This window comes from Dethiosulfovibrio peptidovorans DSM 11002, assembly GCF_000172975.1.
Taxonomy (GTDB): Bacteria; Synergistota; Synergistia; order Synergistales; family Dethiosulfovibrionaceae; genus Dethiosulfovibrio; species Dethiosulfovibrio peptidovorans.
Window position 1 is genome coordinate 458,057 of record NZ_ABTR02000001.1, and the last position, 99,444, is coordinate 557,500.

Annotated in this window: 75 protein-coding genes, 4 rRNA genes, 2 pseudogenes and 1 CRISPR repeat array (2 of these 82 only partly in view); of the genes and pseudogenes, 25 read left to right on the forward strand and 56 right to left on the reverse strand. The window is 54.8% G+C overall.

Annotated elements, in window-relative coordinates; all coding sequences use genetic code 11:
* The 3 genes from DPEP_RS02430 to DPEP_RS02440 form a co-directional block, all read right to left on the reverse strand.
* Positions 1-500 (reverse strand): 23S ribosomal RNA (locus DPEP_RS02430) (it extends 2,477 nt beyond the left edge of the window).
* 99 nt (positions 501-599) lie between these two features.
* A 16S ribosomal RNA gene (locus DPEP_RS02435) occupies positions 600-2,129 on the reverse strand.
* The 16S and 23S rRNA genes sit together here, the layout of an rRNA operon.
* 152 nt (positions 2,130-2,281) lie before the next feature.
* Entirely contained in the window at positions 2,282-3,574 is a 1,293-nt protein-coding gene (locus tag DPEP_RS02440; RefSeq protein WP_005659261.1) for an MFS transporter, read from the reverse strand.
* A 258-nt stretch (positions 3,575-3,832) separates the two neighbouring features.
* Here DPEP_RS02440 and DPEP_RS02445 point away from each other — a divergent pair, with 258 nt between their 5' ends.
* The gene (locus DPEP_RS02445; protein ID WP_005659264.1) at positions 3,833-4,504 is read left to right on the forward strand and encodes a PHP-associated domain-containing protein; all 672 of its coding nucleotides are present in this window, start codon (positions 3,833-3,835) and stop codon (positions 4,502-4,504) included.
* On the opposite strand, the gene DPEP_RS02450 is transcribed toward DPEP_RS02445, so the two are convergent.
* Together DPEP_RS02450 and glgB are read right to left on the reverse strand one after the other, a co-directional pair.
* A complete protein-coding gene (locus DPEP_RS02450; RefSeq protein ID WP_005659266.1) occupies positions 4,459-6,795 on the reverse strand; it encodes a DUF3536 domain-containing protein in 2,337 nt (778 codons plus the stop codon). The genes DPEP_RS02445 and DPEP_RS02450 overlap by 46 nt on opposite strands.
* Positions 6,796-6,797: 2 nt before the next feature.
* Positions 6,798-8,687 (reverse strand): 1,4-alpha-glucan branching protein GlgB, encoded by a 1,890-nt coding sequence (glgB, locus tag DPEP_RS02455; RefSeq protein WP_005659268.1) that lies wholly within the window; start codon positions 8,685-8,687, stop codon positions 6,798-6,800.
* A gap of 90 nt (positions 8,688-8,777) precedes the next feature.
* Here glgB and malQ point away from each other — a divergent pair, with 90 nt between their 5' ends.
* The 4 genes from malQ to glgC are packed head-to-tail and all read left to right on the forward strand — an operon-like array spanning position 8,778 to position 14,797.
* Positions 8,778-10,259 (forward strand): 4-alpha-glucanotransferase, encoded by a 1,482-nt coding sequence (malQ, locus tag DPEP_RS02460; RefSeq protein ID WP_005659270.1) that lies wholly within the window; start codon positions 8,778-8,780, stop codon positions 10,257-10,259.
* The gene (gene glgP / locus DPEP_RS02465; RefSeq protein ID WP_005659271.1) at positions 10,256-12,007 is read left to right on the forward strand and encodes an alpha-glucan family phosphorylase; all 1,752 of its coding nucleotides are present in this window, start codon (positions 10,256-10,258) and stop codon (positions 12,005-12,007) included. Before malQ ends, glgP begins: the two co-directional genes overlap by 4 nt.
* A 2-nt stretch (positions 12,008-12,009) precedes the next feature.
* On the forward strand, positions 12,010-13,449 hold the full coding sequence (locus DPEP_RS02470) for a glycogen synthase (RefSeq protein ID WP_005659273.1): 1,440 nt from the start codon (positions 12,010-12,012) through the stop codon (positions 13,447-13,449).
* Positions 13,450-13,486: 37 nt separating this feature from the next.
* Positions 13,487-14,797: a glucose-1-phosphate adenylyltransferase gene (gene glgC / locus DPEP_RS02475; RefSeq protein ID WP_005659275.1), complete on the forward strand. Its 1,311-nt coding sequence runs from the start codon at positions 13,487-13,489 to the stop codon at positions 14,795-14,797.
* Positions 14,798-14,878: 81 nt separating this feature from the next.
* Here the strand turns inward: glgC and DPEP_RS02480 are convergent, their stop codons facing one another.
* The 33 genes and pseudogenes from DPEP_RS02480 to DPEP_RS02640 form a co-directional block, all read right to left on the reverse strand.
* Entirely contained in the window at positions 14,879-15,295 is a 417-nt protein-coding gene (locus tag DPEP_RS02480) for a hypothetical protein (RefSeq protein ID WP_005659277.1), read from the reverse strand.
* A 9-nt stretch (positions 15,296-15,304) separates the two neighbouring features.
* Positions 15,305-16,687, reverse strand: a complete 1,383-nt coding sequence (locus DPEP_RS02485; RefSeq protein WP_005659279.1) for an HD domain-containing protein — start codon at positions 16,685-16,687, stop codon at positions 15,305-15,307.
* A 64-nt stretch (positions 16,688-16,751) separates the two neighbouring features.
* Complete coding sequence (locus DPEP_RS02490; RefSeq protein WP_005659281.1) at positions 16,752-17,615, reverse strand: DUF3089 domain-containing protein; 864 nt, start codon at positions 17,613-17,615, stop codon at positions 16,752-16,754.
* A 125-nt stretch (positions 17,616-17,740) separates the two neighbouring features.
* Positions 17,741-19,290 (reverse strand): annotated as a pseudogene (locus DPEP_RS02495) (IS3 family transposase).
* A gap of 127 nt (positions 19,291-19,417) precedes the next feature.
* Positions 19,418-21,627: direct repeats of the CRISPR family, unit length 30 nt; unit sequence GTTTCCATTCCTCATAGGGACATCCAAAAG.
* A 213-nt stretch (positions 21,628-21,840) separates the two neighbouring features.
* The gene (cas2, locus tag DPEP_RS02505) at positions 21,841-22,104 is read right to left on the reverse strand and encodes a CRISPR-associated endonuclease Cas2 (RefSeq protein WP_005659285.1); all 264 of its coding nucleotides are present in this window, start codon (positions 22,102-22,104) and stop codon (positions 21,841-21,843) included.
* 6 nt (positions 22,105-22,110) lie between these two features.
* Complete coding sequence (cas1b, locus tag DPEP_RS02510) at positions 22,111-23,109, reverse strand: type I-B CRISPR-associated endonuclease Cas1b (protein ID WP_005659286.1); 999 nt, start codon at positions 23,107-23,109, stop codon at positions 22,111-22,113.
* Between the two features lie 4 nt (positions 23,110-23,113).
* Positions 23,114-23,632: a CRISPR-associated protein Cas4 gene (gene cas4, locus DPEP_RS02515; protein ID WP_005659288.1), complete on the reverse strand. Its 519-nt coding sequence runs from the start codon at positions 23,630-23,632 to the stop codon at positions 23,114-23,116.
* A complete protein-coding gene (locus DPEP_RS02520) occupies positions 23,610-25,853 on the reverse strand; it encodes a CRISPR-associated helicase/endonuclease Cas3 (protein ID WP_083797488.1) in 2,244 nt (747 codons plus the stop codon). Before DPEP_RS02520 ends, cas4 begins: the two co-directional genes overlap by 23 nt.
* Complete coding sequence (cas5, locus tag DPEP_RS02525; RefSeq protein WP_005659292.1) at positions 25,804-26,514, reverse strand: CRISPR-associated protein Cas5; 711 nt, start codon at positions 26,512-26,514, stop codon at positions 25,804-25,806. The genes DPEP_RS02520 and cas5 overlap by 50 nt, the downstream gene beginning before the upstream one ends.
* A gap of 4 nt (positions 26,515-26,518) precedes the next feature.
* Positions 26,519-27,427: a type I-B CRISPR-associated protein Cas7/Csh2 gene (cas7b, locus tag DPEP_RS02530; RefSeq protein ID WP_005659293.1), complete on the reverse strand. Its 909-nt coding sequence runs from the start codon at positions 27,425-27,427 to the stop codon at positions 26,519-26,521.
* A gap of 1 nt (position 27,428) precedes the next feature.
* The gene (locus DPEP_RS13625) at positions 27,429-27,860 is read right to left on the reverse strand and encodes a TM1802 family CRISPR-associated protein (protein WP_005659295.1); all 432 of its coding nucleotides are present in this window, start codon (positions 27,858-27,860) and stop codon (positions 27,429-27,431) included.
* Between the two features lie 5 nt (positions 27,861-27,865).
* Positions 27,866-29,353, reverse strand: a complete 1,488-nt coding sequence (locus DPEP_RS02540; RefSeq protein ID WP_274531996.1) for a TM1802 family CRISPR-associated protein — start codon at positions 29,351-29,353, stop codon at positions 27,866-27,868.
* A 40-nt stretch (positions 29,354-29,393) separates the two neighbouring features.
* Positions 29,394-30,152 (reverse strand): CRISPR-associated endoribonuclease Cas6, encoded by a 759-nt coding sequence (gene cas6 / locus DPEP_RS02545; RefSeq protein WP_005659298.1) that lies wholly within the window; start codon positions 30,150-30,152, stop codon positions 29,394-29,396.
* Positions 30,153-30,256: 104 nt separating this feature from the next.
* Positions 30,257-30,850 carry a Synerg-CTERM sorting domain-containing protein gene (locus DPEP_RS02550; RefSeq protein WP_005659300.1) on the reverse strand — a complete coding sequence of 198 codons (594 nt, stop codon included), beginning with the start codon at positions 30,848-30,850 and terminating at the stop codon, positions 30,257-30,259.
* A 110-nt stretch (positions 30,851-30,960) separates the two neighbouring features.
* Positions 30,961-31,440 carry a hypothetical protein gene (locus tag DPEP_RS02555; RefSeq protein WP_005659302.1) on the reverse strand — a complete coding sequence of 160 codons (480 nt, stop codon included), beginning with the start codon at positions 31,438-31,440 and terminating at the stop codon, positions 30,961-30,963.
* Positions 31,441-31,561: 121 nt separating this feature from the next.
* The gene (locus DPEP_RS02560; protein WP_005659303.1) at positions 31,562-32,692 is read right to left on the reverse strand and encodes a putative CRISPR-associated protein; all 1,131 of its coding nucleotides are present in this window, start codon (positions 32,690-32,692) and stop codon (positions 31,562-31,564) included.
* 10 nt (positions 32,693-32,702) lie between these two features.
* Positions 32,703-33,776, reverse strand: coding sequence for a type III-B CRISPR module RAMP protein Cmr6 (cmr6, locus tag DPEP_RS02565; RefSeq protein ID WP_005659305.1), 1,074 nt, complete (start codon positions 33,774-33,776; stop codon positions 32,703-32,705).
* Positions 33,777-33,780: 4 nt separating this feature from the next.
* The gene (locus DPEP_RS02570; protein ID WP_005659307.1) at positions 33,781-34,149 is read right to left on the reverse strand and encodes a type III-B CRISPR module-associated protein Cmr5; all 369 of its coding nucleotides are present in this window, start codon (positions 34,147-34,149) and stop codon (positions 33,781-33,783) included.
* Positions 34,150-34,158: 9 nt separating this feature from the next.
* Positions 34,159-35,043: a type III-B CRISPR module RAMP protein Cmr4 gene (cmr4, locus tag DPEP_RS02575; protein WP_005659309.1), complete on the reverse strand. Its 885-nt coding sequence runs from the start codon at positions 35,041-35,043 to the stop codon at positions 34,159-34,161.
* A 23-nt stretch (positions 35,044-35,066) separates the two neighbouring features.
* Positions 35,067-36,251: a type III-B CRISPR module-associated protein Cmr3 gene (gene cmr3 / locus DPEP_RS02580; protein WP_005659312.1), complete on the reverse strand. Its 1,185-nt coding sequence runs from the start codon at positions 36,249-36,251 to the stop codon at positions 35,067-35,069.
* Positions 36,248-37,981, reverse strand: a complete 1,734-nt coding sequence (cas10, locus tag DPEP_RS02585) for a type III-B CRISPR-associated protein Cas10/Cmr2 (RefSeq protein WP_005659314.1) — start codon at positions 37,979-37,981, stop codon at positions 36,248-36,250. The genes cmr3 and cas10 overlap by 4 nt, the downstream gene beginning before the upstream one ends.
* Entirely contained in the window at positions 37,978-39,249 is a 1,272-nt protein-coding gene (gene cmr1, locus DPEP_RS02590; protein ID WP_005659316.1) for a type III-B CRISPR module RAMP protein Cmr1, read from the reverse strand. Before cmr1 ends, cas10 begins: the two co-directional genes overlap by 4 nt.
* A gap of 74 nt (positions 39,250-39,323) precedes the next feature.
* Positions 39,324-39,707 (reverse strand): hypothetical protein, encoded by a 384-nt coding sequence (locus DPEP_RS02595; RefSeq protein WP_005659318.1) that lies wholly within the window; start codon positions 39,705-39,707, stop codon positions 39,324-39,326.
* Complete coding sequence (locus DPEP_RS12610; protein ID WP_198003020.1) at positions 39,704-40,702, reverse strand: PP2C family serine/threonine-protein phosphatase; 999 nt, start codon at positions 40,700-40,702, stop codon at positions 39,704-39,706. Before DPEP_RS12610 ends, DPEP_RS02595 begins: the two co-directional genes overlap by 4 nt.
* Positions 40,703-40,704: 2 nt before the next feature.
* On the reverse strand, positions 40,705-41,382 hold the full coding sequence (locus tag DPEP_RS02605; protein WP_005659321.1) for a vWA domain-containing protein: 678 nt from the start codon (positions 41,380-41,382) through the stop codon (positions 40,705-40,707).
* A gap of 65 nt (positions 41,383-41,447) precedes the next feature.
* Entirely contained in the window at positions 41,448-43,304 is a 1,857-nt protein-coding gene (locus DPEP_RS12615; RefSeq protein ID WP_005659323.1) for a hypothetical protein, read from the reverse strand.
* Between the two features lie 151 nt (positions 43,305-43,455).
* Entirely contained in the window at positions 43,456-44,856 is a 1,401-nt protein-coding gene (locus DPEP_RS02615; protein ID WP_005659325.1) for a sigma 54-interacting transcriptional regulator, read from the reverse strand.
* Positions 44,843-45,823 (reverse strand): hypothetical protein, encoded by a 981-nt coding sequence (locus DPEP_RS02620; RefSeq protein WP_005659327.1) that lies wholly within the window; start codon positions 45,821-45,823, stop codon positions 44,843-44,845. The genes DPEP_RS02615 and DPEP_RS02620 overlap by 14 nt, the downstream gene beginning before the upstream one ends.
* A 1-nt stretch (position 45,824) precedes the next feature.
* On the reverse strand, positions 45,825-50,903 hold the full coding sequence (locus tag DPEP_RS02625; protein ID WP_005659328.1) for an RNA polymerase Rpb2 domain 6: 5,079 nt from the start codon (positions 50,901-50,903) through the stop codon (positions 45,825-45,827).
* Complete coding sequence (locus DPEP_RS02630; protein WP_005659330.1) at positions 50,900-51,358, reverse strand: CYTH domain-containing protein; 459 nt, start codon at positions 51,356-51,358, stop codon at positions 50,900-50,902. Before DPEP_RS02630 ends, DPEP_RS02625 begins: the two co-directional genes overlap by 4 nt.
* Positions 51,359-51,363: 5 nt before the next feature.
* A complete protein-coding gene (locus DPEP_RS02635; RefSeq protein ID WP_040382339.1) occupies positions 51,364-53,046 on the reverse strand; it encodes an HD domain-containing protein in 1,683 nt (560 codons plus the stop codon).
* A 33-nt stretch (positions 53,047-53,079) separates the two neighbouring features.
* Positions 53,080-53,784 (reverse strand): annotated as a pseudogene (locus DPEP_RS13710) (hypothetical protein); the annotation flags it as partial.
* A gap of 103 nt (positions 53,785-53,887) precedes the next feature.
* Complete coding sequence (locus DPEP_RS02640) at positions 53,888-54,667, reverse strand: enoyl-CoA hydratase/isomerase family protein (protein WP_005659333.1); 780 nt, start codon at positions 54,665-54,667, stop codon at positions 53,888-53,890.
* Between the two features lie 480 nt (positions 54,668-55,147).
* Here DPEP_RS02640 and DPEP_RS02645 point away from each other — a divergent pair, with 480 nt between their 5' ends.
* The 9 genes from DPEP_RS02645 (at position 55,148) to lpdA (ending at position 64,461) form a co-directional block, all read left to right on the forward strand.
* Entirely contained in the window at positions 55,148-55,774 is a 627-nt protein-coding gene (locus tag DPEP_RS02645) for a GntR family transcriptional regulator (RefSeq protein WP_005659334.1), read from the forward strand.
* A gap of 93 nt (positions 55,775-55,867) precedes the next feature.
* A complete protein-coding gene (locus DPEP_RS02650; RefSeq protein ID WP_005659336.1) occupies positions 55,868-56,872 on the forward strand; it encodes a thiamine pyrophosphate-dependent dehydrogenase E1 component subunit alpha in 1,005 nt (334 codons plus the stop codon).
* A gap of 18 nt (positions 56,873-56,890) precedes the next feature.
* Positions 56,891-57,874 (forward strand): alpha-ketoacid dehydrogenase subunit beta, encoded by a 984-nt coding sequence (locus DPEP_RS02655; RefSeq protein WP_005659338.1) that lies wholly within the window; start codon positions 56,891-56,893, stop codon positions 57,872-57,874.
* Positions 57,875-57,877: 3 nt separating this feature from the next.
* Complete coding sequence (locus tag DPEP_RS02660; protein ID WP_005659339.1) at positions 57,878-58,384, forward strand: PPC domain-containing DNA-binding protein; 507 nt, start codon at positions 57,878-57,880, stop codon at positions 58,382-58,384.
* Between the two features lie 66 nt (positions 58,385-58,450).
* Complete coding sequence (gene dctP / locus DPEP_RS02665; RefSeq protein WP_005659340.1) at positions 58,451-59,530, forward strand: TRAP transporter substrate-binding protein DctP; 1,080 nt, start codon at positions 58,451-58,453, stop codon at positions 59,528-59,530.
* 82 nt (positions 59,531-59,612) lie between these two features.
* Positions 59,613-60,083 carry a TRAP transporter small permease gene (locus DPEP_RS02670; protein WP_005659341.1) on the forward strand — a complete coding sequence of 157 codons (471 nt, stop codon included), beginning with the start codon at positions 59,613-59,615 and terminating at the stop codon, positions 60,081-60,083.
* Positions 60,084-60,095: 12 nt separating this feature from the next.
* Positions 60,096-61,391, forward strand: a complete 1,296-nt coding sequence (locus DPEP_RS02675; protein ID WP_005659343.1) for a TRAP transporter large permease — start codon at positions 60,096-60,098, stop codon at positions 61,389-61,391.
* 3 nt (positions 61,392-61,394) lie between these two features.
* Positions 61,395-62,708 (forward strand): dihydrolipoamide acetyltransferase family protein, encoded by a 1,314-nt coding sequence (locus DPEP_RS02680; RefSeq protein WP_241760459.1) that lies wholly within the window; start codon positions 61,395-61,397, stop codon positions 62,706-62,708.
* A gap of 13 nt (positions 62,709-62,721) precedes the next feature.
* The gene (gene lpdA / locus DPEP_RS02685; RefSeq protein WP_005659350.1) at positions 62,722-64,461 is read left to right on the forward strand and encodes a dihydrolipoyl dehydrogenase; all 1,740 of its coding nucleotides are present in this window, start codon (positions 62,722-62,724) and stop codon (positions 64,459-64,461) included.
* Positions 64,462-64,545: 84 nt separating this feature from the next.
* On the opposite strand, the gene DPEP_RS02690 is transcribed toward lpdA, so the two are convergent.
* The 8 genes from DPEP_RS02690 to DPEP_RS02725 all read right to left on the reverse strand — a co-directional run bounded on the left by DPEP_RS02690 (position 64,546) and on the right by DPEP_RS02725 (position 73,653).
* Positions 64,546-65,067, reverse strand: coding sequence for a GNAT family N-acetyltransferase (locus DPEP_RS02690; RefSeq protein WP_005659353.1), 522 nt, complete (start codon positions 65,065-65,067; stop codon positions 64,546-64,548).
* A gap of 46 nt (positions 65,068-65,113) precedes the next feature.
* A complete protein-coding gene (locus DPEP_RS02695) occupies positions 65,114-65,734 on the reverse strand; it encodes a CatB-related O-acetyltransferase (protein WP_040382877.1) in 621 nt (206 codons plus the stop codon).
* Positions 65,735-65,856: 122 nt separating this feature from the next.
* Complete coding sequence (locus tag DPEP_RS02700) at positions 65,857-66,669, reverse strand: alpha/beta fold hydrolase (RefSeq protein WP_005659356.1); 813 nt, start codon at positions 66,667-66,669, stop codon at positions 65,857-65,859.
* Positions 66,669-67,670, reverse strand: coding sequence for a lipoate--protein ligase (locus DPEP_RS02705; RefSeq protein ID WP_005659357.1), 1,002 nt, complete (start codon positions 67,668-67,670; stop codon positions 66,669-66,671). Before DPEP_RS02705 ends, DPEP_RS02700 begins: the two co-directional genes overlap by 1 nt.
* A 69-nt stretch (positions 67,671-67,739) precedes the next feature.
* A complete protein-coding gene (locus DPEP_RS02710; RefSeq protein WP_005659359.1) occupies positions 67,740-68,429 on the reverse strand; it encodes an epoxyqueuosine reductase in 690 nt (229 codons plus the stop codon).
* Positions 68,430-68,736: 307 nt separating this feature from the next.
* Positions 68,737-69,345, reverse strand: coding sequence for a TetR family transcriptional regulator (locus DPEP_RS12620; RefSeq protein ID WP_005659361.1), 609 nt, complete (start codon positions 69,343-69,345; stop codon positions 68,737-68,739).
* Positions 69,335-72,382, reverse strand: a complete 3,048-nt coding sequence (locus tag DPEP_RS02720; protein ID WP_005659363.1) for an efflux RND transporter permease subunit — start codon at positions 72,380-72,382, stop codon at positions 69,335-69,337. Before DPEP_RS02720 ends, DPEP_RS12620 begins: the two co-directional genes overlap by 11 nt.
* The gene (locus DPEP_RS02725) at positions 72,379-73,653 is read right to left on the reverse strand and encodes an efflux RND transporter periplasmic adaptor subunit (protein WP_005659365.1); all 1,275 of its coding nucleotides are present in this window, start codon (positions 73,651-73,653) and stop codon (positions 72,379-72,381) included. Before DPEP_RS02725 ends, DPEP_RS02720 begins: the two co-directional genes overlap by 4 nt.
* 118 nt (positions 73,654-73,771) lie before the next feature.
* Between DPEP_RS02725 and DPEP_RS02730 the strand changes: the two genes are divergently transcribed.
* The 3 genes from DPEP_RS02730 to DPEP_RS02740 are packed head-to-tail and all read left to right on the forward strand — an operon-like array spanning position 73,772 to position 77,462.
* The gene (locus DPEP_RS02730) at positions 73,772-75,127 is read left to right on the forward strand and encodes a sodium:solute symporter family protein (protein WP_005659366.1); all 1,356 of its coding nucleotides are present in this window, start codon (positions 73,772-73,774) and stop codon (positions 75,125-75,127) included.
* Positions 75,124-76,290, forward strand: coding sequence for an MFS transporter (locus DPEP_RS02735; protein WP_005659368.1), 1,167 nt, complete (start codon positions 75,124-75,126; stop codon positions 76,288-76,290). Before DPEP_RS02730 ends, DPEP_RS02735 begins: the two co-directional genes overlap by 4 nt.
* A complete protein-coding gene (locus tag DPEP_RS02740) occupies positions 76,275-77,462 on the forward strand; it encodes a M20 metallopeptidase family protein (RefSeq protein WP_005659370.1) in 1,188 nt (395 codons plus the stop codon). The genes DPEP_RS02735 and DPEP_RS02740 overlap by 16 nt, the downstream gene beginning before the upstream one ends.
* A gap of 60 nt (positions 77,463-77,522) precedes the next feature.
* Here the strand turns inward: DPEP_RS02740 and DPEP_RS13630 are convergent, their stop codons facing one another.
* From DPEP_RS13630 to DPEP_RS02755, 3 genes are all read right to left on the reverse strand, one after another.
* A complete protein-coding gene (locus DPEP_RS13630; protein ID WP_005659372.1) occupies positions 77,523-79,250 on the reverse strand; it encodes a S8 family serine peptidase in 1,728 nt (575 codons plus the stop codon).
* 21 nt (positions 79,251-79,271) lie between these two features.
* Entirely contained in the window at positions 79,272-79,679 is a 408-nt protein-coding gene (locus DPEP_RS02750) for a hypothetical protein (RefSeq protein WP_005659373.1), read from the reverse strand.
* A 274-nt stretch (positions 79,680-79,953) separates the two neighbouring features.
* A complete protein-coding gene (locus DPEP_RS02755; protein WP_005659375.1) occupies positions 79,954-80,472 on the reverse strand; it encodes a metal-dependent hydrolase in 519 nt (172 codons plus the stop codon).
* A gap of 138 nt (positions 80,473-80,610) precedes the next feature.
* Between DPEP_RS02755 and DPEP_RS02760 the strand changes: the two genes are divergently transcribed.
* The 3 genes from DPEP_RS02760 to DPEP_RS02770 are packed head-to-tail and all read left to right on the forward strand — an operon-like array spanning position 80,611 to position 83,584.
* On the forward strand, positions 80,611-81,984 hold the full coding sequence (locus DPEP_RS02760; protein ID WP_005659377.1) for an MATE family efflux transporter: 1,374 nt from the start codon (positions 80,611-80,613) through the stop codon (positions 81,982-81,984).
* Positions 81,981-82,451, forward strand: coding sequence for a MarR family winged helix-turn-helix transcriptional regulator (locus tag DPEP_RS02765; protein WP_005659379.1), 471 nt, complete (start codon positions 81,981-81,983; stop codon positions 82,449-82,451). The genes DPEP_RS02760 and DPEP_RS02765 overlap by 4 nt, the downstream gene beginning before the upstream one ends.
* Positions 82,448-83,584 (forward strand): aldo/keto reductase, encoded by a 1,137-nt coding sequence (locus DPEP_RS02770; protein WP_005659380.1) that lies wholly within the window; start codon positions 82,448-82,450, stop codon positions 83,582-83,584. Before DPEP_RS02765 ends, DPEP_RS02770 begins: the two co-directional genes overlap by 4 nt.
* A gap of 50 nt (positions 83,585-83,634) precedes the next feature.
* On the opposite strand, the gene DPEP_RS02775 is transcribed toward DPEP_RS02770, so the two are convergent.
* The 5 genes from DPEP_RS02775 to DPEP_RS02795 all read right to left on the reverse strand — a co-directional run bounded on the left by DPEP_RS02775 (position 83,635) and on the right by DPEP_RS02795 (position 90,879).
* Positions 83,635-84,150, reverse strand: a complete 516-nt coding sequence (locus DPEP_RS02775; RefSeq protein ID WP_005659381.1) for a hypothetical protein — start codon at positions 84,148-84,150, stop codon at positions 83,635-83,637.
* Positions 84,151-84,221: 71 nt separating this feature from the next.
* The gene (locus DPEP_RS02780) at positions 84,222-85,799 is read right to left on the reverse strand and encodes an efflux transporter outer membrane subunit (RefSeq protein ID WP_005659382.1); all 1,578 of its coding nucleotides are present in this window, start codon (positions 85,797-85,799) and stop codon (positions 84,222-84,224) included.
* Between the two features lie 6 nt (positions 85,800-85,805).
* Positions 85,806-88,955, reverse strand: a complete 3,150-nt coding sequence (locus tag DPEP_RS02785) for an efflux RND transporter permease subunit (protein ID WP_005659383.1) — start codon at positions 88,953-88,955, stop codon at positions 85,806-85,808.
* A 3-nt stretch (positions 88,956-88,958) separates the two neighbouring features.
* On the reverse strand, positions 88,959-90,215 hold the full coding sequence (locus DPEP_RS02790; protein WP_005659384.1) for an efflux RND transporter periplasmic adaptor subunit: 1,257 nt from the start codon (positions 90,213-90,215) through the stop codon (positions 88,959-88,961).
* Positions 90,216-90,249: 34 nt separating this feature from the next.
* The gene (locus tag DPEP_RS02795; RefSeq protein WP_005659386.1) at positions 90,250-90,879 is read right to left on the reverse strand and encodes a TetR/AcrR family transcriptional regulator; all 630 of its coding nucleotides are present in this window, start codon (positions 90,877-90,879) and stop codon (positions 90,250-90,252) included.
* Between the two features lie 253 nt (positions 90,880-91,132).
* On the opposite strand from DPEP_RS02795, the gene DPEP_RS02800 reads away from it, so the two are divergent.
* Genes DPEP_RS02800 through DPEP_RS02820 form a run of 5 tightly spaced genes read left to right on the forward strand, consistent with a single transcriptional unit; the run spans position 91,133 to position 96,853 of the window.
* Positions 91,133-91,777: a TetR/AcrR family transcriptional regulator gene (locus DPEP_RS02800; RefSeq protein WP_005659388.1), complete on the forward strand. Its 645-nt coding sequence runs from the start codon at positions 91,133-91,135 to the stop codon at positions 91,775-91,777.
* Positions 91,770-92,954, forward strand: a complete 1,185-nt coding sequence (locus DPEP_RS02805) for an HlyD family secretion protein (protein ID WP_005659390.1) — start codon at positions 91,770-91,772, stop codon at positions 92,952-92,954. The genes DPEP_RS02800 and DPEP_RS02805 overlap by 8 nt, the downstream gene beginning before the upstream one ends.
* A complete protein-coding gene (locus DPEP_RS02810; protein WP_005659392.1) occupies positions 92,951-94,645 on the forward strand; it encodes an ATP-binding cassette domain-containing protein in 1,695 nt (564 codons plus the stop codon). Before DPEP_RS02805 ends, DPEP_RS02810 begins: the two co-directional genes overlap by 4 nt.
* Positions 94,642-95,748 carry an ABC transporter permease gene (locus DPEP_RS02815; protein WP_005659393.1) on the forward strand — a complete coding sequence of 369 codons (1,107 nt, stop codon included), beginning with the start codon at positions 94,642-94,644 and terminating at the stop codon, positions 95,746-95,748. Before DPEP_RS02810 ends, DPEP_RS02815 begins: the two co-directional genes overlap by 4 nt.
* Position 95,749: 1 nt before the next feature.
* Complete coding sequence (locus tag DPEP_RS02820; protein ID WP_005659395.1) at positions 95,750-96,853, forward strand: ABC transporter permease; 1,104 nt, start codon at positions 95,750-95,752, stop codon at positions 96,851-96,853.
* Between the two features lie 75 nt (positions 96,854-96,928).
* Here the strand turns inward: DPEP_RS02820 and rrf are convergent.
* A 5S ribosomal RNA gene (gene rrf, locus DPEP_RS02825) occupies positions 96,929-97,043 on the reverse strand.
* 53 nt (positions 97,044-97,096) lie between these two features.
* Positions 97,097-99,444 (reverse strand): 23S ribosomal RNA (locus tag DPEP_RS02830) (it continues 629 nt past the right edge of the window).

A 99,444-nucleotide genomic window follows, 5' to 3' on the forward strand; every position in this document is an offset into this window, starting at 1 on the left:
AGTGTTTAGCCTTGGACGATGGTCCGCCCGGATTCAACCGGAATTCCTCGTGCTCCGGCCTACTCGGGAGATATGTCAACAGAGATTTCGCTTTCGACTACGGGACTTTCACCCTCTGCGGTCCGCTTTCCCAACACGGTTCGTCTAACGATTTCTTTTGTAACTGCTGTCGCAACCTGCAAGTCACGAGTACATATTCCCACAACCCCCCATAAGCAACGATTGCAGTCTTACACTTACCGGGTTTAGGCTGCTCCCCTTTCGCTCACCACTACTCAGGGTATCTCTCTCGATTTCTTTTCCTCCGGCTACTGAGATGTTTCACTTCGCCGGGTTCCTTCCCTTACGGGATGACCGAGGGTTGCTCGGCCGGGTTGCCCCATTCAGATATCCACGGATCAAAGGATGCTTGCTCCTACCCGTGGCTTTTCGCAGCTTGCCACGTCTTTCTTCGGCTTCAGGTGCCTAGGCATCCACCGTATGCCCTTATTACCTTAACCTCTCTTTGCTTTCTCTATTCCTTTGTCAAGGAACTAGCTAAAAATGGGGAAAGCAGATCTACTCCGCCTATGCTTGCCTTGGTTTTACAAGCTCCTTAGAAAGGAGGTGATCCAGCCGCACCTTCCGGTACGGCTACCTTGTTACGACTTCACCCTCCTTACCAGACACACCTTCGACGGATCCGCCCCCTAAGGGTTCGGCCTCCGGCTTCGGGTGCACCCAACTCGGATGGTGTGACGGGCGGTGTGTACAAGGCCCGGGAACGTATTCACCGCAACTTAGCTGATTTGCGATTACTAGCGATTCCAACTTCATGCAGTCGAGTTGCAGACTGCAATCCGAACTGGGACCGACTTTGTGGGATCCGCTCCAACTCGCGCCTTCGCTTCCCTCTGTATCGGCCATTGTAGCATGTGTGTTGCCCTGGACATAAGGGCCATGATGACTTGACGTCGTCCCCACCTTCCTCCGGCTTGTCGCCGGCAGTCTCGCCAGAGTGCTCGCCTTCAATCGTTAGCAACTGACAATAGGGGTTGCGCTCGTTGCGGGACTTAACCCAACATCTCACGACACGAGCTGACGACAGCCATGCAGCACCTGTCTAGGCTCCATATCCGAAAATATGGTCTATCACCTTTCAGGTCAATACCACCTAGATGTCAAGCCCAGGTAAGGTTCTTCGGTTTGCATCGAATTAAACCACGTGCTCCACCGCTTGTGCGGGCCCCCGTCAATTCCTTTGAGTTTCAACCTTGCGGCCGTACTCCCCAGGCGGAATGCTTATCGCGTTAACTGCGGCACGGATGGTTTGACCCACCCACACCTAGCATTCATCGTTTACTGCCAGGACTACCCGGGTATCTAATCCGGTTCGCTCCCCTGGCTTTCGCGCCTCAGCGTCAGGGTGTAGCCAGCAAGCCGCCTTCGCCACTGGTGTTCTTCCCGATATCTACGCATTTCACCGCTACACCGGGAATTCCGCTTGCCTCTCTACCCCTCCAGCAAGACAGTTTCGAGTGCACACACGGGTTGAGCCCGTGCCTTTTACACCCGACTTGCCTCGCAGCCTACGCGCCCTTTACGCCCAGTAATTCCGGACAACGCTCGCCCCCTACGTGTTACCGCGGCTGCTGGCACGTAGTTTGCCGGGGCTTCCTCGCAGGGTACCGTCACTTCCTTCTTCCCCTGCAACAGAGGTTTACAATCCGAAGACCGTCTTCCCTCACGCGGCGTCGCTGGGTCAGGCTTCCGCCCATTGCCCAATATTCCCCACTGCTGCCTCCCGTAGGAGTCTGGACCGTATCTCAGTTCCAATGTGGCCGGTCAACCTCTCAGTCCGGCTACCCGTCTTCGGCTTGGTAGGCCTTTACCCCACCAACTACCTGATAGGACGCGAGACCCTCCATCAGCGGATTACTCCTTTTCACCCTTGGGCTTATGGGGTTTTAATCCCGGTTTCCCGGGGCTATCCCCCTCTGATGGACAGGTCCTCACGCTTTACTCACCCGTCCGCGACTCAGTATATGTACCGTCCAGCCGAAGCTTTCAAGTACATACCTTCGTCCCACTTGCATGTGTTAAGCACGCCGCCAGCGTTCGTCCTGAGCCAGGATCAAACTCTCCATAAAATTCACTTGGCTTCGCTTTTCTCTTTCCCCATTTTCGGCTGTCAATGTTCGTGCGCCCTCCGTTACGGCTGCCTTGCAAGGCGGCCGGCTCAGCGGCGCAGAAGGAATAATACACTACTACACTCCTATACGTCAACCACCAATTTTAAGTTTCATTCTTCCGATTTCTCTCGCCTGCCGTCGGGGGATTCTATCTCGGGTATTACCGCGACCTCCCGGCTCTGTACTTTGAGCCATCTGTTCGAGGCCAGCATGAACAGACCAACCATGGCGAAGGCCACCGGAAGGCCTGTGCCGTCCGCCACCCATCCGAACAGAGGAGCGGCGATCACCGCCAGTAAAGAACGAAGCTGGCTGTCCACCGACATTACGGTGGCTCTAACGTCTCGATCCATAAGGTCGCCGCAGAGATCGACGAAGATAGGTCGCCTGGCGTCCTTCATGACGTAAAGGAGAAAGAACACCGCCGCCACTGTCAGGGGAGATCCCCAAAGAGAGACCCCTGCCAGAAGAAGGGCCGCCATCCCCATAACGTCGAAGGACGCGTTCATAAGCCAGGCGGAGGAGATCCTTCGCCTGAGCCTCCATATCGAAGCGGACGCGGCGGAGCCGGCCAGATGAAATATACAGTAGGTCAAGCCAAGCAACACGGTTAGGGCCCTATCACCGTCTCCGGCCAGGGTCCCCACCAGCACCAAGGCCAGTATCGGCTGAACGTAGTCCTTGATTATCTTGAACAGGCCATCGTATATGGACGAGCTCAACAACGCCCTCATAAGCCTTCTATCCCTCATAACAGATCGAAGCGAACGGAAGCCGAAGGACAAAAAACCCCTCTCGGATTTTTCCTCCGATAGGGTCTCGTCCCTGTCCAGCCAATCGGGATAGCTCCAGATCAAAGCGAGATCCCCTATATAGGGAAGCATGGCGACTATGAAGAGCCATCTATAGGCTGGCAATCCCAGGGCCAGAGGCACGGCTATCAGAGCAGATAGGGCCGAACCCAGCAGCGACCAGGCCCTGGTCCTGCCGTATAGAAAAGTCTTCTCGTCCGCCACGCCGTGGTGGTCCAGATAGGTATAGATCATGGCCTTGTGGGTTCCGGAACGGAAGGCCTCACCAAGGCCGAAAAAGGCTACAGCCCCGGCGAAGATCGGCAGAGATCGGCCGATGAAAAACAGAGCGAAGGATATCAGATAAAAAACAAAACAGAGAAGGAGCTCCTTTTTCCTCCCCCAATGATCGGCCAGGACCCCCGACGGTATCTCGAAAACGTATATGACCGCCTCTCTCAGGGAGAACAAAAGCCCTATCTGAAAGAGAGACAATCCTGCGCCTATGAGATATAGGAGCATATAGGGCTCGAAAAAACGCAGGTTTTTGAGAAAACCGTACATCCTGAACTTCCACACCAACGGATCTCGCAACATCTTTTTTCTGTCCAAGAGAGCACCTCCTGCCATGACTGGACATTCCTCTGAGGACAATCCTATCCACAAAATAGTCTCAGGGCAAACAAAAAAAGAGAGGCCATTAAGCCTCTCCTAGTCGAAAAAAGATCGCAGTATATTTTTACGGAACTTATGCGGCCAGGAAACGATAGGATCACGACATAGGACGTTGCGAAAATCCCAGGCTTCGGTATAATTCAATGGAATAAAAACTACTCCGATAAGTAGACGGAGAAGCAAAGGAGAGTTTCCATGATAATAGACACCCACCTGCACACCATCGAGGGATCGCCGGACAGCTTTTTACCTCTCGAGAGAGCGGTCAGCCGAGCAAAGGAACTTTCCATGGACGGAATCTGCATAACCGATCACGACACACTCAAACTGGCCCCTATGGCCGAAGAACTGTCCGATAGATACGACTTTCTCATATTGGTGGGAGCGGAGATACTTACCTACGAGGGAGACCTGCTCGTATATGGTCTGGACCGGCTCCCGAAGAATAAAATGCACGCCCCGGACCTGGCCGAACTGGTCTCCTCGGTCGGAGGAGCCAGCGCGGCGGCCCACCCCTTCAGGGACAACGGCAGAGGGATGGGAGAGGTGATGAGACTCTGCCCCCACATGCACGGGGTGGAGACCTTCAACGGCAGCACCAAGCCCCACCACAACGAGATGGCGCTCGAAACCGCCCTAGAGATAAGCAGCTCGATGCTGGGCGGCAGCGATTCCCACTGGGAAGACCGCATAGGCCTTTTCGCCACCCAGTTCCATCGGCCTGTACGGTCAATGACAGATCTGGTTAACGCAGTGAGGGAAGGCGCCACATCTCCGGTCCGTTACGACGAAGAAGCCTCCTCCTGGATCCATCCCGAGGCCTATCTACGATCCGTCGCGTTCCCGGTGGAACAGCCGACCCTCTGAAGCAAACCAACATCCACTTTTTCGGTCCTTTCCTTCAGCTCCAACAGGGCTTTCTGAAAGGGCCACAGATCTACCTTGACGTCGGCACGATCCATAAGATCCAGAATGCCTGACATATCCTCAAGCACTACGTCGGTCTCCACCGAGTTCCACTCCAGCTCCATAGCCAGAAAGACCGTCCTCGACCTGATCGTTTTCTCCAGCCGCTCCCTGTCCAACTGGACACCCCACCGACGAGACCTTCCAAGCAAGTCAAGCAAATCCCCGTAGGAAGGCCTCTTCATGGACAACTCGCGGTTCAACCGATAATCTACAAAGATCTTGGCGGCGGAACGAAGGGGAATGGACTCTCCTCCGTCCAGCAAAAGGAGGTTCTCGTCCCTAAGGACCACATCCTTCACCGCCAGAGCAAGAGTTTCCTCGCAGCGACTCTTTATCTCATCGGTCACCCTGTCCCGGCTATCCCGGAACAGGTGACGCAACGAGTAGAGCCTGTGGCCGAAGATGCTCCCCAAAACGGATCGATCGTCACAGTTCGAGGCGAACCTCACACGTTCCATCAGAACCTCGGGGTCGGCTCCCTCCGTTATGGGCAAAGCTCCGCACAGGATCCTGCGTCCTCCCCACCAAACCGCCAGGGTAAGCAGCTCCATGGACCTGCCGGTCAATTCGGATCGAACGGTCAGCTGGCCGAAAAACCGTTCCTCCCCGTCGGATGAACATCTGCACACCGTTCCGTCCTTCACCGAGATCAAGGGGAACTCGGTCTCTCCGGGATCAAGGTCGAAAAGCCGGTAAAGAGCGACGTGAGCACCGACTCTCGGCAGATCCATTGAGGCGGGCTCCACGAAAAAGGAGAATATCCTGCTGCCGTTTCCCAGCTCAGGGACGTTGCTAGGGGCCTTTTCCAAGGCCTCCAGGAAAGGCTTGCGAAGTCCTGATTTTCCTAATCTCTCGGTCAGAGCCAACACTTTGGAGGCGTACCGCAACACCTGGATCGCCTCTATCCGACAGATATCGTCGAAAAACCAGCCACAGCTGGAGAACATCAACATGGAACAACGCTCCATCTCAAGAAGGGACAGCCCCAGAGACTCCTCCTCGGAAGACAGCTCCCTGCCCGCCTCATCTACAAGAAAGGCTATCCTGTCCAAGGGAGATAGCTTCGAATACAGCCTTTCCGATCTATCCCGAACCGCCCAGGGATCGGAGAAAAGAGACGCCCCTTTTTCCTGGAACAGCTCGTCTACCTCCCTCTGTAGGCTTTCCAGAGCACCCCTCATAGGTGCCCTCCAACGCTGGTGCCACTGAGGGTGTCCGCCGTCGGAACAGCCGCAGTCGGAACGCCAACGCTCCACCCCGTGGACGCAGCTCCACGAAGACCTTTCGACTATCTCGACCTCGCTTTCCGGAGGACATATCTCCAAAAAACGACCGTACACCGTCAAATCCAAGTCGGGAAGACGATCCAGCTCGTCCAGACAGGCGGCCAGAGCCATCTCGCCGAAGCGATGATGATGACCGAAGGTCTCTCCGTCCACGGCGACATGCTCAAGGGCAGGACCGTTCCGATCGGGACAACGATCCGACAACCTTCGAGCCAACCTTCGACCGTCCTCCAGGGCGGCACCGAAAGCCATCTCCCGGGCTAGCTCTCCGTCGTAGAAAAACAGAGAGATCTTCGCGCCACTCGGTAGCATGCATATGTAGGGTTTCGAGATATCTATAGGTCCATCCGAAGCCGAACGCAAGGCTTGATGGGGTGCCAACAGGGCGAATTTAATCCCCTCACCTGCCAAAACCTCGAGAGACTCCGTATCCACCGCCGCCTCGGGAAGCCACATACCCTCGGGACGCCGACGGAAACGACGGACGAAATCGGATATCCCCCACATTACCTGGGTACGTCTGTCCCTTTCGGAGGCTAGGGGAAGGATCGCGTGACCGTAGACCTGGGTGATGGCAGGGCCGTGCCCCTCGAACCTCTCGACACCGATGCGATCCGCCTCCAATATGGAACGGTATATCCAAGGACGACGGTCCTCGAGCCAACCGAGCAGTGTGGGGCCGACGTTGAAACTCATGGAACCGTAGCAGTTCCTGGTAGCGAATATTCGCCCCTCTTCGTCCAACAACCTGGCGGCCCCGCAGGGACCGTAACACTGATCTGCGATCCTCTCGTTCCAGTCGTGCCAGGGAGAGGCCGTCTCCTGACGCTCCACCACTCCGGTCCATGGATTTTCCCTCGGCGGCTGATAGAAATGTCCATGTATGCAGACGTAACGGCTCACAGCTACCTCCTCCCGTCGGACAAACTCGTCTCCGGCGCCAGTATGACCGCCCCGAGCGGTGGCAGGACCATCTCCACAGAGAAGCTCATACCGTGACAAGCGACCTCATCTGCCGATACCCCGCCCATATTTCCGACGCCGCTTCCTCCGTAATCGTTCGAATCGGTGTTACACAACTCCAGCCACCGGCCTCCTGACGGCAACCCTATCCTGTAGCCCGTCCTGGGGATGGGCGTGCAGTTGAAAACCCCTACCACCGGTCTTGGACCAGATGGTCTCATCATGGCAAAAACGCTCTGCCCCCTATCGGAACAGTCTATCCATCTGAAACCGTCGGGGTCGAAATCCCTGCTAAGCGCCTCCTCCTCTCGGTAGAGACGGTTGAGATCCGACACCAGACGAAGAATTCCCCTGTGACTCGGATCGTCCAGAAGGGCCCAGTCCAGCTCCACCTCGTGGTCCCATTCACGCCACTGACCTATCTCGCAGCCCATGAAAAGCAGCTTCTTTCCCGGATGAACGAACATCAGGGCTAGCAGAAGCCTGAGATTGGCCTTCTTCCTCCATTGGTCTCCGGGCATCTTGGACAGAAGCGATCTTTTTCCGTAGACCACCTCATCGTGGGATACAGGGAGGACGAATCTCTCGGAAAAAGCGTACCAGAGACCGAAAGTTATCTCCTCATGATGCCAGGGTCTATGGATCGGATCTCGAGAAAAGTAAGACAGAGTGTCGTGCATCCACCCCATATCCCACTTCATGGAAAACCCCAGGCCGCCCAGATGGGCGGGACCGGTCACCCTGGGCCAGTCGGTGGACTCCTCCGCTACCGTGACAACGTCGGGGAAGCTCCTGGATATCTCGGAGTTCAGCTCCCGGAGAAATGATACCGCCTCAAGATTCTCCCTTCCTCCATACCGATTGGGCTCCCACTCCCCTCTCTCCCTACAGTAGTCCAGATAGAGCATGGATGCCACTCCGTCAACCCTCAGCCCGTCGGCGTGGTACATATCCAGCCAAAACACGGCGCTGCTTATCAGAAACGAACGGACCTCGTGTCTTCCGTAGTCGAAAATGCAGCTCGTCCACTGAGGATGATATCCCCTCCTGGAATCGGGATGCTCGTACAGAGCGGTTCCGTCGAAACGGGCCAGACCGTGAGCGTCGGAGGGGAAATGAGAGGGAACCCAGTCCAAAATGACGGCGATCCCTCTGCTGTGGAGGTAATCGACGAGATACATGAGATCCTCAGGAGAACCGTATCTCCCGGAGGGAGCGAAATAGCCCAACACCTGGTATCCCCAGGAACCGTAGAAAGGATGTTCCATAACCGGAAGAAACTCCACCGCGGTAAACCCGGCCTGGACGACATGATCGGCCAACAGGGGAGCGATCTCTCTGTAGGACAGAAAGGATCCGTCCCGCCTCTTCCACGACCCCAGGTGGATCTCGTAGACCGACCAAGGGCCGTCCAGGGGAAGCCGCTTTCCTCTGCTCTCCATCCATTCCCGATCGGTCCACTCGTGATCGACGTTCCACACCATGGAGGCGCTCCTGGGGGGAGTCTCCCAACGACGGGCCATAGGATCCCCTTTCTGGAGCCACTCGCCGGAGTCGGTCTTTATGCCGTATTTATACAGATCCCCGATGGAGATCCCCGAGACGGTCCCCTCCCAGATACCGCTGCCGTCCTCCCTGAGATTGAGAGGGGCGATACCGGGAGTCCAGCCGTTGGAATCGCACAGAACCGAGACCTCCCGAGCGTTCGGCGCCCAGAGAGCAAAGCAGGTGCCGTCCTCCTCAGGGAAAGAACCGAGACGTTCGTAAAGACGGTAGTGCCGTCCCTGTCGAAAGAGAAAAACGTCGTAATCGCTTAACCGTGAATCGGCCATGATGGATTGAGCCTCCTTTCACTTCTATCTTCGATTATATATAGACCTTTCGTCATAGTACAATGAATAAAGATGAGGAGGTGTTTTTCCATGAGACGATCGGCGTTACTTCTTCACATATCGTCCCTGCCGTCGCCCTGGGGCGTGGGAGACATGGGACCGGAGGCCCACAGACTGGTGCGGTCCCTCGTCCGGCAGGGGCTCGACTGGCAGACCCTACCTATGAACGAGACATCGGCGGTTTTCGGACATTCGCCCTACAGCCCCATATCAGCCTTTGCGGGCAACCGGCTATTCATAAGCCCTGAACTCATGGCCGAGGACGGATGGATAGATGAAAGCGACCTACCCCCGAAACTTCCGATCGGACCGGCGAACTTCGAGGAAGCCCTGAAGATAAGGGAGGTGCTCCTCGAGAAAGCCTGGCAAAAAAACAGGGAGGACATGGGATTCTCTCTGTTCAAGGAATCCGAACGGCACTGGCTGGAGGATTATTGCCTCTTTCGATCTCTGAAAAGACGTTTTTCCATGGAGCCATGGCATCGCTGGCCCGAGCCCTACCGAATCAGGGACGAATCGGCAATGACCGAGATATCGGAAGAGCTGAACGACGAGATGGATCTTTTGGCCTTCGGCCAATACATCTTCTTCCGCCAACAGAGAACCCTTCACAGACTCTGTGCCGACGAGGGGCTGGAACTGATAGGTGACATGCCCATATACGTGATCCACGACAGCCCGGACGTATGGGCTCATCCGAAGCTGTTCCAGCTGGACAAAGACCTCCGTCCGTCCGCCGTGGCGGGAGTTCCTCCGGACTACTACAGCGAAGACGGACAGCTATGGGGTAACCCCCTGTACGACTGGGACCGACACCTTCTGGACGAATTCGGATGGTGGATGAGTCGGCTAAAACACGCCCTAGAGCTTTACGACAAAATTCGAATAGACCACTTCAGAGGATTGGTGGGCTACTGGTCCGTCCCGGCAGACGAGACTACCGCAAAAAAGGGGAACTGGGTGGAGACACCGTCGGAAAGCTTCTTCGAAACCCTGAGGACAAACTTTCCCACCATGCCCTTCCTGGCAGAGGATCTGGGAGTTATAACCCCCGACGTGAAGGAGACCATGGAATATCTGGATATCCCTGGAATGGCGGTGCTGCAGTTCGCCTTCGACGGAGACACAGGCTCCTCTCCCTACACTCCACACAACCACGTACCGTCCATGGCGGTATACACCGGAACCCACGACAACGACACCACCGCCGGGTGGTTCTCTAAATTGGAAGAGGACAGTCTGAACAGACTGGAATCCTATATAGGCAGAAAACTTGACGAAAAATCCGCCCTGGAGGCCCTGATAAGGATGGCCCTGGGATCGGTAGCGGAACTGGCTGTCGTTCCTGCCCAGGACCTATTGGAACTCGGCACGGAGGCCAGGATGAACCGCCCGTCCCGGAAGGACGGCAACTGGCGGTGGAGGCTGGATGAAGAGGGAATACCGGAACCCAGACTGGACCGCCTGGGACATCTGTTAGAAATATACGGGAGAAAGAAAGAGAGGGAATGATCCGGATGCTTATGCAGGCTCACAGACAAAGCGAACTTAGCAACTCCCTTAGGATGCTTCTCGAGCAGGAGGCTTCTTTCCGAAAGGTGGCCTACTGCTCCATGGAGGTCGCCATAAAACCCTCTATACCGACCTACTCCGGCGGCCTGGGAGTGCTGGCGGGAGACATACTCAAAAGCGCCGCCGACATGGGAGTTCCCATGGTGGGGATAACCATGCTCTACAGAAACGGCTACTTCCGCCAGAGCTTCGACGAAAAAGGGTGGCAGAAGGAATCGCCGGTTATATGGAACCCGTCCACGGAACTGATACCGCTACCGAACACCGTTACGGTAAAGTTGCGGGGAAGAGATATAAAGATAAGGGCCTGGGTGTATGACATACACGGACTCTCGGGATACACCGTCCCGGTCTACTTCCTGGACACGGACGTAGAGGGCAACCACGCCGACGACCGCCGTCTGTCCTGGGACCTCTACGGCGGAGACCAGACATATCGGCTCTGCCAGGAGATGATACTCGGAGTCGGAGGACTGAGAATGCTCCGAGACCTGGGCTACTCCGGCATAGAGACCTATCACCTGAACGAGGGTCATGCCGGATTTCTGACACTGGAGCTTATGAGAGAACAGGGCTACTTCGACCCGGACAAGATAAAGAAACAGGTCATATTCACCACCCACACCCCCGTCCCGGCGGGACACGACGTATTCCCCTTCGGACTGATCGAGAGGACCCTGCCCCAGAACTTCGTGGCTACCCTTAAACAGATGCTCCCGGCGTCTCAGGGAGTATCCATGACCGAGCTGGGCTACACCTTCAGTCGATACGTAAACGCCGTCTCGAAAAGACACGCAGAGGTCTCGAGAAAAATGTTCGACTCAGGAAACGTGGACTCGATAACCAACGGGGTCCACCCCGGAACCTGGGTGAGCCCCAGCATGAAGAGACTCTTCGACTCCCACATCCCGGGATGGGAAAACGACCCGGGCAGATTGGTCCAGGCCCTGAACCTTCCGAGCGACATACTCTGGAGAACCCACCAGGCGGACAAGACAAGGCTCATAGCCACCATATTGGAGATAACCGGACGGTCCCTGGACCCTGACGTGCTGACCATAGGGTTCGCCAGACGGGCAGCACAGTACAAACGGGCGGACCTGATTTTCTCCGACGTACAGAGACTGCTCGAGGCGACCTCTGGGAAGCTTCAGATAGTCTTTTCCGGCAAAGCCCATCCTAAAGACGACGGAGGGAAGGCTCTGCTTCAAAGAATACAGAATATCATCCACGACATAGACGGAGCCCTGAGCGTGGTATTTCTGGAAAACTACAACATGGAGCTTGCCTCCCATCTGGTGCAGGGAGTGGACCTCTGGCTCAACAACCCCACCAGACCTCACGAGGCATCCGGCACCAGCGGCATGAAATGCGCTCTCAACGGCATAATGAGCCTGTCCGTTCTGGACGGCTGGTGGATAGAGGGCAGGGTAGAAGGAGCCACCGGATGGTCCATAGGCCCTGAGCCCAGCGAATCGGACCTTCTCGGATACGACGGGAACCTGGACGCGGTGGACCTGTACAAAAAACTCGAGCAAGAGGTAATACCGACCTACTACGATGACAGAGAGGGTTGGATAAGCATGATGCGCCGGGCCATAGCCCTTAACGGAAGCTACTTCAACACCCACAGGGTAGTAAAAGAATACTGCGAAAAGGCCTACGAGATAAACTTCAGGGGAATGTAGCCGTGACTGGTAAAAAACTATCGGTGCTCCACGTAGCCCCCGAGGCGGCCCCTCTGGCCAAGGTGGGCGGCCTAGCCGACGTAACCGGCTCCCTTCCGGCGGCACTCAGGTCGCTGGAAGTGGACGCCAGACTGCTCATACCGGCCTGGGGAGACATGGTAAACAGACTTGAGAGCTCGGGAGTAGAGCTCCGCCAGATGGAAGGCTCGGTGGAAATTCCTCTGGAAAACCGGCTCTATCGGGGCAAACTCCTACTATGCCACATAAACGGCGTCCCTACCTATCTCCTTCGCCAAGAGGAACTTTACAAAGGCCCCATATATCCGGAAAAGCTGGAGGAAGACACAGCATTACCCTTCGCCTTCCTCAGCTACGCCGGACTGACCCTGCCAGCTCTGACCGGCTGGTCTCCCGACGTATATCACTGCCACGACTGGACGACGGCCTTTTTGCCCATAGCCCTCAGGTGGCATAGCTGGTTCAAGGGGCAGAGGACTACCAGGAGATCGGTATTCACCGTCCACAACCTGGCCCATCAGGGATTGCTGGAGAAAACGGCGGTAGCCCCCCTTCGGCTGCCCTGGGAGGCCTTCAATGTCGACGGTATGGAATACTTCGATAGGGTCAACCTACTCAAGGGAGCCATAAACGGAGTCGACCACATAACCACCGTCAGCCCCACCTACGCCGGGGAAATCCAAACCCCATGGGGAGGACAGGACCTGGACGGAGTGCTTAGAAACCGCCGAGATCGACTGTCAGGCATCCTAAACGGCCTGGACGACGGGGCATGGAACCCCGAGACGGATAAAAGCCTTCCGGTTCCCTACTCGGCCAGCGACCTATCCGGCAAGAAGAAAGCCAAGGCCACACTGGAAAAAGAGACTGGGCTGACCGGAAAGGGCCCCATCGCCGCCATGGTCAGCCGATTGGTGGAACAGAAGGGACTGGACATACTTCTGCCGGCGCTTGGCAAGATGGCCGACATGGGGCTGAGAATAATCGTGATAGGAAACGGAGAAAGCCGCTACGAAAACCGGCTTTCCCAACTGGAAAACCACTACAGCGGAAGAATAAAATTCGTGAAAGGCTACCACGAATCCCTTGGAAGACTGGCCTACGGAGGATCGGACATATACCTGATGCCCTCTCTCTTCGAACCCTGTGGGCTATCCCAGCTCATAGCCCTGAGGTACGGCTCCATCCCGGTGGTACGGAGGGTGGGAGGTCTGGCCGACACCGTCTACGAAAACGAAGAGGGAATCGGATTCGTCTTCGACAGCTACGACAGCTCGGAGCTTCTTAACGCCGTCGGGCGGGCCATGGACAACATGAAAGATAAAAAGAACTGGCAAGCCATGGTGAAAAGGGGAATGAGGAAGGATTTTTCGTGGAAGGCATCTGCTCCCTACTATAGGGAAATTTACGAAAGTATATTATGATGGGGGTTAAGAAGATAAATTAAAGAGGAGGGCTAACATGATACGGGGACAATACGGAAGGGTTTTGGGCATAGTCCTTGCTGGCGGAAAAGGCGAACGACTCATGCCTTTGACCAAATACAGGGCAAAACCTGCGGTTCACTTCGGAGCGAAATACCGTATCGTGGATTTCGCCATATCCAACCTGATCAACAGCGGGATCTTCTCCATCTACGTGCTCGTTCAGTTCAAAAGCCAATCACTGAACGAACACATAGACAAAGCCTGGCAGTTCGGAGGAGCCCTTAGAGGAAGGGACTTCTTCGTGACCCTGGCTCCAGCCCAGATGTGGAGAGGAGAGAGATGGTTCGAGGGCACCGCCGACGCGGTCTACCAGAACATGCACCTCGTTACGTTGTACGACGCCGACCGAATATGCGTGTTCGCCGCGGACCATATCTACAAGATGGACGTTGAACAGATGCTGACCTATCACATGGACCACAACGCCGACGTCACGGTGGCGGCCAACGTGGTCCCCTCCTGCGAGGCCCACCAGTTCGGCTGCATCAAGACCGACGAGAGAGGCAAGATAATCGGATTTATGGAAAAACCGAAAAATCCACCTGAAATCCCGGGAAGACCGGGGTTCAGCTACGTCTCCATGGGAAATTACATCTTCGAGAGAGAGATACTGGAAGAATCCCTTCTGGAGGACGCCTCCATGGAACACACCAGCCACGACTTCGGCAGAGACATAATACCTCGATTGGTCGGACGAGGCAGAGTGTTCGCCTACGACTTCTCCACCAACGTCCTTCCGGGCATAAACGACGCCCACTGGCGAGACGACAAGCCTTATTGGAAGGACGTTGGCACCATAAAGGCCTACTGGCAGGCACACATGGACCTGCTTCAAAACGACTCAGAGATGACCCTGTACAACCCACATTGGCCGATCAGGACCGTCTCCTTCGCCGACCCTCCGGCCTACGCCTACCCATCCGACGGGAAGAGCTGCAAGGTCTCCAGCACCCTGATGGCAGAGGGCAGCCGCATACTCGGAGCCGAGGTGGAAAAATCGGTCCTATCCAGAAACTGCGTCATACTTCCGGGAGCTAAGGTCGAGGAATGCATAATCGGCCAAGGAGTGATAATAGGTCGAAACTGCCGCCTCCGCAGGGTAATAGTAGACGGACATAACGAAATCCCCAACGGCACCATACTGGGATACGACCTTGAAGAGGACGGCAAACATAACACCGTCGACGAAAGCTCGGGAATAGTGGTCGTTCCCATGCCCCAGATGCAACTGAGAAAGAAACCCGACTCGGTTAAAGAAACAGGAGAATGGATGAGCTTCAGCTGAGATCAAAGAAAGGGCCCCGGCTTATGAATAAGCCGGGGCCCTTAAAATCTCCGTAGATGTTCAGAGAATCGTATCGCTTTCCTACAGACGATAGTAACCTACTATATCGAACGGGAGATCCATACGGTCTCTTCCGTCCAGACAGAGACTATGCCACCCTTCCTCGCCTTCCCTGCATCGGAAGGGAACGAAGGGCAAACCGTCGCCATCGCGGCACTCGACGGGAACGGAGATCCGCTCGACGGTCAAAACGATTTTCCTCTCGTTCTCCATGTACACCCTGAACTGATTCAGCTCGGTCAAAGAAAAAAACTCGTCCACAAAGCCCTTGGCGATCGAGGTCTCCGAACCGGACAGGTTTTCGTAATTCTTTATCAGCATCGGATAGGGAGCGACCCTTATTCTCTCCGCCCTAAGGGGAATCCACACAATCGACACTGGGAGATCTCCCTCTCGAGGCGACATGACGGAACCGGGACGATACAGATAACTTTCCATGATAAAACCTCAGCTCTCGGAGATCACGGACAGCCCGAGATCTCTCAGGTATCCACCGGTCCTATCTATCTCCTCCGCGAGACCTTCGGCAAAAGAGGTCAACTCGCCTTCCACAGGCACATCTTTCTTGAAATCAACACGAACGCCGATGTCGCCGGAATCGCCCTCTCCGGACACGAACGAAACTCCCTCCACGAATCCGGACATATGAAAGGCCAGGAACCCCTCCCACTTGAAAACAAGACGGTCCACCAGCGATAGAACCTGCACGACAGGAAGACTATCGGGCTTGAAAAGACAGTCGAATCCCTTTTTCCCCTTCAGCCGCCTAAGGGTCTTGAACACGAAAGGATAGAGGGCGTTGCAGATCCGTCCGACCCTCTTGGTACTCACCCTCTCGAAGCTGAAATCCTCCACGTCGTCGCAGATAGCCTTGACGCAATCGTACACGGAGATCGGTTTGCCCTCCAGGTTCACCATGAGCTCTTTCAGATCCCGATCGAACATGTCGAGCTGAATCTCCAACGACTCGATCTCGTACGACGTCCTCTGAAACCACTGCCTCAGACGCCCCTCGTCGAAGGCTCCCTCGGACTGAAGATCGCAGCCGTCCAGAACCCTCAAAAGCGCCGCAACGGTAAGGGCCTTTTTCTTGGTCAGACCAAGAGGCCCCTCCTTTCCGAACAGACGACCGCATGAATCCAACCTATCATCGAGGGGCGTGAGGGTATCCTTGAAACGCTCCTTACCCATTAAAAGCTTGCCTACCTGCCAGACCGCTTTTTTCTTCTTGAAATCGACGGTTCTGTCCAGCTGAACGTACTTTCTATGGCTGGCGCAGATATCAGGAAGGAATCCCTTCAATACCTCTACCGCTTCCATGAGATTTCCCTCGACATCCGGATCCAACTCCAGACCGACGTCTTCGGGAAGAGGAAACAGCCTTTCTCCGTTATGGGAGATCAGCTCGGAGGAAAGAAGATGATGAACCTCTGAAACCGCCGAAGGGAACATGGAAAAGGGAAAGGCACCGGTATCCTTGGCCTCATCGGGGTCTATCGGGTAGACCAAGGCGGTATAGCCTATATCGTGAAGGTAGATCGAGGCGATCAGAAGGGCCAGAGGAAGGGGCTCGTCCATGAACAACGAGGCACAACCCTTTTCATCCCGGTCCAGAACAGAGAGAAGGGCCTCGGCGATCTCCATCAGTTTTTTGGAATGATGCCTGCCCCGTTCGGCCACCTCGGTTATCTGATCGCCCAGCCACATCTGAGGCCAACGATCCTCTATGAGCCTCTCCAGGTAGGCTCCCAAGGAGGGATCCATCTCCCTGAGCCTTCGGATAAGCCCTCCTTCGGAACTATCTATGTCCAAAAAGCCATCGTGATTCATTTTTATTCCCCCAAGGCATATATTATGACGCTCACCTCGATTATAGCCTCTACAGCCTCAAAGGCTACCGGTCGATGGACAGATAGGAGTCGATTCTCTTCTTTACGTTGGCCTTGAGGTTCTCGTAAAAGAAAGCATAGTCGAAACGATGGTAGACCTCTTTCGGCCAGCGGCCCATGTTCACCAGATCCACCTTTTCAGGGCTTCTTATGTCCGTGGCTATCAAAGCTCCCGTATCGGTATCAACGTATGCGCCGCAGAAATCGGGAATGGTCTCGACCACATCGCCGGTCGAATCGTTGAAGAAGACGGCCCCGGAGTTATCCTTCCGCGACGCGGGGGTAGCGTCGGTTTTCCAGTTGAGCGGATTGACCGCAACTGCGTCGGTCAACAAAACGGGAGAGCCTTCGGCATCGGGACCCTGGGTGTTATAGGTGATTATGACCCCCGTGTCCGTCTCGCCCTCGGCAAGCCTCATCTGAGGATACCCTTCCAGATCGGTTTTCTTAACCGTGTAGCCGATGATGTAGGCCGCCACAAGCTGCTTTTGCAGTTTAGGGTCTGCCATACGCCTGCGCATAAGCTCCACTATGACCATAGATCCCTGACTGTGTCCGGCCAGGATGAAAGGGCGCCCCTGGTTCAGATGCTCGACATAGTGATCGAAGGCCCGCTCCACGTCGGAATAGCCAACCCTGAAGATAGGGTCGGTAAAGGCGTCTCGGCCGCCGTTATTGGGCTCCATGCTCTGGGAGGCGGCGGTCTGCTGCCGATAGAATGGGGCGAACAGATTAGCGTATGGAGAGTAAACCCCCGCCTGGGCTACTAGCAGCCCCTCGGCGTTGCTCCGCAGGTCCTTCCGGGATATGTCCATGTTCGACGGTTCCTTGTCCATATAGATCGTCGGATACACGTAAAACACGTCCACAGGCTTGTCCGGCTTGTTCGGCTTGGAAACCCAAGCGAAGTCCTCTTTGTAATCCGGCGAGCTCTGTTCCGCCGAAGCCGGAGCCTGTCAAGCGAGATGTCGCAAAAAGATCGAATTGGACTAACTCAGTCTCTGCGCTTTTCCCGGGGCTCTTTCTCCGGGTTCAGATAGACCGTCTCCTCGATGGAGCAGTTTCTTATCGGTCTGTTTCTCCATCTGTCCGGGTGTTTTCTTTTGGCTTCTTCCAGGGTTTTCTTCCTCTTCGCCAGTATCTCCGGGGCTTTTCCTTTATGCCTCTGCTCCGGCGTCACGTAGTTTAAGGCGCTGTGACGGTGGGTATGGTTGTACCAGGACACGAACCGGTAGGTCCAGGCTCTCGCATCCTCTATGTCCTTGAAGCCTCCACTGGGGAAGGCAGGTCTGTATTTCAGGGTCTTGAAGATCGATTCACTGTAGGGGTTATCGTTGCTTACCCTCGGTCTGCTGTGGGAGAACAGTACTCCCAGTTTTTCCATGGTGGCCCTCAATGTGGCGCTTTTCATGGGGCTTCCGTTGTCGGCGTGCAGGATCAGCGGTTTATCGGCAAGGCGGATCTTTTCCGACAGGACCGCCTTGGTGACCACCTCCGACGCCAGTTCTCCTGATTCTTCGTCGTAGATCTCCCAGCCGACTATCTTTCTGCTGTAGAGGTCTATTATGAGGTACAGGTAGTAGAACAGGCCCTTGGCCGGTCCGCAGATGTAAGTTATATCCCAGGACCACAGCTGGTTAGGACCGTCGGCTTTATGGGTTGTTATAGGTTTTTTTACCGGAGCCGCCGTTCTGCCTCTATGGTTGATCTGTCTGTGTTTCCTGAGTATCCTGTAGAATGTCGATTCAGAGGCGATGTATATGCCTTTTTCCAGTAGATCGTTCACTATCTGGGCTGGCGGTGCGCTGGCGTATTCCGGGCTGTTGGCTATCTCTAGTACCTTTCGTTCTTCCTCTTGCGATAGCTTCTGAGGCGTCTTTCTGGGAGCGTGAGGTCTTTGGTCCTCTTTTACCTGGCCCTCTTTGCACCATCTCTGGAAGGTTCTCTCAGTGATGCCGACCTCTCTACAGGCTTTAGCCTGGGTAGCTCCGCTCGATACGGCTTCTTCGATCAGTTCTACTGCTTTACGGCGATCCGAGGCACCGATCAGTCGTCCTCGTTTTCCCCCCAGATCGCCTGGACTTTTTTTCTCAATACCAGCAGGGCAGCCGCTTCAGCCAGGGCTTTGTCCTTACGTCTGAGCTCCTGTGCCAGCTTCTTGTGATCCTTCTTTACCTGGCTTACCTCATGCATAAGCTCCCTGACCTTGAGGCTCTGGCCATCGTTTGCCTCCTCGCAGGAGTTTCGCCAGCTTATAACCTGTTCGACGTACAGTCCTTTTTCCCTGCAGTACCGGGCCAGCTCCTCCTCGTTCATGGTGTAGGTCTCGTGGACTATGAGGAACTTGTCTCTGGAACTCCAGCTATCCGGTCTATCTTCGTCGCAGGGAGCTGCTTTGCCGGACGCACGGAGCTCTTTTCTCCAGTTGTAGAGGGTTGTCACCGTTATGCCAGTCTCTTTCGATAATTTAGGTATGGACATGTTCTCCGGCGGCATCATTCTCTTTTTGATTGCCTCTTTTTGTTCTTTGCTGTACCTCGCCATGTGTCGCACCTCCAGGGAGCCTCTCTCGACTCGCTAAACTAGTCTATCATGCGACACCTATTTTGGCAGGTAGGGATAGGGACATCCAAAAGTTGACCGCCAACCTGAGGACCTTGGGCGAGCTTCAGTTTCCATTCCTCATAGGGACATCCAAAAGCTCATAGGGACATCCAAAAGTTCGATAGATAGTAAGTTTCCATTCCTCATAGGGACATCCAAAAGCCCTATTTTTGTGTCCTTACCTATGTTAGCTGAATCGTTTCCATTCCTCATAGGGACATCCAAAAGATACTACCATCTGGGATATCCTTCATTACTTCCAAAGTTTCCATTCCTCATAGGGACATCCAAAAGGGGGCAGAAGGCTATCTCCGGGAGATCAGGGACGACCGTTTCCATTCCTCATAGGGACATCCAAAAGGCATGATCGTCGTCTCCAGAGGCTGTGTGGGGTCCTCGTTTCCATTCCTCATAGGGACATCCAAAAGGAGTATGGCGTGGTGAGGAAGTCGTAACTATATAAGTTTCCATTCCTCATAGGGACATCCAAAAGAAAGTGGATATTAACAAAGAGTACGGCTTGTCTCTGGTTTCCATTCCTCATAGGGACATCCAAAAGACCCACCAAAACGCCTTGTACCGCCCTACCTTACTCGGTTTCCATTCCTCATAGGGACATCCAAAAGGCTCCTCTATAGCTCCTCCGCCCTTACCATGATTACGTTTCCATTCCTCATAGGGACATCCAAAAGACGGCACCACATGGGTGCCTCGGCACCCTTTCGGATGTTTCCATTCCTCATAGGGACATCCAAAAGGATAGATGTAGGTAGATTACGTGATTATTTGATTGTGTTTCCATTCCTCATAGGGACATCCAAAAGCAATATGCACACTAGGATTGACAGAAAGCTGGTCGGTTTCCATTCCTCATAGGGACATCCAAAAGGACATAGTGTGGCTATAGTTTCGTGGAACGATCCTGGTTTCCATTCCTCATAGGGACATCCAAAAGTTATCCTATCCTCCTAATATCAATACCAGTAATCTGTTTCCATTCCTCATAGGGACATCCAAAAGAAGGAGGAATTAATTATGAGGCTATATAACGACCAGAGTTTCCATTCCTCATAGGGACATCCAAAAGAAAATCTTAGGATACACCGCCATAGCCATTATAGGACGTTTCCATTCCTCATAGGGACATCCAAAAGGTCCACGTAGGCCGAAGGTTCTACCCCGGGGATAGAAGTTTCCATTCCTCATAGGGACATCCAAAAGTTGTGTGTGAATGTTCAGGTGTGGAGTTTTTGGGGCAGTTTCCATTCCTCATAGGGACATCCAAAAGTGGGGCGGAGTCTTCCTGAATGGCTGAGGAAACGACGTTTCCATTCCTCATAGGGACATCCAAAAGGCTTACGAAGAAACCCCTAATGGGCTTCTGTACATGGTTTCCATTCCTCATAGGGACATCCAAAAGGGGGAAGGAAGCTATGCTTCTGTTGTATGGAAGGACCGTTTCCATTCCTCATAGGGACATCCAAAAGGGAAAACCGGTGAAGAGGTCCATAGCTTCGTTGTCCAGTTTCCATTCCTCATAGGGACATCCAAAAGGGGTACACCCCCGAGACCGGAGAGGTTCTCATCCGGGTTTCCATTCCTCATAGGGACATCCAAAAGTAAGGAAGACGACGATCCCACCTATGCCCGTTTTGTGTTTCCATTCCTCATAGGGACATCCAAAAGCGTAGAAGAGTGTAGGGCATACCACGACGCTATGGGGTTTCCATTCCTCATAGGGACATCCAAAAGCATCTAACCCCTTTGATGCTCCAAAGTCCCTTGTAGTTTCCATTCCTCATAGGGACATCCAAAAGGGACTATGCCGTCAGGGTAAAACGGTCTGTTCTGACGTTTCCATTCCTCATAGGGACATCCAAAAGTTTCTGTCCCTAAGTTAAAATTCGAGTCCGGTGATCGTTTCCATTCCTCATAGGGACATCCAAAAGCGTTGGCCGACTCTATTGACCAGACGCTGGTGAAGCGTTTCCATTCCTCATAGGGACATCCAAAAGCCTCTGGTGCATAGCGCCGCTCGTTGTCCATGAACGTTTCCATTCCTCATAGGGACATCCAAAAGCATACACAGGGAGGTTGACCTCCTGAGAGAGATACTGTTTCCATTCCTCATAGGGACATCCAAAAGCAGAATTACGAATTCTGTTGGGGTCAAGACCTTCTCGTTTCCATTCCTCATAGGGACATCCAAAAGGAGGTCTGTTCCGGCGAACTGGTTCACGTCGTTGTGTTTCCATTCCTCATAGGGACATCCAAAAGCCACAGGAGCTGAGTGGTTACAAGGGTTTATGCGTTTAATCATATCGACAAAACCTCTTAAATACCCCTGCAAAATAGATAAAAAATCGACGACTGAGGTTATTCTACACCATGCTACCACTGAATTCAAGTGTATGGGACGCAAAAAAACATGTCTCTGTCAGTCCCCCGTAGTTTTTACCTCATCGGAGATCGACAGAGACTATTCGGTATCTATACAATAATGTTTATTTCATTTCTCTCTATTCCAATGACTTCTCTAGCTGTATATCTCTCACTTCTCCAGGTGTAGAATATAACGCTATCCGATTCATGGTCTATTTTTTGCTTAACCTCCGCCTTGAGTTTCGCAAGAAGCCCCTCGGAAAGCTCGCCCTCAAGGACGGAGTTTTGAACCCAGTTGAGGTACTTTCGCCCTATTTTCAACATCTTAGCGACTCGTCTCTCTCCTACGTCGTATATCATTATAACAAACACCAGCGATCACCACCCAGAGATGTGAGGCTCATAGGTTTGATCCCCCAGTATGTGCTTCTCCAGCTTGTGGACCTCCATCCTCATAAGACCCCGATAGCTTACCTTTCTCTTGAGCCTTGGATGGTCGATAGTCTGTTGCAACCGCTCCTCCCAGGCCGATACCACTATCTTCCGCCCTGACTCCTGAAGGTAGATCCCACCGGAGGGGCCGTCTTCGAAGTGCTTGGCCTGGATGACCTTCTTGTTTATCAGGGAAAATATAATCCTATCGACAAGGATTGGCTTGAATATCTCCGCTACGTCCAGGTTTAGGCTGAATCGGCGAAAGTTGGTCTCGTGTAGGAATCCTATCCGAGGATCCAGGTGGGTTCGGTATATCTGGGACAGGGCCGTGACGTAGCACATAGAGTTTAGAAAGCTGATCAAGGCATTCATCCTGTTCTGAGGAGGACGACGAGATCTTACGTCGAAGGCGAAGGGACCCCCTCCGGTGATGTGGTCGAAGGCACTGTAATATGCCTCTCGACCGTTTCCCTCAAGGCCCATAATCTCCGCTACGGAATCGCTTTTATCCAGCTTGCCCTTGTAGGATTCGATATTGGAAAGCATGGATACAAGGGATTCATTACCCCTCCGACGGTAGTAATTCAGCACAACTGCCATGTTCTCCATAGCCCCACAGACAATTCTACGGGCTATGTCAACTCTTTTTTCATGATCCAGGTAGCAGGCTGCCTGAGCAAGTATAGTTGCTCCAGAGTTCAAAAACTCTCTCGGGGAGTAACTGCCCTGGTAATATCCGTGATGGTTGAAGAAGTGTAATGGCACATGGCTGACGGTACAAAATTCCAGAAATCGCTTGTTTAAAGACACCTCTCCAAAGATCATCAGCTCGTCGGTGGTCTCGACGGGGAGAAACTTTCTGCCGTCCTCTCCCTCGAAAACCACCGTATTCTCTTTACGCTTAAGCTCTCCGGCGGAGAAAATATATATTGTCTTTCCCATAGCATCAGCTCCAGCAAAGGTCACTATAAGCGCAGACGGAGCAAAAACGGTTTTTTACCGCTTTCGGCGGGGCTGCCATACAGGCGATTTCCCGTATCTCCTCGTACACTCCGTCCAGCCTATGCCTGGTTTCCTCGGTCAACTCCACTTCCTTTCGCCTTTTCTCCTTAGGAAAGAGCAACTGTCCTTTGGCTATTATTCCGTCCTTCCAGAGATCGTAAAGGTAGTGGGCCAATTGAAGCCTAGCGGCGTCTATAGATCGACTGCTCTTTTTGACCTCACCGACGACCAGGGTTCCGTCCTCAACCTTTACGATGTCGAACCGATTATCACCGAAGGAGACGGAGTGTCTGTCTCTGCGATAGGAGTTTTCGTCGATCAGCCTGCCCATGACCAAAAAGTCGTCCTCTCTATCCGGCTCTATCCCATGAGACATAAACCATACCTCCCTGTGGCAGATGGAAAAATACCACACAAGGGTTCCACCTATCCTAGGAGGCTCAGAGAAACAGGGCACCGCCATCACCTCCTCCCCAAAGTGAGACCGGCACGAACCCCACCTGGTCATCGTAGATATCTCCCACAGCGGCACTGGTCAGAAACCAACTATCGTCTCCCAAGAACGGCCCCAGAGGAGGGATGTCGTCTTCCGTCAAAAAGCGGGCCAATTCCCCCCGCCACTGTTTTAATTCCTCGATGGGGACCTCTATGGCATACTGTTGGGTGATCTTAGCCAGTCGCTTTTTCTCATCGAGGGACTCAAGGGTCCATTTATCGTCCCGAAGGCGTAACAGGATGTAGCGAATATCTTGATCCAGCTCGACAAATACCCTAAACCCCTTAAAGTCTCTTGGGATAAGCTCTTCTTTCTCCTCCGGTCCCCACAAGCCTTTTTGAAGTTTTTCCCATACAGGAGAAAAACTTATTCCGTCCATAATCTCCCCGTAGTAGGTCTGCACTATCTGAGGTATGTCCCTTTCGTCGAAATTCCCCCTATCTCTGAGAATTCTCCTGGACCTCTCAAGAAGCACATCATCGTAGACATAGGAACAGTAGGGAACCTTGTTTTCAGCGATAATCTCCGCCACAAGCACCTTGCCCATTCTGCTGGGATCACCGTGCCTGTTGCATCGCCCTGCAACCTGGACGACGCTGTCCAAAGGTCCCATATCCCGAAATACCCAGTCGAAATCGAGATCGACACCGGCCTCGACGACCTGGGTGGAGATCAGATAATAGGGTTCCCCAGATAGCTGGGCTTGCTTTATTCTCTTGAGAACCTTTCTTCTGTGAATAGGGGTCATCCATGCCGAGAGGAAGTAGACATCCCCTTCCAGCCGTTCTTTCAACAGGTTATAAGTCCTTATGGCCGATTTTCTGGTGTTCAAAACGACAAGCCCCGACCCCCTGGCGACAGGTAGACTTTCAAAAAGCAGATCCGGTAAATCGTCAAGGGGAAACTTATCTTTTAAGACCTTATAACGATGTCTTACGTTAGGGAAGTGATACCTCTTAGGAGATATCTCTATGCCCTCTCCTATCTGAGGCTGGGTGGCGGTCATCAGGATAAAATAGGTCCCCAGCTTTTCGCTGAGAAAATCCAGAGTCTTTCCCATACCGGACCAAAACTTAGGGGGGATTCCCTGAGGTTCGTCCATTATCACCACCGACCGGCTTAATCTGTGGAAGTCCATCGAGGAGTTAGCTCTCGGATCGTATATAGAGTTCCATAGCTGAACCATGGTGGTCAGAATCACCGGAGATCTCCAATACCTGAAGAGAACAGACATCTTATCCCAGGGAGAGTACACATCGTCGTCATCCGGCACCTCCTTGCCTGAGATCATCTGGCTGTGATCCTCCTGAACAGATTCGATGCCGAAAAGCTCTTTAGCCACCGATGAATTCTGCTCTATGATACTGATGAACGGCAGAGCGTAGATTATGCTCTTATATCCGTTCCTGGAAGCTATCTCATAGGCGATCTCCAGACCTGTGACTGTCTTTCCAGCTCCTGTCGGAAGGGTCAGGGTGTAGAGCCCTGGGGAGGTTATCCCTCGGGAACTTTGGAGGCATTCATCGTGGACCTCCGACCGCCAATAATCCACCGAGGTGGGTTTTCTTACGGAAAAATCGATAGGCAAAAAGGCCGGAAAAGGCTCTTCCAACAGGGACCTGACCCCTATGGCGTCCATTCGATCGGCGGTGACGAGAAGAGAGAGTAGACTACGCAGGGTCAGCCAATCCCCTTCCGAGACCCGGGGCTCCCACAGAGTATCGATAAAATCCTCCCAATCCTCCTGAGACATCCATCTCCTCCAGGAGGGAATCACCGAGCTCATATGACCCTGAATTTCGGAGAGAGAGTCCTCCCTGGCGATCCAAAATTGCTTTGAGTCTTTTGCGTTCACCATATGAGTGTGGTGTCTTCGGACAGCCTCGGTTGCCCAAAGAGATCCAGTAAGGTGCAAGGAGAAACAGGAGGAGGGACAGGCGTGGTTAACGCCTGTCCTGCTTCTGCCCAAAAGATAGCTCTGAAAAAGTGGGTTAGCTTTCTCCAGATCGTGGGTCATTGCCGCACCTTCAAGGAGAGAAATCTCTATAGGGATACGAAACCTCCGGGCCAGCTCAAGGGCCATTGAGGTCGTGCCCTCCAAATGGTCTGTAAGAGACCGATCAGGATGGCTGAAAAGATCACCAGGCAGGGAACCAGGCGACCAGGTCCTCCCCGCAGAGAGACACATCAAGCTCCCCCCTCTCTTTTACTACGACCTTTCCATCGCCCGCTGGAGAGTAGATAACCGAGCAAGCTCTCACTAAGCCCCTCCCGACATCGAACTGAAGGGGAACCCTTTCCTTAAAGGCTCCTCCGCTGGAGAGAACATCTACGGTCATTCCATCCGTCCAGGGAACGATCGTATCCAAAGCCAGAGGACCGCCATCAGGGGAAGCCGAACCAAACCTGCCCACATATTCCAAATCCGCAAGGGCATAGGCCGTTCCAAGGCAAGGGGTATAGACAAAGGCCCCTCTTTTGAGGTAACCGTCAAGCCTATCCTCGATACCCCCTGATACGTATATTCTGTATCTGGGCCTTGCGACAAACTGATGCTTCACCTGAATATGTGCGTTTTTGCCGGGATTTTTGACGTTCCACATATTGAGAGCCTGGCTCATCCACGAGACCTTACCTCTTATCCCTACGGCGATAGAGGTTCCGCTAAGGTCTTTCCAATATTGGGCGCCACAGCCACTCTTATCGCTACCGTTCGATATCCCCGAAATAGCCGATATCAATCCCGCCACAGCAGTAGGAGGCGGGAAGGCGTAGGAGACGGAAGAGGTCGTCGTGTAGGGCTTTCTGAACATCGCCATAGGAGAGGTGACATCGAAGACCGTAGCCACAGGATCACCTCGTCTCTATAACGATCCGCTCCCCGAAGGTATCGCAAAGTTCGTCCAGGCCGACGACGGGAATTTCCTTATCGGTGATCACCCGGATTTTCCTCACGTCCTTCTCCCTCGCCACAAGTTTGCCAGCCAGGCGGGAGATGTCCATAGAACAGCTATCGGGAGCCCTCAGAGCGAGCTGCTGGTCCTCCGACATAGGGCTGCCATCGGGGTTTTTCAGCTCGACCTTTTCGTCCATAGACCCAACCGCTCCGTCAAAACCGTCCATGTAGGACACCTCCAGGAGGAATCTGGGACAGTGACCGACCTTGCTCCTGGTGATGAGGTTTATGGTTCCCTTCCATAGAGACTCTCTGAGGCAGTCCAGATCGTCGTCTGTGGCCCCGGTCTGAGAGGAGGCGTATTGGTTAGCGATACCGTAGTCCGCGATAACCACAAAGGGGACGATATATTCGTTTCGGAAAGACCTCTGCTCCTTTCCCTCTCCGGTGGTGAAGGCAGCGGTTCCCTGAACCAGCTTAGGCTCGGCCCTGTGGAGGGACCTTCCCCACTTGAACTGAACAGGGCCAGTCCAGGAAAAAGACTCTTTCCCAAGTGCGAAAGTAACCCCAAAAAGCCTGGTGTCTATACAGTTAGCGAGAGCCTCCCTTCCGGTGGAGACGGAAAAGCGCTTCTTGATTTCGTCCACCCTGGCATTAAGGGTCTTGGTCTCTCCGTCAACGAAAACCTCTTTACCCTCCCTGATCCACTGGTCCCTTACGGTCCTTTTCACCCTGACGTCGGATACCATTATCTGCCCCGTCTCCTCCTCCCTTCTGGGGCTGTTGGCGTCCAAAGGATCTCCGTTGGGGTTAGCGTCCTTCACCGTATAAACGAAAAGATATTCCCGTCTGCCGTTAAAGCTCATATTAGTTATCTCCTTTCATATCGACCTGATCGTCATCCATATCCTTGGCATCGCTCTTAAAAATAGACCAAAAATACTTGTTGGCGTTGAGGAAAGCCACGGAAAAGGCGAAGTTGCCGTCTACGCCAATCTCCCTCTCGTTGCCCGCCAACAGCAATTCCCCACCTTGGGCTGCAAGGGCGTTTATGAGCCTACCGTATTTGAGTCGATATGCTCCGACAAGCTCGGGGACCCGGGACATATGCTTCGCTATGTCTCTTTTCTTTATCCTGCCGAAATTCAGCTGTTTAAAGAGAGGAGTTCCGTCCACGTCCTGCCCGCCGCCTTGACCCCTAGCCACCATTCCCAACACTATCCCTGCGACGAAAATTCCTTTTCCGCTGTCGGTTTTCATGTAGGGATCGGAAAATCCGTCAAAAAAGTCGAAATTCATACCGTCTACCTCCTGTTCGCCCTGATCAAAAAGTCTATCACCGCAGACATCTTCCGCATTTCGCTACCGCCGTAGCGAATCCACTCGGGATTGGAGCACAGCCCGTAAAGCCTGGACACCATGAGTTGCTTTACCCCCGTAACGTCGACGAGCTCTCCTGAAAGAAGTCGCCCAAGCAGATCCAATATCCTGCTCACCATGACCTTTTTGTCCTGCTCGTTTTTGCCTGAAAGAGAGGTCATGACCTGATAGATAACCTTCAACCCCACATCCAGATCGATTTCCTTGGGATCGAACACAGGCTTTTCCATATAGTTCCACAGGAAGTGGCGATAAGACTCTATCCACAGATCCTCTAGCCTTTTTAGCCTGGAGGGAGGAACGTCCTCCACCATGAGGTGAAGTATCTCCTGGGCCTGATTTTTCTCCCAAAAGAGAAAGTGGAGCACCAGAGAATCGTCCTGTCTGGCCAACCTTCTGAATACCTTATCCTCTACCTTTAGACCGTCTCTGACGAAATCGGCGGTATGCTCCGAAGCCATAGCCAGTTTATCCGACCCTAAAGTAAGCTCTGGAACAACGTAAAGGTTCAGCCCTCTAACGGTCTGTCTGTCCGTAAAGGCCCTATCCAGGATCTCCCTGCCCGAGGAGAGGGCGGCAAAACACCCCTGGCAGATAGGGAACACCTTGCTCTCGCTTTTCTTGTCCAGTCCAGGCAGAAAGCTGGCCTTATCGAAGGTAGCAAAGGCGAAGATCTTATCCAAATTCACGGAAGAGGAGCCTTTTTGATCGCACATAGAACATCGGACCTCTCCCTTGCCCTTACCTGCCTTACCGCTATCTCCGGATACTTTTGAGAACTTATCCTCAAAGTAGCCCTTAAAGGCATTGGCTTCCCCGGGGTAAAGATATTTGCCGTTTTTCTCCAGACCAAACATAAGGATGTAGGATCGCTTTTTGTCCTCCCATAGTTCCGCTATCTCATGGACTTTGGACTCCAGGTCCCTGAGGATCCCGTCCAGAGATCCCTGCGTAAATCTACCTGAAAGCTGATAGTCGCCCAAGACCCTTTTTTCCAGCTTAAAGAACCTTGTGTCCTTATCCTCCCTCCATCTCAAAAACCCATCGTCATCGGCAATGCCCACCAATGCCACGACACGAGCTTCAAGGTCTCCCTTAGGTGCACCCAGTTTATAGATCGGTGAAAAACCCCAGGTCGTATTGGATCCCACAGGGTCTCTGTAAAGATACTTTCTCTTGTGATCGTCGAGACCCCCCTCCCCGGACATATAGTCCACCAGATCGATCCTTGAGATCCCCTCCAGTTCAAGCACGTCTCCATCGGGATCGGAAGCCCTCATCCACACTCGGATAACCTTACCTCTCCGGTCCTCGTCGTCGATAATCGGCAAGGGAAGCTGGAGAAAGCTGTCCAACCCTTCCCCTGTGGAACTCCCTGAGGCTAAAAGCCCTAGATCCCTAACTGCGTCCACAAAACCCAAAACACTACCTCCTTTCTCACGAAAAAACCGCTCACCTCTCCGGAACCTCCAGGCATCCCCAGCCACCGGGGTTTTTGGCACCTATCCCGGCGTCGACGGCCAACTGAAGAAGTTCCTGCGGGCCTTCCAGCCTGTACCGTCCCCAATAACCTACTATGGGAACTGTATCCTTCGGGCGAAATAGCCCAACCTGTTTTCTTGGATCCTCCAATGGAGTGAGGCCTATGGGATCTGCCGGTATCTCCTTGGAGGGATACATAAGGGAGAATTTTTTCCTCAAGTTGCCGTCTATCTGCCTGACAAATTCGTCCTCGTCGGGCCGATGATATCTGACGTAGCCCTTTTTGCCCTCCTCGGCGGGATCGGTGGTGTAGCAGGTTATGGGAGAAAGAGCCTTGATCTTCAGCGAGTTGCCCTCGACCTTGGGACGATGGACCTTGACGTCCGAACACTCCAGCTCGTTCTGACCTAACCTCAGATCTCCCCCACAGAGTGCCCCTCCGGAGATCTGCTCCAGGATTCTGTTCATAGGAGAGGTGACCACCACGGTAAGAGGGGCGGTGAAACTTATGTACCCACCATCCAACCGAGGTCGTCCCTGCCCCTTCGGCCATGAGAAAGCGAAGAGTTTGAAACGCCTTTTATCGTGCTTGAACCCCACGTCGTGAAGAGCTTCGGCGAAGGATTTTTCAAAAAGACCGTAGAGCATGGCCTGCACCATGTAGAGGTTCTCCTTGGGGAGTTTTATGGTCTTTCCCCTTTTAGGCACCAAATGCAAATCCAAACGCATATCCTTACCTCCAATTCTTTTAAGAGACATCCAAAGACCATAATCTTCCTTCGTTTGATATAAGTCAAGGGAGGGTTACCCCTCCCTTGATCGGTCGTTCTATCCTAGCGACGCAAAAGGACGAGCGGGACGAGCAACAACCCCAGAAGAGGCGAGAAGGCCCCTACGGAGCATCCTCCACCGCTGTCGCCTCCGGATGAAGAGGGAGACGGCGTGTCGGGGATATCGGGAGTGGCGTTCCTGCTGGCGTTGTACTTGATATTGACCGTAGCCCTGTATCCATCTATGACGGTGGTTCCCTTGCAGGTCATGGTGGCGGTGTTCTCGTCGAGGATGGTACAGTCCCAGGTGAGCCCACTGTCGGAGAAAACGTAGCGATTGTCGGTGTTATGGTAGCTCATGGGGATGTTCTCGCTGAGGGTGTAGGTGTTGCTGTAGCCGTTGGTGCTGGAGAGCCTCCAGGTGGACCGTTCGGAGAAATTGGTGATCCATTCGTCTCCGGCCTCGCCGGTGGAAATGACCACGGCGGTACCGGTGATGGTGGCGGTGATGGTTTCAGAGGACCCCGCGACGGTTCCGGTGCCCTTGCCGGAGAAATACCAGTTTCCCCGGGCCAGATAGGGCTCCACGGCCCAAGACACCGAGGCGGTCAACACGAAGGCCACGACGGCGACGGCGAAAAGACTGCGCTTATTCACTTGTATCACTCCTTAAGTTATATAGATACGGATCTTTCCTTTTCAAGCTTCCTTCAGTTTGGGTCATCGTTCCATGGAGGGGCTCTGTAGCCGTTCAGGGCGATCACCTCCTATTCGTAATCCCAGTCCTCCCAGAATCCGGCCTCGCTGGGGAGGGGACCCCTGCGGCAAGAGGAGGCAGCACGCAAAGATACAGGTCTAGAACCGGCTACATAGGGACGATCTTCGACCTCGCTCTTTTCGGCGACATAGGGCTTTCCAAAGGCAGCGGCAAGCTCCCTGGAAGAGACGAAAGCCTTGTTGAGAAGACGGACGTCGTTCATCCTGTTATCCAAAGCCTTGTCGAAAGCCTTCATCAGTTTGAGGCAAAGATATCCGGGAACCCAAGGGATCTTCTTGTTCCGGCAGTACATGTAGAGAGACTCCCAGTACTGATCGTCCTTAGCCTTGAAGTAGTCCCTCAGAGAGGCCCGAACGGCGCTCTTTTTCAAAATGGAGCTCCATCTGGTTACGATCATGAGGTGTTCCGCATAGGCGTTTCCCAGGTAGGTGGGCAGCTCGTTCCTCATCTTGGTTATCTCGTCGTGCATGGTGATTCCTCCTTTTTTCGTGGCCTGCCTTATATTTATTCTCTTAGAATCCTTCTTAGACGTAAAAACCGGGGGTCTCTCGAACCTGTCGAGAGACCCCCGGTAGATGTGATAAAAGACGCTACAGAGTTTTCAATTTTTCCGATATGTGCAAAGAAGCGGCCTGAAGTTGTTCTTCTCCCCTGGCTTTAGGAACCGTCAGGATATACTTTATCAACCCCATGTCGTTGCCCCACTCCACCTCAAGCTCCTTTTCGGATCTGTCCTTGACATGGCAGCGATTCATGGTCCAGCCACTTTTTTTATAATAGTGGCTTCGGACTTTCGACACGAAAGGGATCTCCAGCAATTTTTCTCCTATGCCGTGTCTGGCCTCGAAGTGAAGCAGATGCTCCTCCGAGTTGGAGTGCTGGACCTTTTCGGCTTTTTCGTCAGGAGAGACGGGAGGAGGCATAAAATCGACTTCCCTCTCCCAGAAGGCGTTCCGAGCTAGAACACGAAATAACTCCCCTAAGGCGGATATATCGTAAAGACGATCTCCTTTTTCCAGAGGGACATCCTCCAAAAGCATCAAGAAACGCTCTCTGTCGTGCTCGTCGCATATGGGTTCCATCAGTTTATCGAGGTCTCTTTTACGCAGGGGCTCGTTTTCTAGAGATTCCATGCTCTTGTTCAAACGAAGCCAAAGGCCGATGTCCAATCCGACAGGCATAGGAGGGACCAGCATCCCCTTACTGGAGAACTCGAACTTATAGTAGGAAGGTATCCCCACTGCAGAGGCCAGTTCCTGAGCAAGACCGACCTCCACCTTGAATCCCCCGGTGGCGTTTATTATGCACCTGGGGCGTCCCTTCTGTTTCACGTCATCCGCTAGACGCATCACCAAATTTCTGAGTCCTCTGCGCCTGAAAGTATCGGGATGTTTGGGGTTCAGCCCCTCGATTCGGACCAGTTTGACCTTGGATACATCGAATTTTTCCGGAATAACGGTCTCCAACACCTTACCGACCAATATACCATCGTCGGTATCCGATACATACAGGATGACCTCTATAGGATCCAATGTGTCGGGAAGCTCTTCTATCATGCAAGCCAGTCCGTTGATCTCGGCACCGCAGGACTTATCGCTGACATCTAAGGTCCTCAGCCACCGAAGCAAACTGTCCGGAGAAGAGGCAAGCTCTTTTCCTATCGCTCTACCCGCATTCCCGATAAGACTGGTTCCGCAGGTCATCAATATGGTATCCCTCATCGTTTTATCCTCAGGAAGGGAGATCCAAGGGCTTGACGTAAAGCCTGGGAGGCTTGGCCTTTAGGTCGTTTTTGGCGACCTCCACCGTTATATCCTGCCCCATCTCCACTGCCTCCTTCATCGTAGCCTGAAAATCACTGTCTGCCAGGCAGGCCGCCGATTTATCCTCAAATCGGACTACCTCGCCGTCCTCTACCAGGGAGAACTCGAGCCTGTCGGCCTTTTTCTTGTTGGTAGAGGGGATCCTGCGGACCGTTACCGTCTTGCCTTCGGCTAGAGGATCTTCCTTCGGAGGCTCGGGAGGGAGAAGTTCGCCCTCCCAGTTGAGCTTTCCGTAGCCACTGGAGGTCTTTCCTCCTACACCCCACTTGTCCAGCGCCTCTTTAACCAGCTCGGTTGCCAGCCTCAGCCACTCCTGGCCTTCCTCTGACGGATCGTCGCACTCTATGACCACCTGAAAGGAACCGGACACCGACAGGAAGGATACCGGGACAGGAGAATCGAAGTCCGTCGGGGCGGATCCCCCTTTATCTCCGTAGTAATCTTGATGATGAGGGGTCATTATGTCCCTACAGACCTTCCGTCCCAGAGGCTCTATGAGGGCATCGTGAAAGATTATGTGCCCCTGGTCCTCGGTGGTCCCGAATATGACCGAGTGGGCCTCTCCCCCTTCTTTGAAAGAGTCGTCCGCCTCGCCCCAGATCTTGTGACAGTAGTGAGCTGCCACACCTTTGATGGAGCTTCCCGGTATAACCGGCGTGCCGTAGGTGTGGTGAAGGGTGAGCCCCGTCTCGGTGGGGCTGGCTCCTCCTAGCCCGCAGACCAGTCTGTCTTTAACCTTGAACTTGTTTATGGAGACCGTCCCGCCCTCTCCGGCCCAGGACCTCTCCCAGCGGGAGAAGGCGGTTCTGTAGAGGTCCCCCTTGCCTATCGTGTTCGACGCCAGATCGAAGTAAGCATCCCACACCGCAGGATCTCCCTGATCGGAGTTTTTCTGTTCCGGAAGATAACGCTGGAGAAAGAGCCCTCCGTGGGAGATTTTCGACCGGTCAAGTCCGGCGATCGCTTCCCTCATGGCTTTCATGGGATCACTCCTTGTCCTCGATAAGGCCGTCGGCGTACCTCTTGACCCAGCCGGCGGCGTCCATGGCCTCCCGGGATTTTCTCATGTAGTCCCTGAGCTGGCAGGTCCTGACCGATTCCTGAAAGTCCTGGCTATTGCCCTGGTGATCCAGCGTTGCCATCAGGTCCTCCACGACGTCGCCGTGATTTTTCGATATGGCGAAGGCCAGTGCCTGGGCGAGACCACAGCTTTGGATGAGAGCGGGGAAGGATCGAACGAAGCTCTTGTACTCTTTAAGCTTCTTATCCCTATCGGATCCGCCAAATCCGTCGATTCTATCGCTGACAGCCTTAAAGGCCCTCTGGGCGAAGCACTGTTCTCTGGTAACTGTCATGGTCGTCACCTACTCTTCCTGGAAGGACAGGGATACCCTGCCTCTGCCCACTGTGGCCTTTCCTCCGACCTGAAGGCACAGCTTGCCGGAACAGAACCCCTTGACTAGCTCGTCCTCGGAGACTCCCTTTACTGTCACCTTATCGCACCACACCATACCGGCCAGAACAGCCTCTGCGGGAAGGGCCTCCTCGTACCAAAGCCCACCGGTGGCGACCACGCCGTTTTCGGGATCGATGCGGATCCTTGCGTCGACCTGGGTTCCCATCTCCGAAAGGTAGTTGAACACCTCGTCGGACAGGACGACGAACCGTTTGTCAAACTCACCACGCCAACCTTCGTCCTCCGGAAAGACCTGTCCCGCCAGGAACTCCGCCCATTTGCCCACGTAGTCGCAGCCCTCCATGGGGACGTCCAGATCCTGAAGGTAGAGGGTATCGTCGCCGAGAACGGTCTTCTTGGAGGCAAGGGCCTTTTCGCCGGACAGGGAGGGGACTTTCAGATCCTCCAGGCCCGGGACTATTCCGGTCAGATCCCTGATAAGCTGTCTCAAAACCATTGGAGACGTACACCAGGCGAAGGTTCCGTATAGGCTCTGAACCGGCAAACAGACTATTCGGGCGTCGGAGAAGACCAGCGCTCCGGCGTTGGAGCTATCGTCTCCGGCGGTGCCGAAAGCGGCTTTCTTCTTGGCACAATCCTCTCGGCCCTTTCCGGCGGAGGCATCGTGATGATCGGCTATCACACCTTTGAGTGCGCTACCCGGGATGTAGGGCCAGTTTGTTACCTTTTCCCTGGCGATGGGCAGGTCTATATGGCCCACTCCTCTGCCTGAACCTACGTGAAGCGGGGAAAGGGCATGGATCCAGTAACTTTTGGATGTTTTATCTTTCATGGTATGTACGTCCTCCTCGTCTGCTATTTCCACAGGCCCCACAAGGCCAGTCCGTAACCGTCGTTTTTGTACAGCTTTTCATCGCTGACGGGCTCAAGCCAAACTTCCGCAAGTTCCGAGGCATCTTCACTTAAAAGTTCGAGAAAGTAGACGCTTCCAGCCGGGACCATCCTGGATAAAGGCTTGGGACGCTTCGTCTCGTAGGACCATCCGGACAGAGGCTCCCATCTGGACGTAACGGCGGAGATCAGACGAACCTCAACAGAGGTTCCAGGAATTTTTCCCTTTTTATCGTCGTCCAGCCATCCGGGAAGCCATCCTTTTTCGAAGACCGCCGATGTTCCAAGCACCATGCGGATACCGTCTCCGGGCCTAAGGCCCTTCAGGGCATCTAGAATTTCGTCGGGACAGCTCCACAGGGCCTCGTCTTTCGACCGATCCCACCGGGCCAGCCGCCGCTCACCGCCGAGAGGGTGATGTTCGCTCAAATCTCCTATTATTTCTCCGTAGGTCTCACATTTAACCCTAAGGGACATGGACATTCCCGGCTCTCTCATATCAAGTCCCGTGGTGGAAAACAACATACCGTCCTCCGCCGTCCCTTTTTGGGAATCTATGGATACGTGAACACGGTCTTCCTTTCGAGGAAAATCTTTAAACGGGGAGCTCCCTTTTGCCTTGTAATTTTCATCCTTAGGATCAATTTTAGGCATGGAGGCGACATCCTGGGCCAAAAGCCATTTGATCATAAGATCAGAACGCCAAAAAGGTGGGATCTTACCAGGCTTGAACGACTCTTCAGGTTCGGGCTCCATGAAAGGCAGATATTCCTCTTCGCCCAGATCGGTCCCACAAGAGGAACCGCATCTATCCTCCACACGACGAGGCCTCAACATAAACGGACCTTTCTTTTCGGCAGCATTGTCCTTTTGAACGAGAATATCCTTGGGAGCAGGAAAGAAGAGAAAGTCACCGTTAGAAGAGGATTCCAACGGCAAAGGCCCTAAAATAGTCATCGCCTTGAGACCATCGACCATTTTTTTGTCGAAAGACCCTCCAGCCAGCTTACCAATCATGGTTCTGAGAGACCCTGCCACAGTTGATGGTTTAGGCCAGTCCAGCGAGTGCATTCTGTTTCCAAAGGAAAAAGGCCTGCCGTCTCTGGCTATCAGAGGATCCTTAGGGATTATCCGTATCGTAGAAATCATGATCTGTCCTCCTCCTGCCCTGTCCCGAGGTGACGGGCGATGAGAAGCTCGGACACCAGGCTCTCAAGCTTTTCAACGGAGGTCACGCTCTCTATCCTCTTTTCCAGTACTTCGTCCATCGGCTTCAATGTACCGTCGGGGAACCTCTTTTTGCCTAAGACCCTCTTTATGTCCGCGGGGATGGCCTTCTCAAGTATCTTGCTGTCTTTCCAGTTACGGTAGAAATCGACCATGCTCCGAAGTTCGTAGGGGAAACGAGACGAGATCGTCTCGTCTTCGAAAAGCTCGGCCCAACATCGCAGCCTCACATCGACGGGAGAACCACCACGATATTGATCCCACCGTTCCCTAAAAGCGATAGGGGCGTTGCCCCTGGAGCGAACGACCACTGCCAGACCGTTTCTATCTGGCTCCTTGGCCAGAGTCTCAGCCTCGTCGGCGAAGCGAAGCAAATCCTCAAGAGGTTCTAAAAAGTGTCCTACTGCGATGCCGACGGAGAGGGAAGGTGCTCGATCACTGGGAAAATAACCGCGGCTTTTCTCAAAACTCTTCTCGAAAGCCTCCGCCAAGGCCTTAGCACATTCGATACAGCTGTCCAAAGGCAGGAACGCCAGCACATCGTCTCCACCGGCGTAGATACATCTTTTTATAACCCTTTCTTTGTCTTTCTTGTTAAGAATCTTGTGTGCCTCGTTGGCGAATCCGGCCAAATCGGAGGAGAAAACCCTGTGTCCTTCCGGGTCGTTTATGGACGATATGGCAGCACCCATTTTGTCCCCATCGGCTTTTAAGATCGCAAAATACGGATTGGGCTCGCCGATCTTTTTAGCTAGCTTTTCTCGACACTCTTTGATCTCCGAGAGATCTTCTTTCATCTCATCCTGAAGCTCCAGGATTCTGGACGGGAAGGCGGCCTCCCCCTGCAGGAGACCTTTTACCTTACTCAACGCTTCCTCAAATTTGCCGTACTCTTCGGGAGCCAGTCGCTTGGCTTTTTCAATCCATGAAGACGCAGCAAAATCATCGACAGAAAGGAACGTTTTTTTCGAATCATCGATGGGGCTCGCTACCCTTTTTATAAGTCCCAAGGCATCCAGCTGTTCCGATGACTTGAGCCTCAATGTCAGTCGCTTAGAGATATCGGACTTAAGGACCTTCTCCACGAGTTGTCTGTCTTTAAAAACCGACTCGTTTCTGCCGTCTAAAGACGACTTTTCCACCTGTCTCTTATCTGGATCGCCGGGCTGATAAAAATCTCGACAGTTTTTCCTGGCCCCCATTAGGCGGCCCACCTTGTCCCTGGCATCCTTGTAATTCGATTTACCATCATAGGGCACCCAGACGGAGAAGAACTCCAATGCCTGTTCTATCTGATCGTCCCAGAAATCTCTATTGACCAGCTCTCCGTACTCTCCAAGAACCTGGTCGCCGTAGCCCTTCAGGACCGACAGGGCCTTTTCCCTGGCCTGACGGACCACTTCCTTTGGATCTCCATTGGGAAGCTCCGCCAGTATGACGTTGGCAACGTTAGGGTCTCTGCCGTCGGAGACGTTCAGAGAGTCCTTTTGGGGGAAAATGAGAACACCACCGTTCTCTCTGACCGATCGGGCGGTCTCCATACAGATCTCCGAAAGGAGCCGGGATCCGAACCACAGGTCCCTTGTTCTCCTGGCGGCTGCGATAAAGGGCTGGACGGGACCGATGGATATGTTAATCAGATAGCCGCTCATCGGGACACCTCCTGAAAACCTTGAGATTTGGCGTAGGCCATGAAGGCATCAAATACGTTCTTACCTCCCATAGGCTTGCAGTTCATGGCCTTTGTATCCTCCAGAGAAGTCTCCACGCTATCCTTAAACTCCTCACTTCGGCCATGACTTACCCACTTCCCAGACAAATCCAACGCCCTAAGAAAAGGAGGAGGTAATAAAAACAAGCCCGAACGCCATGAACCATCCACAAAAATGGGTCTAGTGATAATGGGGCTGGACATTCTCTCCGCACCCGATGGTTTTATGGTTGTTGGGGAAGGATCCCTATCCGAACGAGCCCGATTTTTATCCCCATCAACGAATTGGAAAATAATAGGCAGGCCGAGATGAGCCCTCGGGAAAGACCTCCGTGCGACATTGGGGACTATCGGCTCGGAGTGTTTTGGGGTAGAGCAACCGGTAATATCTCTTATAGCATCGGCCTCCGGCCAAAAAGTACGACCTGGAACATGAAGCACCTTGCCATTATTTAATACTTTCTCATGAATAGCCCCTCTAAAACCCTGCCTGAAGGATCGATAAACCTCAACTGAATCTCTCCAAGCTGCCATGGCTCCTCCCTTAGGATTTGATATCAACACGCTAGCAAACACGCCATCAGACAAGCAATTTGAGAGATAGTCCTCTCCCAGATCAGTCCCATCGTTATGCAAAGCTCCAAGACCTCTCCTGGTACGGCTACCTATTCCACCAAAGGAAAGCCAGGCTCGCAACGCACACAAGACCTCATCTCTAACAGACACCTTTATCGGAGTAGTTTTCTTTATATCCTGATATCCATCGATATAGTCTGGAGCGGAGACGTTCAAATCGAAAGAAAGCCCTTCAGTAGCAACTTCCTGTCCGTTCTGCTTGGCGGAGAATAAGGCATACTGCTCTGGGCCAAAATTTTTAAACCGATCGACAGCCTTAGTTTCAATTGAAGTGTGTTTTGATACCGATATCCTCACCGGGCTGGCTTTTTCCGTATCCCCCCATATCTGGGACTCCCTGTGGTAAAGCTCCTGGGAGGAGCTGAACTTTCTGCCACAGGTCGCCCTCCACCAGAAACGAAGGTGCCCTCGAATCGCCGTTCCCCGAACAGGGTGTTTCCCGTCTACCTCTCCCGCTTTAACCCCTCCGCCGAACATCGGGGTTACCACCGAGATACGGTATGTCTCCTCGAACGTTCCGTCGCCAAGGTTGCTTTCAGGTTTGGCCGGAGGCTTACTTCCTATAGAGCGCATATAGTCGTCACACTCCTTCCATTTTTACCCACTTTATAAATGTACACCACAACCGTTTTTATTCCAAGGGAAACCTACTTCAATTCAACGCTACAGGAAGCAGAACTCACGAAACCCTCGTGCCGAAACACCATGGTCTTCGACACCGACCCGTCGGGATTACGCCTCTCGTGGCATTCACGCTTAGAAAAGGCGTACAGAGGCACGACATCCCTATCGAGCAGAGCACGCTCCAGACAGGGCATAAGATATGGAGCCCCCCCGATCATGGCAAAACGGACTCCCCTCTTAACCGCCAGATCGGCGATGGCATTCGCACGCATTTCCAAGGTGGATCGATCGGGAACATCAGAGAAGGTCAAGAGCTTCGACACCTCATTCTGATCGTAGAGATCGACGACTCCCGCCAAGACCTGCTCCGGCGTAGCCCTATGCTGGGTCAGATTTAAAACGATCACTCGGCCGCCTCCTTTATATTCAGTACTTCCCATTTAAGCCTTTCCCTATGCCTTCTTACCGTGGACCTGGCCACCTCGAGCTTTATGGCCCTATCCTTGGTTCCCACGGATTCGCCCCGATATTCCAGGTCTCTAAGATAATCCATATGGGTACAGTGATAGTTTTTCCTGTTCGTTCCCAAGAGTTCCGACCGCCTGGAGTCCTCTGTTCGCGCCAGCTCCGACGGAGACATGATGGAAGCTCCTAACACTGCCAGACTGCAATCGTCGCCAGTTCTCTCCCTTATCAATGTAGACAGATTGAGCTCCAACGCCGATGAAACCTGTTTCTCTCCGGCGGAGGCACACCAATCGACCATGGAGGCGCAGGCCCTGGCTGGATGAAAAGCTCCGTTTCTCTTTCTGTAAAGCGAGGCCGCCGGGCCGTCGGACATTAGAACGAATCCCTTGGTTCCCTTGTATACTTTTCCTCTGTAGAGACGCAGGCTTTTAGCCCCGTCTTTTCCCGTCAGAAAAACGGTCTGATTGGCGAACTCGCCTCCTTCAGGAACGCTGAGCATCCTTGCTCCTTTCTTGGACACCTGAACTATGGCGCCATCCCCTACGTGACAGGCCAGATATCTGTCGCCCCTCACTGCCACGGCCAGCAGGGTCGAGGCCATATCGTCCAGCGACAAACCCGCCCTATCTGCCGCCGCCTTCACCGCTCTCAAAAGGTCCTGATAAAGAGCTTCCACCGCCTTATTCTTTTTGAATTTAGACAGTTCGTCGAAACGATCGGTCAAGGATCTTCCCGCCGCCTCCACTGCTGCCTCGGCCCCAATATGAGACAGAGGACGGGATCCGGCCCCGTCGGCCAGTGAGGCGCATATCACCCCCTTCCGCCTGACGAGACCGGTCCTGTCCTGACAGGGCGTTCCGTTTTTGACGTGGTCTCTGCCGATAGCCCTGGCGTGAGCGCCGTTCCAGAGCTTCAGAGTGATCGAATAACCCATGACTACAGCGATGCCCAACCCTCGAGTCCCTTGAGATCCAGTTCGACCTTCTCTCCCGGGATGGACTGAGAGACCTTGGAGACGCTGGAGCTGAGCCAGCGGAAGAATTCCTGGAAGTTGAGGTCCTTCAGCCTCAGGGGATTTCTGGCGGGGGAGAATTCCTTCAAGGTGTCGGTACAGGCGTTATCCCCGATGGCTATGGGAAAAACGGTAAGCTTGCCCTTATCCACCAGTGCGCTGGTTTTGGCCGCGGCGAGCTGCCAATCGTCGTTAGGCTTTCCGTCGGTCATGATGACCATCCAGGGCTGATAGTAGTCCACCCCGAGAGTGCGATAGAGCTCCTTGCGCTTCTCCAGGGACTCGAGGGCGAGGGATACGGCACCTCCCATCCTGGTCTTGCCTATGGCTTTAAGCTCGGGGATATCGCACTTTTCCAGGGGACCGAAGTCCACCTCCTGAGTTACCTCGTTGCTAAAAGAGATGACGCTAACCTCCGCCGAATAACGGGCCACATCGTCGTCCTTAAGGGACTTGAAGAAGAGCTCAACTCCACGGTTAAGCTCCTCTATAGGAGCTCCAAGCATCGATCCGCTGACGTCCAGCACCAGAGAGACCGGCACTCTGGGAGTGGGATTCTCCACCATTTCATTCTGATCCAGTATCATGTTGAGGCTTGCCATGTCGACTCCTCCTTTGAGTTTTTATAGGCTCTCTTGCCTTATATTTATTTTTTTAGAGACATCTCTCAGTGAACACAGGAGGCCTGAACGAAGGATCTGGAGACCTCTCTACAGGTCGGACAGGAGGCCGGGATATGGCCTCTCAAAACGCTGTCGGCCAGGAACTTGGGAGCCTCGTAAAGCTCTCCGCAGGAGACGCATCTAAGCGTCACGGAGGACCTGCAGTCGGGGCAATAGGTGGCCTTGCCACGACTGGTCAGATCCTCCGCGAGAAATAGGGGCATCCCGAAGGTTTTTCCGCAATGATCACACTGAACCATGACTTCCTGGCGGCAGTCATCGCAGTAACAGTCCCTTCCCCTCTCTTTGAGACTTTCCAGGGTTGGAGAGCTTACCTTGAAAGCCTTTCCGCAGAGGGGACAGACGTGATCGACCGGGTCCACTATCTTGGGCGAGGAGGGAAAGAGCTCGTCGGAAAAGTAGCCTTCCTCCAGACCACGACGGTAATCCATGAGCATCTCGAGCCACATAAGGGCAGAGAGGCGGTCTCCCCTGTTGAATACAGCCTCGAAGCCGTCTTTTATCGCCCTTGGAAGGTTGCTGAAGATATTGCGCCAGGGCCCGCGGGGAACGTTTTCGCTTCGTTTTTCTCCAACGGCATAGGGAAAGTTTCCGAGCCTTATGTTTTCGCCGGGATCTCCTCCACCTTGATGGGAATATGGAGGCTTGCCGGGAAGCAGGATCATGAAGATAAGGGTGGCCAGGGCGAATTCCTCATGAGCCTTGGTACGCAGGAAGAACTTGAAGTCCTTGCCCTGTATCTCAGGGGCGGTGAAATTCGCCGTTCCGACCGGGCAGGGATAGTTCTCCAGCTGATAGCTGTCGGTGTCCACGAAGTAGGCTTTTCCCGTCCGGTCCAACATTATGTTCTGAGGATTTATGTCTCCTAAAAGGACGTTTCTACCGTGAAGAGCACAGATCTTTTCCGTCACGTCTATGGCCAGATCGACCAGATTCCGCCTGGTCCATTCGGGAAAGTTTCTCTCGAAAAGGGGTTTGACGAAGAGGGCTTTATGAAGGGATATGCCTTCGGCCCTGTCCATGACGTATCCGACAAATCGACCGCACCCGTCCCTGAGGATGTCTCTGGGCCAGCAGATTCCGGTGGTGGAACATCCGGCATCCACCATTTTCTCCAGCTTAGGCTCCTGATAGGAGTGGAGTTTTTCCGGACGATAGATCTTGCAGACCCGACCGTCGTCGGCAAGCCAGCAGGTGCCCTCTCCTCCGCTGCCCAGGGAGGAGACCATGGTGATGTAATCGGAGCTGGTGTGCAGTACCGTTCCCTCCACGACCGGCTCGGGAAGAGCTTCCAGAGAAACGAACTCTACAGGCGAGGTCCCCATAGGAAATACGGAATCGGCAGAGGGTAGAGCAAAAGAGGGAGCTAGGGCCTCGTGGGAGACGAGCCTTTTTCCGTCGCTGGATATGCCAAAGGCGGCGATATCCCTTTTTCTATCCACCGAACCGATATCCCTGAGAGCTGTCAGATCTCGCCCGAGCTTTTTATCCTGGGTGATAAGACAGAGATCGTAATCGGTCATAAACCTGGTGAAGAGGTTTATGAAGAGTTGATCGGGGAAACGGTCTCCCGCCTCTCCCCTCAAAGAGAGCAACCCCTCTTTCTGGTAGGAACAGAGAATACGGTATCCCTCTCTGGCCAGCTTGCCCCTTCGGGTGTCCTCGTCTTTGAACTTGAGAAGTTCCTGCACCACTCCCCGAGGGACCACGACCTGAGCCCCCTCCTCCGCCAGTATCGGCGCCAAGACATCCATGAAGAAAGTCTGTGCTCTGCGATGCATGATAGCGCAGGTGTCGACGAAGATACGTCCACTGGACGTCATGTATTTCTCCAGCTCCACGGCGATTCCTCCTTTTATTTTTTGAGCGATTGCATCGGTCGCTATATATTTATTTTTTTAGAGACATTGTTGGAATAAAAAACGCTCCCTCGATCAGAAGACCGAGGGAGCGTTGAAAGGTATTATGAAGAGAGTGGCAACGATTTAGTGTCTACAGACAGTGCCTCAGACACAGCATATCAGAACCTTCTTTGATGGCTTTCTGGACGGCTCTGCGCACGATAAACCTCAATTCCCTGAAGTTACCGGGGTATTCCTTTTCGACCAGGTACTTTATGGCATCCAAGGATATCTTGGGAACTCGCTCGTCCGGATTTACATCTTCGTCCTGCAAGATCAGGCTAAGCAACAGTTTACGGTCTCCCTGTCTTTCTCTTATAGGGGGGACCTCCACCACATGGTCGAAACGGTGAAGAAGGTCGGCTCTAAACCCATCGTCTCCAGAGGAGACCCATTCTTTAAGGGGGCGATTCGTTGCCGCCACCAATATCACCGGTACAGGTATGGGCCTGTGATAGCCCACCGGTGTGATCGTTCCACCGTCCATGTAGGTTAGGAGCCTGGTCTGGTGATCCGACCTCATGTCGCCAATTTCGTCCAGAAAGACGACCTTGCCTACATTGGAAGGAAAAAATCCTAAGAGATCCTCTCCCTTTTTCATGCCGGAGTAAGCCCCTTCCACCGCCCCGAAGAGCATGGTGTCCACTAGATCGGAGGGAACGGCGGAGATGTTCATCGATGCAAATCCATCGTCCTGTCCGGGGAACAGGGCTTCGGCAATCCATCGAGCCAACAGACTTTTACCGGTGCCGGTCTCTCCCAAAAGAAGGATCGAGGGTACGCGAGGAAAGTCAGAGCCTTTTTCACTAAGGTAATTGGCTACAATCTCTATTTTTTGACCGTCTCTCTTGACGAACTTTTTTACCTCCTCTCTGTAAATACGGAGGCTGCAAAGGGCTCTCTCGTCCGTGACGGATCTCAGACCGGACTTAAGGTCGTCCATCAGTTCCTGGGTGGAGGGATCGGCACATAGGCTGAAAAAGCTAGGACCGGATCCCTTAGCTATCTTCGCCTTCCAGGCTACGCTTTTATAGAGGACCTCCTCTCCTGATTTTTTCCGTAATTCCGCCCTAAAAAGGGACGTAAGAGTGGATTGAAGCCTGGCCAACTCGTCCAGGTCCCTGTCCTGTTGGTCGGTGAGCCCCAGGTGGCTTTGACGAAAAATACCTACCACGGAGGAATATATGTCACCGTGGAGCTTCTCTACAGAACCGTCCCAGGAGGAGTCCTTCAAGACGACGATCACCGACAGTGTCTTTTCTCTCTTGCCTTTCAGGCCATCCAGAAGTTCGGCGGGGAAACCCATTGCTACGGTGGCCTTTTTCGGATCGTCCACGATCTCGAAATCGACCTCTTTCATCTCTTCTCGACGGGAAACGCTCAGCAAACATCTTTCTTTCCACTCTGCCACCAGAGTCTCCAGCCCTCTTTTTACCGCCTCATCTCCGCACAAAAAGACCTTGAAAAGAGATGCGCTCCTAATTCTCGCCATTTAGCTCTCTCCTCAGACGTTTTTTCCAGGAATCGAAGATCTTGCACCTAAAGTTCTTCAGCTGGTCTTGAGACCTTCCGTAGCCGAAAGGGGCAAAGGGGTTGCCTTCATCCTCGATAAGCTTTGAGTTCAACTTCGCGTGGCTCCATCCTTTTTTAACGAAAGTCACCAGGTCGTTTTTGATCATAGTTTGATACTGTTCGTGCAGCATCCATCCATCGACCGCACCGTCAGGCGTTTTCGTCCACGAGACCGATTGATCCAAAAAAGATCTCTCGTTCGCTCCGTTTTCTTCGCACCATTTGGGAAGCCATTTCCTGCGAAACCAAAGCCAGTCGGCCACTTCCGGTAAGCCTCCGCCTCGGTAAGATCCGAAAAAGGAAGCTACCGTCATTAGACACCTAGTTGATCCGGGAACGAGAATCGTCATTCTATTCCAAGACGGTATAGCGTTGGTTCCCAGCCAGGTCGGGGCGAATATCCCAGATGCGTTCCAAGGGGCAGGTTGTCTTTCTTCGCTCTCCATCCACGGAAAATATCTCCTGTAGTTCTCGGTAGACCACTCTATTAGAAGACGAAGGCTCTCGCCCAGCCCCTCCTTGTACGGATCTCCTCCCCTTCCTGCATGACACCAGACTAGCTTTTCTCCCGTCCAGATCCAGACCGGACGACAATAGGCGTCCAGTTTATTCGAGAGATAGAAGGGGTCTATTTCCTCTTCACAAAAATCTGTAACTTCGTCGTCAGACCGATCGTTCAGATCTACGTCGACATCCTGAAGCTCTTCCTGGTCTCGTTCTTCCCATAACTGCTCTATTAAATCCGACATGTCGTCATCAAGACAGGCAGCCAACTCGGATTTATTGAGGTACTGCCAGGCGCTGGCTCTGTTTTCCGCATTTACGGCAAGCTCTGTTTTCTGAGAGGTTTTAGTCCTCTGCCTGCTCTGTAACCTCATAGCGCCCATTTCAAGAACCTCCCTTCGCCCAATCTTGATCCAGCATCACCTGGGCCTTCAGTCCCGACATGGATTCGCTTCCACCTTTTAGTAGGATGTCGTCGATCCTCTCGTAGGCCATAGCCGCAAGGGCTCTATTCTCACGGTCCGAGGCCCATGAGGATAGTCCTTTCGGAGCTCTCAAGGCCAGTTCGAAGAGGACGAGACGCTGAGGAAGCTCCTTGAAACGGTTGGATCTCTCTCCGTCTTCCGAGCCTGGGTCGGTCAGGACCTTGTCCAGTAGGTCTCTGTATCGTTCGGACAGGTCTCTTATAAAGCCTTCCTTTTCCTCTTGGAACAGGTTCACGTCGGACTCGACCTTTTTTACCTCGTCGGACAATAACCTTTTGCCTGTGATCAGCAACCGTCTCAAATAGCCTATAGGGTCGCCCTCCACGCCCGATCCGACGTCGTGGAATCTCTTCATGGCTAGCTGGGTTCCTCTTTCGCCTATGCCCATGGCGGCGTTTAGGCCAACCGGCATACCCACCGGCACAGCTTCATCGCCGACTCTGCCGATATCGGCACCGACGCACCGGGAGCACACTCCTCTTTCCGACTGAGCACAGGTGATGGGGCTGGCACAGGAGGCTATGAGGACCGGACCTTGACCTATGTTTATCGTTTTAGAGACATCCTTTAGCCTATCCAGGTCTTCAGCAGTGATCGGTTTATCGAAATCCACAAGATCGATACGTTCTTCCGCTTTTTGGCCGATCCTGTAACACCAGCGACCGAGCAGGACCGACTCTAGGGCACTACCTACGTCATCCCCGGGGAATATCTCCGGAGATTCCCAGAGACAGCCTCCTTTAGGCTTCAGATGATGGCCCTCGGGAAAAGTGTAGTTTATCGAAAGCCTACGTTTCTCTTCGCCAACGGCCTGAACGTATATCTCCATTCGACCCTCCGAACCGCAGTCCTCCGATTCGGTCAAGGTATCGTACAGTCCTTCCGCCAGCAGCCGGGAGAGGTATCCTGCCTGAGCAGTGGCGAGTTTTTTGTCCCCCATAGAGTCTCTGGAGGCGTAGCTGTAGACGAAGAGTTCGTCGTCGGACAGGCCGGTCCAGAAACAGCCAGGAATCCAGCTTTCGTGGAGAGGTTTGTAGAGGATCGGATCAGGCTTTTTCGGGCTAGGCTTTTTCTTACCTTTAGCCGCCATATCTTCTTCGTCAATAGCTGGCGCAAGTTTCTCTGATGTCCTTGAGTAGATATCCTGAAGGCCGATAAAGCCGCACATATGACGAAGATCCGAGGGCTTCCCTTTGGCTTTGCTCAGGACCATTCTACCTAGGTGAGAGTTTGAGTGGCTTTCAAGCCATCTCGAGATCACCCCTTCAGCGGCTTTTTCGCACTTTTGATATTTTGCCTTAAGCTCTCCAAGCTCCTGTTGGGTTATCTCTTGCGGGGTGTAGTCCTCGGTCTCCTCCAGACTACGGGCCTCTTTCCTGTTTTCCTCTAGTTCAACAAACAGGGCATCCAGCTCGTCTGGAGGAAAGCTGCAACACCCCGTCGAGGCGGCACAGATATCTCGTTGTAGCTTCCCAAGATGGATCCACCAGTCTGGATCGTCCTTCACCATGGCGTTTACCAGGTCACCTAAGGCTGTTGCGTAGTCCTTCGATTTATCCTCCACGTCCTCGACAGGATAGCAGTAGCCCAGGTATTCTTTCTTTGTCTCCCTGTCCAGAGCGCTCCATCCCAGAGCCAAATCCAGACCGGAGGCTATCATAAGCTTGCCGTCTCCGATGCGGCCGGGAGTGGCCTTCAACGTAAAATCGCTAAGGTCCTTTATCCAGGGATATTGGGGCAGATACACCGCCATGGTGTCGCCGTCAAAGTCGGCGTTAAAACCCTCTGTGACCATTGAGGGAATGGCCATGGCCTGTTCCTCCCATACGGTCCACTTGAAGGCCTGAACGGAGTGGCGGTGCAGGCTCGGCTGACGGATCAGGATACACCACAGGGGGCCACTGGCTTCCAATGCGGTGTTGATCATCTCCGCGGCCTCTTTAACCCTGACTGCGTCTCCACTGTGGGCTTTTTTACGAAGATCCTTTAATTTTCCCTCCAGGCCAAGTATATCCAGGCCGTTGTGGCCCTTCAGGAGTTCCACCGCCATCTGGACCGGCAGCCGGACCTCGTCCAGAGCCAGCTCCGGACGGCTTACTATGACCGCCCTTCCACTGTGGTCGGTCCTGTGGCCCAGAACGTGCCTCCGGAGGATTCCTCTCTTGCCTTTGACGCAGTTGGAGAGGGTCTGCCAGTATTTTTCGAGAGTGCTCAATATCGAATAAGCCCTCTCGAGGGAAACCGACTTGCTCCCCGTCACCTTGCCGAACTCGGCCATAAGGGCTCTGTAGCAGTTCGCCAGGGCTTCCTGCCCTATCAGGGTATCGCGATCAAACGGTATACCCCAGCCACCGTCAAGTCCCTTAACTGTACATAGGGACAAAGCCATGGGAGAACAGGGCATCTTAGGCCGAGATCTCTCCTCCTCATTTTTTATGACGACATTATTTGCTGCAGGGAGTTCATTAAGGACACCGAGTATAGGATGGATCGAGTCTCCATCGAGCGAGGCCAGAGCCTTCTGCATCTTATCGAGGGCGCTATTTCGCCAGTCGACAGTCATCCTACCGACGATATCCTCGTTACTGAGACAGAGAGCTACGATTTCCGAGACGGCCGATTCTTTTTCTGAGTTCTCTCTGTCCATGAAGGTTACGACCCCTCGAGAAAGACCGGAGTTATCCACATCTCCGGAGTTCAGAAGGGATTGGGCAATCCTACCGGATAAGGAAGGTTCACGGTCCTTTCCGGACAGTGGTCTCTCCCATACTACCCCGTGTTCCTTTTTCTTCGATTTAAGCCCTGCAAGCCACAGAAGCTTTTCCAGGGCATCCATGGTGAGTGCCTGGCCGTCTTTCTGTCTTTCTCCCGAGGCCCTAAGGCTGGACAGGAGGTCCAGGGCGTGGCTGTCCAAACCGTTTTCGGAACATAGTGGGCCTCTGCTGAGGATGGCCCAGTTCTCCATCTCTCCGAGCCTCTGTCCAGCTTTGGCTCCGCCGGAGGTTGGCTGGCCGATGAAACGGTTGGAGGGGCCGTCGGTCCCCCGGGCCTGGAGCTTTTTGTCCACGTGATGGACTAGCCGGGAGATGTACTGATAACCGCAGAAGGCCCGGACCTCTTTCTCCTGGGCTCCTTCCCTATACCGGACGGGGAAGCCGCTGCCTTTGTCGGTCTCGTCACTCAGGCCAAGCTTTTTGAGGATCGTCAGGACCGTGTTTCGCCATTCTTCTCCACGGTAGAGACCGTCGCGTTTTACCTCGTCGTCTATGAGGCCCCATTCCCGGGCCTTCAAGGCCAGGCCGTGGCCCATCTCCAGTATCTGGCCCAGGTTTTTACGGCCTACTATGGAGCAGGGGGAAATGATCAAATCCACCGTCTCCACACGTTCCGTACCGTCGGGGCCTTTCAGGACGACCTTAGGCATGGCATCGTCTTCCTCTATTTTTGTGACGACTCCTTTGTTGCCGTTCCTTCCGGTGATTTTATCCCCAATCCTGAGGGGCCTGACGATGTCGAACTCGTAGACAATCTCGACCTTGGTCGGTATCGAATCCTTTCGTTTTCTATCAATGACTGATTTTACCGACACATTGACCAGTGTCCCAGGCATAAACCACGGATAGGAGTGGCTCTTTTCACCAGCTAAATATCCGGGCAAGGGCAGCGGCTTGTCGAAGATATAGGTTTTCTTCTTTTTTCCAGCCAGATCACGGACCTGCTCCTCAATTTTCTCGATTAGTTCTGAAAATTCCTTAACCCCGGCCTTGGGAAGCATCTCGTTCTTCAGCTCGTAGATCTTTCCGGTTGGCTGTTTTTTGGGCTTCATCTTCAGCTTTTCAGCGAAAGATCGAGAGACCACCAGACCGTCCTCGTAGGTAAGTCCCTTCCAGGGCATAACAGCCACCAGGGCATTGACTCCAAGATAGGGCTTAAACCGCCCCGCCTCGTCCAGATGCCCCTCAAGGGCCTCTATTTTTTTACCTCTGGCTCCCTCTATGTACCCAGGGACCAAAGAGGGCTCGCCACCCTCTATATTCTGTTCCGCCTGTTTGAGGTTTTTGCCTCCCATCATGAGCCTAGGCCCGTCGCTGTGATGGGGATAAGGAACCATACCGACGGCCACGGAGAAAAGGCTTTGTTCCTCGCCATCTTCAGCCAGCTCGACCCCCTTGCCGCCGTCACCCTGATGGGCCGTGGCGGTCATGAAAAGCTGAAGACCTATCTTCTCCGACTCGGGAGTGTGGAATGGGCACAGTCGATTTTTATGGCTTTTGTGGGGAAGCCTGACCCTGCCGTTGGTCTTGACCTTGGAGGCCATGGTGACCTGTCTCTCCAGCTCCAGGCAGCGAAGGGAGTTGCTGTCGTCCAGAGGCAAGGCCTTCACCAGTCCCGACCGGACCGATCGGGAGGTCCAGAAGCTGTTTAGGTTGGACTCCAGCTTACACAGGATAACGAGCATATCCTTCTTCAGTTTATCTTCAGGTACCTTCTTCTTCGATTCCGACAGCTTTTTGAGAGCTCTTTCGGCACGTTTTATCGAGTACTCCAGGTTAGACCACCAGGGGGAGTAGATCTCAAGTTTTTCCAGGTCGGGGACATCCTTGTTCGTTAAAGACGTCAGATACGTATCGTTCCGCGTTTCTTCGTCAAAGTTCTCTCCCTTTTTTTTCTTTACTTGAGTCCTCTTGCGACCTACCATAGCCAGGCTCCACTGGGATCTATCGTCGTCCAACGCAGCGACCTTAGATCCGATCGGCAGTATCATCGTTACCGTACGTTCGATATCTATGCCGTGAGCCGAAGCTTTTATCGATATGGGAGCCATGACGGCACCGCCGTTCAGCTCCTCTAAAACCTGAAAGTCGTTAACCTCTAAAAAGGGAGACAAAACGTCGGAGCGGCACCTCTCCACGACGGTCTTCAGCCTTTCGACTATCTTATCTATTTTAATTTTATCTTTATCGGGATCGACCTTCATCCATCGTTCCTCCTCTTAGGGAATCCGTCTTTAGCCAGTTTTTTGTTTTTCCATCGGGGATCCCATGTAATTTCTTCTACAAGATCTAGCCACCCAGGCAAAGGAGGAACCGGGGAAGATTCGTTCGGCAACTCCACCTCCGCCACGGCCAATCCTGGGAGGTCGGGATAGATATCCACCTCCCATGAACCGGCCAGATAGCGGGTCTTTTCGATCCTCCAAGGGGCGAAGCATCCTACAAGACGAAAAAGCCAAGAGGGAATAGGGCTCTCCCACTCCCCTCTGACCATCCCGCCTCCGGTCTTGACAGTGAAGAAGCAACTTTCCACGACAGACCTGAGTCTGACCTCCAGGGATTTAGACGCCAGAAGATACCTTTGATCTATCCTGCGACGATCGCCCCTCGGGGTTCCGACGACCTTACAGAGATATTTCCTCTCGATCTCGGTTCCCATCTCGGCTAGCTTTCATTCTCCAAGACATCAGGATCGGTATCGACGGTGATGCCACCTAAATAGTCACGAGGACTCTTAATCCCATCAATCGTGCCCCTCGCTCTATGGACCTCCTCGACGATATCCTTAGCGATGGATCTAAGCTCTTCTTTAGAGTGACCATTTTTCCCCGATAGAAGGGATATCTTTACTCCACCGTCGTTGCCGGCCCCATCTTTTTTAGCAGGCACGGGAAGGACCACCTCCACCGAACGGTGTTTGTAGAAGTGCAGAAACTGCTCCCACTTGAAGGCTATTCTGTTTGCCAATGACAGGGCCTGAATCACCTTGACGTTGTCCGGTTCGAAAAGGCTGTTAAAGCTCTTCTCTCCCTTGACGCTCCTCAGGATCTTGAATATTGACGGATAGAGGGAGGAACCGATTCTCTTTATCTTATTCGTATCGATATCGTCCATAGTGCCGTCTTTAGCAGCTTCGGGAGTAAGCTTTCCAGCCTCCGAGCAGATCTCCTCCAGGCATCTACGTATAGACATAGGGGTTCCGTCCGCGTCCACGACGTACTCTTTCAACACGTCTTCGAACATGGGTAACTGAGCCTCCAGCGTCTTGGCCTCGTAGGCCGTCCTCTGAAGACGCTGGATCAGATGATCGTCGCCGACCACCCTATCGGACTGGACGTCGCAACCGTCTATCACCCTGAGAAGTGCCGTGACGGTGAGAGTCATGTCGGGGGTCATCGTTTCGCCTGTCTCGTTGAAAAAGGGTCCATAGTTTTTCTCGAGTTTTTTGTCCAGAGGGAGAAGGGTTTTCTCAAAACGATCCTCTCCCATGAGGAACTTTCCTACCTGCCAGACCGCTTTTTTCTCCTTGAACTCCACATTTTCGTTCAATCGGACGTAGTTTCTGTGACCGGCGCAGACCTCGGGAAGAAGCTTTCTTAAGATCTTTATTTGGGACTCCAGTTTTTTCCAATCTAAGTTATCGCTGTCACCAAGCACGGAATAAGCCTTGGGAAAAAGCAGCCCTCTGGTCGAAGCTTCGCTTTCGTCGATATTTTCCGTCCTGTAGCGAATCATCTCGGCAGAAAGCAGGTGATGGACCTCCCGAACGGCAGAGGGGAACAAGGACAGAGGGAATGCCCCGGCGTCCTTGGCCTTATCGGGGTCGATGGGATAGACCAGCGCAGTGTGGCCGATGTCGTGAAGGTATATAGCAGAGATAAGAAGAGCCAGAGGAATGGCTTTATCCATATAAATGTGGGATACGCCATCGGTACCCTGGTCCAGAGCGCGAAGGAAGTTTCCTGCTATCTCCATGAGACGCTTGGAATGCCGCCTGGAGTGCTCCACCGTCTCGGGAATCTGATCCCCCATCCAGAGCTCGGACCAACTGGTCTGGATAAGCCTCTCCAGATAGGTTCCCAGATCCGAGTCTATTGCTTTCAGACGGGTTAAAAGTTCCTTGCCCGATCCAGTGACCTGATTGCGCCCCTTTTCGTACTGTTCTATGAGGCTATCGACCAGGGAAGAGGGCTGCCCGTCAACGAAAAGCCCGCTCACCCATCGAGGAAGGGTTTTGTTATCGAGGATCCCCTTCCTGTTTTCTGGATTTTCAAGATCCCTTAGTCCCTTCAAGAGGGATATCTCCTCGTCCATGGCCCCTATGGCACAGGAGATGGGAAGGGGCATAAGATCTAACGTTTTGGCCCCGTTTTCTTCAAAAACATAAATAGAAGGGAATCCGTTTATCAGGCCATAAAGATTGACATAAGAAGAAATAGCTTTATAGCCACCCGTTCCATTACAAATAAGCTGAACATGATCAGTGATATTCTTATTTTTGATATTATCAAATTCCGAAAAAAGGCTATCTACTGCCCTTGCAAGGCTATCAGCGTCCTTAACCACTATATCCAAAGCCTCAACAAACCCATCAAATACAAAATGCTTCCACGGACCATGCTCAGAGATAAATTTAACAATATAGCTAGATAAATAAGCATTAAAAATACTATACTCATCTCTAGAAGGGAAAAAATGCATTTCCAAGGAAATTTCTTCCTCATTACCGTAGTAAGAAAAAAGCCATCCCAAGGTACTTTGAATTTCGGCACTAGGGAAGCTATTGCCTAGCAAACTCTCTAGATTAAAATCTTTAAAAAAGATAGCACTAGCAGTAGACTTAGACCCTCTTGTTTTATCTGGAAGATAAGATTGGTCAGAAAACAAAGAGACAACCTCTTCAAGGGTTTCCTTTGAAAAATCAAGACGTTCCAACTTATCTTGAGTCCTTTTTATTTTTTTAACTCTCTCTTTTCGAATTTCCTTATCATAACGCTCGACTTTCAAGTCTTTTTTAAGGCTTCCATTTACAGAAGTCCCCACCGTACAGAGCATCACTATTTTACGAACTTTATCCGAGCTCATCTCTACCGGCCCCTTCCTTATAAAACTCTAACCCCGATGATAGCACATGAAAAGAAGGCGAGGACCGTCTCCATCGGACAGTCCTCGCCTTCTTTAACTCCTGCTACCTCCCCTGCCATACCGGGGTTCGCTTTCCCAGAAAGGCCTCAAGCCCCTCCCTGGCGTCCTCCGTCGCGGCCAGTGCGGCGAACTTTTCTCCGGCGGCCTCTATGGCCCGCTCCAACGGCAGGCTTTCCATCTGCTGCAATCCCCTCTTGCCGGTTTTCAGGGCAAGAGGGCTCTTTTTAGCCAGCTTCCTGGCGAAATCCATGGTGGCCTCCTCCAGCTTTTCCTGGGGAACCACCCGATAGGCTATGCCCAGCTTCAGGGCCTCCTCGGCGGGGATGAAGTCCCCGGTGAGAACGTACTGAAGAGCCCGTTTAGGGCCTATCCAGCGGGAAAGCTGATACCCCGGCTCCAGGCAGATCAGCCCCACGTTTATTGCGGTGGTTCCGAAAACGGCGTTCTCCGCCGCCACAATGAAGTCGCAGGCCAGGGCCAGCCCGGCTCCGTTGGCCAGAGTATAACCCTGAACCGAGGCGACAACCGGCTTGGACATGGAGAAAAGAACGTTGTTGTGTCGATCCATCAGCCGCAGGAAATCCCTAATCTCGTGGCGTTCTTTGGACAAAAACTCTTTCAGGTCTATCCCTGTGGAAAAGTTCTTTCCCTCCCCGTCCAGCACGACGACCACCACCGACGGATCGGACTCCATGGCCTCCAGCGAATCGCAGAGCCCCTCTGCCAGCTCGGTGGAGAAGGTGTTCATCGACTCCGGCCTGTTCAACGTGATTCGCCCCACTCCATCCTCGACCTTCGTTATAACCGCTTTCGACTCCGTCATTTTATTATTCCTCCTCGAAACAAAAACCCACTATATCAGCCGTTTCCACGAATTTCCTTCTCAACTATACACGGCCTCTTTTAGCTGTCAAAGGGGCTTTGTCAGGCAAAAAAACAGCTTTCTCCGGCCTCCGAAGCCGTTTTTTTACAAAAAAAACGGCTTTTTCCATCTGCCAAAACACACCAAAAATGCCGAACATTCAGTCCGCTGAAGTTCATAGCTCACCATCGAAGGGGCTTCACACAGATGAAACAGTGCAGGGTTGTTTTTTTTGACCTTTTTTGTTCAGGCTTCGAGTCGCAGCTTTCTATATAAATTCAATAAAGTTGCATTTTAACGTTCAAGTATACTGCATAAAAGACGAAAACATTTTGATTTTCAAGTTTAGTTCCCGTATAGTGGCAATAGCGCAGGTGCCGTACAACTTGTATGGAACTGGAATACATACACGAAAGTGCCATTTCGAGAGGAGGCACCGCATTGAGGACCCGAAAAAAGGATCTGGCCTACAAGGCGATCAAACAGATGATCATGGATAAAGAGCTTACGGAGGAACATTACGTATCGGAGAACAATCTGGCAAAAAAGCTCGATATGAGCAGAACTCCTGTAAGAGAGGCGCTACTCCGGCTGCAATCGGAGGGTTTCATAAACATCATCCCCAACAAGGGTGCCGTTGTCAGCAACGTCTCGGTGGTCATCGCCAAGGAGTTCTACGACATGAGGATGGCCATAGAGGAGTTCGTGGTCCGTAACATAGCGGACAGGCTAACTCCGCAACACATGGAACACATGGATCGCTTGTTGAGGGAACAGGAAAAAGCCTGCGAAAAGGGCGATCTGGACGGATACCTTAGGGCCGACAGCGAGTTTCACGATTATTTCCTGCTCATATACGACAACCAGACCATATGGGACGCCATATTGCAGGTGAGACAGAGGTTTCACGCCGTTGGAGTGAACGTCCTGTCGACCCAGAAGGATATCTGGACGTCTCTGGCGTATCACAAAGAGATAGTGGACGCACTGAAACAGGGGGATGTGGAGAGGGCGGTACAGGTAACCCACGACCACCTGAAGTTCGGCAAAACCAACCTTATACGTTGACCCGTATCGAAGACTGCAGCTTCGTTGGGAATAGATAGCTAAAAACGCGAGTGCGAAGGTGAAAGGAACAACACAAAGAGGAGGGTGCGGCATATGTGTGCGAAAGCGATCCTTAAAGAGCCGACGATCCCGGTCAAGGACTACGATCGGGATCTGCTGATAGAGCTCTACCGCAAGATGGTCTCGATCCGTCTCTTCGAGCAGAAGGTGGAACATCATTTCCTGGCCGGGGATATTCCCGGTTTCGTCCATCTGTACATCGGAGAGGAAGGCATCGGCACCGGGGTGATGGCAAATCTTACCAAGGAAGACTATATCGAGAGTACCCACAGAGGACACGGTCACACCATAGCCAAGGGCGCCGATCTGAATCGGATGATGGCGGAGATTTTCGGCAAGAAAACCGGCTATTGCAAGGGCAAGGGTGGTTCGATGCATATAGCGGATTTCAGCGTCGGCATGCTTGGCGCCAACGGCATCGTCGGTGGAGGATATACCCTGGCTGTTGGAGCGGCTCTGGCGTCCAAGCTTCGTGAGGACGGCAGAATTTCCGTGGTGTTCTTCGGAGACGGAGCTTCCAACAGAGGCACGTTCCATGAGGCGCTGAACATGGCGGCTGCCTGGAAGCTGCCGGTCCTTTTCGTGTGCGAGAACAACGAGTGGGCCTCCACTACTCCCTATCTCACCACGACCTCGGTGGCGGACATAGCCGATCGGGCCCAGGGCTACGGTATTCCCGGCTATATGGTGGACGGCAACGACGTACTTTCCGTCTACGAGACCTCCAAGGAAGTGGTGGACTACATCCGTTCCGGCAACGGACCGGTTCTTCTCGAGTGCAAGACCTACAGGATAAAGGGACACTTCGTCGGCGACCCAGAGAAGTACCGCACCAAGGAAGAGGTCCAGGAGGTCTTCGACAACAACAACCCGATAAACCGTTTCGAGGAGAAGGTTCTCGAGGCGGGCGTTCTTTCCCGAGAGGACTTGGACGCAGTCTACGTCGAGGTAGAGACGGCCATAGAAGAGGCCGTGCGCTATGCGTTGGAGAGCCCCGAGCCTGACCCCTCGGAGCTGTTCGACGATCTTTACGTGTAGAGGCTGGAGGGATCTATTATGGCTGAGACAAAGAAGATCACATTCTCCCAGGCCACCCTTGAGGCCATGCAGGAGGAGATGGAGAGAGACGACACCGTCTTCGTAATGGGCGAGGACATCGCCAGACAGGGCGGCATTTTCGGACAGTTCAAGGGACTTCCCGACTCTTTCGGTTCCGATAGAGTCCGAGACACCCCGATAACCGAGACCGCCATAGTCGGAGCGGCGGTGGGAGCCGCTCTGGCCGGGATGCGCCCCATAGCGGATATGCACTTCGCCGACTTCATGCTGGTCTGCGGAGACGAGATATATAACCAGATGGCCAAGGTCCACTATATGTTCGGCGGCCAGAAGACCGTTCCCATGGTGCTTCGAGCCCCGGACGGACTGATAAATCAGGCGGCGGCCCAGCACTCCCAGAGCCTGGAGGCCATATTCCAGCACATACCGGGCCTCAAGGTAGTGGCTCCGTCCAACCCGGCGGACGCCAAAGGGCTACTCAAGTCGGCCATAAGGGACGATAACCCGGTCATATATTTCGAGCACAAGGCCCTGTTCAACACCAAGGGAGATGTTCCCGTAGAGGAGTATTTCACCCCCATCGGCAAGGCCGACATAGTAACGGAGGGGTCGGATCTGACCGTAGTCTCCTACTCAAATTGCCTCCAGACGGTGGCTAAGCCCGTAGCGGAGATGGCAGAAAAGGAGGGGATATCGGTTGAGCTGATAGACCTTCGTACCATCTCTCCCATAGACAAGGACGCCATTCTGGAGTCTGTGGCCAAGACCAGCCGTCTCGCGATAATACACGAAGCTGTGAAGCAGGGCGGCGTCGGCGGAGAGATCGCCGCAATAGTGGCAGAGGAAGGCCTGGACTACCTGGACGCCCCGATAATGCGTTTCGGATCTCCCTTCACTCCAGTTCCCTTCGCTAGACCTCTGGAGCAGGCCTACCGTCTAAAGCCGGAGGCCATTCTAGAGGGCATCAAGAGGATGTTCTAGCCCATGGGGACCTTCGAGGCGGCGACGCCAAGAGGAGCCAGACGGATAGCGGTCCGTATAACCCCGGGCAGCGATCTGTTCCAGGGGATAAGGGATGTCTGCCGCCATTTCGGCATAACCTGCGCCTCCGTCGAGAGCGCTCTGGGAAGCCTGGCATCCGCCACGGTGGTGTGTATATCCGACGACTCCGAATCCCCCTCGGGGGCCTCCTACAAAGAGCCAACCCATATCGAGGCTCCTATGGAACTGGTAGCCCTCTGTGGAACGGTAGGAGCCATGGATGGAGAGACCTCCATACATCTTCACGGAACGGTGGCGCTGGACGAGAAAACGCCCTATTGCGGACACCTGGTAGACGACGGGAAGAACACCGTTCTGGCTACAGTGGAGATGCAGATAGTGGAGCTTATAGGGATGAACTGGGTCCGTCGTCACGACCCGGAGACAGGTTTCACTCTTTTCAAACCGGAAGACAGCCGTTATCCGGATATCGGAGAGCCCGGGAGGTGATCGTTCAGGAATAAAACGCGGTCGATGTGTTTCGATAGGCTTCGTTTATATCAAGGAGGGAAAGACATGAGGAAAGTGGTTTCTGCGGTTCTGCTGACAACTCTGGTCCTTTGTTTCGCAGCTCCCGGTTTCGCGGCGTACAAGAACGAGTACAAGATGAGCGTCGTTCCCGGCGCCATAACCCCCTGGGGGATGGGAGCGGGATACTTCGCCGATCTGGTCAAGGAACGCACCGACGGACGGGTGAACATAAAGGTCTACTACTCGGGACAGCTTTTCGCCGGTAAGCAGACCTCCGAGTTCCTGCTTCTTCGCAACGGCGCCATAGACTTCTCCCTGGCATCGACCATCAACTGGTCTCCCCAGGTCAACGAGCTTAACCTTCCAGCTCTGCCCTTCTTCATCTCCGCCAACGGAGATGATCGTTACGCCGCCATGGACGCCATAGAGGAAGGCAAGTCGGGAAAGATGATGGTCGACGCGGTGGAGAAAAAAGGCGTCAAGTTCCTCGCCTGGGGTGAGAACGGATTCCGCGAGATGACCAACAGCGTCAGAGAAGTAGCCTCCCCTGACGACATGAAGGATCTCAAGCTTCGGGTCGTGGGCAGCCCCATATACATCGACACCTTCAAGGCATTGGGAGCCAACCCGATCAACATGAACTGGTCCGAGGCCACCACCGCCTTCCAGCAGGGAGTCGTGGACGGCCAGGAGAACCCTCTTACCGGAATCTGCATTCCCGTCAAGATCTGGAACTACCATAAGTTCCTCACCAACTGGCACTATGTCATCGACCCCCTCCTCCTGTGCACCAACCCGAAGACCTGGAAGGGCTTCTCCGAGGAGGATCAGAAGATAATAGCCCAGGCCGCAGTTGATGCCATGAAGTACCAGAAGGCCATAGCCAGAGCCGGTCTCGACGACGGCGAATCCATCGCATATCTCGAGAGCATCAATATCACTCCCGAATATCCCAATCCCTACGCGACCTGCGAAGAGAATGGAATGACCGTCACCAACCTGACTCCGGAGAACCTAAAGGCCTTCCGGGACGCCACCGCTCAGGTACGTTCCGACTGGACGAAGAAGATCGGTGCCGAGCTTGTCGCGGCAGCCGAGGAGGACATGGCATCCATCAATAAGTAAAGAACCACGCAACTAAAGAAACCGGAGGGGGAGGACGGCTCTCCCCTTCCCCTCCTTCACAGACCGAAAGGGGTGGCGGCTAGTGATAGCTAAATTTTTCGATCACTTCGAGGAGATACTTGGATCGATTCTGGTCGCCGTAATGGTGACCATCTCCTTCGTAAACGTGATAACCAGATATTTCATAAGGATGTCTCTTTCCTGGTCCGAGGAGATAACGGTAAACCTTTTCGTATGGGTGGTCATGCTCGGAACGGCCATAGCCTTCAAGAAAGGCTCCCATCTGGGAATGGAGTTCATATACGAGAGGTTTCCCGACCGTATCAAGAAGGTTTTGTTCCTTCTCTCGGCAATTTTATCGATAGCTTTCTTCGTCGTTCTCGGATGGCTCGGAGCCATAGAGGTCAAAGACGAGATAGATCTCTGCGTAATAACCGAGTCCCTGGCGATACCGGTTTGGTACTACACCATAGCTATACCGGTCTTCTCCGTCCTGGTGATCTTCAGGATACTACAGAACGTGGTTACGTCCCTCAGGGACCACTCTTACTAAGGGGGCAAGACAATGGATTTTTCCGATCCCGCAATATGGACTCTCATTCTATTCGTCGTCCCCCTGCTGGTAAAGGTTCCCATAGCCATGGCCTTGGGAGGAGCGGCGGTGGCGGTGGTCCACTTCTGGGACATGGGGCTTCCCATGATCTCCTACAACTTTTTCGCCGGAATAGCCAAGTTTCCCTTGCTTGCCATACCTTTCTTCATCATGGCGGGGGTAATAATGGAAAAGGCCGGCATAGCCGAACGGATCATCGACCTCATGAAGAAAATGGTCGGCAACATGACCGGCGGCCTTGCCATAGCGACGGTGGCGGTGGCCACATTCTGGGGTGCGGTCAGCGGTTCCGGCCCGGCGACGGTCGCGGCTTTGGGTCTGATACTGATACCGGGAATGGCCGTGGCCGGATACGATAAGCCTTTCGCCGCTGCCACGGTTTCGGTAGCATCGGGACTAGCCATAGTGATACCTCCGAGCATCGCCTTCATAGTCTACGGCGGGGTGGCAAACGTCTCTATACCAGCCCTCTTCGCCGCCGGATTCATACCGGGAGCCATAGTTGCCTTCTTCATGATGGGAGCGGTCTACCTGGTCTCCAAAAAGAAAGGCTACGGCGGAGGTGAACCTGCCAAACCAGGCGAGACCTTCACGGCCTTCAAGAGATCCTTCTGGGGCATACTGGCCCCTGTGATAATCCTTGGAGGAATCTACGGAGGGATATTCACCCCTACAGAGGCGGCGGCGGTAGCCGTGTTCTACGGTCTTTTCGTCGGGGTGTTCGTCTACAGAAAGATAAACTCCCTCAAGGTGCTCTATGAGATTCTGTCCTCCACCGTCGTGGCCACCTCGGTCGTCATGATAGTGGTTACCTGCGCCGGACTGTTTTCCTGGGTCGGAGCGACGGTGGGCCTGATCGAGAAGGCCGCCGGAGTTCTCCTCGGCATATCCCAGTCTCAGTGGGTAATACTGTTCATGATCAACATAATCCTTCTATTGGCCGGGATGGTGCTGGACGCGATATCCATATACTACGTGTTTTTGCCCATACTTCTGCCCATCATGGCCCACTTCGGCTGGGATCCCATCTGGTTCGGAGTCATGATGACCATCAACCTGGCGGTAGGACAGGTTACCCCTCCCGTGGCGGTCAACCTCTACGTGGGGGCCAACATAAGCGGATTGACCATAGAGGACATAAGCCGTCCGGCCATTCCTCTCATACTGGGCGCCCTGCTCGCACTTATCGTCGTTATCCTCTTCCCCCAGCTTTCGACCTGGATGCCGAACATGCTGGGACTTAACTAGGAGGTGTCTCGTTTGTCGACCACTCTTACAATGCCGAAACTCGGCCTTACCATGACCGAGGGAACAGTATCCAAATGGATGAAGAAAGAGGGCGACCCCGTAAAGTCCGGGGAAGTCCTGTACGTAGTTTCCACCGATAAGATAACCTACGAGGTCCAAGCCGAAAGAGACGGAGTGTTGCTCAAGGTCTACGTGGACGAAGACGGCTCCGTACCGGTAGGAGCGGATGTAGCCGTGATAGGAGACGAGGGCGAGTCTGTATCCGACGCCGCCCCCGCCTTGAGCGAACCGATAGCCTCGAAAACCGAGACGGAGACGGCAGCTGCCGTGCCGTCGAAGATCGCAAAGCCACTGGCGAAGGGGAAGGTAAGGGCGACCCCTAAGGCCAGAAAGACCGCAAAGGAAAAGGGAATAGACCTAACCACGGTGGTCGGAACCGGCCCGGACGGAAGGATAAAGAACAAAGACGTATTGGAGGCAGTCAAGAAAGGCCCCAAGGCCTCACCGGTAGCTGCTAAGATGGCAGCCGAGATGGGAGTGGATCTCTCCACAGTGAACGCCGATGGCCGGATAATGAAGGCCGACGTGATGGCCGCCACAGGAGCGGTCGTTCTCCAGGAGGCTTCGGACTCGGTCGTTCCCATGTCCACCATGAGAAAGATCATAGCCCAGAGGATGCTGGAGAGCACTCTTACGGTACCCACCGTCACCTACGACATGGAAATAGACTGCTCCGCCATGATGGAGCTGAGAGGCAAGGTAAAGGCAGCGGCTGCCGAATCTGGAGCCAAGGTTTCCTATAACGACATCATCATGATGGCCTGCGCCAGGGTCCTTCAGGAACAACCCATGTGCAACTGCTCCACCGACATGGAGAACATGAGCTACATAATGCACTCGTCGGTCAATATCGGCCTGGCGGTGGCGGTAGATGGAGGACTTCTCGTACCAAACGTCAAGGACGTCCAGGACAAGGGACTTCTGGACATAGCAAAAGCCACCGACGACCTGGTGGCGAGGGCCAGAGACAACCGGCTCATGCCGGCGGACATGGAGGGCGGAACCTTCACCGTGACCAACCTGGGGATGTTCGGTGTGGACAGCTTCACCCCCATCGTGAACCCGCCCGAGTCCTGCATACTGGCGGTCAATTCAATGAAGGAGAAGCCGGTCGTGGTGGACGGAAAGATAGAGGTTCGGACGATGACCACCCTCTGTCTGACCGCCGATCATCGTTCGGTGGACGGAGCCGACGCGGCCAAATTCTTGGCCCGATTGAAGGAACTTCTGGAGTCTCCGTGGCTCCTGTTGCTCTAAAGGGAGAGATTTTATGGCAGTTACCATAACCATGCCCAAATTGGGGCTGACCATGACGGAGGGAACCGTCTCAAGCTGGTCTAAAAAGGCCGGTGATCCCGTATCCGAGGGCGACATCCTCTTCGTGGTCTCCACCGATAAACTCACCTACGAGGTAAAAGCCGAATGCGACGGGATCCTGGCCTCGGTGCTAGTAGCCGAGGGAGACGACGCTCCAGTGGCAGCTACCGTGGCGATAATAGCAGAGCCCGGGGAGGATCCCGCGTCCTTGGCCGAAAGTACCCCCGTCCCTACTCCATCGGAAACATCCAAGAAAGATGAACCTATCGAGGCGACCGCTCCGGCGGCATCCTCGACCCAAAAGGACGACGAAAACTGCAAAAAGGTCGTGGTGATAGGAGGGGGCCCGGGAGGTTACGTCTGCGCGATAAGGCTGGCTCAGCTGGGTGCTTCCGTAACAGTGGTGGAGAAAGAACGGATGGGGGGAACCTGTCTCAACTGGGGCTGCATCCCCACCAAGGTCCTGGTCCACACGGCCGAGCTGTATCACGAGACGATAAACGGCTCCGACCTCGGTCTGATCGTCAAGGACGCTTCTGTGGACTGGGCGGCCCTCATGACCCGAAAGACCGGAGTGGTGGACCAGCTGGTCGGCGGAGTGGAAGGTCTGATGGTCGCCAACGGAATAGACGTGGTCTACGGCGAGGCATCCTTCGCCTCCGCCGGATCCCTCAAGGTAGGAAACGACATACTGGAGTTCGACGCCGCAGTTGTCGCCACCGGGTCGGAAACGGTTATACCTCCCATTCCGGGGGTGGATCTGCCGGGCATAGTCACCAGCAAGGAGGCCCTCTCCTTCGATTCCGTGCCGAAGTCCATGACGGTGGTCGGGGGAGGAGTTATAGGAATGGAGTTCGCCTGCGTCTACGCCACGCTGGGGACGAAGGTGACGGTGGTCGAGATGCTCGACACTGTCCTTCCTCCTATAGACAAGGAGATCTCCGCCATAGCCAGAGCCAGCATGGAGGCCCTCGGGGTGAAGTTTTACACGTCCTCGAAGGTAACGGGATTCACCGACAAGGGCGACAAGATCGCCACCTCGGTGGAGACACCGGATGGCCCGATCTCGGTGGAGTCGGAGAAGGTTCTGATGTCGGTGGGCAGAAAAGCTAGCACAGCATCTCTCAAGCTCGAAAACGCAGGTATCCTACACGACAGAGGCAGGATAACGGTGGACCGCTTCATGGCGACCTCCGTACCCGGTATCTACGCCATAGGAGACTGCTGCAGCCCCATACAGCTGGCCCACGTGGCCTCCGCCGAGGGAGAGATCGCGGCGGAGAACGTCATGGGAGAAAGCAAAGCCATGGACTACAAGACCGTTCCCAGCTGCGTCTATACCATGCCGGAACTGGCCTCGGTCGGACTGACCGAGGAGGAAGCGGTAAAGAGAGGCCATTCGATAAAAATCGGCCGCTTCCCCCTGTCCGCCAACGGTAAGAGCCTGATAATGAAGGGCTACGACGGACTGATAAAGTTCGTCGTGGACGACAGATACGACGAGATCCTGGGAGTACACATCATAGGACCCAGGGCGACGGACCTCATCGTCGAAGGAGCCTTGGCCCTTCGACTGGAGGCGACGGTGGACGAAGTGGTGACCACAATCCATGCTCACCCAACCGTTGGAGAGGCTTTGGCCGAGGCGGCTCTGGCCGTGAACGGCAAAGCCATCCATATGCCGCCGAGCTAATAGAGGCAGAACCGGGAACCCCGTTCCCGTCTTCCCCGAACGAAGAGGAGGGAGCCATCGATGGCTCCCTCCTCTTTTAATATCTCAATCCGACCTGGTAATCTCCATGTAGACCTTATCGTGTCTCTTGCCCTCCCGGAGGACCGCTTCCCTTCTGACGCCGAAGGTCCTGAAGCCTATTCTCTCGTAGCACCTGATGGCCCTGTCGTTGTAGGCCACCACCTGGAGCATTACGTTGTGAAGGTTCAGGACGTCGAAGCCGTATCTCACAAGCAGAGAGAGGGCCTCCCCTCCGTATCCCTTGCCCCAGTAGTCCTTGTCGCCTATGAATATGCCGACCTCGGCTGTCTGGTTCAAATGGTTCAGATTCATGAAGCCGCAGATTCCCAGAGGGGCGTCTGTCTCCAGATCGACGATACAGTAGTTGTGCTCCCGAGAGAGTTTATCCAAGGCCTCCCTCTCGGCCTGAAGAGGGTAGCACGACGGCGCCTCGGTCAGGTATCTGGTGACGTCGTAGTCGTTGATCCACCGGGTAAATACCGGAGCGTCGTCCGGGTCCACCGGCGAAAGGTAGCACATCTCCCCCATCATCTTCTTGAAATACAAGAGACATCACTCCACTCTCATCTTATGTCCTTCATAGTCCCCAGTTTTAACGACATCGCTTCAGAGCCTCCACCGATGGAGACGCCAGGACCTTGACGTTTCTGGTGATCTTCTCCGGCGGCCAATCCCACCACCTCAGCTTCAGCAGCATCTCCACGGTCGAGTCGTCGAAGCGCTTTTTTATCTCCGACGCGGGATTTCCACCTACCACCGTGTAGGGAGGAACGTCTTTTGTGACCACCGCCCCGGCACCTATAACCGCTCCGTCCCCTATGGTAACCCCTCCCAGTATCGTGGCCCTGAAGCCTATCCACACGTCGTTGCCCACAACGATGTCGCCTCTGAGGACCGGCTCGAAGGGCGCTGGCTCCCAGCCGCTGCCCATGAGGCCGAAGGGGTAGGTACTCACGTTGTCTATGGGGTGGTTTCCACCGCTCATGACGAACACCGTCTCGGCCCCGATGGAGCAGAATTTGCCGATGATCAACTTTTCCTGGACCGAGTGGATTACGTTTTTCTCGAACTCCAGCGGCCTGTCCCCTCGGATGTCGTCGTAGTAGGTGTAGTCTCCCACTATTATGTTGGGGCTTTTGACCACGTTTTTGAGGAACACCAACTGGGAGTACCTCTTTCTGGGGTGGACCTTATCGGGATCGGGCCCCTTCATCACAGGGACGTGGAGTCGATGGATTTTTTTGTTCCTATGCTTCCGGGCCTTCTCGATCATAGCCTCTCGTTCGTCCGTCATGCAGAACCATCACCGCCCTATCGCCCAACGGCATGGATCGATTATCGAGACAGAAAATTCGTCACCATCTCGGCCAGTTCTTTCGGATACTGGTAGACCAGGCCGTGGCCTCCATCGGAGAAGGAGCGGAAGGAACCGTCGGGCAGGGCTTTCACCAGCTCTCTGGACAGAGACGCCGGGATGACTCCGTCCATCTCTCCCGCCACCACCAGGGTTGGAACGGATATGGACGGCACCCTGTCGCAGCAGCCCTTCCAAGACGCTATGGCCTTGACCTGCCCCGCTATGCCCTCGGCACAGCGGGAGTAGACGGTCATAGGTCGGGATAGGAATGCCTTCTCGAACCCGGGATGGAAGTCCAGCCATGGACGGGGGAAAAGCATCCTCAAAGTCGTCTTCGTCCTATCCATACCCGTTTCCGACAGGTCCATCAGGTCGCCGAAGGTCTCCGGGCGACTGACCAGCGCCGCTCGATGATCGCAGCAGGTACCGTAGAGTACCAGATCCCTGACAAGCTCAGGCCGGGCCAGTGTCAGCTCCTGGGCAACGTAGCCCCCCATGGACCAACCGAGAACGTGGGTCGACTCGATTCCTAGATGGTCCAAGAGACCCGCGGCGTCGGATGCGAACCTCTCTATGCTAGGGGGCTCTGTGCCTATGGAGCTTTCTCCCACTCCCCTATTGTCGAAGGCTATTACCTTGAACTTTTTCATCAAGGTCGAGACGAAGGGGAATCCCCAAAAGTCCATGGTGCCGCCGAAGCCCATGATCAAAAGGAGAGGCTCGCCCTGTCCCGCAACGGTGTAGGCCAACGATACGTCGTCGATCTGGGCGGTTCGAAACCCCTGAGACATCAGTCTACCACCAGATCCGTAAGTTCTTCCGCCGAGACTCCCAGGATGTATTTTCCCACAGGAAGGGACGACAAAACCTCCGAGACGGCCTTACGGTCGAACCGGACGCCTCTGAGGACGTTTTCCAGATCGGAGGGATCGGCCACGCTGAAGAAGTCTCCCCTTATGGCGACGTCCTCTATCGTACCTTCTTTTACGTCCAAATAGACCTGCACCTTCCCCTTCTCGAAGCGGCGCTCCGACGACAGGGAGAAAGGAGGCGAGCTGCCCCACACCCAGTCCCAGGTGGCGTACTTGGAGTCCCTCATTTCCGAGATCTCCCTCACCTCGTCATCCTCCAGGGAACGGGAGGTTCCTCCGAAGGGAGCGGCGAAGTAGGACATCAGTCCCTCTATGAAGTCCTCCATCGGCATCGGTTTGGGCAGATGGGGGGTTACGTTGGTCACCCTGCTTCTGACCGAGGCGACTCCTTTGGACTTGAACTTTTCCGGATCGACCGACAGGGAGGCTGCTACATCCTCAAGGCAGGAGTCGAACATTATGGTACCGTGATGGAGCATGGTATTTTTGCTCACGTGCTGGGCGTTGCCGGAGAACTTCTTGCCCTCTATGGTGAGGTCGTTTCTCCCGGTAAGCTCCGCCTTCACCCCTATGCTGTCCAGATATTCCAGGAGGGGCTTGGTGTAGAGGGCGAAGTCCAATCCCCGAGAATCCCTGTCTCCGACCGGCAGTATGAAGGTGTAGTTCAGGTTGCCCAGGTCGTGATACACCGCTCCTCCACCGGTGGTGCGACGGACGACCGCCACTCCTCTCTCTCGGAGAAAGGGCGGGTTGACCTCCCCTGCGGCATTTTGGAAACGTCCAACCACCACCGTCGGCCTGTTCCGCCAGAGGATTATGTAGCCGTCCCCCGTTTCGGAGGATCGACCGAACAGAACCTCTTCCATGGCGAGATTGAAGAAAGGATCGTCATCTCTATGTATTATGCAGTGCATCGTCATCGGTATTCCTCCCCATATCGATAGGATATCGATGACATGGTACCACGGCTTTTACCGCCGGGACAGCCGTCAGTCCCTATCTTTTCGGAGGTATCTCTCTGTCCAGGGACAGCACCTTATGCATATTCCGCAGATGGCGTGGTTCAGGCCCCTCTCGTCCATGAAAAATTTCAGCTGCCCCATACAGGCCTCTATCTCAACCAGAGACCCTCTGTCCATTCCGGGACTCCAGCTTCTATCTCCCGGGGCGTTGACGGGACATTCTTGCAGACAGGCGCTGCAAGTTCCACAACTGGATTCTAAGACCGGGACGTCGGCATCGAGAGGGGCATCGGTGAATACAGTGCCGAGTCGAACGGCAGAGCCGTACTCCTCCGTGATCAGCAGGGCGTTCTTTCCTATCCAGCCCAGTCCGGCCAGGGTCGCGGCGGTCTTGTGGGGAAAGGAGGCGCTCAAGGTCCGGCGATCGAAGTCGGGAGAGGACGCGGGCTCCATCTCCGCTTTGTGTCCTCGGTCGGAGAGAAAACGGACTATTCGATTCAGTATGTCGTTTATTCTGCCGTTCACCGACGTATATTCATCCTGGTATCTCAGACTCGGACCATCGGACAGAGTCTCGACTATATCGGGGTTTAAAGCTACAGCCACCGATATGGCCCGCGGAAACGGCATTTTCAGCCCGGAGATATCTGCCACGCCGATCAGATCGGCCCCCCAACCAAGGGTATTTTCCTTCAGTTCAACAGTAAGATCGTTCATCTAAATAGCCTCCTCGCCGATAGCGTCTAAAGGCATTGTATCCTCTAAAGAGGGGCGGATCATCTAGGTAGATTCGATTATGCAACATACACCTGATATAGGTATTTTTACCTATCGTCCATGAGGTTTTTCTCCCGATGCGGCTGAAAACGGAAAGACATATACTTTGTTCACAGAGCGAGATACTGAGTACCTCCAAGCAAGACGACGCCACACACACTTCTTCAAGAAACTCACACACTTCTATAACTCCTTGACGTAAGCCCGGGGCCTGAGCCCCGGGCTTACGTCCTTTCACCGTATAGACCTAATCGGCCAGTCCTCGAAAGTAAAGGTCCAGCATCGGGCCGACCAGAGATGATGGAGAGAAGGACTCGGAGGAATAGAGGCTTCGCTCCATTAGGCCGAAGATCAGGAATCGAAGGGATTCCGCTGCCGCCCGAAGGTTTACCGATCTAGAGATGTCCCCGGCCCCTCGGGCCTCCGTCAAGGCCTTCTCGATTCTGATTAAGGTACTCTCCCTCATTCCCTCTATCGCCAACAATACCCGTTCGTCCTCGACCAGACTTCGACGATCCAGGAAGATGGATAAAAGCCTTCGGGCATTCTCGCTCTCCTCGAATATGGAGATTTCCTCTCTCGCCATGGTGGAAAGCCTCTCCAAAGGAGGGCCTTCTCCACTCAATGTGGACTCCTCTATACGGTCGACTATATCGACAGCGTAGTCCATCAGCTCCAAAAGCAACCCCGCCTTCCCTCCGAAATGGCGGTAGAGGGCTCCCTTGGTGAAGCCGGCCTCCCTTCCTATCTCCACCAAGGTAACCCCGTCCACCCCTCTGACGGAAAAGAGCTCGGCGGAGACGTCCAGAAGCCTCTTTCTGGTCTTCGCAGCCTCCTCCCTGGTTCTACGACCCATAGGAGGTCTCTTTGGAGGAAATGCCGTACATGGCACAGTACATCACCGGCACGACAACCAGGGTCAGGACGGTGGCGAAGGAGAGTCCGAACATTATGGTGACGGCCATGGAGGCGAAGAAGTCATCCAGCGCCAGAGGGGCCATGCCGAGCACTGTGGTCATAGCCGCCATCATGACCGGCCGAACCCTTCCGGTAGAGGCGTCCAGCACAGCGGAAAAACGGGGTTTCCCCGCTGCCATATCAAGCTCTATCTGATCCAGAAGCACTATGGCATTCTTTATGAGCATGCCTATCAGGCTTAGATAGCCTAGCAGGGCCATGAAGCCGAAGCTTCGTCCCGTTATCAGAAGCCCGGAGGTAACTCCTATGGCGGCCAGAGGCAGACACAGAAAGACCGCCGCGGGTTGGCGAAAGCCGTTGAATAGCCCCATGACCACGATAACCATAAATACCAGGCTCAACAGGAAGGGCCCTACTAGGGCTTCTTGAGATGTTCTGGAATCCTCGTACTCCCCTCCCCATTCGACATCGTAGCCGTCCGGAAGCTTCAAGGCTTCCACCATGGGTATCAGTCTGCGTCTGAGGTCCTCCGCCGATCCCTTCAGCGAATCACACTGAGGGGTTATAACCCTGGAGCGATTCCTCCGCCATATCAGAGGGTCCTCCCAGAGCAGCTCCATGTTCGAGACCACCTGTCCGATAGGCACGAACCGCATCAGACCCCGGCTCCAGACCTGGACGTCCGCCGCGGAATCCAGGTCGGCTCTCTCCGCCTCGGGAACCCTGAGTTTTATGGGCAGGAGCTCGTCGCCCTCCCGGTAGACCCCTACTGTGCGACCGTCGAAGGTCCCCTTCAAGGACGACGCTATGTCCCCCCTGGTCAGTCCGGCCCTCCGGGCCTTGGCCTCGTCCACCTCTGGCACCAAAATCTTCACCCTCTGGCGCCAGTCGTCCCTGACGTCTATGCCGTCGGGATCGGCTGCCATGGCGGCCTTGACCCTTTCGGAGAGGGCCCGAAGTACCGAGGGATCGTCGCCGGTTATCCGCAGTTTTATCTCCGCTCCGGTGCTGGGCCCCTTCTTGAATCTCTCGAAACGGGGCTCCGAGTCGGGGAATCGCTCGGCTATCCATCGAGACTGCCTGGCGATTATTCCTCCTATTTCGTCGTAATCGTCAACGGTCACAAGGATAAATCCGTAGGAGCTATCCGGCAGCTCTGGCTCGAAGGCCAGATAAAATCGAAGGGGCCCCTCCCCTGCGAAGGATGCCACCGATTCGACGGAGGACTCGCTTTCCAGTAGATGTCGTGAGATCTCCCTCAGGTCGCTGTCGGTTCCGGTGACGTCGGTGCCCTTCGGCAGCCTGTAATGGATCATAAACTGATCTCGAACCATGTCGGGGAAAAAGCTCTGCCCAACGAAGCGAAATCCCCACAGAGCCAGCAGAAGCAGGGCCGCCATTACCCCTAGAGTGACCCACCGTCTTTCGACGCAGTCGATGAGGAAGCCCCTGTAGAACCTATGAAAACGGGATCTTCCTCCGTTTTCGTCATCTATCTCGGGGGTCAGAAACATCACCGCCAAGACAGGGGTCACCGTTATGGCCAGAAACCAGGACAGGAGAAGCGACGCCGCCACGACCTGAAAGAGGCTGCGGCAGAACTCACCTGTGACGTCTTTGGAGAGACCTATGGCGGAGAAGGCCAGTATGGCCACGGCGGTAGCTCCCAGCAGGGGCCATTTGGTCTCGTCGACGACCCGATCCGCCGCGGTCTCTCCGTCCTCTCCGGAGGAGATGCCCACCAAGATCCCCTCGGTGACAACTATGGCGTTGTCCACCAGCATACCGAGGCAGATTATGAGGGCTCCCAGAGAGACGCTGTGGAGCTCTATTCCCATTATCCTCATGGCTATGAAGGTTCCGGCTATGGTGAGAAGCAGTATAGCTCCCATCAGAAGACCGCTGGTGATTCCCATGAAGACCACCAGGAGCCCCACCACTATGGCCACAGCCTCGGCCAAGTTCAAAGCGAATCCCCTGACCGCATCTTTCACCAGATCGCTTTGGAAGGTTACAGTCTCTACCTCGACTCCCAGAGGAAGGTCTTTTCTTATCCTCTCGAGCTCTCCCCGGACCATCTCTCCCATTCGGACCACGTTGCCTCCCGGCACGGTGGAGACCCCTATGGCGATGGCCGGGGTTCCATCGTAGGACATCATCCGGGAGGGAGGATCCAGGTAGCCCCGGGATACCTGGGCCACGTCTTTAAGGTAGACCAGTCTTCCTCCTGAAGCTCCTCTTATTAAGAGATCCCCTATGCTCTCAACCGAATCCACGCTGCCCGAGGGATCTATGGGAACCCTGAGAGATCCGGCCATGACGGACCCCGAGTCCACCTCCAGGTTCTGTCCCTGAAGGGTGGCGGCTATCTGCTCCGGCGATATTCCCAGCTCGGCCATTTTAGCCCTTGAGATCTCGACGAATACCGCTTCGGTCCTGTCTCCCCACAGGGACACCTGCGCCACATCCGGAACCAGGAGCAGGATTTTTTTTATGTCTTCGGCATGGCGTTTCAGATCGGCCAGAGGGTAGCCGTCGCCGGTAACCGCGAAGACCACTCCGAAGACGTCTCCGAAATCGTCGTTCACCATAGACGGACCCGCTCCAGGAGGCAGATGTCTCTGGGCCTCCTTTACCTTTCGCCTTAGCTCGTCCCAGACCTGAGGAAGTTCGTCGGAGTATTCGTCCTTTATGTCCACATATACGACCGACAGCCCCCTCTCCGATCTGGAACGGACCCTCTTGAGCTGGGGCAACCTCTGGATAGCCTGTTCCACCTCGTCCGTGACCTCTTCCTCCACCTCCATGGGGGATGCTCCAGGGTAGGCTGTCACGACGAGGGCGGTCTTGACGGTGAAGTCAGGATCTTCCAGCCTTCCCAACCCGAAATAGGCCCACGCTCCTCCCAAAGCCAGAAGGACAGCCACGAAGAGGGTGAAGGACCTTCTCTTCATGGCCCACCGGGCCACGCTCATCTCGCCGCCTCCGACAGCCTCACGACTTGCCCCTCCCGTATCGAGTGGACCCCGGCGGTCACTACCCTATCTCCGGAGACCACATCTCCCGAAACGTCCACCCGACCGTCACACAGACCTACCACCTCTACCGAGGCCCAGTGGACCCTCATGTCCTCTCCGAGGGTCCATACACCAGGGCCTTGATCGCCGGAGAGAAGAGCCTCTATTGGAATACGGTAGACCGGCTCGGAACCGAGGCGATTTATCCTGGCCGATACCTGAACGGCCATTCCTGGAAGGAGCCTTACTCCTTCCGGTATATCCATGGAGAAGGTGGCCCTGTAGGTCTGGGTCTCCCTGTCGGGGACGGAGGAGAACTCCACGAGCTTAAGGGGGAAATCCCTGCCGGGAAGAAAGTTGAACGACGCCCATACATCCAGATCCTCCGGATCGAGTCTGGCGGCGGATTCGGGTACATCTGCCACTATCTCCACCGACGAGGTGCTCTGAAGGCCGATGACCGGCTGTCTGGCCGTCAAGAACTGATAGTTTTCAACCATCCTACTGGACACGACTCCATCGAAGGGAGCCCTGAGCTCCGTGTCGACCAGGGCGGCTGCGGCAGCTTTTTCCCTTGCCTCCAGAGATTTTATGCCCGACTCCATGGCCTTTATATCCTCGTCCCTGGCTCCTTTTCTGGCCTTCCTGAGCTCCTGTCTCGCCGCCGCCAGAGACGACTCGGCCACGACTTTGGCGGTCCTGTAACGATCGTATTCGGACTGAGAGATAACCTTGGCCTGATAGAGTCTCTCGAAACGTCGAAACTGAGCCTCCGCCTCCTCTGCCCTGGCTTGAGCCGAAGCGACCTGGGCCTCCAGAGACCGGAGATCCTCGTTCCTGGCGCCCTTTTTCATGGCATCCAGGTTGGCCTTGGCCTGAGACAGAGCACCCCGCGCCTGCTCCAACGCCAGACGGAAATCCCTGGGGTCTATCCTAGCCAGTAGGTCACCCTTCGAGACTCGGTCTCCCTCCCGGGCGGGAAGTTCCACCAAGGGACCGGACACCCTAAAGGCCATGTCCACCCGTTTGGAGGGCCTGACCCTTCCCGGCACGGTGCGGACCGAGTCGCCGTTTATGGGCCTCAGCACCTCCGACTTGACCGGACGAACCGCCATAGGCTTTCTGTTGGCTCCGTCTCGAGAGAAAAAGCGAGGGCCCAAAAGCACCGCCACAAGGGCAAGGGCCAGAAAAAGAGGATATATACGGCTCAACTTTTTATATGATTTCACGGGATCACCCCTATATTTAGATTCATAGAGTATCTATATTGCGGATTATAGAAACCCACCGGGGCATAGTCAACGGGAAGTGCTAAAATTTACGGACTCACTGTTAGGGGGAATAATCTTGTTCTATCTTGGATTGGCGGCCATAGTAACCCTTTTTCTCGCTCTGGGCTTCAATGCCTCCAGAAAGGTCTCCTCGTCGTCGGACTACGCCGTCGCCGGTAGATCCACCGGAGCGATAGGGGTCGGAGGGATAATAATGGGGGCCATGGTAGGGGGGGCCTCCACGGTGGGGACGGTTCAGATGGCCTATTCTCTGGGCCTTTCGGCCTGGTGGTTCACCTTGGGAGCCGGAACGGGGTGTCTGATTCTCGGGCTCTGGTTCGCCGGTCCTCTAAGAGGATCGGGGCTGGTCACAGTGCCCGAGTTTCTGGCCGGAAAGTACGGTCGGAAGATGAGCGGTCTGTCCATGGCGGCGTCCTCCGCAGGAACTTTTCTCTCCATAGTGGCCCAGTTCCTGGCCGGGACAGCCCTTTTTCGCTCCCTCCTGCCAATATCGGTACCGGCATCTACGGCCCTGCTGGCGGTGCTCATACTGGGCTTCATATACGCCGGAGGGCTGAAGAGCTACAGCTCGGTGGGCAGCGCCAAGATGGTGGCCCTCTACGCAACGATGATCCTCGGATCCATCGCGGCTTTGACCGTTTTGAGCTCTCCTACAGAGATATTCCGGACACTTCCGGCGACCCCCTGGTTCGATCTATTCGGCAGAGGCTTCCGGTCCGACGGCAACGCCCTGCTTTCGCTAATAGCCGGGGTCTTCTGCACCCAGATATACATACAGGGGGTTTTCGCAGCTTCCGACGAAAAAACGGCCAGAAAGGGGGCCCTCATGGCGGCCTTCTTCATCCCTCCTGTGGGGCTCATGGGGGTCTCCATCGGACTGGCGATGAGGGCATCGGGAACCGTGGTGGAACCGGCTATGGCTCTGCCCGCCTTCCTGCTGGCCTCATTCCCGGACGCCCTGGCCGGAGTCCTGTGGGGGGCTTTGGTAATAACCGTCGTGGGAGCCGGTGCGGGGCTGTCCTTCGGGATCGCCACCAATCTGGTGAGAGATCTGATCATACCCGGAGCCGGTTCGTCCGCAGCAAACAAGGAACTCCCCCTTAGCCGATGGGCGGTGGCCCTGGTGGTATGTACGGCAGCCGCCACCGGGTGTATGGTCGAGGGCAGCCTGATCCTTCAGTGGAGCTACCTGAGCATGGGGCTGAGAGGAGCCGGGACCTTCGTCCCCTTGATGATAGCCATGATATGGCCCGACAGGCTGTCACCCCGATGGGCCCTGGCGGCCAACGGCGGTGGGCTGGCGACAATGATAGCCTCGGGGGTCATGCATACCCCCGTGCCTCCTATGGCGAGCGGTCTGGCGGTCAGCGCCGCGATAGCACTGTTTGGGATGACGAGGAAAAGGACATGACGGTTTTCTGGAGGTGCTTTCTAGCCGCTTATTTCATACAGGCCATGCTCGCGGCGGGGTTCCTTTTCCCCGTCGTGCTGAGCGCCGAGGGATATTCGATGACCGCCATAGGATGGGCCATGGCCCTCTTGAACCTGACGGCGATAGCGTCCCGCCCTCTCGGAGGTTGGGCCACGGAGAAAAAGGGTTTCAAGGGATGTCTGATGCTCTCCGGAGTTCTGTCTCTTATCGCGACAGCCGCTTTATGGCTTATACCGGGACTTCCGGGGGCCCTTACCTTTCGGATCGTCCTCGGCGCAGTGGGAGGCATAGCGATGGTGGCGGTCTCCACTTTGCAGGGTCTGGTGATACCGGAAAAACAGAGAGGCAGGCTCTTCGCCATAATGGGTATAGCTTACGTAATACCTCAGCTGACGGTGATCCCCGTCGGAGAGTGGCTCCTAGACGGAGGACGGACATGGCTCTATCTCATGCTTCCCATGCTGCTGACCCTCTCCGCCTCGGCGGTAAGCAGAGGACTTCCCGCACCGGAGGATCTGAGAGACGAGCTTGACCGTTCCCAGCCGTGGGGAAGTTGGAGAGAATGCCTAAACACGCCGGGGACCTTGGCGATGATAATAACCTTGACGTCTTTTTCCATGATGAACTCTACGACCCTTCAGTATTTTCCTCTGGCGATCAGGGAAAAGGGCCTTTCGGCGAGCTTATTCTTCACCGTAAACGCCGGGACCTGCGTGATACTACGCTCCTTCGGGACCTCCATCGTCGACAGGATCCCACGTCCCGTTCTGGGAACGGTCTGTATAACGATTATGGCCAGCGCTCTGACCGTAGCTTTAAAGACGTCCTCCCAGACCGGGCTGGCCCTGTGCGCCGTGGCATACGGAATAGGAATGGGATACGGATTTCCCGTGATGATAGCCCTCATTCCCGACGTATATCCTCCCAGGCTCATGCCTAAAGGATCCTCCATGGGCATGCTCGCCATGGATCTGGGATTCGCTCTCTCCCCTCTGGCAATAGGGGCTATATCGGCGTCTTTCGGTCTGGAAAGGGCTATGCTGTCCATGGCCTGGGCTCAATACGCCATAGCCCCAGCCGGGCTGCTTATGTGGAGAAAAAAACCTAATAAAAAGGAGATTTTCAAATGTTGGATAATATAAAGAAAAAGGCCGGAGAGATCAAAGGCGACATCGCCGCCTGGAGGCATCACTTTCACAGCCACCCGGAGCTCTCCTATCAGGAGACCGAGACCGCGACAAGAATAGCCTCCATTCTTAGGGATATGGGCTACGACGACGTAAAGGTCGGCTGCAAGGGCAGGGATATCTGCGTGGTCGCCGACCTCGACACGGGAAGACCGGGAAAATGCATCGCTCTCAGGGCCGACATCGACGCACTGGCGGTTCAGGAGGAGAGGGACGTTCCCTACCGTTCGAAAAACGACGGAGTGATGCACGCCTGCGGACACGACGCCCACGCCTCGATGCTTCTGGGGGCGGCGAGGATATTGAAGGACATCGAGCCGGAGCTGAAAGGCAAGGTACGGCTTATCTTCCAGCACGCCGAGGAACGGGGCGGAGGCGCCAGAGAGCTGGTGGAGGAAGGAGTTCTGGACGGCGTGGACGCCGTTTTCGGCCAGCATATATGGTCCCCCGTTCCAAGCGGATCCATAAGCTACTGTTACGGTCCCACCATGGCCTCGGCCGATCAGTTCGAGCTCAGAATTCAGGGCAGGGGAGGACACGGATCGATGCCTCACCTGTCGATAGATCCGGTGGTGGCGGCCTGTTCGGTAGTGTCGGCCTGGCAGACCATAGTGAGCAGAGAGGTGGATCCTCTGGACGCGGCGGTTATCTCCGTAGGCGAGATAAAAAGCGGCAGCGTCTTCAACGCCATTCCCGACTCGGCCACGATAAAGGGGACCACCCGCACCTTCGACCCTGCCGTGAGGGAGTTGCTGGCAAAGAGGATGGAGGAGACAGCTGTGGCCATATGCTCCGGCCTGAGATGCCAAGCCGAGTTCGAATATAAATTCATGCTTTCCCCGACGATAACGGACCCGGAATTCACCCGTTTCGCCGTGGAGGTGGCAAAGAAGGTTCTGGGAGAGGACAAGGTCGTAGAGGCCAGGCCCACTATGGGAGCCGAGGACTTCAGCTACTATCTTCAGGAACGGCCTGGTACATTCATGTTCTTGGGAACGGGAAACGAGGAGAAGGACATGACCTACCCTCAACATCATCCGAAATACTGCGTCGACGACGATGTCCTGGACCTGGGAGCGGCCATGTCGGCATCCATAGCCTGGTCCTATCTGAAAGAAGGAGAATAGAAAACTCGGAGGGGAGCTGGCTTGAACCGGTTCCCCTCCGTGTTTTCGGATAGAGACGACCTATCGCCTGAACTTGAACAGCGTCAGAGGCAGGATCAACATCGCAGCAGCAGGGGCAAAGCCGACGGCACATCCTCCGCCGCCGCCGAAGAGACTACCTCCGGAGACCGATACCGTAGCGCTGTCCTGGACCGAGCTACCGTCGCTGCTCTTGGCGTAGATAATGGCGGTACCACTGGAAACTCCGGTCACTACGCCGTTACCCGAGACTGTTGCCACTTTGGGGTCGCTGGAGGACCAGCTTATGACCTTGTTGGTAGCATTGGAAGGGCTCACCGTCAGCCCCAGGGTCACGGACTCTCCCGCATCAAGGTACAGCTCTTTCTGGCTTGGAGAGATAGCGATGGAGGTCACCGGTATCCCTGCCCGGATTCCCCTTAGTGCATCGTAGAGGTTTAGCTCTCCCGCCGTGGAGACATTGCCGGTCAGAAAATAGTTGGATTTGGCGTTGGCCAATATCCTGGCCTTTATATCCCCGGCGGAAAGACCTCCGTCATAGGCCGCCAGAAGTGCGGCGGCGCCGGCCACGTGAGGACTCGCCATGGAGGTTCCCCTGTAGGAGACATAGCTATCGTTGGACACGGTGCTTATTATGGAGACCCCGGGAGCCGCGATATGGACGTAGTTGGGGCTGTGGTTGGAGAAACTGGGCATCCAACCGCTCTCGTCGATGGCCCCCACGGTGATCATGTTATCGAACTGGAAACAGGCGGGATAAGGCCTCTGACCGGTGAGATCGACCCATACGTCGTTACCGAACTCATCCTCATCCCAATAACCGGTGGGAGAATCTATGTCCTGCGCCTCGTTCCCGGCTGCCACGACCAGGACTATGCCCGCATCCGAAATAGCCTTGAACGTCAGAGCGTAAGGATCCGATTCCGGATTGCATATAGGATAACCCCAGCCGCCCAAAGACATGTTTGCCACCCTTATGTTCAATCCTCTGTGCTTTTGGGCAACCACGTAGTTAAGACCCGCCACTATCTGATCGCCGGTTCCCGAGCCCTTATCGTTCAGCACGCGAACCGCCAGAAGGCCTACATTCCAGTTGACCCCGACGACTCCGATATCGTTGCTTCCGACCGCTCCGATCGTACCCGCTACGTGGGTTCCATGACCGTTGCCGTCGTCGGGCACATAGTCGTCGTCAACCGAATCATATCCCCACCGACCGTCCAGGTCTTTGACCAGGTTTCCAACCAGATCGCTGTGATCCAGGTCCACACCGGAATCGATGACGGCTACACACACTCCGTCGCTGCCGGTGGACAGATCCCAGGCGGCGGGAGCCCCTATTCGGGCCATTCCCCACATATCGCCGCTGACGTAGTAGGGGTCCGAGGGGTTCTTGTCGGAGATCTTGAATATATAGTTAGGACACGCCCCGATCACCTGAGGAAGCCCCTGAAGCTCCGCAATGAGTTCCTCGGTGGTCTTTCCCTCCGTTTTTACGTAAACCACGTTCCTCCCCGACTCGAGTGCTATAGAGGAAAAAACCCTTATCGACTCGGCCCCCACCGAGGCTCCCAGGGCCTCGGCCTGAGAGAATAGTTTAGCCCTGAAAGCGGAAGAATCCGAGGTGGAGAGCCCTACGGGACCGTTCAGCACCACCAGGGCCTCTCCCTCGACATAGTTTCTCCCCGAAAGGGAGGCACAGGCGAGAGAGGAGAAACCGATGGAAAGGGAGATAGCTAAGAACAGAGAAAAGAGCGTTTTTTTAAACAAAACGCACACCGACCTTTCGAATCAGATACCTTTTTTGGACGTCCCAACGGGAGTCGATATCATTTTCTGCACCTCGTTAGGAGAGACCGCCTCTATGAAGGGGTCGGATCTCATGTTCTCCAACAGCTCCGCCTCGAACTTTCCGTCAACGGCAGCCCTATCGCTGATCACGAAGAACATTCCCTTCCCGCTGGACCGAGAGATGGCGCTGAAGCTGTTTTTCACCTCCACGCCGTATCTCACGGACAGATACTCGGCCTGAAAATCCAACATGACCGAAACCGCCACGTTCCTGTCGTTTCCCTCAAAGTCCATGACTGCCTCTCTGGCCTTGAATAGAACCATGTACTCACCCGGGACCACCTCGGAGGCGAAAGCAGAACCGACGACCAGACCGATCAGACAGATAGCGCAGACAAATCCCCTCAAGTCCAATTCCTCCTTTTTTAAATCCATCTTTTGGTACGGCCAGAAAAACCGCCACAGATCCCGAAAGGCACCGGCCAGGATTACTTCTGGACAAAACCAAAGGGTCTAGTCTCAAAATGTAAAAGCGCAGACCACTGAAGCGACCACAAAAACGGCAAGTAGTCGGAATCGGGACAGCAACAAACCCTCTCCTTTCGAAGAACGATTTTCTATAATCATACATCAAACCTTATCTTAAAAGGAATACCAATTTACAGTCTTCCCCTGCGATAGTCTATACGACGATCCCGGCCGCGGCATCCACGTATCGCAACACCACCGCCGCGGCAAGAGCCGCACGGGCCATCACCCGCTCCGCCAAGCCACCTGTCTTGAAAACCTGTAGAAAAAGCCTCTGTCTTTTCCAGGGAACGAGAAGAGGCATAGGGCCGAAAAAAGCGTCCTCCGCCAGATGGAGAAGACAGCCTACCAACCACCAGAAGAGAAAAAAAGCCGCCGTAGCTGTTATCGACTTGGGCCCTACCGGAACGTAAAGATCGCCTCCGATGCTCTCGATCAAGCCGGGGAAGGGATTGGCCTCCAGATATTTCCCGGTGAGCCAAGCCAGGGCCAGATATGGAGGAAACCAGTGACTCCACTTACGATGATACTTCATCCATCTCCTGCCACAAACTATCCTCTCGATCGAATCGGGAAAAATCGCTCCGGCCGATGCCACCGACGCCGGAATAACCCTTCCGGTGGCGCCGTATACAAGGGCAAAGGACATTATGGCGTGGCTGGCTCCCAGCATGAAGACACCTCCCTTCTAAGTTAATGTATCGAAAAAGTATACCATGAGCGACGTTCCATGTCGCCTTGACTAATATCTTAGGCCCGACTATAGTTGCTTAAGCAACCTTTGTCCTCCTACAGGGAAGGGGATAGTTAGATGGCGAAAGTTCCTAAGGGGAAAAAGGCGGAGATGATGGGGAGCTATCCGGTAGGAGCGATACTCTGGAAGCTGTCGCTTCCTACCATAACGGGGATGGTCGTCCAGGCATCGTACAACATGGTGGACGCGGCCTTCATAGGCAAGGGAGTAGGGACCCTGGCCCTCGGAGGAACTACCATATGCCTTCCATTTCAGATGTTGATGGGCGCCATGGGGGGAGCTATCGGCATGGGCGGAGCGTCTCTGGTCTCCAGGGCCCTGGGACGACATGACAGGGAGCTGGCCTCCCGAGCTCTGGGGAACGTGGTGGCCTTGGCCCTTATCCTGGGTATAGCAGCTACGCTGCTGGGCAAGGCATCCGCCGAGGCTGTGGTGACCCTGTTCGGAGCCAGCGAGGAGATAAAGCCCTACGCTCTGGAATACCTGGGGATAATACTCCTGAGCTGTCCCTTGACCCTGCTGGCGATGTCGTCCAATGCGGTGGTCCGGTCCGAGGGGAACGCCAACGTAGCCATGTTATCCATGGTCATATCCGGTCTGGCCAACGTTTTTCTGGACTGGTTGTTCATCTTCCACTTCCATATGGGAGTAGCCGGAGCCGCATGGGGAACGCTGATTTCCAAACTCTTGGTGGTGATATGGCTGGTCTCCCACTTCACCGTCTCCCCTCACAAGGTGATAAAGCTCTCTCCTAGGAGGTTGAGAGTCGACAGGGATATAGTCTCCGAGATTTCCTCCATAGGGGTCTCGGCTTTCGTCAGAATGGCCGGAACCAGTCTGGTCATGGCATCGGTCAACAACGCCATGGGAATATACGGTGGCCCCTACTACGTCGCAGCCTACGGTGTAATCAACAGGGTCATGTCAATAGTCTACATGGCGGTCAACGGGGTCGCCCTGGGAATGCAGCCTCTGGCGGGATACAACTACGGTGCGGGACTGTTCGACCGGGTCCGGTCCTCCATAAAGCTGTCCATCATATGGGGAACCGGAGGCTGCGTGTTCTTCTTCCTGCTGCTATTCTTCCTGCCAGAGAGGGTGTTCTCCCTTTTTACCAACGACCCCGATCTCATAGCCGCCGGGGTGGTATCTCTGCCTACCATAGTGGCAGGAACGAGCCTCGTGGCGATACACAGGATAGGGGCCACCGCATTTCAGGCCCTGGGTAAGGGCAAACCGGCCTTCTGGCTTTCCATGACAAGGCACGTACTGGTTTTTCTGCCCCTTCTGGCGATCCTCCCTCGGTTCATGGGACTGACCGGAGTGCTTCTCTCCTTTCCCCTGGCCGATGCGATAGCGGCTGGCATAACCCTGCTTCCTCTGAGGAAGGAGATGAGGCAGCTTAAAAAGGAGGTTCTATCTACCTTATGAAGAACTCTATGGGACGGTGGATCTCCATAATCCACAGGCTCTCCCACTCTTACATGTCGACGGCTATCTCGCCGGAGGAAATAGGCTGCGGCGAGTTCGGGGCGCTGTTCTGCCTGAACTCGATGGACCGAGACCTCCCCTCTCAGGAGGAACTGCGAGAGAAGCTGGAGATGGACAAGGGAGCACTGGCCAGGACACTGGCGGGGATGGAGGACAAGGGACTGATAACCAGAGAGAGGGATAGATCGGACCGACGGATACTCCGTCTGGGGCTGACCTCTAAGGGGAAGGCCCTAGTGGAAAAGAAGATCTCCGCCATGGATCGGTGGAACGAGGCCATATCGGAGGGAATAGACGAAGGGGATCTGGAGACGACGGCGAGGACAATGGAGAGAATGGCCAAAAACGCCGTGGCCTTCAGGGAAAGAGGATGGAAGAAAAAAACGGAAGGGGAGATTTCCGAATGAAATACCGTAAGATGCCCAAGACCGGCGATGAACTGTCCGCACTGGGATTCGGCTGTATGAGGCTCCCGATGGGAGAAAACGGGAAAGTTGACACCGACGAGGCGGTCAGGGTGATCCGCCGGGGAATCGACGGCGGGATAAACTATGTGGACACAGCCTGGCCCTACCACGACGGAGACGGAGAGCTGTACCTGGCCAAAGCGCTAAAAGACGGCTACAGGGAGAAGGTTTTCCTGGCCACCAAGCTCCCGGTCTGGCTGGCGGAGAAACCGGAGGACATGGACGACTTTCTGGACCGCCAGCTGGAGAGACTGGAGACTGGCCATATAGACTACTACCTTGTCCACGCCCTGAACAAGGCGCGGTGGAGACACGCCGAGTCGCTTAAGGTAGGGGAATTTCTGGACCGAGCCAAAAGAGCGGGCAAGATCAAGAACGCCGGTTTCTCATTCCACGACGGCCCGGACCTGTTCGACGCCATACTGAACGCCTACGACTGGGACTTATGCCAGATACAGTACAACTTCATAGACCGCAACTACCAGGCGGGAGAAAAAGGTCTTAAGGCTGCCGCGGAAAAGGGGCTCGGGGTAATAGTTATGGAACCCCTCAGAGGAGGAGCCCTGGTCAGGACGGTTCCGGAAGACGTGGCTAAGATATGGAGGGAGAACGCCCCCGGCAGATCTCCCGCCCAATGGGGACTTCGATGGCTATGGGACCAACCGGAGGTGTCGGTGGTCCTCAGCGGAATGAGCTCCATGGAGCAGGTCGAGGACAACCTCGAGGCCGCCGAACAGGGCTACCCCGGAAACCTTACCGAGACGGAGAGAACCGCGGTGGATAAAGCGGCTCGGATATACATGGACCGTATGGCCGTGAACTGCACCGGATGCCGTTACTGCATGCCCTGCCCCGCCGGGGTGAAGATTCCCGAGTGTTTCGCCCAGTACAACAAGGTCACCATGCTGGACGACCTGGCGGGAGCCAAACAGTTCTACGGAGTGTTAACCAAGGACGGAGGCAAGGCGTCCCAGTGCGTGGAGTGCGGAAAGTGCGAGACCGCCTGCCCTCAGAACATCCCGATAAGGAAGGCCCTCAAGGAAGTGGTCCAGCTTCTGGAAAATGAAAACTAGAGCGAGAAGAGGCCGTATCGGTTCGAACCGATACGGCCTCTTCTCTTTTTTCATCTCTTACCGAATCCCCTGGGGGGCGTTCCCATGTTCTCCGAGGAGAACCATTCGGGAAGATCGATTGGGGTCATCACAGGATCGGGAACCACCGACTGTCTGAAGCATTTTCCCTCCGGATCGGCGAACCAACGGACACCCTTAGCCTTGGGACCGGGGGGATAGAACTCTCTATAGCCTTTTTTGTCGACCAGTGCCCATCTTCCCCACGACATGGAATCGCCTCCGGGCTTGCCGGGGGCCTCTCCTATGCCGTCGGAGGAGAACCAATCGGGCCGGGGGATGGTCTCCAAAGATGCGTCGGGAACCACCGCCGTAAGAAAACAGTTTCCATCGGGGTCGGAGAAAAACCGCACGCCCTTCACAGGCACGGGAGAGAAAAACTCTCTATAGCTATCGCCCTCCAGAAAGACCCAGTTTCCCCACGACATAGAGGGAGACTCGATCGCCTCCGATCGGGTCACCAAGGCGCAAAGGACCAAAGCCGCGCATATCGTCCAGATATTTCTCATTCTATCACCTCCATATCAACCACTGTATCACAGAACCGGAGCTTGTTAATTGTTCTGGCCCCGACCTCGCTCTAATCGGAGCCCTCGAGCTCCTTCCTTATCTTGTCCAGGTAGGCCTGGCTCTCGTCGCTCAGCTCTATGCCCTTCGGCTCGTCCTTCTTCAGAGCCCGAGCCTGCACCGGGCCGTACTCCGACATAGGAGCCCAGCCTCCTCCTAGGGCCTTGAAGATCCTCACCAGGTTCGACAGCATCTCGCCTTCGCTGACGGCCAGCTGTTCTTCCAGATCCAGCAGCGCCCTCTGAGCTATTATGACGTTGTTGAAGTCGGTGAGGCCGTTTACGTATTGGTCCTCCGCCACTGCCATGGCGGAGGCGGCGGACTCGACTCCTCTGCCTAGGGACTCGTTTCTGAGCCTTTCCTGGGTCTCGGCGGTGAGGGCGTTTCGCACCTCGGCTACAGCGTTCAATACGGTCTGCTCGTAGTTTGCCAGAGCCTGTTTCTGTTTCTCGGTCTGCACCTTTATGTTCTTCCTGATAGCCCCCCCGTGGAAGATGGGCCAGGAAATCTTGGGGCCTATGGAGTACACCCCTCCGTCCGACACGGAAAGCCCCCCGGCGGAGCTGTAGGACTCTAGTCCGATAGAGCCGAACAGGCTAAATTTCGGCAGGAAGTCCTTCCTGGAAGCGTCCTTTCTAGCTATCTGGGCGGCCAGCTGTCTCTCGGCCATGTAGATATCCGGACGCTGACGGATGAAATCGGCGGGAATGCCGACGAGATCTATCTTCTCGGGATCGGGAAGTTCTTCGTAGTCGAAAAGCTCCTCCGCCAGACTCCCGGGAACCTGACCGACCAGTATGGCCAGCCTGTTCATAGCCTCCTCTATCCCTGTCTTTATTGGAGGGATGGACGACCGGGTCTGCTCCATGGTGTACTTGGCCTGACTGAGGGCAAGCTCGTCGGCCAGTCCCGAATCGTACTGCGACTGCAGCAGCTCCAATGTGGCGTTCTGAAGCCCCAGGTTCTTCTCTGCTACCATCAGCCTTTTCTGAAGGGTCCTCAAGGATATATAGTTGAGAGCCACCTCGGAGGAGAGACTCACCCATGAGTTGTGCAGAGCCCCGTATCTGGCCTGAAGGTCTGCGGCGCTGGCCTTTATCTTAAGGGCCTGACCGCCGAAGAGATCTATCTCCCATGATGCGTCTATACCCAGCTTGTAGAGGTCTATGGGCCCTACCTGGGAGCCAGTCAGACTGGCGTTCTCTCCGGTCTTCATGTTGGTGAAGGATCCGGCGCTGTCCAACCAGGGCAGAAGGGCTGCCTTGCTTATTCCCAGAGCGGCTCTCGCCTCGGCGAAGCTGGACCGAGCCGAGGCCATGTCCCTGTTGTTCTCCAGAGAGGCCAATATGAGCCTCGTCAGGGTCTCGTCGCCGAGGGAATTCCACCAGTTTGCCAACACCTCCGGGGCCGGAGCGTCCGGGGTATCCAAAGCGGCGAAATAGGGCATGGGATACCGTTTCGCCATCTTCCGCCAGTCCCCCAGCTCCAGATTAATATCCTTAGACGCAGGCTCCTCAGCGGCGAAAGCGATAACGGGCATCACCGCAGTCAGTGCCACGAAAACCGCTAAAGCGGCGATAAATTTTCTCAAAAGCGACTACCCCTTTTCCTCTGTCTTTTGTCCGTGGCCCATCACCATTCTACCTATGGCACCCTTTATCCTCTCCCTGTAGGTCTGAAGGAAAACGTAGAGACCAGGGATCAGAAAGATGCCGAAGGTCGAGGCTATGCTCATGCCGAAGAACATTGTCGTACCGACGTGAAGACGGCTACCGGCCCCGGCTCCTGTGGCAAAAAGCATGGGCAGAATGCCTATAACGCAGGTGAAGGCGGTCATCATGACCGATCTAAACCGCTCGGACGCCGCGATACCCACCGCATCTATCACGGGTAGTCCCTTCTCGTCGTGCTGTTCCTTGGCGAACTCCACTATGAGTATGGCGTTCTTGGCCGACAGCCCCACAAGCAACAGTATGCCAAGCTGGGCATATATGCTGAGAGACAGCTTCATCACGAATATACCGACCAACGCGCCGAGCAGAGCTACCGGCAGAGAAAGGATAACTCCCAGGGGAACGGACCAGCTCTCGTACTGGGCCACCAGGAACAGATACCCGAACAATACCGCTATTGCTATTATCATGACCGTCTGACCACTGGACTCCCTCTCCTGATAGGTCATGCCGGAGTAGTCCACCTTATAGCCCTCGGGAAGCTCCGAGGCCAGCCTCTCGACCACCTCTATGCCGTTTCCCGACGAAAAACCCGGGGCTGTGAAGGCCATCACAGACGCCGTAGGGAACAGATTGTAACGGCTTACGGCCCTTGGGGCCAGGGTCTTATGGAGCTTCATGAAACTGTCCACCGGAACCCTTTCTCCCATCCTGTTGTTCACGAAGATATTGCCTACGTTGGACCTCTCGTTCCTGTAAGGCCAGTCGGACTGTAATATGACCTTGTTTACCGTCGTGCCTATGTTTATGTCGTTGACATAGGCCGTTCCGAAATAGGTCTGAAGGGTGCTGAAGGCGTTGTCCAACGGCACCCCGAGCATCTCGGCCTTCTCCCTATCTATGTCCAGAAACAGGTGGGGAGTGTCTGCAGTGTAGGTGCTGAAACCGTACATGAACTCAGGAGCCCTGTTAAGCTTCATTAGGAATTCGCCGGTTACCTGGGCGAGCCTCTGAGGATCGTTGTCCACCGTGGACTGTAGTCTGACGTCCAGCCCTCCAGCCATTCCCAAGCCCTGTATAGCCGGAGGGGTGAAGACGTTCACCCTGGCCTCGGGGATCGATGCGGCTATGGCCTTCACGTTTTCCACTATGGCGTTCAGTCCTGTCTCAGCGGTTTTTCTCTCGGACCAGGTATCCAGGTTTATTATAAGAGACGCCACATTCTCTCCCGAGTCTCCCAGCAGGCTGAATCCCACTACGTTCATGACGAACTTGACCCCCGGAATCCTCTCCAGCTGGGGCACCAGTTTTTCCATGACCGCATCGGTCCTCTCCTGGGTGGCTCCCTCGGGAAGCTGGACCACCGCGAAGGCCGCCCCCTGGTCCTCGTCCGGGACGAAGGCGGTGGGGGTTATTCTCATGATCCCTACCGCCACGGCCATGACCAATGCCAGCAGTCCCAACGTGACGAGAGTCCTTCTGGCTATCCACAGAGACCCGGCCACGTAACCCCGGGAGGCCTTTGAGACCATCCGGTTGAACCAGGCCAGAGGTCCTCTGGTCTTTGGCTTTATGCCGTGAAGCATATGGGCGCACATGGCTGGGCTCAAGGTCAAAGCCACCACCAGGGAGAACACGACCGAGAAGGACACCGTGACCGCGAACTGACGGTAGATTTCTCCCGTCATTCCTCCCATGAATGCCACAGGAACGAATATGGCCAAAAAGACCAGTGTGGTCGCCGTCATAGGCCCTGTGACGTCCTTCATGGCCTGAACGGTGGCCTCCACGGAGCCCACTCCGTCCCTTTCCATGACGTAGAGAACCCTTTCGACCACTATTATAGCGTCGTCCACGACGGTCCCTATTACCAAAACGAAGGCGAACAAGGTCAGTATGTTTATGCTGAAGCCCAGCGTCATCAATCCTATGAAGGTCGCCAGAAGCGATATGGGAATCGCCATGACCGGCACCAGGGTGACCCTCCAGTCCTGAAGGAACACGTAACACACCAAGACCACCAGGGAGAAGGTCAGCGCCAGGGTGAATAGGATCTCGTGGATGGTCTCCTTGACGTACTCGGTGGAGTCGTATCCTATAACGAACTCCATGTCAGACGGCAGAGTCTTGGAAAGATCCTTCAGGGCCTTCTCCGTTGCCCTCATAGCATCCAGAGCGTTGGAATCGGACGCCTGGGACAGCAGCATCATGGCCACAGGAGCGCCGTTCAACCCGGCGTGGAAGGTGTAGTCCTCTGAGCCCAGCTCTATCCTAGCCACGTCCTTCAGCTTGACCATAGCGCCGTCCTCGGTGGTCCTTATGACGACGTTCTCGAAGTCTCTCACGCTGCCGAGCCGCCCCTTGGTGGTCAAGGTGTAGACCAGAGAGTTGCTTCCATCGCCCGGGGCAGCCCCGATCGATCCGAGAGAAGCCTGTCTGTTCTGGCTGGAGATGGCTCCGGCCACGTCGGAGGTGCTGAGTCCCATAGAGGCCAGCCTGTCCGGATCCAGCCACACCCTTATGCTGTACTTGGCTCCCATTACCTGGACGTCCCCGAGCCCTGGAACCCTCTTGAGAGCGTTGCTGACGTTGTTCTGGGCGTAGTCAGTCATGAAGGTAGAGTCTCTCGTCCCGTTCGGTGAGATGAGGGCAACGAAGCCCAACACGTCGGAAAACCTGGACTCGGTGGTTATGCCTCGGGCCGTGACCTCGCCGGGCAACAGAGGCTCGGCCTGCTGAACCCTGTTTTGGACCTTAACCAAAGCCATATCCGTGTCGGTTCCGGTCTTGAAGGTTATGGTCAGAGAATAGCGTCCGGTGTTGCTGGAGGTGGAGTTCATGTAGATCATGTCGTCCACGCCGTTTATGGCCTCCTCCAGAGGAATCCCGACGGTGTTGGCCAGGGTCTCGGCATCTGCGCCTGGATACATGGCCTCGACACTTATCTGGGGAGGAGCGATGTCGGGATACTGCTTGACCGGCAGGTTCAGAGCCGCTATTCCTCCGGCCAGGGCCAGTACCACCGCTATGACCATGGCGAAACGGGGACGTTCTATGAAAAATTTTGAGAACATGGTTTAACCGTCTATCTCCCCGTCGCCCGACACGATCGGCTTGAGATCGTAATCGGACGCCTGGGCCAACTCCGCCGGCGATTTATCCCCGCCGGTCTCCTCCTGAATAGGAGAGACGACCACACCGGGCCTGACCGACTGAATCCCTCGGAACACTATCCTCTCGCCGCCCTCGAGACCGGAGAGAACCTCGCAGTTTTTACCTATGGAATCCCCCAATACTACTCCCCTCCTGTCCACCTTATTGGCCTCGTCGACGACGTAGACGAAATCTCCCTGGCCATCGGCCATGACGGATTCCTGAGGTATGACCGGAACCACCTTGGACTTGGAGGGCCTGGCCTCTACCCTGACCATAGAGCCGGGAACGAGGGCTCCCCCATCGTTCTCGAACCTCAGGCTGACCATTATGGTGCCGGTACCCTTATCCATGACGTTATCCTCGAAGTCCCTCTCGCCTTTTTTGGGGTAGACCTCTCCGTTGGCCAACTTTATGGTCGCGTCGAACACCGACTGATCCCGGTTTTTGAAGGAATCCAACTGATCCAGATATTCCCTGTCCGACAGTGCGAAGGAAACCCTTATGGGATCCATCTGCACTATCTTGGTCAGGGTCGTAGACCCCGCCGGGGTGACGTAGTTACCCTTGGTATAGAACGCCTCTCCCACCTTTCCTGTTATAGGGGCCCTTATCTTGGTGTAGCTCAGGTCTATCTGAGCCAGAGACAGAGACGCCTTGGCCTGCTGTACCTGGGCCTTAGCCTGGAGAAGATCGCTCTGAGCCATATCTATGTCCGACGCCGAGACGCTCCTGGGATCGGCGGCCTTGAGTCTCTTCAGATACTTGGAGGCCCTGTCGTAGTTGGCCTCCGCCTTGGCGAGCTCGGCCTTCCTGAGAGAGACGGTAGTCCTGAACCGTCTGTCGTCTATGGAGAAAAGAAGGTCGCCCTCCTTCACCATAGAACCTTCCTGGAAGTGAACCTCGGCTATCTCGCCGCTTATCTGGGGCCTTATGGACACCGACTGTATGGGCTCCACCCTGCCGATATACTCCCTGGGGACGGCCAAATCGGCCTTTCGAACCACGTGGAGCACCACCACGGGAGCCTGAGGCTTGGCCTGTTCGACCGCTTGAGCCTGAGCCCTGGCCTCGTCCTGCGCCTTTCCGACGAAGTACTCCCTTCCGAAGAAAGCCGCCGCTCCCAATATCAGGATCAGCAAAACCACCTTCGCCGAACCCCTTCTGCCTACGTTACCCATGTATAAAAGCACCTACCCTTCGAACTCGAAAAATTCAATCCGCCAACAGACCCCTTATGACCAGGTCTCTGACGGTATACACGTAAACCTCTCCGGGGAAACTCACCATCCCCGCTGCAAACTGCTTGGCTACCCCCATGGTCATGGCGTTTATGGCAGCCTCGGCCATGGCGGGCTCGATAGGTCGAAACACTCCGGACTTCACCCCCATGGCTATGACCTCGGCAATGACCTTTCTGACCTCTCTCATAGGGTGATCCTCGTGACAGGCCTGATCGGGGTCTATATTTCTACGCAGATCCTTGTCCTCGTAATAGGCCTGGACCGTGGCGGAGATCAGCTTTCTCTTCTCGTAGAGGTCCATGAAGGTCTTGTCCACTATTTTCCTCAACAATTCGACAGGATCGGACTTGCCCAGGTCGACGGATCGAACGAACTCCCTTATCTCCTCGGTGTTCCTCTCCATCACGGAAAAAAGGATATCCCTCTTGTCCTTGAAGTAGTTGTAGACCGTACCCTTGGAGACACCGGCCTCCTTGGCTATCCGATCCATGGTGGTACCTTTCCAACCATCTTCCTGAAGGAGCTTCTCAACCGCCGAGATGAGAGAATCTCTGGTCATCCTCTCCAACACGGCCTTCTTCTTGGCGGAAAGCCTCGCCATGGCCTACACCTCCCCATCATATCCATGACCAACGGTTTTTATTTTGACCGACGGTCATCATAGGTAAGAGAGTCTAATCGATTGGCTGCTCTTTGTCAACGACGGTCTTACCGAAAAACCGCTCGACTTACTGAGCGGCAAGTTAGCTTAGCAAACAAAAAAGCCGACACCTGAGTCCTCCGTTGACGAACAACCGTCAGGGTCATAGAATAAAACAAATGATTTAAACGTATGTTTAAAAAGGAGACCCGACATGACAGAGATAAAGGCCACTAAGCAGAAGATCCTCGACGCAGCAGGAATGGTCTTCGGCGAGAAAAGTTACAACGAGGCCACGATCAGGGAGATATGTTCCCTGGCCGAGGTGAACCTGGCGTCGGTAAACTACCACTTCGGGAGCAAGGAGATGCTCTACCGAGCCCTCCTGGAGGACATACTCACCACCATCATAGAGCGACATCCGGTTGTGCCGCCGGGAGACCACTCCGCCGAGGAAAGGCTGGCCTTTTTCCTGAGGGCCTACGTCAACCGGCTCGTCGGAGAGGCTCAAATCCACGGCAACGAGGGGAGAATAGCCCTTCTTTCACGGGAGCTGCTGCATCCCTCGCCGATAATGACGGAACTCATGGTCAAACACATCTACCCCCAAAGGGACATAGTCATGTCCACCGTGGCGGAGCTTTTGGGAGACAGTGCCACGAGACGTCAGGTGCTGCTTTGCGTCATGAGCTCGGTGAGCCAGTGCTTCTACATGATATTTTTCGGCGACACCATAAAGGCCATCGGCCTGGCCGGAGAGGCCAAGGAGATAGACATGGACACCCTCGCCCGCCACACCGCGACCTTCGCCCTGGCGGGAATAAAGGCGATTCGAGAGGGAGGAAAGATCGATGGATAAAAAGAAAGCTTTTATAGGTATCGCCGCGGTAGCAGCGGCCCTGACGATGGCGGCAGCTGCGTCCTGGACCCTGGGAAAAAACGGGAACGGGGCCCTCTCCCTTTCCGGAACGGTGGAGGCCACTACGTCGACCCTCAGCTTTCGTGTAGGAGGATATGTAAAGACCGTCTACACCGATGAGGGAGACCGGGTAAAAAAAGGGGAGGTCCTGGCAAAGCTGGACACCGAAGATCTGAAGCTGGCGCTGGAGACTGCCATAGGAGAACAGATCATGGCGGCGGCGAACTTGGAGGAGCTGGAGAAAGGCAGCCGCCCGGAGGAAATAGCCGCTGCCAGCGCCGACGTCCAGAAGGCCAAGGCGGCCTTGGCCGAGATGGAGGGAGGCTCCAGGGTCCAGCTGATAGCCGAGGCCCAGGCCAGGCTGAACCAGGCCGTCGCCGCCAGACGATCCGCCGAGGCTACTTTAGAGATGGCCAAGGCAGACGACGAAAGGTTCAAAAGCCTCTATAAATCGGGGTCCATAGGCCAGAGAGAGTACGAATCCTACAGGACGGCATATCGCAACGCTCAGGAAAAACTCCACGAAGCGAGAGCATCGGTGTCGGCCGCCTCCCAACAGCTGAGTCTTTTGAAGGAGGGAAGTCGCAGAGAGGACGTTCAACAGGCCTACGCCGCCCTTCAGGGAGCCCAGGCCCGCTACGACCTCGTAACGGCAGGACCGAGAGAGGAAGTAAAGGCCCAGGCCAGAGCCAGGCTGAGAGCCTCTAAGGCCAAGACCGACATGGCCGCTCTGAAATTGGAATACGCCGAGCTGAGGGCTCCCTTCGACGGAACGGTGCTGGTGAAGGCCTCGGAAGAGGGGGAGAACGTCTCTCCCGGAACACCGGCCTTCTCCCTCGCCAGGCTGGACCGACCATGGATAAGGTGCTTCGTAATGGAGACCGACCTGCCCCACATAGCCCTCGGTCAGAGCGCCTTGGTGGAGATAGACGGACTGGACCGCGGGATCGAGGGGAAGGTGACATACATATCCTCCCAGGCGGAGTTCACTCCCAAAACGGTGGAGACCAGAAAAGAACGGGTCAACCTGATGTACCGCATAAAGGTCCGGGTCGATAACGACGACGGAGTTCTAAAGATAGGCATGCCAGTCACGGTGAGGATAACTCCGAGATGACCGCCCTCGTCGATGTCCATGACCTGGAGAGATCTTTCGGGAGCCTCCAAGCGGTGGCTCACCTGTCCTTCTCTGTAGACCCAGGGGAGATTTTCGGCATAGTCGGCCCGGACGGAGCCGGAAAGACCACGGTGCTTCGAATACTGGCCACCGTGCTGGACGGAACAGGAGGCTCCGCCATGATCGACGGCCTTGACGTGTCGGAGGAACCGGACCGAGTCAAGGATAGAATAGCCTACATGAGCCAGAGGTTCGGCCTCTATCCGGACCTGACGGTGGAGGAAAACGTCGACCTCTACGCCGACCTATACGGCCTACCCAAAAAAGGTAGATCCGAAAGGGTGGACGAGCTCCTTCGCTTCAGCTACATGGACCCCTTCAAGAAGAGGCGGGCGGGTGCCCTGTCCGGAGGGATGAAGCAGAAGCTTCAGCTGGTCTGCGCCCTGATCCACACCCCGAAGGTACTCCTCCTGGACGAGCCGACCAACGGGGTGGATCCGGTAAGTCGACGGGATTTCTGGCGAATGCTATTCGGCCTGTCGGACCGAGGGGTCGCCACGGTGGTAACCACGGCCTACATGGACGAGGCGGAGCGATGTCACAGGATCGCCCTAATGGACAAAGGGAGATTTCTCGGACAGGGAACCCTGGAGCAGGTAAGGTCCCTCATGTCGGGCAGACTGTACTCCTTCACCACCAGGGCACCGAGAAAAGCGGCAGAGGCCTTTAGGACCAGGGATGGCTGGCACTCCACCCCCTTCGGTGATTCGATCCACCTGGAGTGTCCCGACGACGTCGCTTCCTCGGAGATAGAGGCCATCCTGCGAACGGCCTCTATACCTCACGGTACGGTGGAGGAGACGATTCCGTCGCTGGAGGACGTCTTCGTGTCGGTGGTCTCCGAGCCCCGAGGGGAGAGGGCGATGGCACCTCCGGGAGAAATACCCCCCTTCGAAGACGGGACGGCGGTAACGGCTAATAACCTCACCAAGACCTTCGGCGACTTCACCGCCGTAAACGACCTGTCCTTCGAGGTATTCCAGGGGGAGATTTTCGGCTTTCTCGGCCCCAACGGAGCTGGCAAGAGCACCACTATAAGGATGCTCTGCGGCCTGCTTTCCCCCAGCTCGGGACGGGCGGTGGTGGCCGAAGTGGACGTCGGGAAGGATCCCGAGTCGGTCAAGTGGAGGATCGGCTACATGAGCCAGAAATTCTCCCTCTACGAGGATCTGACCGTGGAGGAGAACCTGAACTTCTACGGCGGAATCTACGGCCTGGACGACTCCAGACTGAAGGAGAGAAAGGAATGGGCCCTCGACATGGCCGACCTCTCTCGCAGGAGAGGCGACATTGCAGGATCCCTCACCGGGGGATGGAGACAGAAACTGGCTCTGGCCTGCGCCGTGCTTCACGAACCTCCGATAGTGTTTCTCGACGAGCCCACCAGCGGGGTGGACCCGGTTAGCCGACGGACCTTCTGGGAGCTCATAAACGACATGAGCGATAGAGGGATAACGGTGTTCGTCACAACCCACTACATGGAGGAGGCGGAATACTGCAACCGTCTGGCCATGATCTTTCGGGGAGACATGATAGCTCTGGGTACCCCGGGAGAGCTGAAAAAACGTACAGACACGTCCTCCATGGAGGATGCCTTCGTAGAGCTGGTGGAGGGAGGCGAGAAAAGTTGAACCTCCAGAGGCTGTCCGCACTGATAAAAAAGGAGTTCATACACCTCGTCCGGGACCCCAGAAGCCTCGCTCTGGCCGTGGCCATGCCGGTGATACTGATACTACTGTTCGGCTACGCCCTGAAGATGGACCTTAAGGACGTCCCCACGGTGGTATGGGACGGCGACGGCAGCCCCCAAAGCAGGGAGCTCATCTCCCTCTTCGACGGATCGCCCTACTTCGACGTGGTCCTTAACGGAAAGACCCTGAAGGACCTGGAAAAGGCCATAGATCGTGGAGATGCCCTGGTGGGACTGGCAATACCGGCGGATTTCTCCGAGGCGGTTCTGTCCGGACGAGCCTCCCGATTCCAGGCGGTGGTGGACGGATCTGACGCCACGACAGCCAGAATGGCGTCGGGCTACGTGTCGGCCCTGGCGATGGCTTTCTCCCCTAAACTCGCCCCATCCTTCAGGGCTCCGATCTCCTTGGTTAGTCGAAGCTGGTTCAACGAGGCCATGGAGAGTACCTGGACACTGGTCCCGGGGGTGATAGCCATAGTGATGGTGGTCATAGCGGCTCTTCTAGCCAGCACCACTATAGCGAAAGAGTGGGAGACAGGCACCATGGAACAGCTCATAAGCACCCCGATCAGGAAGGGAGAGCTACTTACCGCCAAGATAGCCCCCTATTTGGTCATAGGACTGGGAGACATAGTCCTGTCGGTCGCAGCGGGACGTTGGCTCTTTGGGGTACCTCTCAGGGGCAACCCGGCGCTGCTCTTTGCCGCCGGTACGGTTTTCCTGCTAGGATCGCTCCTATTCGGACTACAACAGAGCGCCAGACTGAGGTCCCAGCTTCTGGCAAGCCAGGTGGCCGTCATGGCAAGCTACGTGCCGACACTTCTTATGAGCGGTTACGTATTCTCCATAGCTGATATGCCGATGCCGCTTAGGTGGTTGACCTACGTAATCCCGGGAAGATATTTCATATCCATACTTCGGGGAATATACCTGAAGGGAGTGGGCCTTTCCGTGTTGTGGCTGGACCTGGCCTTTCTCGCCCTGTACGGCACTCTGATGGCCGTTTTGACGGCTAAGGCCATGAGGATGAAGGTGGATTGACATGTGGAAGAGACTCGAAAGGATGCTCGTCAAGGAAGGGCTCCAGATAGTACGGGATAAAAGGATGAGGCTTCTTGTGTTCGCCATGCCGGTGATGATGATGCTGGTAATGTCATTCGCCATGACCACCGACCTCCGTCAGGCAAAACTGGTGGTGCTGGACCTGGACAGGACGCCGTCCTCACGGAATGCTATCAGGAGCTTCGTGGCGGGACGTCATTTCTCTATGGGGTGGTACGTCTCTTCTCCAGAGAAACTGAAAAGCCTCATGGACCGGGGAGACACCAGGGCAGCGCTCTGGATACCCAGAGGATTCGAAGCGGATATCCTATCCAGGCGGGGAGCCTCCATCCAGATACTGCTGGACGGAACCTACTCCCTCGACTCCGGAACCATATTGAGCGCAGCCTCGGCGGTGGTAAGAAGGCTGAACGAGGAGCTGCTTCCACCGGGATCGATGGGCGAAGCGGTGGACCTCAGGCTGAGGAACTGGTTCAACCCAAACCTGGACAGCGAAAGATACTACGTTCCGGGGCTTATAGCCATGATGTTGACCCTACAGAGTCTACTGGTCGCTGGGGTTTCGATCGTCAGAGAAAAGGAGATCGGAACGATAGAGCAGATAATGGTAACCCCCATAAGGGGGATCGAGTTCATACTGGGAAAGACCCTTCCCTACATGGCAATTGCCTATCTGATAATGACAGCCATGCTCGCCATAGCCTTCGTAGTATTCGACGTGCCCTTTAAGGGAAGCCTGGCGCTGCTCTACGCTCTCACCGCGATTTTCCTAGCGGGGAACCTGGGTTGCGCCCTTCTGATAAGCGTAAGCGCCACCACCCAGCAACAGGCCCTCTTGACTGCGTTCTTCTTTCTCATGCCAGCCATACTGCTAAGCGGATTCGTCTTCCCTGTCCGGAATATGCCCCTTCCGGTCCAATGGCTCACCGCTTTGAACCCTCTAAGGTGGTATCTGGAGATTATGCAGGCCATCCTCTCCAAGGGAGTGGGTCTATCGGACCTGATACCTCAGGTATCGGCCCAGACCGCTCTGGCTCTGGTCTCACTGACCGCCGCCGCCAAGGGATTCCACAAAACCCTATAGAACAAACCAGACATAACGCGACCAGCCCCGACCATCGAAGGATGGTCGGGGCTGGTCGTAGAAAGGAGAAAAGACTCTTGGCAGCGACCTACTCTCCCACGAAGCGAATCGCAGTACCATCGGCGCTGGAGGGCTTAACTGCCGGGTTCGGCATGGGACCGGGTGTACCCCCTCCGCAAAAGCCACCAAGAATCTTTCCAAACTATATATAAGCTCCCTGACAAGGAACAAAGAAAACAAAAAGAGGTTAAGGCCTCGGCGTATTAGTACCGGTCAGCTCCACGCGTTGCCACGCTTCCACCTCCGGCCTATCTGCCCCGTCGTCTACGGGACGCCTTACCTGCTTACGCAGTGAGGTATCTCATCTTGGAGGCGGCTTCCCGCTTAGATGCCTTCAGCGGTTATCCGTTCCGCACATAGCTACCCAGCTTATGCATCTGGCGACACAACTGGTACACCAGCGGTGCGTCCACTCCGGTCCTCTCGTACTAGGAGCAGCTCTCCTCAAATACCTTACGCCCATGGTGGATAGGGACCGAACTGTCTCACGACGTTCTAAACCCAGCTCACGTACCGCTTTAATGGGCGAACAGACCAACCCTTGGGACCTGCTTCAGCCCCAGGATGCGACGAGCCGACATCGAGGTGCCAAACCTCCCCGTCGATGGGAACTCTCGGGGGAGATCAGCCTGTTATCCCCGGGGTAGCTTTTATCCGATGAGCGACGGCCCTTCCATTCGGTACCGCCGGATCACTAGGACCGACTTTCGTCTCTGTTCGACATGTCTGTCTCACAGTCAAGCCATCTTATACCCTTACGCTCTTCGGGCGTTTTCCATTCGCCCTGAGATGACCTTTGCGCGCCTCCGTTACTCTTTAGGAGGCGACCGCCCCAGTCAAACTGCCCACCTGACAATGTCCCGCTCTCCGATTCAGAAGCAGCGGTTAGAAACTTAACACAACAAGGGTGGTATCCCAACAACGCCTCCACGAATACTGACGTACTCGCTTCTCAGGCTCCCACCTATCCTGTACATGATGTGCCGAGTCCCAATGCCAGGCTACAGTAAAGCTCCACGGGGTCTTTCCGTCCCACCACGGGTAACCGGTGTCTTTACCGGTACCACAATTTCACTGGATCCATCGTCGAGACAGCGCCCAAATCGTTACGCCATTCGTGCAGGTCGGAACTTACCCGACAAGGAATTTCGCTACCTTAGGACCGTTATAGTTACGGCCGCCGTTTACTGGGGCTTCGGTTCAAAGCTTCGCCCGAAGACTAACCTCTCCCCTTAACCTTCCAGCACCGGGCAGGCGTCAGACCCTATACGTCGGCTTGCGCCTTCTGCAGAGTCCTGTGTTTTTAGTAAACAGTCGCTTGGGCCTGGTTTCTGCGACCACCCTCAGCTCCACCAGCATTAGCTTCACCAGGGTGGCACTCCTTCTCCCGAAGTTACGGAGTCAACTTGCAGAGTTCCTTAACGATGGTTATTCCACTCACCTTAGCCTTCTCAGCCAGACCACCTGTGTCGGTTTCGGGTACGGGCGTTCTCTTCCTCCCTAGTGGCTTTTCTCGGCAGCGTGGCGTCAATGTCTTCGCGCTCGTAAGCACTCCCCTTCAGGTCTCAGCATTATCAGGTAGGTGGATTTTCCTGCCTACCCTGCCTACTCCCTTGGACCGGCTCTTCCATCCGCCGGCTACACCTAGCCTCCTGCGTCACCACTTCGGTAATAACGTCCAAGAACGGGGCAGGAATGTCTACCTGCTGTCCATCGACTACGCTTCTCAGCCTCGCCTTAGGTCCCGCCTAACCCTGGGCGGATCAACCTTCCCCAGGAAACCTTGGTCTTCCGGTGAACAAGATTCTCACTTGTTTGTCGTTACTCATGCCTGCATTCTCACTTCCCATCGGTCCACCGCACTTTACAATACGGCTTCACTCCAATGGCAACGCTCCCCTACCGATGTATTTACATACATCCCGTGGCTTCGGTGTCATGCTTAGCCCCCTACATTTTCGGCGCAGAGATCCTCGACCAGTGAGCTATTACGCACTCTTTAAAGGATGGCTGCTTCTAAGCCAACCTCCTGGCTGTTTGGGCATCTCCACATCCTTGCCACACTTAGCATGTCTTTGGGACCTTAGCCGACGGTCTGGGCTGTTTCCCTTTCGACCACGGACCTTATCACCCGTAGTCTCACTCCCAGGCTTCACGTCTCGGTATTCGGAGTTTAGTTGAATTTGGTAGGACCCCAGTCCCCCGCATCCATCCAGTGCTCTACCCCCGAGACGAAATACCTGAGGCTGCACCTCAATGCATTTCGGGGAGAACCAGCTATTACCCAACTCGATTAGCTTTTCACTCCTAACCACAGCTCATCCAAATCTTTTTCAACAGATACTGGTTCGGTCCTCCATGAGGTTTCACCCTCACTTCAACCTGGCCATGGCTAGATCGTCGGGCTTCGGGTCTACTACGTGAAACTTGCGCCCTGTTAAGACTCGGTTTCCCTTCGGCTGCGGACCTTATAGCCCTTAACCTTGCTACACGCAGTATCTCGCAGGCTCATTTTTCAATAGGCACACCGT

What these genes read in the sequence shown, in the direction of transcription:
- DPEP_RS02795 (WP_005659386.1), bottom strand. Translation starts at nt 90,879, where the DNA reads ATGGCGAGGCTTTCCGCCAAGAAGAAGGCCGTGTTGGAGAGGATGACC.
- DPEP_RS02740 (WP_005659370.1), top strand. Translation starts at nt 76,275, where the DNA reads ATGTTGGATAATATAAAGAAAAAGGCCGGAGAGATCAAAGGCGACATC.
- cas6 (WP_005659298.1), bottom strand. Translation starts at nt 30,152, where the DNA reads ATGCGTTTGGATTTGCATTTGGTGCCTAAAAGGGGAAAGACCATAAAA.
- DPEP_RS02480 (WP_005659277.1), bottom strand. Translation starts at nt 15,295, where the DNA reads ATGGAAAGTTATCTGTATCGTCCCGGTTCCGTCATGTCGCCTCGAGAG.
- DPEP_RS02820 (WP_005659395.1), top strand. Translation starts at nt 95,750, where the DNA reads ATGTGGAAGAGACTCGAAAGGATGCTCGTCAAGGAAGGGCTCCAGATA.
- DPEP_RS02605 (WP_005659321.1), bottom strand. Translation starts at nt 41,382, where the DNA reads ATGGCAAGCCTCAACATGATACTGGATCAGAATGAAATGGTGGAGAAT.
- DPEP_RS02790 (WP_005659384.1), bottom strand. Translation starts at nt 90,215, where the DNA reads ATGGGTAACGTAGGCAGAAGGGGTTCGGCGAAGGTGGTTTTGCTGATC.
- DPEP_RS02695 (WP_040382877.1), bottom strand. Translation starts at nt 65,734, where the DNA reads ATGAAGGGGCCCGATCCCGATAAGGTCCACCCCAGAAAGAGGTACTCC.
- DPEP_RS02615 (WP_005659325.1), bottom strand. Translation starts at nt 44,856, where the DNA reads ATGGCGAGAATTAGGAGCGCATCTCTTTTCAAGGTCTTTTTGTGCGGA.
- cas4 (WP_005659288.1), bottom strand. Translation starts at nt 23,632, where the DNA reads ATGGCGGTGCCCTGTTTCTCTGAGCCTCCTAGGATAGGTGGAACCCTT.
- cmr4 (WP_005659309.1), bottom strand. Translation starts at nt 35,043, where the DNA reads ATGAAAGATAAAACATCCAAAAGTTACTGGATCCATGCCCTTTCCCCG.
- DPEP_RS02720 (WP_005659363.1), bottom strand. Translation starts at nt 72,382, where the DNA reads ATGAGCGTGGCCCGGTGGGCCATGAAGAGAAGGTCCTTCACCCTCTTC.
- dctP (WP_005659340.1), top strand. Translation starts at nt 58,451, where the DNA reads ATGAGGAAAGTGGTTTCTGCGGTTCTGCTGACAACTCTGGTCCTTTGT.
- DPEP_RS12620 (WP_005659361.1), bottom strand. Translation starts at nt 69,345, where the DNA reads ATGGGTCGTAGAACCAGGGAGGAGGCTGCGAAGACCAGAAAGAGGCTT.
- DPEP_RS02640 (WP_005659333.1), bottom strand. Translation starts at nt 54,667, where the DNA reads ATGACGGAGTCGAAAGCGGTTATAACGAAGGTCGAGGATGGAGTGGGG.
- cas10 (WP_005659314.1), bottom strand. Translation starts at nt 37,981, where the DNA reads ATGAGCGGCTATCTGATTAACATATCCATCGGTCCCGTCCAGCCCTTT.
- DPEP_RS02710 (WP_005659359.1), bottom strand. Translation starts at nt 68,429, where the DNA reads ATGAACGATCTTACTGTTGAACTGAAGGAAAATACCCTTGGTTGGGGG.
- cmr3 (WP_005659312.1), bottom strand. Translation starts at nt 36,251, where the DNA reads ATGATTTCTACGATACGGATAATCCCTAAGGATCCTCTGATAGCCAGA.
- DPEP_RS02635 (WP_040382339.1), bottom strand. Translation starts at nt 53,046, where the DNA reads ATGCCCCTTCCCATCTCCTGTGCCATAGGGGCCATGGACGAGGAGATA.
- DPEP_RS02775 (WP_005659381.1), bottom strand. Translation starts at nt 84,150, where the DNA reads ATGAGAAATATCTGGACGATATGCGCGGCTTTGGTCCTTTGCGCCTTG.
- DPEP_RS02625 (WP_005659328.1), bottom strand. Translation starts at nt 50,903, where the DNA reads ATGAAGGTCGATCCCGATAAAGATAAAATTAAAATAGATAAGATAGTC.
- DPEP_RS02655 (WP_005659338.1), top strand. Translation starts at nt 56,891, where the DNA reads ATGGCTGAGACAAAGAAGATCACATTCTCCCAGGCCACCCTTGAGGCC.
- DPEP_RS02560 (WP_005659303.1), bottom strand. Translation starts at nt 32,692, where the DNA reads ATGAGGGATACCATATTGATGACCTGCGGAACCAGTCTTATCGGGAAT.
- DPEP_RS02770 (WP_005659380.1), top strand. Translation starts at nt 82,448, where the DNA reads ATGAAATACCGTAAGATGCCCAAGACCGGCGATGAACTGTCCGCACTG.
- DPEP_RS02520 (WP_083797488.1), bottom strand. Translation starts at nt 25,853, where the DNA reads ATGTGTCTCTCTGCGGGGAGGACCTGGTCGCCTGGTTCCCTGCCTGGT.
- DPEP_RS02660 (WP_005659339.1), top strand. Translation starts at nt 57,878, where the DNA reads ATGGGGACCTTCGAGGCGGCGACGCCAAGAGGAGCCAGACGGATAGCG.
- DPEP_RS02485 (WP_005659279.1), bottom strand. Translation starts at nt 16,687, where the DNA reads ATGAATCACGATGGCTTTTTGGACATAGATAGTTCCGAAGGAGGGCTT.
- DPEP_RS12610 (WP_198003020.1), bottom strand. Translation starts at nt 40,702, where the DNA reads ATGGGTTATTCGATCACTCTGAAGCTCTGGAACGGCGCTCACGCCAGG.
- DPEP_RS02765 (WP_005659379.1), top strand. Translation starts at nt 81,981, where the DNA reads ATGAAGAACTCTATGGGACGGTGGATCTCCATAATCCACAGGCTCTCC.
- DPEP_RS02810 (WP_005659392.1), top strand. Translation starts at nt 92,951, where the DNA reads ATGACCGCCCTCGTCGATGTCCATGACCTGGAGAGATCTTTCGGGAGC.
- glgB (WP_005659268.1), bottom strand. Translation starts at nt 8,687, where the DNA reads ATGGCCGATTCACGGTTAAGCGATTACGACGTTTTTCTCTTTCGACAG.
- DPEP_RS02785 (WP_005659383.1), bottom strand. Translation starts at nt 88,955, where the DNA reads ATGTTCTCAAAATTTTTCATAGAACGTCCCCGTTTCGCCATGGTCATA.
- cas7b (WP_005659293.1), bottom strand. Translation starts at nt 27,427, where the DNA reads ATGAGCTTTAACGGCAGACGGGAATATCTTTTCGTTTATACGGTGAAG.
- lpdA (WP_005659350.1), top strand. Translation starts at nt 62,722, where the DNA reads ATGGCAGTTACCATAACCATGCCCAAATTGGGGCTGACCATGACGGAG.
- DPEP_RS02445 (WP_005659264.1), top strand. Translation starts at nt 3,833, where the DNA reads ATGATAATAGACACCCACCTGCACACCATCGAGGGATCGCCGGACAGC.
- DPEP_RS02800 (WP_005659388.1), top strand. Translation starts at nt 91,133, where the DNA reads ATGACAGAGATAAAGGCCACTAAGCAGAAGATCCTCGACGCAGCAGGA.
- DPEP_RS02675 (WP_005659343.1), top strand. Translation starts at nt 60,096, where the DNA reads ATGGATTTTTCCGATCCCGCAATATGGACTCTCATTCTATTCGTCGTC.
- cmr6 (WP_005659305.1), bottom strand. Translation starts at nt 33,776, where the DNA reads ATGAAAGCCATGAGGGAAGCGATCGCCGGACTTGACCGGTCGAAAATC.
- DPEP_RS02700 (WP_005659356.1), bottom strand. Translation starts at nt 66,669, where the DNA reads ATGTCTCAGGGGTTTCGAACCGCCCAGATCGACGACGTATCGTTGGCC.
- DPEP_RS02630 (WP_005659330.1), bottom strand. Translation starts at nt 51,358, where the DNA reads ATGGGAACCGAGATCGAGAGGAAATATCTCTGTAAGGTCGTCGGAACC.
- glgP (WP_005659271.1), top strand. Translation starts at nt 10,256, where the DNA reads ATGATCCGGATGCTTATGCAGGCTCACAGACAAAGCGAACTTAGCAAC.
- DPEP_RS02755 (WP_005659375.1), bottom strand. Translation starts at nt 80,472, where the DNA reads ATGCTGGGAGCCAGCCACGCCATAATGTCCTTTGCCCTTGTATACGGC.
- DPEP_RS02805 (WP_005659390.1), top strand. Translation starts at nt 91,770, where the DNA reads ATGGATAAAAAGAAAGCTTTTATAGGTATCGCCGCGGTAGCAGCGGCC.
- glgC (WP_005659275.1), top strand. Translation starts at nt 13,487, where the DNA reads ATGATACGGGGACAATACGGAAGGGTTTTGGGCATAGTCCTTGCTGGC.
- DPEP_RS02735 (WP_005659368.1), top strand. Translation starts at nt 75,124, where the DNA reads ATGACGGTTTTCTGGAGGTGCTTTCTAGCCGCTTATTTCATACAGGCC.
- DPEP_RS02555 (WP_005659302.1), bottom strand. Translation starts at nt 31,440, where the DNA reads ATGCACGACGAGATAACCAAGATGAGGAACGAGCTGCCCACCTACCTG.
- malQ (WP_005659270.1), top strand. Translation starts at nt 8,778, where the DNA reads ATGAGACGATCGGCGTTACTTCTTCACATATCGTCCCTGCCGTCGCCC.
- DPEP_RS02620 (WP_005659327.1), bottom strand. Translation starts at nt 45,823, where the DNA reads ATGGGCGCTATGAGGTTACAGAGCAGGCAGAGGACTAAAACCTCTCAG.
- DPEP_RS02570 (WP_005659307.1), bottom strand. Translation starts at nt 34,149, where the DNA reads ATGACAGTTACCAGAGAACAGTGCTTCGCCCAGAGGGCCTTTAAGGCT.
- cmr1 (WP_005659316.1), bottom strand. Translation starts at nt 39,249, where the DNA reads ATGCGCTCTATAGGAAGTAAGCCTCCGGCCAAACCTGAAAGCAACCTT.
- DPEP_RS02650 (WP_005659336.1), top strand. Translation starts at nt 55,868, where the DNA reads ATGTGTGCGAAAGCGATCCTTAAAGAGCCGACGATCCCGGTCAAGGAC.
- DPEP_RS02705 (WP_005659357.1), bottom strand. Translation starts at nt 67,670, where the DNA reads ATGACGATGCACTGCATAATACATAGAGATGACGATCCTTTCTTCAAT.
- DPEP_RS02760 (WP_005659377.1), top strand. Translation starts at nt 80,611, where the DNA reads ATGGCGAAAGTTCCTAAGGGGAAAAAGGCGGAGATGATGGGGAGCTAT.
- cas1b (WP_005659286.1), bottom strand. Translation starts at nt 23,109, where the DNA reads ATGGGAAAGACAATATATATTTTCTCCGCCGGAGAGCTTAAGCGTAAA.
- DPEP_RS13625 (WP_005659295.1), bottom strand. Translation starts at nt 27,860, where the DNA reads ATGAATTTCGACTTTTTTGACGGATTTTCCGATCCCTACATGAAAACC.